Below are 111,248 nucleotides of genomic sequence, written 5' to 3'. Positions count from 1 at the left end.
TTGCACCGCTGACCTCGGCCCAGCCAACGGCTTTCCCGGCCAAGCCCATCACCATCGTCATCGGCTCCACGCCGGGCAGCGCCACCGACGGGCTCACGCGCGCCATGGGCGCCGAGATCACCAAGCGCACGGGCCAGGCCGTGGTGGTGGAGAGCCGTGCCGGCGCCTTCGGCAGCATCGCCGCGCAGTACGTGGCCAAGGCCCAGCCGGACGGCTATACGCTGTTCATGACGACCAACACCACGCAGTCGGCCAACCCGCACCTGCTCAAGAAGATCGCCTACGACCCGATCAAGGACTTCGCGCCCGTCTCGTTGTTGGCGCGCGGCTACCTCGCGCTGGTCGTGAACCCGCAGATCAAGGCCAACAATGTGGCCGAGCTCGTGGCGCTGGCCAAGGCCCAGCCGGGCAAGCTCAACTACGGCTCGGGCAGCTCGTCGGCGCAGATCGCGACCGAGCTGTTCCAGCAGGCCACGGGCGCGAAGTTCAACTACGTGCCCTACAAGGCCAACCCTCCGGCCGTGCTGGACCTCGTGGGTGGGCAGATCGACCTCATGATCGTGGACCTCACGACCAGCTTGCCGCAGGTCAAGGCCGGCAAGCTGCGGGCCCTGGGAATGAGCAGCCCCAAGCGCTCGCCGCTGGCGCCCGAGGTGCCGGCCATCAACGAGTCGCTGCCGGGTTACGAGTTCGGCTACTGGAACGCGCTCTACGCGCCGGCCGGCACGCCAGCGCCGGTGGTGCAGCAACTGGCCGGCCTGGTGCGCGAGGCGCTGGCCGCGCCCGCAGTGCAGCAGGTCATCGAGAAGACCGGACAGGAGGCCGCGTTCATGGGGCCGGAGGAACTCGCGAAGTTCCAGCTCGGCGAACTGGAGCGCTGGGGCAAGATCATCCGGGCGGCGGGGATCGAGCCGGAGTGACGCCTTCGGCGTCGGCGGCAATGCTGAAGCTGGCATCGCAGCCGATCCCCGCAGCGATCCAGCGCCGCGCCAGCGGCGCCAGCCAGCGCGCGCCCAGCACCTCGGCCGGAGCGCTCAGCGCGCCGCACAGGTAGCGGCCCTGGGCATCGTCCCACCGCACGGCGACGCAGGCGCCCTGCCTGCGCCGCGACAGCAGCATGCCCAGCGGACAAGGCTCCAGCAGGCAGCACATGCCGCAGCCGTTGCAGGGCGCGCCATGCGCAGGCTTGGCCGGCGCGTGCGGATGCACGTGCACGACCTGCCAGTCTGAAGAATCGGAACGGGGCATGACGCGATGATGCCGCGTCAGGCCACCACGGTCACTGCGGCTTGGCCAGCCCCAGCTTCTCGATGACGACCTTCTCGCGCGCCACCGTGTCCTGCGCGAACTGGGTGTAGTCGGCCGTGCTCTTGTAGTCGGGCAGCATGTCGTACTTGGCCAGCGTGGCCACGTAGCTGGGTTCTTCCATGGCCTTCTTGAAGGCGTCGTGCAGGCGCTTGACGACCTCGGGTGGCGTGCCCTTGGGTGCACCGATGCCGAAGGGCGAGTTCTGCACGATGTTGTAGCCCAGCTCCTTGAGCGTGGGCGCATCGGGGAACTTGGGCAGGCGCTTCTCGCCCCAGGTGTTGAGCACACGCAGCTTGCCGGCCTCGACCTGCGGCGCGAAGCCCGTGGAGTCCACCGCCGCCATCAACTGGCCGCTGACCACGGCCAGCATGAGATCGGCGCTGCCCTTGTAGGGCACGTGCTGCAGCTCGATGCCGGCCTGCTGGGCCAGGATCTCGGTTGTCAGGTGCGGGCTGGTCAGCGTGCCGGTGGAGCCGTAGGTCAGCTTGCCGGGATTGGCCTTGGCATAGGCCACGAAATCGGCCCAGGTCTTGAACGGGCTGTTGGCCGGTACCACGACACCGAAGGCGTAGCCCGTGACGTTGATGACGTAGCTGATGTCCTTGATCGGGTCCCAGTTGATCTTGGTGGTGTAGCCCAGGCGGAACACGCCCAGCGGGATCTGCGCGATGGTGTAGCCATCGGGCTGCGCGGTCTGCAAGGCCTGCGCGGGCAAGGTGCCACCGGCGCCGGGCTTGTTCTCGATGATGACGGGGTGGCCCAGCACCTTGGCCGCGTTGTCGGCCAGCGAGCGCATGGTGATGTCGGTCGGGCCACCGGCCGGGAAGGCGATGACGAGCTTGATCGGCTTTTCGGGAAAGTTCTTCCAGGCCTGGGCCTGGGCGGTGACGGGGGCCACGAGCGTGGTCAGCGAAGCGAGCGCGGTGGCGCCCAGCAGGGAACGGCGGAACATGGAGGGGTCTCTCATCGTGGCGGATGCAAAGCGCGCCATTCAACACCACATGGCAGCGGCCCGCATCGGTGATGTCCCTGGGCGCGCGCTGCCTATGATGCTGCGGCCCGCGGCAGCATCCGGCCGCGCACGAACAGGAGACCCGATGGCAGAACCGCGCTTTTCCGAACTGATCGCCGGCTACAGCTTCCTCGAGGGCCCGCGCTGGCACGATGGCCGGCTCTGGCTGTCGGACTTCTACACGCAGCGCGTCATTGCGGTCGGCCTGGACGGCCGGGCCGAGACCATCGCCGCGGTGCCGCAGCAGCCTTCGGGCCTGGGCTGGCTGCCGGACGGGCGGCTGCTGGTCGTCTCCATGCGCGACCGCCGCGTGCTGCGGCGCGAGGCCGACGGCCGGCTCGTGCAGCACGCCGACCTGTCGGGCGTGGCCGGCGGCCATGCCAACGACATGGTGGTCGACGGCCAGGGCCGCGCCTACGTGGGCAACTTCGGCTTCGACCTCATGGGCGGCGGCACACCGGCGCTGGCCCGGCTTGCGCGCGTGGACCCGGACGGCACGGTGTCGGTGGCGGCCGAGGGGCTGCACTTCCCGAACGGCGCCATGCTGACACCCGACGGCCGCACCCTGGTCGTCTGCGAGACCATGGGCAACCGCATCTCGGCCTTCGATGTGCAGGCCGACGGCGGCCTGGGCCCGCGGCGCGACTGGGCGGTGTGGGGACCGCAGCCATCGATGACCGATGTACCCACCGTGCTGGGCAGCTTGAAGGCGGCGCCGGACGGGGCCGTGCTGGACGCCGAGGGTGCGGTCTGGTTCGCCGACGCCGTGGGCCACCGCGCCGTGCGCATGGCGCCGGGCGGCGAGATCCTGCAGTCGATCCCCACCGGCAACATGGGCTGCTTCGCGCTGACCCTGGGCGGGCCGGACCGGCGCACGCTGTTCCTGTGCGTGGCCCCGGACTTCCACGAAGCCGCGCGCCAGGCTGCGCGCGAGGCGGCGGTCTGGGCGACGCCGGTTGACGTGCCCGGGGCGGGAACACCATGACGCGCGGGCATCCAGCGGAATAGGCCGGCACGGCACGCGGCATCCGCGTTTCTGCCATGGACGGTATGCAGCAGCACTGCTAGGGTGACGGCGCATTCAAACTGCATGCACCAACCCATCCCGACCACGCCATGAACCAGCTCCACCGCACCGCGGCATCCCTTGTCATCGCCACCCTCGCCTGCGCGGCCGCGGCCCAGGGCACGCCCCCAACCAGCACCTTCGACAAGATCAAGGCCACCGGCGCCGTGGTGCTCGGTGTGCGGGAAGCCTCCGCACCCATGGCCTACGCGCTCGGCGCCAACGAGAAGTTCGTCGGCTACCACGTCGAGCTGTGCGAATACGTGCTCAAGGAGATCGCACCCGGCGCAAGGCTCGACTACAAGGTGCTGACCGCGCAGAACACCATGTCGCTGGTGCAGAACGGCACGGTGGACATCGGCTGCGGCCCCACCACCAACAACCTCACGCGCCAGCAGCAGGTGGCGTTCGGGTTGACGAGCTATGTGAGCCAGGTGCGCATGGCGGTGCGGGCCGATTCGGGCATCACCTCGTTCGAACAACTGGCCGGGCGCAACGTGGCGGCGTCGACCGGCACGACGGCCGTGCAGCTGCTGCGCGGCTACGCCAAGACGAAGAACATCGAGATCCCGACCGTGCTGGGCAAGGACCACTTCGACAGCTTCCTGATGCTGGAATCCGGGCGGGCCGACGCCTTCGTGCTCGACGACAACCTGCTCGCCGGCCTGATCGCCAACGGCCGCAATCCCACGGGCTTTCGCATCGTCGGCGAAGCGCTGGCGTCCGAGCCCATCGCGCTGCTGTTCCGCAAGGACGACCCGGCGTTCAAGAAGGCGGTGGACGATGCACTGCGCAAGTACATGGTGTCGGGCGAGGCGGCCAAGCTCTACGCCAAGTGGTTCATGTCGCCGATCCCGCCGAAGAATGCCAACCTGAACCTCGCCATGAGCGAGACGCTGCAGCAGCTCTTCCGCGAGCCCAACGACAAGCCACTGGAGTCCTACAACAAGTAGTCAGCGCGCGAGCACCGGCGCCAGGGCCTTGCCCGTCGCCGTGCCCAGGCGCACCAGTTCTTCCGGCGGCGCCGCGCCGACGATGCGGCCGCCGCCGTCACCGCCCTCCGGCCCCAGGTCCAGCACCCAGTCGGCCTCGGCGATCAGGTCCAGGTCGTGCTCGATCACCACGACGCTGTGCCCGCCGTCGACCAGTCGGTGCAGCACGCGGATCAGCTTCTCCACGTCGGCCATGTGCAGGCCGACCGTGGGCTCGTCGAGCACGTAGAGCGTGTGCGGCGCCTTCTGGCCGCGGCGACCCACGTCGTCACGCACCTTGCTGAGCTCGGTCACGAGCTTGATGCGCTGCGCCTCGCCGCCTGAGAGCGTGGGCGATGGCTGGCCCAGCGTGAGGTAGCCCAGGCCCACGTCCTTCAGCAACTGCAGCGGGTGCGCGATGTTGGGCATGCTGGCGAAGAACTCCACCGCCTCGTCCACCTCCATCTGCAGCACCTCGCCCACGCTCTTGCCGCGCCAGCTCACGGCCAGCGTCTCGGGGTTGAAGCGTGCGCCGCGGCAGCTTTCGCAGGGCACCTTCACGTCGGGCAGGAAGCTCATCGCGATGGTGCGGATGCCCTGGCCTTCGCAGGTCGGGCAGCGGCCCTCGCCGGTGTTGAACGAGAAGCGGCCGGGGCCGTAGCCGCGCGCCTTGGCCTCCAGCGTCTCGGCGAACAGCTTGCGGATGGTGTCCCAGAAGCCGATGTAGGTAGCAGGGCAGCTGCGCGGGGTCTTGCCGATGGGCGTCTGGTCCACTTCGAGCACGCGGTCGATCTGCTCGTAGCCGCGCACCTCGTCGCAGCCGGTCCAGCTGGCGCCGTGCAGCGTGAGCGCCGCGAGGCCGGCCTGGGTGGACTTCTGCGCCACCACGGTCTGCACGTTGGACAGCAGCACGTCGCGCGCGAGCGTGGACTTGCCCGAGCCGCTGACGCCGGTCACGACGACCAGGCGCTTGAGCGGCACCTCGGCATCGACGTTCTGCAGGTTGTGCTCGCGCGCGCCGCGTACCGACAACCAACTGGTGCCTGGCGCGGTGCCACGGCGGGCCTTGAGCGGGTGGCGCATCGCATCGCGCAGATAGCGTCCCGTCACCGAGTCCTCGGTATTCGCCAGATCCTGCGCATTGCCCTGGGCCACGAGGCGGCCGCCACGCTTGCCGGCACCGGGGCCGATGTCGATCAGATGGTCGGCACGGCGGATGGTGTCCTCGTCGTGCTCGACAACGACCAGCGTGTTGCCCTTGTCGCCGAGCTTGTGCAGCGCATTGAGCAGGATGTGGTTGTCGCGCGCGTGCAGGCCGATGGTCGGCTCGTCCAGGATGTAGCAGACGCCCTGCAGGTTGCTGCCCAGCTGCGCGGCCAGGCGGATGCGCTGGGCCTCGCCACCCGACAGCGTGGGCGCGCCGCGGTCCAGCGTCAGGTAGCCCAGGCCCACCTCTTCGAGGAACTCCAGGCGGCTCGCGATCTCGGGCAGCAGGTCGCGCGCGATGTCGGCCTCGCGTGCCGACAGGCGGCCGGCGGCCAGCAGGGCCTGGACCCAGCTGCGCACATCGCGCACCGACATGCGCGCGATGTCGGAGATCGCGCGGCCATCGAAGCGCACTGCGCGCGCCGTGGGGTTGAGCCGTGTGCCGGCGCAGGCCGGGCAGGCGTGCTCGCCCACGTCTTCGGCCTCGGGTTCGGCGAAGGTCTGTTCGCGGCCCTTGTTGTCGTCGTCACGCACGGAGTCGTCGTAGACGGCGCGTTGCTCCCGGGTCAGCTTGACGCCCGTGCCCACGCAGTCGGGGCACCAGCCGTGCTTGCTGTTGTAGGAGAACAGGCGCGGGTCGAGCTCGGCGTACGAGGTCGCGCAGACCGGGCAGGCACGCTTGGCCGAGAACACCAGCAGCTCGCCGATGTGGGCGGTGGGTTGGGCGTCGGCCAGGGCCACGCGCAGACCGTCGAGCTGGCTCAGCACGTGGACCACGCCCTTGCCGTGCTCGAGCGCCTGGGCCAGTGCCTCGCGCAGCCGGGCTTCGTTGGCGGGCGTCACGTCCAGGCTGGCCACGGGCAGCTCGATCGTGTGTTCCTTGAAGCGGTCGATGCGCGGGAACCCCGTGGTCGGCAGGAAGTTGCCGTCCACGCGCAGGTGCGTGTAGCCGCGCGGGCGCGCCCAGTCGGCCAGCTCGGTATAGACGCCCTTGCGGTTCATCACCAGCGGCGCCAGCAGGCCGATGTGCTGGTCGCGGAACTGGCGCAGCAGCTGGGCGGCGATGCTGTCGGGCGTCTGCGGCTGCACCGGCGCGTCGTCGTTGACGCAGTGCTGGATGCCCAGCTTGACGTACAGCAGGCGCAGGAAGTGCCAGACCTCGGTGGTGGTGCCCACCGTGGACTTGCGGCCGCCACGCGACAGGCGCTGCTCGATGGCGACCGTCGGCGGGATGCCGTAGACCGCGTCGACCTCGGGCCGTCCTGCTGGCTGCACGATGCTGCGCGCATAGGCGTTCAGCGATTCGAGGTAGCGGCGCTGGCCTTCGTTGAACAGGATGTCGAAGGCCAGCGTGGACTTGCCCGAGCCGCTGACGCCCGTGACCACGTTGAAGCTGCCGCGCGGGATCTTCACCGACAGCGACTTGAGGTTGTGCTCCTTGGCGTTGACGATCTCGATGGCCTCAGGCGCGGTCGCCGCGTAGCGTGGCGCCGGCTCGTGCACCGCCAGTGCCTGGCCCGGCTGCATGGCCTTTTCGTAGTCGCGCAGCGCGGCGCCCGTGTGCGAGCTTGGATGTTCACGCACCTGCTCGGGCGTGCCCGTGGCCACCACCAGGCCGCCGCCGTCGCCGCCCTCGGGACCCATGTCGATGAGCCAGTCGCTGGCGCGGATCACGTCGAGGTTGTGCTCGATCACGACCAGCGAGTGGCCCGCGTCGAGCAGCTTGCGCAGCGCGCGCATGAGCTTGGCGATGTCGTCGAAGTGCAGGCCCGTGGTCGGCTCGTCGAACAGGAACAGCGTGCCCTTGCGCGCCAGGCTCTGGCGCGAGGATGCCGTGCTCTTGGCCGCCTCCGCCAGGAAACCCGCGAGCTTGAGCCGCTGCGACTCGCCGCCCGACAACGTGGGCACGGGCTGGCCCAGCTTCACGTATTCCAGGCCCACGTCGACGATGGGCTGCAGCGCGCGCACCACCTCGCGGTCGCGCTCGAACACCAGCACGGCCTCGGAGACGGTCAGGTCCAGCACGTCGGCCACGCTGAAGCTGCGGTGCCTGGCGTTGGCCACGTCGCGGCGCTCGATGTGCACCTCGAGGATCTCGGGCCGGTAGCGCTTGCCGTCGCAGTCCGGGCAGCGCAGGTAGACGTCCGAGAGGAACTGCATCTCCACATGCTCGAAGCCCGAGCCGCCGCAGGTCGGGCAGCGCCCGTCGCCGCTGTTGAAGCTGAACTTGGACGCGGTGTAGCCACGCTGGCGTGCCAGCGGCGCGTCGGCGAACAGCGCACGGATGGCGTCCCATGCGCCCACGTAGCTGGCCGGGTTGGAGCGCGCGGTCTTGCCGATGGGCGACTGGTCCACGTAGACCACGTCGGCCAGGTGGTCGGCGCCGAGCAGGCGGTCGTGCAGGCCCGGTGATTCGGTGGCGCGGCCGAAGTGGCGCACCAGCGCGGGCGCCAGCACGTCCTGGATCAGCGTGGACTTGCCCGAGCCGCTGACGCCGGTCACGCAGACCAGGCGCTGCAGGGGGATGTCGACCGTCACATTGCGCAGGTTGTGCTCGCGCGCGCCTTCGAGGATCAGGCGCGGCGTGTTGTCGCCCACAGCGCGGCGCTGGCCGAGGCCGATCTGCTTGTGCCCGCCCAGGTACTGGCCGGTCAGCGTGTCGGCATGGCGCAGCTGGGCCGTGGTTCCGTCGAACACAATCTGGCCGCCGCGCTCGCCCGGGCCGGGGCCCATGTCGATCATGCGGTCGGCCGCGAACATCACGGCCGGGTCGTGCTCGACCACGACCAGCGTGTTGCCGGCGTCACGCAAGCGGTGCATGGCCTCGATGATGCGGTGCATGTCACGCGGGTGCAGGCCGATGCTGGGCTCGTCCAGCACGAACAGGGTGTTGACCAGCGAGGTGCCCAGCGCGGTCGTGAGGTTGATGCGCTGCACCTCGCCGCCAGACAGCGTGCGGCTCTGGCGGTCCAGCGTCAGGTAGCCGATGCCCACGTCGCACAGGTAGCGCAGCCGCGTGGTGATCTCCTCGAACAGCAGGCGCAGGGCCTGGGCTTCGCCCTGGTCGGCCGCCTGCGTGTTGGAGGATAGCCGGTCGAAGAAGCGGCGCAGCCGCTCGATCGGCAGCAGCATGAGGTCGTGCAGGGTCAGGCCCGGCAGCGCCTCGAGTTGTGCGCGCGACCATTGCACGCCCTGCGGCAGAAAGCGCTTGGCAGGTTCGAGCACGGCGTCCGCATCGTACTTGCTGCCCAGGCGCCAGAGCAGGCTCTCGGTCTTGAGCCGCGCGCCGCCGCAGGTCTCGCACGGCGTGTAGCTGCGGTACTTGGACAGCAAGACGCGGATGTGCATCTTGTAGGCCTTGCTCTCCAGGTACTCGAAGAAGCGCTTGACGCCGAACCAGTGCTGGTTCCACTTGCCGTTCCAGTTCGGCGAGCCGTGGATGACCCAGTGCTTCTGCTCGGCCGTGAGCTGCTTGTACGGCGTGTCGCGCGGGATGCCGGCGGCCTCGGCATGGCGCATGAGGTCGTCCTGGGCCTCCTGCCAGGCAGGGGTCTGCATGGGTTTGATGGCGCCGGCCCGCAGTGTCATCTTGTCGTTCGGGATGACCAGGTCGTAGTCCACACCGATCACCCTGCCGAAGCCGCGGCACGCCTCGCAGGCACCGACCGGCGAGTTGAACGAGAACATGGACGGGATCGGGTCCGCATACCGCAGGTCGCTGTCGGGGCAGTGCAGGCCAGTGGAGAAGCGCCAGATCTCAGGCGCGACCTCGGCATCCGCCGCGAGCGCGTAGACGTTGAGCCGACCGGCGCCACGCTTGAGCGCGGTCTCGATGGCCTCGACCGCGCGCACGCGCTCGGTGCCGGCCAGGCGGAAGCGATCGGCCACCACGTCCAGCAGCTTGCGCGGACCCGCCGGCGTGGCCACCTCGCGCTCGGCCTGGACGCGCGTGAAGCCGCTGGCCGACAGCCACTCGGCCACCTGCTCGGCCGAAGTGCCGGCCGGCAGCTCGACCGGGAAGGTCAGCACCAACCGCGGATCACCCTGCTCCGCCGCGCGCTGCTGCAGCTGCGCGTAGATGCTGTCGGGTGAATCGTGGCGCACGGGCTGCGCCGTGACCTTGTCGAACAGGTGGCCAGCGCGTGCGAACAGGAGCTTCAGGTGGTCGTTGAGCTCGGTCATCGTGCCGACCGTGGAGCGCGAGGAGCGCACCGGGTTGGTCTGGTCGATGGCGATGGCTGGCGGCACGCCTTCCACCTTGTCCACGGCCGGTTTGTCCATGCGGTCCAGGAACTGGCGCGCGTAAGCCGAGAAGGTCTCGACATAGCGGCGCTGGCCTTCGGCGTAGAGCGTGTCGAACACCAGGCTGGACTTGCCCGAGCCGCTGGGGCCGGTCACCACCGTCAACTCGCCGGTGCGGATGTCGAGGTCCAGGTTCTTGAGGTTGTGCTGGCGCGCGCCACGGATGGCGATGGTTCCCTGGGACATGGCGTATTGGAGGGTGGCAGACGTGGAGGGCGGGGGATTGTAGGAAGGCGTTTTGATCCGTGCTTGAAAGCGTGCAAATGTTCACAAAGACCGTCCGGGTCTTCCGAAAGACTGGTCTGCAACGCCTCGCAGCAGTGCGCAGCGTCGACTTATTCACAAGTCGATTTCACAGAAGTTTCCACAATTCACTGCATACAAACCAACCCCTACTAGGTACTGAACATGAGCAAATCCACCCTTCGCTTGCAGCTGTCCAAGATCGCCCTGCTGTGCGCAGGCGTGGCGCTGTCGTCGGCCGCTGCTGCGACCACCGTCACGCTGAATCCGCTCATCACCGGCGCTGCGCCGACCGGCAGCGTGGCCGGTGGCCTCGCCGGCACTTGGTACAAAGTGCAGAACGATGCGCGCTTCAGCAACCAGGTCTACACCGACGAAACCGGCACGACTCAGGCCATCGGCGCCTACAGCTGGGGTACAGGCATCTGGTCCACGGGTGACATCCCGGGCATCGTCTCGGGCAGCAATCCCTACGTGACCAAGACCGCCACCAGCACGGGCCAGGTCAGCTACGCCAACAACATCTACAACAACACCCAGGCCAGCGGCGCCTACGGTGTCTGGGGTGAGGACTACCAGCGTGCGCTGGCCCCCATCGTCGGCGGCGCGAACGGCTGCCCGCTGCAAACGGAGGCCCAGAGCCTGGCGCACTGCGGCGGCGAGTTCAACTATGCGGCCGTGTTCTCCGGCTACCTCTACGTGGGTGCGGCAGGTGTTTACGATTTCGGCGTGTTCGCCGATGATGGCTTCACCTTCACGTTGACCGGCCTGAACGCCAGCCTTGGCATGGCGCATGAAACCCTGGCGGGCAGCAGCGGGCGTGGCTTGTACGAACTGCTGGCCATGAACGGCATCGACGAGTTGTACCTGGAACAAGGCTACTACGGCATCGACATGACCTACTTCAACCGCCTGGAAGCCGGCGTGATCGACCTGGGCTGGCGCGGCCCCGGCGCCACCGCCTGGACGAGCATCGACGAAGGCAACCTGTACAACCAGGTGCCGGAACCTACCTCGGTGGCGCTGTTCAGCGCCGCCTTGCTGGGGCTGTGGGGCATTCGCCGGCGCGGCCTGTCGGCCGCGCGGTCGGCCGCATGAGCCGGGCGCCCAGCCAGCGCCACGCCCGCTCACGCCTGCAGGTTTGCCTCGCAGCACTGTTGCTGGCCAGCTGCGCACTGCCCGGTTGGGCGGCTGATCGCTACGGACAGGCCATCGCCCAAGCGCGCGCCGGCCAGTACGACAGCGCCCTGGCCACGCTGCAGGATCTGCTGGCGCAGAACCCGCGCCGTCTCGATGTGCGGCACGACCTGATCGCCGTGCAAAGCTGGGCCGAACGGCACGAAGAGGCCATGGCCAGCAGCCGATCGCTGCGTCTGGGCGCCTCCACGCCGGACTACGTGCTGGCCGCCATCGGCAAGTCGGCTTTGAGCCGCAACGACGGTGCGCGCGCAGCCCAGGCCTATGGGCTGCTGGCGCAACGCCGCCCGCGCAGCGCCGATGCCGCACTGGGGGCGGGCCTGGCGCTGCTGGCCGACGGCAAGCCGGCTCAGGCAGACGCGCAGTTGCGTCGCACGCTGGTGCTGGCACGGCAGGATGTGCCCATGTTGCAGTCGGCCTTCGCAGCCCTGCAGGCGCGCGGCGAAGACCAGCGCGCCCGGCCCTTCGGCGAACGCCTGTTGGCCCTGGGCGCGCAGCCACCTGTCGTGGCCGCGCCTGCTCCGGCGGCCTCACCGGCAGCGCCCGCGCCTGTGGCAGCTGCCACACCGGCTCCCGTTCCCGCGCCGACGCTGGCCGACGCGCAGGCCACCAACGGCCGCCACATCCGTGAAGCCATCGAGGTGCTGGACCGCGACTTCACGCCGGCGCGCTACGCGCCCATCGACGCCGCCCTGGCCGAGAACACCAGACTCATCGACGAAGCCCGCCGGCAAGGCGCCAACGACGTAGTGCTGCGCCTGCGCCGCGACCGGACTGTTGCGCTGCGGCAGCGCGGCCAGGCGGGAGAAGCCCTCGCGCAGTTCCGAGAACTCGAGGCCGAGGGCGCTCAGCCCAGCTATGTCGTGCTGGCCGCGGCAGATGCACAACTGCAACTGCGCCAACCGGCAGAAGCGCGCGCGCTGTACCGTCGCGTACTGCAGCAGGAGCCGACCAACGCCGCAGCCCGCTCCGGCATGATCTTTGCCGAGGTCGAGGCCGAAAACTTCCCCGCCGCCGAAGCCGTGTCGCAGGACCAGCTCCGTGACAGCGGTGCCAGCGTCTCTGCGCGCCGGACCGACATCATGCTGATGCGCTTCGCCGACCGCCTGAACGAAGCCGAGGCGGCGCTGAACGCCCTGCAGGTCGAACTGCCAAACGACGCTGGCCTGTGGCTCGACCAGGGCGAACTGCTGGCGCGGCGCGGCCTGCCCCGCGCAGCCGCGGAACGCTTCCAGGCCGTGCTGAACGGATCGCCCGACAACATCCGCGCGCGCGTGGGCATGGCCGAAGCCATCTGGGGCCAAGGCGACATCGCCCAGGCCCGCACGGCCATCGAAGACCTGCAACGCAGCGCCCCCGAACACCCTGCCGTGCAGCGCCTGGTCCGCGCCTGGGAACGCAGCAAGCGCCCGCTGCTCGTCAGCGGCGCCACGCGCGGCCTGGGCCAGGGCCATGTGGCCGGCAACAACGATCTGGTTTGGGAATCCACGCTGTACAGCGGCATGTTCGGTGATGGCCAGCGCGTCTACGCCAACCACCATCTGGCGCGCGCCAGCTTCGACGACAACTCGGCCAAGCACGAGCGGATCGGCATGGGCATCGAGATCACGCGACGCGACTGGCAGGCCAGCATGGAAGTGGGCCGGGACCTGCGCAACGGCGACGACGCCTACTGGGCCATCAGCGGCAGCCACCAGTTCGGCGACCATTTCTCGGTGCGTGCCCGGCACGACAGCCAGACCAACGACTTCCCGCTCAAGGGCCGCATGCCTGACGCGGAGAACTACCTGAACGCGCCGCGCTACCTGCATGCCAGCAAGAGCCTGGTCGGCGCGGCCTACCAGTGGAACGAGTCGCGCCGCGTCGCGGCCGACCTCGCCTACTACGACTTCAACGACGGCAACCGCCGCAAGTCGCTCGCCGTCAGCTGGACCGAGCGGCTCTACAGCGGCTACGGCAAGACGCTGGACCTGCAGCCGGCCTTCTACGCGAGTGCCAACACGCTGCGCGACGCGATCTACTTCAATCCGGCGCGTGACATGGCACTGTCGGTCACGCTGGCCGGCGACTGGCTGACCTGGCGGCGCTACGACAAGAGCTTCAACCAGCGCGCCGCCATCACCATCGGCAGCTACAAGCAGTTCAGCGATGTGCACGCCCCGGGCGGCGGCTGGATGCGCGAAGACTACGGCTGGAATTTCTTTCACGACCTGCGCTACGAGCACGAGTGGAACATCGGCCCCGACTTCTCGACCCGCTACGGCATCGGCACGCGCCGCTTCCCGTACGACGGTGTCTACGAGACCAAGGGCTACATCTACCTGCACGCCACCTGGCGCTTCTGAGTCACAGGAGAAACCGCATGGACTTCGACCTGGGCCGCAGCATCGGCTGGCTGTTCGACTTCACCTTCTACTACCCGCTGTTCATGTCCTATGTGTGGATGTGCGGCGGCCTGTATTACTACTTCCACTACGAGCGCAAGGACCCGGCCTTCGACCAGCCGCCGCCGCTGCCCTCCTACCCGCCGGTCAGCGTGTTCGTGCCCTGCCACAACGAGGCGGCCAACCTGCACGAGACCGTGGCGGCCCTGCGCGCACTGAACTACCCGGAGTTCGAGATCCTGCTGATCGACGACGGCAGCACCGACGCCACGCCGGCCCTGATCGACCGCTATGCGCGTGAGGACAGCCGCATCCGCGCGATCCACCTGGCCGCCAACCAGGGCAAGGCCGTGGGGCTCAACACGGCCGCCGCGCTGGCCCGCTACGACTACTTCCTGTGCATCGACGGCGACTCCATCGTCGACCCCCACTGCCTGCGCTGGATGATGCGCCAACTGCTGTCCAGCCCGCGTGTGGGCGCTGTCAGCGGCAATCCGCGCATCCGCACGCGCTCCACGTTGCTGGGCCGCATCCAGGTTGGCGAGTTCTCGTCCATCATCGGCCTCATCAAGCGCGCCCAGCGCACCTATGGCAAGGTGTTCACGGTGTCCGGCGTGATGGTGTGCTTCCGCCGCGCGGCGCTGCACGATGCCGGCTACTGGAACCCAGATGCGCTGACCGAGGACATCGACATCAGCTGGCGCCTGCAACTGCGCCACTGGGACGTGCGCTTCGAACCGGCCGCGCTGTGCTGGATCCTGATGCCCGAGACCTTCCGTGGCCTGTGGCGCCAGCGCCTGCGCTGGTCCATGGGTGGCACGCAGGTGCTGTTCGGCCGGCGCGCCGTGTTCGGCCAGTGGCGGCACCGCCGCATGGTCCCGGTCTACATCGAGTACTTCACGAGCGTGCTGTGGGCCTACACCATGGCCGCTGTGATCCTGCTCTGGATCGCGGGCCTGTTCGTGCAGATCCCTGCGCCCTGGCATGTCGACACGCTGATCCCGGGTTGGCACGGCGTCGTGATCGGCACCACCTGCCTGCTGCAGTTCGCCGTGTCCATGTTCCTGGACCGCCGCTACGAGCAGGGCCTGGGCCGCAACTACTACTGGATGATCTGGTATCCGCTGGCATTCTGGATCCTCAACGTCTTCACCACCCTGGTGGCCGTGCCACGCGTGATCCTGCGCGGCAGCAAGCGCGCCACCTGGGTCAGCCCGGACCGTGGCATCCGGGCCCAACCATGATCAGGGAGTGAGATATGAGCAGTCTTTCCGTCGAACTGGGCCAGCGCCCTACCAACCCGCTCATCATCGAGCGTCCGGACCTGCAGAGCGGCAACCAGCGCGCGGTCTTCGGCGTGCTGACGGCGCTGTTCTGGCTGCTGTGGGTGGTGCTGTGGCTGCCCCTCATCACAGTCTTCGGCTGGGTCTTCTTCGGCTACCAGTTCAAGTTCCACATGATCGACATGGAAGGCTACGCGGGCTTCCTCGGCGTGCTCGGCATGTACGCCGTGGTCATCTTGCTGCTGGGGGGGGGCCTGATGGCCTGGGCCAAGTACAACCACCTGCGCTTTCGTGGCGTGGACCGACGCAAGGGCTTCGCGGCCCCGACGCCAGCCGACCTGGCAGCCATCCACGGCCGCCTGCCCGAAGAGGTCACGCAGTGGCAGCAAATGAACATCGTCACGGTGCACCACGACGACGAAGGGCGCATCGCGCGCGTGGAATGACAAAGGCCCGGGTGATCCGGGCCTTTTCATTGGGGGCGCTGGGCGCCGCTCAATCGTTGGCGTAGATGTCGTTGTCCTTGGTTTCCTTGACGAACAAGGTGCCGATGACGAGCGTGACAGCCGCGATGATGATGGGGTACCACAGGCCGTTGTACATGTTGCCGGTCTGCGCCACGATGGCCAGCGCGGTGGCCGGCAGCAGGCCGCCGAACCAGCCGTTGCCGATGTGGTACGGCAGGCTCATCGAGGTGTAGCGGATGCGGGTCGGGAACATCTCGACCAGCATGGCGGCGATCGGGCCGTAGACCATGGTCACGAGGATCACCAGGTAGACCAGGATCACGATGGTCATGAAGGTGTTCATCTTGGCCGGATCGGCCTTGGCCGGGTAGCCCGCGGCCTTGAGGTCGTCGGCCACGGCCTTCTTGAGCGCCGAGTCCTTGGCCTTGAGCTCGTCGGCCGCCAGTCCCGTCGCGTTGTAGCTCGTGATGACCTGCTCGCCGATCTTGATGGTCGCCGGCGCGCCGGCCGGGCCGGCGACGTTCTCGTAGCTGACCGAGCTGGCCGACAGCACCTGCTTGGCGATGTCGCAGGAGCTCGTGAACTTGGACGTGCCGGTGGGGTTGAACTGGAACGAGCATTCCTTGGGGTCGGCCGTCACGATCACCTGGTTCTTGGCCTGGGCCGCGGCGAGGTCGGGGTTGACGGCCTTCGTCAGCGCGTTGAACACCGGGAAGTAGGTCAGCACGGCCAGCAGGCAACCCGCCATGATGATGGGCTTGCGGCCGATCCGGTCCGACAGGCTGCCGAAGATCACGAAGAAGGGCGTGGCGATGATCAGTGCGACCGCGATCAGGATGTTGGCCGTGGCGCCATCGAGCTTGAGCGCACCGGTCAGGAAGAACAGCGCGTAGAACTGGCCCGTGTACCAGACCACGGCCTGGCCAGCGGTCAGACCGATCAGCGCCAGGATCACGATCTTGAGGTTGCGCCATTGGCCGAAGGACTCGGACAGCGGCGCCTTGGAGACCTTGCCCTCGGACTTCATCTTGAGGAAGGCCGGCGATTCGTTCATGGACAGCCGGATGTAGACCGACACGCCCAACAGCAGGATGGAGACCAGGAACGGGATGCGCCAGCCCCATTCGGCAAACGCTGTCTCGCCGATGGCGGTGCGCACGCCCAGGATCACGAGCAGCGACAGGAACAGGCCCAGCGTGGCCGTGGTCTGGATCCACGAGGTGTAGAAGCCGCGCTTGCCCGGTGGCGCATGTTCGGCCACGTAGGTGGCGGCGCCACCGTACTCGCCGCCCAGCGCCAGGCCTTGCAGCATGCGCAGGACGATCAGGATGATGGGCGCCGCCACGCCGATGCTCGCGTAGCCGGGCAAGAGGCCGACGATGAAGGTCGACAGGCCCATCAGGAGGATGGTCACGAGGAAGGTGTACTTGCGCCCGATCATGTCGCCCAGGCGTCCGAACACCAGTGCGCCGAACGGCCGCACGATGAAGCCGGCCGCGAAGGCCAGCAGCGAGAAGATGGTCCGGGAAGCGGGGTCCAGCGCCGAGAAGAACTGGTTGCCGATGATCACGGCCAGGGTGCCATAGAGGTAGAAGTCGTACCACTCGAACACCGTGCCGATGGACGAGGCGAGGATGACCTTGCGCTCCTCCTTGGTCATGGGGCGGCTGGCTGCGACCGGCTTGCCCCCTTGCATTGTGGCTGCCATTGCGTTGTCTCCTGTTGTAGCCGGCCCCGGGACGGGGCCTGGCCGCATTCTTGGAGTGCGCACTGACCCATCTCTGACACCGGGCCAACGCATTCTTACAACTCAGGTACTAACCCGCAGACCCCATTTCAGGATGTGGGTTGTCCGACCTCAATGGCTGAACATGCGCCGGTGCAGCTGCCGCAACGACCACCAGACCGAGCCGGCCACGAGCGGAATCGCGAGCGCCGCCGTGCTCTCGGCCGACCAGGGCCAACCCAGTTTCTGCGCCCCCTTGGCCAGGTAGCTGACCAGGCCGACGATGTAATAGGTGATCGCGGCCACCGACAGGCCCTCGACCGTGGACTGCAGCTTGAGCTGCAGGTCCTGGCGCGTGTTCATGGTCGCCAGCAGGGCCTGGCTGCTCTGCTGCTGCTCGATCTCCACGCGCGTGCGCAGCAGATTGCTGATGCGTGAGACACGCTGCGACAGCGCGTCCTGCCGGCGCGCCGCCCACTCGCAGGTCTTGCGTGCGGGCGTCAGCCGCCGGTCCATGAACTCGGCAATCGTCTGCAGGCCGGCGCGGCGCACCTCGGCGATGTCGGCGATGCGGCTGTCCATGAGCTCGAAGTAGGCGCTGCTGGCCGAGAAGCGCGAATGCGTGGCCGCGTGCTGGCTCTCGACCTGCCCGGCCAACCGTGTCAGGCGGTCCAGCAACGCCGGCTCGGCGTCACGGTCGGCACTGCGGATGGCCTCGGCCAGTGCCGCGAGTTCGCCCTCGGCGCTGGCCAGCACGGCGCTGGCGCGGCGTGCCGCAGGCAGGCCCAGCATGGCGACCATGCGGTAGGTCTCGATCTCCAGCAGCCGCTGCACGAGCCGACCCAGCCGGCGCGTGGACAGGCTGCCCACGCGCAGCAGCATGCGCGAGGCGCCGTCCGCGTGGATCGTGAAGTCGGTGTAGACCTCGGCCAGCCCGCCCGCCACGCTGGAGCCGACCTGCGGGTCCTCGTGCAGCCAGTGGCGCGCCAGCGCCTCGACCTCGCCATCGCGCGCGGACAGCACCCACAGGTTCAGTTGCGACAGGCATTGCCCTGGCAACGCGGCCAGCCAGTCCTGCGGCACCTCGGCGGCGGCGCTGTCGGCCACGCGCTCGGCCGCCGGCGGGGTCGCCATGGGCAGCATGAAGGTCCAGGTCACGAACTCGGTGTGCAGCTCCCAGCGCAGGCGCAACGGTCCCAGGCTCGCGCGCAGGTGCGTGGTGTGGTCGTCGGGCAGCGGCTGGTGGTGGTCGCGCAGCAAGGCCGCCAGGTGGGCGCGGCTTGCGGCGCGGCCATCGGCGTCGGCCAGCATGACCACGTGGGTGATGGCCAACGGCGTCGCCAGGGCCTCGGGCGGCCGGGCATGGACTTCGTTGTGCAACAGCGCCCGGTCGGGGTGCTGGTGGAGCGCGGTGGAGGGCTGCATCGTGGCGCGATTCTGCCCGCGCCGGGCGACCGGACTACGGCTGGCGGTCGAGCGCCGAGGGCCGCCGGGGTGCGTCGTCCCAGGCGCTGGTCGCGAACCAGGCACCGCCTTCGAGGTAGGCGCGCAGCATGGGCAGCGCGTCCAGGCCCCAGAACGCGCGACCGTCCACCACCAGCGCAGGCACGCCGAACACGCCGGCCGTCGTGGCGGCCTCGGTGTTGGCACGCAACTGGGTCTTCACCGCCTCGCCGGCCGGATCGCGCGGCGGCGCCAGTGTAGCCGCCAGCTGCTGCAGCCGCTCCGGCGCGTTGGCGTCGGCACCACCGCGCCAGACATGGCGGAACACGGTCTCGCAGACATAGCGGTTGGGCTGCGGGCCGGCGCCGCAGGCCAGTGCCAGCCGAAGCAGTGGCAAGGGCGGAAAGGGATGCTCGGCCGGCAGGTCCATGGGCACGCCATGCTGGTGCGCGAGCCACAGCACCTGGCGGTAGATGAAGGCGCGCTTGGCCGGAATCTCGGCCGGGCCGCGCAGGCCATGCGCGCGCAGCAAGGCGCCCAGCAGCACGGGCTTGTACTGCACCTGGTAGCCCAGGCCTTGCAAAGCCACGGGCAGCGTCTCGAACGCCAGGTACGCGTAGGGCGAGACGAAGTCCAGGTAGAAGTCGATCTGCTTCATGCGACAGCCTCGCTTGCGCGTTCCAGCACCAGGCGCCATACGGCACGGCGCGCGGCATCGTCCATGCGCGACCAGCCCGCGATCTCCTCGAGCCGGCGCAGGCAGCCCTCGCACAGGCCGTCGGCCCCCATGCGGCAAACCGAGACGCAGGGCGAACCTACATCGCCGGCCGCGGCCAGCATGCGCGGGCCGCGCCGCAGCAGCGCCTGGGCGGGTGTCACGGCGTTTGCACCACGTCGGCCACGGGGGCGCCGGTCAGCGCCTCCAGGTCCTGCGGGCGCAGCTTGAACACGCCATGCGGGTGGCCGGCCGCAGCCCAGATCTCCTCGAAGCGAAACAGCTCACGGTCGATCAGCGTGACCGGCGGCGTGGTGTGCGCGAGCGGCGCCACGCCGCCGATGGAGAAACCGGTCCGGCTCTTGACGAACTCGGCGTCGGCGCGGCCGGTCCTGCCGACCAGCGCATCGACTTTTTTCTCGTCCACACGCCGGTCGCCCGAGGTCACGACCAGCACGGCCGCGTCGTCGCTCTTGCGCCGAAAGATGATGCTCTTGGCGATCTGCCCGACCGCGATGCCCAGCGCATCGGCTGCCTGCTGGGCCGTGCGCGCGGCATCGTCCAGCATGCGCGGCGCATGCGGATGCGCCTTGTCCTGCAATGCGCGCGCCACGCGCTGCACGCCCTCGGGCAGTGCCGTCAATTCAGCTCCACACACGCTTGGATCCCTCAGTTCGAAACACGTTTGACCAGGAACAGGCTGGCGCCCATGGCCATCAGCACGCCGCCGAACACGCGGTTCTGCGACCGTCGCGCCCGCGCGCTGCGCAACAGGCGCTGCAGACGCGAGGCCAGCCAGGCGTAGCCGTGCATGACGACCATGTCGACCGCGACCGTGGTGGCCAGCAACACCAGCAGCTGCAGCCACAGCGGCCGCGCCGGATCGATGAACTGCGGCAGCACGGCCACCATGAACACGATGCCCTTGGGGTTGGTCATGTTGGTCAGCGCGCCGCGCAGCACGCGCTGGCGCACCGACAGCGCGGCCTCGCCCGCCACCATGCCGGTGGCCGCATCGGCGTCTACAGGCGCGCGCCACTGACGCCAGCCCAGCCACAGCAGGTAGCCCGCGCCCAGCACCTTGACCACCGTGAACGCCACGGCCGAGGCCATCAGCACGGCACCGATGCCGGCCCCGGCGACGAGCAGCACCACGGCCAGCCCGATCTGCAGACCGACGATGGTGGGCGTGGTGCTGCGCACGCCGTACGAGAGCCCGTGGCTCATGCTCAGCACCGCCCCCGAGCCCGGCGACAGGGCGATGACCCAGGCCGCCACAAAGTAAGCCAGCCAGACATGCCATTCCATCGTCTTCTCTCCGTTCAGCCGCAGCGCTTGGTGCGGATGGCCTTGGACACGCGCGAGTGCGGCTCGCGGCCCAGCACCTCGCTGATGTAGACGCCGGCGTCGATGAGCTTGTCGAGGTCGATGCCGGTTTCGATGCCCATGCCGTGCAGCAGATAGACCACGTCCTCGGTCGCCACGTTGCCGGTGGCGCCCTTGGCATAAGGGCAACCGCCCAGGCCGGCCACCGAGGACTGGAAGTTCCAGACCCCCATCTCCAGGCTGGCCAGCGTGTTCGACAGGGCCTGGCCGTAGGTGTCGTGGAAGTGGCCCGAGATGGCGTCGATGCCGTAATGCGCCAGCGTCGCCTCGATGGCGCGCCGCACCTTGACCGGCGTGCCCACACCGATGGTGTCGGCCACGTCCACGCGCTGCACGCCGATGCCCTTCATGAGAGAGGCCAGGTACCCCACCTTTTCGGGTGCGATCTCGCCCTCGTAGGGGCAGCCTACCGTGCACGACATGGCGCCGCGCACGGCGATGCCCCTGGCCAGAGCGGCATCCACCACGGGCGCGAAGCGTTCGATGCTCTCGGCGATCGAGCAGTTGATGTTCTTCTGGCTGAAGGCCTCGCTGGCGGCGCCGAAGACCACGATCTCGTCGGGCCACTCTTCGCGCGGCGCGGCGATGGCGGCCTCCAAGCCCTTGAGGTTGGGCGTCAGCACCGAATAGCGCACGCCGCTCTGGCGCTGGATGCCGTGCATGACCTGCGCGTTGTCGCCCATCTGCGGCACCCACTTGGGGCTGACGAAGCTCGTCACCTCGATCTCGCGCAGACCGGCCTCCTGCAGGCGCTGCACGAGACCGATCTTGGCCTCTGCCGGCACCGGCTGCTTCTCGTTCTGCAGGCCGTCGCGCGGGCCAACGTCGATGATGTTCACGCGGGTGGGGAGCGTCATGGTCTGTCTCTTGAGGTTGCTGCGGGCAAGCCCGCAAGCCTAGCGCATCGCGCGGCACCTCGTCGGCCAACCGGGTATCGGATCGTGCCAGCCTGTCGCCACGCCACCTATGATCGCCCGATGACCACAGACCGAGCCGGCGCCCTGCGACGCGCCCTGCAACTGCAGCCCCACCCCGAAGGTGGCGACTTCCGCGAGTGGTTCCGCTCGGCCGCGAACATACAGCCCGGCGACGGCCGCCCGTCCCGCAGCGCACTGACCAGCATCGACTTCCTGCTCGAGCGCGGCCAGTTCTCGGCCTGGCACCGCGTGGCGTCCGACGAGGCCTGGCACCTGCTCGAAGGCGGGCCGCTGCGGCTGTGGCTGCTGCCGCCGGACCTGTCGCGCCTCATGCACGTGGACCTCGCGCCCGTGGACGACGCCGGCCACACGCCGCGCCACGTGGTGCCGGCGCACTGGTGGCAAGCCGCCGAGCCGCTCGGTGCCTTCGCTTATGTAGGGGCGACCGTGGGGCCGGGCTTCGACTTCGCCGATTTCAGCTTCGGCCGCGACGACGCGGCCCTCGGCACCGCCTTGCAGCAGCAGCCTGGCGGGCTGGCCCGGCTGCTCTGACGCTCAGTACCCGCGCTCCGGATCCACCACACCGGCCACGGCCTCGCCACGCGCCAGCGCCGTGATCTTGCCGGCGATCTGCGCGATCGACTCGCGCCGCAGCGTGCGCGCCGAGCCGTGCGGCGTGATGCTGATCTTGGGGTGTTGCCAGAACGGATGCGCGGCCGGCAGCGGCTCGGTCTCGAACACATCCAGCGTCGCGCCGGCCAGCTTGCCGCTGTCGAGCAAGGGGATCAGGTCGTCTTCGACCAAATGGCCGCCACGCGCGATGTTGATGAGGTAGCCGCCCGGCTGCAGCGCCGACAGCGTGGTCTTGTTCAGGATGCCGCGCGTGGCGTCGGTCAGCGGCAGCAGGTTGACCAGCACGCGCGTGCCGACCAGGAAGTCGCCCAGCCGCGCCTCGCCGGCGAAGGTGCGCACGCCCTCGATTTCCTTGCGCGAACGGCTCCAGCCCAACACCGGAAACTCGAACTGCGCCACGGCCTTGGCCACACGCTCGCCCAGCACGCCGAGGCCCAGGATGCCGACCGGGAAGTCGGCGCGCTCACGCGGCTTGCGGTAGACCCAGCGGCCGGCCCGCGCCTCGGCCTCGTAGACGTCGAACTCGCGGAAATGCCGGATCAGCGCGTGGCAGACGTACTCGGCCATCTGCACCGACATGCCGGCATCGTCGAGCCGCACGATGCGCGTGCCGGCCGGAATGCGCAACTGCATGAGTGCGTCCACGCCCGCGCCGATGTTGAACAGCCCCCGCAGCTTGGGCTGCGCGTCGATGAAGGACTGCGGCGGCGCCCAGACCACCGCGTAGTCGGCCGCCGGCTGGCCCGGCTCCCAGGCCAGGACCTCGGCCTCGGGCAGCGCCTGTTGCAGGCCATGGACCCAGGGCTCGGGCTTCTCGGGGAGGCAGACGGTGATGCGCATCGGGTTCGAACCTTCGGTGAAAAAGGTCCGATGCTAACTACGCCGCCAGCTTGAGCAGCTCCGCCCCCTCGGACACCTGGTCGCCCGGCGCGTAGAGCAGTTCGGCCACGGTACCGTCGGCCGGCGCGGCGATGGTGTGCTCCATCTTCATCGCCTCCATCACCGCCAGGGCCTGGCCCTTGGCAACCTTGTCGCCGGCCTTGACCGAGAACGACACCACCTTGCCCGGCATCGGCGCCGTGAGCCGACCGCCTTCGGACTGGTGTTCGCCGGCATGGGCCAGCGCATCGACCAGCAGCACCTGCGTGGCGCCCTGCGGCGCGAACAGGTACACGTTCTCGCCCTGGCGCACGCAGGCCAGCACCAGGCGCCGGCCTGCGAATTGCAGGTCGATGCGACCGTCTGCGCGCGTGCTGGAGGCCAGCACGCCGGTGGTCTCGCCCACGCGCAGCTGCAGCGCGCCGTCGTGCAGCACGCGCAACTCGGCCGCGCCTTCCTCGCCACGGAAGACGTAGTCGATGCGCCGCAGCATGGGCGTGTAGGCACGCCAGCCATCGCGCCGGCTCCAGGGGTCGACCCAGCTGCCGGCGGCGGGTGCAGCCGCCGCCTGCTCGGCCTGCAGCAGCTGCGCCACGGCGCCCGCCACGGCCAGGTCGCGCCCCAGCGGTTCCTGGTTGAACAACACGGCCTGCTCGCGCTGGATCAGCGCGGTGTCCAGGTCGGCCTGGGCGAACGAGCGGCTGGCCAGCACATGGCGCAGGAACTGCACGTTGTTCTGCACGCCGACCACGCGCATGGCGGCCAGCGCCTGGTCCAGCCGCGCCAGCGCCTCTTCGCGGGTCTCGCCGTGCACGATGAGCTTGGCGATCATGGAGTCGTAGAACGGCGAAATCGCATCGCCCTCGCGCACGCCGGAGTCCACGCGCACGGGGCCGCGCTCGAAGCGCACGCAGTCGGGCAGCTGGTAGGCGTGCAGCGTGCCCGTGGCGGGCAGGAACTGCTTGTCGGGGTTCTCGGCGCAGATGCGCGCCTCGATCGCATGGCCCTGGATGCGCAGCTGGTCCTGGCGCAGCGGCAGCGGCTCGCCACCGGCCACGCGCAACTGCCATTCCACGAGGTCCAGGCCCGTGATGGCCTCGGTCACCGGGTGCTCCACCTGCAGCCGCGTGTTCATCTCCATGAAGAAGAAATTCATCGTGCCGTCCGGCCGCTGCTCGACGATGAACTCCACCGTGCCGGCGCCCACGTATCCGACAGCACGCGCCGCGGCCACGGCGGCCTCGCCCATCTGCTGGCGCATGGCGGGCGGCATGCCGGGCGCTGGCGCCTCCTCCAGCACCTTTTGGTGGCGGCGCTGCACGGAGCAGTCGCGCTCGAACAGGTACACCACGTTGCCTTGCGTGTCGCCGAACACCTGGATCTCGATGTGGCGCGGGCGCTGCACGTACTTCTCGACCAGCACCGCGTCGTCGCCGAAGCTGTTGATGGCCTCGCGCTTGCACGAGGCCAGCGCCGCGGCAAAGTCCTCCGCCTTGTCGACCGCGCGCATGCCCTTGCCGCCGCCGCCCGCGCTGGCCTTGATCAGCACGGGGTAGCCGATGCGGTCGGCCTCGCGCGCCAGCAGGGCCGCGTCCTGTTCACTGCCGTGGTAGCCCGGCACCAACGGCACGCCGGCCTTCTCCATGAGCTGCTTGGACTCGGCCTTCAAGCCCATGGCCTGGATCGCCGAGGCCGGCGGGCCGATGAAGACCAGGCCGGCGGCGGCGCAGGCCTGGGCGAACTCTTCGTTCTCGCTCAGGAAGCCGTAGCCCGGATGGATGGCCTGCGCGCCCGTGGCCTTGGCGGCCTCGAGGATGCGCTCCCAGCGCAGGTAGCTGTCCTTGGGCGCGCTGCCGCCGATGTGCACGGCCTCGTCGCAGGCCTGCACATGCTGGGCGTTGGCATCGGCGTCGGAGTAGACGGCGACGGTCTGCACGCCCATGCGGCGGGCCGTGGCAGCCACGCGGCAAGCGATCTCTCCACGGTTGGCGATCAGGATTTTCTTGAACATGTCTCAGCTACCTTGGGATGCGGTGTTCGAAAAGAGGGAGGCCAGCTTGCGCGCCACGAGGCGCAGGAACTTGAACAGCACGGCCAGCAGCAGCACGCTCAACACGAGCACGAGCAGCAGGCAGATACCGAAGGCGACCGGATGGTGGGTCGCCAGCCAGACGGCCGCCACCACGAGGCCGTCTTCCAGCAGGCTCAAGCCCAGGTTGGAGAAGGGTTCGGGCGAGGTGTTGGCGGCCGCGCGCGCCGTGGCCTTGGTGGCGAACGCGGTGGCCGCCAGCGAGCCGCCCAGCAGACCGGCCACCGCCCCCATGGTGCCGCTGTCGGCACCGAACACGCCGGCCGCCAGCGCCGCGCCGGCCGGGATGCGGATCACCGAATGCAGCAGGTCCCACAGCGAATCCAGGCCCGGGATCTTGTCGGCGAAGAACTCCACGAACAGCATGAAGCCGCTGGCCGCCAGCATGGCCGGGTGCTGCAGCACCTGCAGGCCGGCAGGCAGCGGCAGCCAGCCCAGCCAGCCCGACATGCCGACCAGGAACACCACCGCATAGAGCCGGATGCCACTGGCCCAGCCCAGCACGCCGGCCAGGGCCAGCAGCTGGGCCATGTCGAGCGCCTGGGTGCCGGCCTGCACCGCGCCGCCGGCCTGGCCTGCGGCCACGCCGAGCCAGGCGGCCAGTGCGTTCCACCAGTGCGCCAGCAGTTCCATGGACGTCGGGCTTCAGCGCACCGGCAGCCAAGCCGGCGCGCGCTTGTTCAGGAAGGACTGCACGCCCTCGCGGCCCTCGGCGCTGGCGCGGATGTCGGCGATGCCCGCCACCGTGGCGGCGACCAGCGCAGCGTCGATAGCCTGCTCTGCCACGTCCTGCACCAGCTTCTTGCAGGCCTTCACGGCCTCGGGGCCGGCGTTGACGAGCGCCTGGGCGAGTTCACCCACCTTGGCGTCCAGCGCCTCGGCCGGCACCACGGCATGGACGAAGCCGATGCGCAGCGCCTCGGCCGCGTCGAAGCGTTCGGCCGTCAGGAAGTAGCGGTGCGCGGCACGCGGGCCCATGGCACGGATGACGTAGGGGCTGATGGTCGCGGGGATCAGGCCCAGCTTGACCTCGGACAGGCAGTAGCCCGCGGTGTCGCTGGAGACGGCGATGTCGCAGGCTGCCACCAGGCCGGTTCCGCCGGCGTAGGCATCGCCCTGCACCCGCGCGATGGTGGGCTTGGGGCAGGTGTAGAGCACGCGCAGCATCTCGGCGAGCTTGCCGGCGTCGGCCAGGTTCTCGTCGCGCGTGTAGTCGGCCATGCGGCGCATCCAGTTCAGGTCGGCACCGGCGCAGAAGGACTTGCCCTCGGCCGCCAGCACGATGCAGCGCACGTCGGCACGTGCGCCGAGTTCCGTGAAGGCCTGGGTCAGTTCGGCGATGAGTTCGTCGTTGAAAGCGTTGCGCACGTCGCCGCGCGTGAGCGTGACGGTGCCGATGTGGTTTTGGACCTGGGTGGTGAGCATGGCCATGCGGGCCTCCTTACATGCGGAACACGCCGAACTTCGGCTCGGGGATGGGCGCGTTCAGCGCGGCCGACAAGCCCAGCGCCAGCACGCGGCGCGTGTCGGCCGGGTCGATCACGCCGTCGTCCCAGAGCCGGGCCGTGGCGTAGTAGGGGTGGCCCTGGTGTTCGTACTGGGCGCGGATCGGCGCCTTGAAGGCGGCCTCTTCTTCGGCGCTCCACTGCCCGCCCTTGGCCTCGATGCCGTCGCGCCTGACGGTGGCCAGCACGCTGGCGGCCTGCTCGCCGCCCATCACGCTGATGCGCGCGTTGGGCCACATCCACAGGAAGCGCGGCGAGTAGGCACGGCCGCACATGCCGTAGTTGCCGGCACCGAAGCTGCCACCGATGACCACCGTGAACTTGGGCACGTTGACCGTGGCTACGGCCGTGACCATCTTGGCGCCGTGGCGCGCGATGCCCTCGTTCTCGTACTTCTTGCCGACCATGAAGCCCGTGATGTTCTGCAGGAACACCAGCGGGATCTTGCGCTGGCCGCACAGCTCGATGAAGTGCGCGCCCTTCTGCGCGGCCTCGGAGAACAGCACGCCCTGGTTGGCGACGATGCCCACCGGCATGCCCTCGATGTGGGCGAAGCCGCAGACCAGCGTGGTGCCGTAGCGCGCCTTGAACTCGGCGAAGGCACTGTCGTCCACGATGCGGGCGATGACCTCGCGCACGTCGTAGGGCTTGCGCGTGTCCGCCGGGATCACGCCGTACAGCTCCTCGGCCGCAAAGCGCGGCGGGCGGCTGGGCTGCAGCGCCATCTGCGGCGCCTTGCAGCGGTTCAGGTGGGCCACGGCCTGGCGCGCCAGCGCCAGCGCATGGGCATCGTCCTGGGCCAGGTGGTCGGCCACGCCCGACAGACGCGTGTGCACGTCGCCGCCGCCCAGGTCTTCGGCCGAGACCACCTCGCCCGTGGCCGCCTTCACAAGCGGGGGGCCCGCCAGGAAGATCGTGCCCTGCTCCTTGACGATGATGGACTCGTCGCTCATGGCCGGCACGTAGGCGCCGCCGGCCGTGCACGAGCCCATCACCACGGCGACCTGGGCGATGCCCTGGGCGCTCATGTTGGCCTGGTTGTAGAAGATGCGGCCGAAGTGCTCGCGGTCGGGGAACACGTCGTCCTGGTTCGGCAGGTTGGCGCCGCCCGAATCGACGAGGTAGATGCAGGGCAGTTGGTTCTGCTGCGCGATCTCCTGCGCCCGCAGATGCTTCTTGACCGTCATCGGGTAGTAGGTGCCGCCCTTGACCGTGGCGTCGTTGCACACGATCACGCAGTCCACCCCGCTGACACGGCCGATGCCACAAATGATGCCGGCACAGGGCGCACTGTCGCTGCCGTCGCGGTCGGGGTACATGGCGAGCGCGGCCAGCGGCGAGAGTTCGAGGAAGGGGGTGCCGGGGTCCAGCAGCATCTGCACGCGCTCACGCGGCAGCAGCTTGCCGCGCGACTGGTGCTTGGCACGCGCAGCCGGGCCGCCGCCCTCCGCCGTTTGCGCCAGCTTGGCGTTCAGGTCGGCGACGGCTGCGCGCAGCACCTCGGCATTGGCCTGAAACTCCGCGGAGCGGACGTTGAGCTTGGTCTCCAGAACGGGCATGGGGGTCTTGTCTCCAGGAAGAGACCCCGAGGGTACCCGCTGCGGCCGTGCAATTGCAGCCACAAGGGTTGCAGATCGTGCCAGTGCCCTGCCCGCGGACGGCGGCCCGCGCTGCGCCGTTTCAGGCCGGTGCGGGGGCAGGCTGGGCGCGCATCTGCACGTTCAGCGCATGCGTGCCCGCGGCCAGCGCGGCCTCGTAGCTGTCGCTGGGCTCCAGTGCGCGGCGCGCCACCCTGGTCGGGCGGCCGCGTGCGTCGGTCTCGGCGAGGGTCCACACGAAGGCGCCCGGCATGGGCTCCTCCACCAGAAGTTGCATGGATGGATGTGTCATGGCCCGATGCTGCGCCGCCGACCCGCCCCGCGGTGTCGGACAAATGCGCATCCGGCTCGCTACCATCCCCGGCCATGCAAGCCCTTCCGCTGGCCCAGGTGCTGACGCTGTCGAACGCCCAGATCGTGATCGAGGCCGCCGCCACGCTCGCCTTCGCGGCTTCCGGCCTGCTGGCGGCGGCGCGCAAGCGGCTCGACGCCGTGGGCGTGTGCATCGTCTCGGGCGTCGCAGCGTTCGGCGGCGGCACGCTGCGCGACGTGCTGCTGGACCGCCGGCCCTTCTTCTGGGTCGCGCACGCGGGCTGGCTCTGGGCGCTGCTGGCGCTGTGCGTGGCGGCCATGCTGTTCCTGCGCACCCGCCACTTCGCGGCCACCGAACGCGCCATGCAGTGGCCCGACGCGTTCGGCCTGGGCCTGTTCGCGGCCAGCGGCACGCAGATCGCGCTGCAAGCCGATGTCCCGGCCGTGGTCGCCGTGCTGATGGGCACGATGACGGCGGTGTTCGGCGGCGTGCTGCGCGACATCGTCTGCAACGAGATTCCGCGCGCCTTCAGCGACCACCAGCCCTATGCCGTCTGCGCGTTCACAGGCGCCTGGGTGGTGGTGCTGGGGCACCGGCTCGGCATGGACGACTGGCTCGGCATGGTGACGGGGGCCAGCACCGCGCTGCTGCTGCGCGCCATCGCCCTGTGGACGGGCTGGCAGCTGCCCGCCTGGCACACCGGCGAAGCGCCGCCGCGCGAATGACAGTCAGGCCGCCGGCAGCCACGCCGCGACGAGCCCCCAGCGCCAGGCCGCCAAGCCCAAGGCCAGCACGAGCAGCACGGCCAGCCAGGGCGTGGCGCTGCGCGGTGCGAAGGGGTCGCGCAGCCGGCGCGTACCAGGCGGCAGCTGCGCCGTCTGCGACAGCGAAGCGCCCAGCCGGACGTTGAGCCGCATGCGGCCGTTGATGGCCCAGCCGCTCGCATCCAGGATGGGGCCCAGGCTGCGCTGGCGCAGCTTGAGCCAGGCGATCAGCATGCTGGGACCGGAGATGGACAGCACGATGCCCAGCACACCCATCGGGATCCACCACCCCAGGTCGACGAACTTGGTGAACAGCCCCACCATGACGGCGCTGATGCTGCCCAGCGCCACGCCGAGGGCCGCCACGGTGCCGACATCGAAGCGGCCGCGCGCACTGGCGGCAGCGCCCGGCACGGCCGCCGTCGGCGCGGCCTTGTCCACCGTGGCCAGTTGGCCCGCCAGGTTGCCCAGGCCTTTCTGCTGCATCGCGTCGCCGGCAGCGGCGCGCTTGGCGACCTGCTCCTCGACCATGCGCAGGAACTTCTTGTACGGCGACATGAAGGCCTGGCCAATGCTGATCGGGTTCTCGATGACCTTGACGATGCGGGCGTCCCAGTCGCGCCCCTCGCGGTCGTAGAACAGGCCGTTGCGGCCCACGAATAGGAAGTCCACATCGCCGGCCGTGAACGCGGCGGCGATCGTCATCTTCTCCTTGCCGCGCTGGCATTCGCAGTACGCGAGATAGGTCTTGGCCAAGCCGGCGACCACCGCGTGCTTGGCGGCGTCGGCCACCTGGACCGTCAGCTCGCAGCTGCGCCCGTCCAGGAACAGACGACCGGCCTGGAACACGGCGCCCTCACGGTGGTAGAAGGCCTCGAACGAGACGAAATTGCGCACCAGCACCGCGAGGTCGCGCTGCAGCCGCAACAGCTTTTCCAGTGCGTTCACGCGGCCCTGCTGGCCACCGGCGGCCACGTCCTGCGCGATCAGGTCGAGCACGCGGGCCTGGGCCAGTGCGACCGTCTCGCCCACCAGTGCGCGCAGCTTCTCGCTGCCCAGCGCCGCGACCGCGCCCGGCGGGCGCCGCAGCAGCCACGCCCGGCAGGGCGCGACATGCGCCTTCAGGCGCTGCCAGCCGGCCTCGTCTAACGCATCGCCCACCTGCGCACCGAGCAAGGGCCGCACGGCGCTGTCGCGCAGCGTGCGCAGGGCGGCCTGCCAGGCCGGGTGTGCCACGGCGTCCAGTGGCAGCGCGCGGCCGGCCGCCACTGGCGCCAGCGGCAACTGCGCCAGCGGTTCCGCGTCCACCGCCAGCGGCTGCAGCGCGTGGCTGCGCAGCTGCTCGGGCGTGGGCACGCTCAGCGCAGCGGCGGCGGCCGGGTCGTAGCTGGCCAGGCGGCAGCGCGCGAAGAAGTCTTCGACCTTGGCATACACGGCTTCGACAGCCTGCGCTGCTGCCCGCAGCGTGCCGCAGTCGCGCTCGCCCTGGGCATGCCAGGCGAACAGCGCCTCGGCCTCGTTGAAGAAAGCCTTGACGCGCGCTTCATCCACGCCTGGTGTACCGCTGGCATCGGCCACGCCGCCCTGCGTCGCCACGATCTGCTCGATGAGCGCCCGCAGCGGCTCCTCGTCCTGCGCCGTGGCCGGCACGACGATGCCGTCGCCGTTGAAGCGCTCGCCTGCCAGGTGCTTCTGCCGTTCCGCCAGTTCGGCCAGGCCGATGTCGGCAGCATCGGCCTGGCCCTGGCCGGCCAAGGTGCGCCGCGCCTCAGCGACCAGTGCCTGGCCCTCCTCGCTCCCGGCCAGGTCCGCCAAGGCCAGCCGGTCGCCACCGCGCAGCAGGCGCTCCGGGTCGCGCAGGCGGGCGCAGGCCCACTCGCAGGCGTCGATCAACTCGGGTGCGCGGATGCGGCCATCGTTGTCGGTGTCGATGAGGTCCAGCGTGCGTGCATCGAAATGCAGGCCGCGCGTGGGACAGGCCAGCGCAACCCAGAGCTTCTGGTCGAGTTCGCGCAGATGAAGTAGGTCGGCGCCTTGGGCGATCAGGACCTGATCGACGCCACCGGCGCGAAAGAACTGCCAGGCATGGGGCATGGACATCGGCCAGCGGCTGCAGCGCGCCGCCGGGAAGGGAAGAATGGACAAAGGCGAGCGTCAAGCTTGTGCCGTACATCCTGGTGCCGCCATCGCCCGACCACCGCCCCACAAGTAGGACAAGGCCGCGGGTGCAGGGCGCCGAACCGGCGCGACCATCGTGAAACCAACGAAACCAGCGGCCTGACTTCGTACACAGATGTGACGCTTGAAACCCCCGGTTGCACCATCTGCCGGTGCGGAGCGCGACCTGCTCGCTAAATTCTGTGGCGGGAGACACCATGGCACGCAGGACCTATTCGGCAGTCGTTGCAGGCACCGCCCTTGGAGGGCGTTCCGACCTGATCAAGGCCTTCGCACGCCAGGGTGCCGAAGTGCAGCTGCGCCGCGAAGCCGCCAGCAAGCATCCGGAAGCCATTGGCGTCTGGCTGCGCTGCCCCCGCTTCTGGGGCCTGTGGAAGACCTGGGCGCACATCGGCTTCGTCGAACACGATGGCGAGCAGCACTGGGCCCACAAGATGGACACCGGCCGGCTGCGCGTGGTCAAGGCCTGGGTGCACAGCGCACATGCGCCCCTGGAGCACCATCGCCCGAAGGTGCTGTTGCGGGTGACCTTCGAGGGAGAAGACACGCGCCAGGAGACGGCCTGGCGGCCGATGGCGTAGGCGCCAGCCCCGCAGGGCGGCCTCAGCTGGGGCGCGTCGGTATTCGCACGTCCGTCCGCGTCAAGCGCGCCACTTGCAGCGGCGGCATTCCGAGTTGCTTGCACAACCTGCGCTGGAACAGCGTCAGGCGCGGGATTCGGCTCTGCGATTCAGCGGGCAACGAAACCTCCTGGAACGGATGCCACAGCATAGCGGCGCTCCGTGCGATCCGCATGCACCCGACAAAGGCCTGTTGCTTTGCTCCAAATTCCACTGGAAGCTGGCCGACCACGCTCTCGCACCGGCGTGAAAAAGCCCGCACGGCGGCGGGCTTCGGAATTGGTCGTGGACTCTTGCGCGGTTCACGTTTACGACCCTCTGGGGAGTTCTCCCCGATGCGCTCGGGTGGGGCGGGAGAAGCCTGATCTCCAGCAGCCCACACTTCCTAGTGGACAGGGGCGCGAGCGCCAACGGGAGAGATGGTAAGCGCACCGTATGACGGTTCGGCGACTGGCAAGCGCATGCGGCTGTAGGACGAGACCGCATCGCGTGGTCAAGGCATCCGTGCGTCGGGGATGGGATGGGCCGTGCCATCCGACTGTGCAATGGCATTGGCCAACACCGCCGCACGGACAGCAAGCGCGGGGTCGTCTGCGAGCTGGAGGAGCAAGGGCGCGATGCTCGCACGGGCCAGAGGGCTCAGCGTGGACAGCAACGTGCCGAGTTCCACGATGGCATCGCCCACGCTCACTGCCGCGCAGGTACGCGCCAGCCCACTCGACTCGGAGGCCTGGTGGACCGCGTCGCTGCCTGGCCGCGCTGCCTGCCAATCGCCCTTGCCGTCTTCCAGCCACGCCGGGCGCACGCCGAGGGCGAAGGCCAGGCTTGCCAGATCGCGCGGTCTGTCGCGGGTGCCTGCCTCCAGGTCGACGATCGAGCTGGTCAACACGCAGGCGGCCTTGGCCAGTGCGGCCTGTGTGAGCCCGCGCAGTTCGCGCGCCCACTTCACTCTTGAACCGATGGATTCCATGGGGCGATTACAACGGAAAGCCTTCACGGGTCGGAGGTCTGGGGCCTCGGCCAAGGACCGACCACAACGGCGTCGAGGCGTTCTTGTGACCCTTGCGAAGCCATCCGGCCAAAAAACCAGCGATGCCCAGCAGGCACGTGGGCTTCAACCCGTCCGGAAACTGTCCAGAGGATTGTCGGAATCGAACTGACGACCGTCCGCTTACAAGGCGGGTGCTCTACCAACTGAGCTAAATCGGCAAAAACCAGCGGCGATTCTACGCGGTCACTTGACCCGCTTGAGTGCCGGGCGCGGCGCGCCACCGCCAGGCCTGGGCGGCTCGGGCTCCGTGCCTTCGTCGGAGGGGTCGACCGGGGCCAGCTGCAACACTTTGCTTGCGGACTTGTCCTCGGCCTCTGCAAGCGGCAGGGACATGTCGGCGGCAGCCTGAGCCGTCTCGGCCGCGGAAACAGCCACCGGCGAGGGGAAAGCCATGCCTTGCCCGTTCTCGCGGGCGTAGATGGCGATCACGCGGCCGATGGGCACGAGAATCTCGCGGGCCGTGCCCGCGAAGCGCGCCTTGAACTCGATGAAGTCATTGCCGAGCTTGAGCGCGCTGGTGGCGTCGAAACTCACGTTCAGCACGATCTCACCGTCCTTCACGTACTCCCGCGGCACCTGCACCGTTTCGTCCACCAGCACCGCGATGTAGGGCGTGAAGCCGTTGTCGGTGCACCATTCATAGAGCGCCCGGATCAGGTACGGGCGGGTGGAGGTGGCATCGAGCGCGTTCATCCGGTCCAGTTCTCCATGCTTACTTGCGCATGACCTTTTCGGACGGCGTCAGCGCCTCGATGTAGGCCGGGCGCGAGAAGATGCGCTCGGCGTACTTGAGCAACGGCGCCGCGTTCTTGCTGAGGTCGATGCCGTAGAAGTCCAGGCGCCACAGCAGCGGGGCGATGGCCACGTCCAGCATGGAGAAGTTCTCGCCCAGCATGTACTTGTTCTTGAGGAACACGGGGGCCAGCTGCGTCAGGCGGTCGCGGATGTGGGCGCGGGCCTTCTCCAGAGCCTTCTCGTTGCCCTTGGAGGCACGGTTCTCGAGCAGGCTGACGTGCACGAACAGTTCCTTCTCAAAGTTGAGCAGGAACAGGCGCACGCGGGCGCGGTCCACCGGGTCGCCGGGCATCAGCTGCGGGTGCGGGAAGCGCTCGTCGATGTACTCGTTGATGATGTTCGACTCGTACAGGATCAGGTCGCGCTCGACCAGGATGGGGACCTGGCCGTACGGGTTCATGACGCTGATGTCTTCTGGCTTGTTGTAGAGATCGACGTCGCGGATTTCGAAATCCATGCCCTTTTCGAACAACACGAAGCGGCAACGGTGGGAGAAGGGGCAGGTCGTTCCCGAGTACAAGACCATCATGAGAGAAGACTCCTAAAAAACCAAAAAGAGTGGGTGCGGCATCCGCACCCACTCTGATCACGCCCGCAGCCTGCTGCTGCCGGGCATGGACTGCTTACTTGACGTCTTTCCAGAACGCAGCGTTCAGGCGCCAGGTGATGACCGAGAAGACCGCGAGGAACAGCAGCACCCAGACGCCCACGCGCACGCGCGTGTTCTGTGCGGGTTCGGCCATCCAGGCCATGAAGCTGACCAGATCGCCAACGGCCTGATCGTATTGCAGGGGCGTCATTGTGCCCGGCTTCACCTGCTCCCAGCCTTTGAACACGGCAGTGGCATGGCCATGGCTCTGGATTTCCTCGAAGACGGGCTTGCGCTCACCCTGCAGTTCCCACAGCACGTGCGGCATGCCAACGCTGGGGAAGGCCAGGTTGTTCCAGCCCGTGGCCTTGGTCTCGTCGCGGTAGTAGGTGCGCAGGTAGGTGTAGAGGTAGTCGGCACCCGTGCCGCCATGGCCGGAGCGCGAGCGCGTCATCAGCGTGAGGTCGGGCGGGTTGGCGCCGAACCATTCCTTGGCCTGGCGCGGGTCGATCGCGGCCTTCATGGTCTCGCCGACCTTGTCCGTCGTGAACAGCAGGTTGTCCTTGATCTGCTGCTCGCTCAGGCCGATGTCCTGCAGCCGGTTGAAGCGCATGAACGCGGCCGAGTGGCAGTTCAGGCAGTAGTTGACGAACAGCTTGGCACCGTTTTGCAGCGACGCCATGTCGTTGGTCTTGACCGGCGCCTTGTCCCAGGCAATGCCGCCTTCGGCCGCGTGCGCGGTGCCGGCGGCCAGGCCCAGCGACAGCAGCAGGCCAGCGATGAAACCGTGGAGATTCTTTTTCATGGTCTTCGTCTGTTCCGTGGCTCAGTGCGGGTTGAAGGTCACGCGCGCGGGCACCGGCTTGGGCTCGCCCAGGCGGCTCCACCAGGGCATCAGCAGGAAGAAGCCGAAATAGAACAGCGTACCGACTTGCGAGACGCGCTCGCCGATCGGCGAAGGAGCCTGCACGCCCAGGTAGGCCAGCACCACGAAGTTGACGACGAAGACGCCATACACATACTTGTGCCAGCTCGGACGGTAGCGGATCGACTTGACCGGGCTGTGGTCCAGCCAGGGCAGGAAGAACAAGATGATGACGGCGCCGCCCATGACGACCACGCCCCAGAACTTCGCGTCGATCGACAGCATCATGGCCACTGCGGCCACGGCCGCGACGACGATGAATGCCTTGACGAAACCAGGCAGGCGCAGCTTGAGCGTCATGAGGCCGGCACCGAGCACCACGCAGGCGATCAGCACATACATCATCTCGCTCGTGATGGCGCGCAGCATCGAGTAGAACGGCGTGAAGTACCAGACGGGCGCGATGTGCGCCGGCGTCTTCAGCGGGTCGGCCGGGATGAAGTTGTTGTACTCGAGGAAGTAGCCACCGAACTCGGGGGCGAAGAAGATCACCGCCGTGAAGGCCATCAGGAACACGCACACGCCGAAGATGTCGTGCACCGTGTAGTACGGGTGGAACGGGATGCCGTCCAGCGGCTTGCCGTCTGCGCCCTTGGTGGCCTTGATCTCGATGCCGTCGGGGTTGTTGGAACCCACATCGTGCAGCGCCAGCAGGTGCGCCACCACCAGGCCCAGCAGCACCAGCGGCACGGCGATCACGTGGAAGCTGAAGAAGCGGTTCAGCGTGGCGTCACCGACCACGTAGTCGCCGCGGATCAGCAGCGCCAGGTCGGGGCCGATGAAGGGGATGGCGGCGAACAGGTTCACGATCACCTGGGCGCCCCAGTAGGACATCTGGCCCCAGGGCAGCAGGTAGCCCATGAAAGCCTCGGCCATCAGGCACAGGAAGATCGCGCAGCCGAACACCCAGACCAGCTCGCGCGGCTTGCGGTAGGAGCCATACAGCAGGCCGCGGAACATGTGCAGGTAGACCACCACGAAGAACGCCGAGGCGCCGGTGGAGTGCATGTAGCGGATCAGCCAGCCCCACGGCACGTCGCGCATGATGTACTCGACCGAGGCGAACGCGAGGTTCGCATCGGGCTTGTAGTGCATCACGAGGAAGATGCCGGTGACGATCTGGATCACCAGGACCAGCAGCGCCAGCGAGCCGAAGATGTACCAGAAGTTGAAGTTCTTCGGCGCGTAGTAGTCCGACATGTGGACGCGGTAGGCGTCGAACGCGGTCGGGAACCGGTTCTCCAGCCAGTTGGTCACATGCGCGCCGATGGGCGCGTTGGGCGAGATTTCCTTGAATTCAGCCATGTCCGTCGTGCCCCCTCAAGCCTTCTTGTCGTCGCCGATGAGCAGGCGCGTGTCGGACAGGTACTGGTGCGGTGGCACCTCGAGGTTGTCGGGCGCGGGCTTGTTGGCAAACACCCGGCCGGCCAGGTCGAAGGTGGAGCCATGGCAGGGGCACAGGAAGCCGCCCTCCCAGTTGTCGGGCAGCGAGGGCTGGGGGCCGGGCGTGAACTTGTCGACCGGCGAGCAGCCCAGGTGCGTGCAGATGCCCACCACGACCAGCACCTCGGGCTTGATCGAGCGACCCTCGTTGCGGGCGTATTCGGGCGTCAGCTCGGATGGCTTGCGCAGCGACTTGGGGTCGGCCAGCTGGCTGTCGAGCTTGGGCAGCTCGGCCAGTTGCTCGGGCGTGCGCTTGATGATCCACACCGGCTTGCCACGCCACTCCACGGTGACCTTCTCGCCGGGCTTGAGTGCGGAGATGTCGACCTCGACAGCGGCACCCGCAGCCTTGGCGCGCTCCGAAGGCTGAAATGTGCTCACGAACGGAACTGCGGTTGCCACACCACCTACCGCCCCCGCGCAACCGGAGGCGATCAGCCATGTCCGCTTGCTACGGTCGACTGGAATGTCACTCATGGGGTTCCTCAATAGTCTCTTATTGGAGTCAACAAAAGATTGTAGCGGACAGGGTTATTCGCTCTCAAGGCGCGCTGATGCGGTCTGTGCGCCCTGCGCGACAGGCGAATGCAGCGAGAATGCGCGGGTTTTTCACTCACCGAAGCGAGAGGATGCCATGGGCATGATGCAGGAGTTCAGGGAGTTCGCGGTCAAGGGCAACGTGATCGATCTGGCCGTCGGCGTGATCATCGGTGGCGCCTTCGGCAAGATCGTCGACTCGGTCGTGGCCGACCTGATCATGCCCGTCGTCGGCCTGGTCTTCGGCAAGCTGGATTTCTCCAACCTCTTCGTGGTGCTGGGCACCGTGCCAGCCGGCGTGCCGACCACGCTGGACGCGCTGCGCAAGGCCGGCGTGCCGGTGCTGGCCTATGGCAACTTCATCACCATCGCGGTGAACTTCGCCATCCTGGCCTTCATCATCTTCATGATGGTCAAGCAGATCAACCGCCTCAAGCGCGCGGAACCGGCACCTCCACCTGCCGCCCCGGTGACGCCCGAGGACGTCGTGCTGCTGCGCGAGATCCGCGACAGCCTCAGGAAGTAACGCGCTTCAGCCGCGCGCCAGCTGGCGTGCCATGCGCAAGGCCTCGACGAGGCTGCGCGCATCGGCACGGCCGGTGCCGGCGATGTCGAACGCGGTGCCATGGTCCGGGCTGGTGCGCACCAGCGGCAGGCCCAGGGTCACGTTCACGCCCTGCTCCACACCGAGGTATTTCACGGGGATCAGGCCCTGGTCGTGGTACATGGCCACGACCACGTCGAAGGCGCCGGTGCGGGCGCGCATGAACACCGTGTCGGGCGCATAGGGGCCCTGGGCATCGATGCCTTCGGTGCGCGCTGCCGCCATGGCTGGCGCGATGGTCTCGATCTCTTCGCGGCCGAACAAGCCACCTTCGCCCGCATGCGGGTTCAGGCCCGCCACGCCGATGCGTGGCGCGCGGCCCAGCAGCGCGGCCAACGCGGCATGCGTGATGCGCAGCGTCTGCAGCACGTTGTCGAAGGTCACGGCGTCCAGCGCGGCGCGCAGCGACACATGGATGCTGACCAGCACGGTGCGCAGCTCCGGATTGGCCAGCATCATGCGCACCGGCATCTCGGCCACGGGCCGGCCGGCATGGGCCGCGGCCTCGGCCTGCAGCAACTCGGTGTGGCCCGGATAGGGCACGCCCGCAGCGGACAGTGCCTCCTTGTGCACCGGCGCAGTGACCAGCGCCGCCACCTCGCCGCGCAAGGCAGCGCGCGCGCCCCATGCCACGCAATCGGCGGCCAGGCGACCGGCCGCCGCACTGATGGCGCCGTAGGGCATGGCGGGCGTATCGGGGCCCGGTTGCAGCACCGGAATGCAACGCGGCGGCACCTGCCAGGCCTGCTGGGGCGTCGCGATCGGTGCCAGCGCCGGTGCAACGCCCGCCAGCAGCGCCAGCGCACGCCGCATGAGGCCGACATCGCCCACCACGAAGCAGCCCTGCAGCAGCGCAGGCTCCGCCTGGAAAGCCTTGGCGATGATTTCGGGGCCGATGCCGGCGGCATCGCCCATGCTGATGGCGATCGGCAGCGCAACCATCACGCGGGGTTCTCGATCTCGATGAAACGGTGCGCGATGCCCAGTTGGGCCGCGACATGGGCGGCCACTGCCGGCGCGCCGTAGCGCTCGGTCGCGTGGTGACCGCAGGCCAGGAAGGCCACGCCGCATTCGCGCGCCAGATGGGCTTGCGGCTCGGAGATCTCGCCCGTGATGAAGGCATCGGCACCGGCCGCGATGGCCGCCTCGAAGTACGACTGCGCGCCGCCCGTGCACCAGGCGATGCGGCGCAGCGGCCGGCCGTGCCCGGGATCGACGAGCGTCACACCGCGGCCCAGGCGCTGCTCCACATGACGTGCCAACGCCTGCGCACCGGCGAACGCGCCCTGCCCCACGAACCCGAGATCCTGCTCGCCGAAGCGCGTCGACTCCAATGTCAGTTCCAGCACGCGGCCCAGCTGGGCGTTGTTGCCCAGTTCAGGGTGCGCGTCCAGCGGCAGGTGGTAGGCCAGCAGGCTGATGTCGTGCGCGAGCAGCAGCGCCAGACGCTGCTTCATCCAGCCCGTGACGGTGCCGCTCTGCCCACGCCAGAACAGGCCGTGGTGGACGAAGATGGCGTCCGCCCCCTCGGCAATCGCTGCCTCGATCAGCGCCCGGCTGGCCGTGACGCCGCTGACGAGCCGGCGGATCGGCGCCTTGCCCTCCACCTGCAGGCCGTTCGGCCCGTAGTCTTTGAACCGGGCGGGCTGCAGCAGTGCATCGCAGGCCTGCAGCAATTCATCGCGCGTGGTGGTGTGCATGGCCGAATTGTCTCAGGCCATACCGCCTGTCAGGCGCGCGGTTGCCAGCCGCGCGAGGCGAAGGGCCACAGGCCGATCAGGAATCCCAGCACCGCGACACCAGCCACGTAGTGCGCCGGCGCCATCACGTCGACCTTCTGCCAGACGCTGATCAGCACCGGCGTGAGGCCGCCGAAGACTGCATAGGCCATGTTGTAGGCAAACGAGAGCCCGGAGAAGCGCACGGCCGGCGGGAAGGCGCGCACCCCCACGATGGGCAGCAGCGCGATAGACCCGACGAAGAAGCCAACCAGCGCATAGCTCCACACCAGCGACTCGGGCGTGCCCGGCAGGCCCAGGTAGAACAGATAGGTCGTGGCGAACAGCCCGCCCCAGCCGACCAGCATGACGGCCCTGGTGCCGAACCGGTCGGATGCCCAGCCCACCACCGCGCAGCCCAGGGTCAGCGTGAAGGTCGCGGCCAGGTTGGCTTGCAGCGAGAGCTTGGCCGGGATCTCGAACACCTTCTGCAGGTAGGCCGGCGTGAACAGGATCACGACCACGATGGCGGTGGACAGCACCCAGGTCATGAGCGCGACGAGCACGATGGCGGCACGGTGTTCGCGCAGTACGGTCTTCACGGGCAGCTCGCGCGCGACCTTCTTGCGCTCGGCCAGCTCCTGGAACACAGGCGTCTCTTCGAGGAAACGGCGCAGGTAGACCGACACCAGACCGAACACGCCGCCCAGGATGAACGGAATGCGCCAGGCCCCGTCGTGGATCTCGACCGGCGTGTAGTGGGTGTTGAGCGCCACGGCGACCAGCGAACCCAGCAGGATGCCGCCCGTGATGCCGGCAGTCAGCGTGCCCACGGCCAGGCCGTAGTGGCGCTTGGGCACATGCTCGGCCACGAAGACCCAGGCCCCCGGCATTTCGCCGCCGATGGCCGCGCCCTGCAGGATGCGCATGGCCAAGAGCAGCAGCGGCGCGGCGATGCCGATGGACGCGTAGGTGGGCAACAGGCCGATCACCAGCGTGGGCACGGACATCAGGAAGATCGACAGCGTGAACATGCGCTTGCGGCCCAGGATGTCGCCGAAGTGCGCGATGACGATGCCGCCCAGCGGCCGCGCCAGGTAGCCTGCCGCGAAGATGCCCAGCGTCTGCAGCTGGCGCATCCAATCCGGCATGTCGGCCGGGAAGAACAGCGCCCCCAGCACGTTGGCGAAGAACACGAAGACGACGAAGTCGTAGAACTCCAGCGTGCCGCCCAGGGCCGAGAGGCCGAGGGTGCGGAGATCGCGGCGGGTGAGTGGTCGTCGGGGTGCGGCGTCCGGCTGGGACGGCGCCGAAACGGCGGTGGTCATAGAGGCTTTTTCCGGGAACGGGAGGCAGGAGCGCGTCTGCGCAGGACGCGGCCGCGGGATGGGCGGCACGATGGGGATCGTTCGACGGGGGTCCGGATGGGGCCTGGGACCATGCGCGCCACCGGGGTGTCCGGTTCGGCATGGCGGGGAACGCAGCGGCTGACGCAGGGGCGCAATTCTAAGGGTTTACCCGCAATTCTGCAGCACAGAGGCTCGCGTACGGTCCGTGAAGCGCCTACCGCCATGGCCGACAATGCGCGCTTTCCCGGATTTCCCATCGCCACCATGAAGCGCTCCTGGCTGCTCTTTTCCCAATCCGTGACCGTGCTGCTCGCGGCCTATTTCGTTGTCGCCACCCTGAAGCCGGAGTGGCTGGGCAAGCGCGGCTTCACGGGCAGCAGCATCTCGGTCATCGAGGCACCGGCCGTGCCGCCCGGCACCGTGGCGGCCGGCAGCTTCGCCCCGGCGGCCAAGCGCGCAGCGCCCGCCGTGGTCAGCATCAACACCAGCACGGCAGCCCAGCCCCACCCCAACAGCAACGACCCCTGGTTCCGCTTCTTCTTCGGCGACCGGGGCGGCGAGGCGCGCGCCGGCCTGGGCAGCGGCGTGATCGTGAGCGCCGAAGGCTATGTGCTGACCAACAACCACGTGGTCGAGGGTGCCGACGTGATCGAGGTGATCCTCAACGACGCCCGGCGCACCCAGGCCAAGGTCATCGGCACCGACCCCGAGACCGACCTGGCCATCCTCAAGATCGACCTCGACAAGCTGCCTGTCATGGTGCTGGGCAGTTCCGACGCGCTGCAGGTCGGCGACCAGGTGCTGGCCATCGGCAACCCCTTCGGCGTGGGCCAGACGGTCACCAGCGGCATCATCAGCGCGCTGGGCCGCAACCAGCTGGGCATGAGCCCGCTGCAGGAATTCATCCAGACGGATGCAGCCATCAACCCCGGCAACTCGGGCGGCGCACTGGTCGACACGGCAGGCAACCTGCTGGGCATCAACACCGCGATCTACTCGCGCTCGGGCGGCAGCATGGGCATCGGCTTCGCAGTGCCGGTGTCCACGGCCAAGCTGGTGCTCGAAGGCATCGTGCGCGACGGCCAGGTGCGGCGCGGCTGGATCGGCGTGGAGCCGAACGACCTCTCGCCCGAACTGGCCGAGACTTTCGGTGTGAAGACCACGGCCGGCGTGATCATCACGGGCGTGCTGCAGAACGGCCCCGCGGCCCAGGCCGGCGTACGGCCCGGCGACGTGATCGCCCAGGTGTCGGGCAAGCCCATCGCCAACGTGACGGAGTTGCTGTCGTCCGTGGCCGCGCTCAAGCCCGGTGAGGCCTCGGAGTTCGAAGTGCTGCGGCGCGAGGAGCGCCTGCGCCTGCAGGTCACGCCCGGCGTGCGACCCAAGCCGCAGCGCGCGCAGCGACCCTGATCAGTTGCCGCTGGCCTCGGCCTCGGTTTCTTCTGGCGCCTTGGTGTGCTTGATGAACAGCTGGGCCGCCCAGATCCCCACCTCGTACAAGATGCACATGGGGATGGCCAGGGCCAACTGCGACACCACGTCCGGCGGCGTCACGATGGCGGCCACGACAAAGGCCACCACGATGAAGTAGCCGCGGAAGCTCTTGAGCTTGTCGATCGTCACGATGCCCACGCGCGCCAGCACGACCACCGCGATCGGCACCTCGAAGGCCAGGCCGAACGCCAGGAACATGCTCAGCGCGAAGCCCAGATACGCCTCGATGTCAGGCGCGGCCGTGATGCTCTTGGGCGCAAAGCTCTGGATGAACTTGAACACCTGGCCGAACACGAAGTAGTAGCAGAACGCCACGCCGATCAGGAACAGCAGCGTGCTGGAGATCACCAGCGGCATCACGAGCTTCTTCTCGTGCGAGTACAGGCCGGGCGCCACGAAGGCCCAGACCTGGTAGAGCACCACCGGCAAGGCGATCATGAAGGCCGCCATCAGCAGGATCTTGAGCGGCACCAGGAACGGCGAGATCACCGAGGTGGCGATCATGGTGGCACCGGCCGGCAGCGATGCGACCAACGGTGCGGCCAGCAGGTCGTACAGCGCGCCGGGGCCGGGGTAGACGGCCAGCACGGCGGCCACGACGCCGACGGCGATCACGGCCTTGATCAGCCGGTCGCGCAACTCCATCAGGTGCTCTACGAACGGTTGCTCCGTACCGGCGAGTTCGTCTTCCTTCGTGTTCGGATCAGGCATGGTGCAAGCGGATGGACGGCGGGCTGCTGCGCCGGCCGGACACGGTGCAAACCGTGGTCAATTGAGTTTCTGGGGCCGGTAGCGGGCCACCCGCGCTGCGCCGGACAAGGCCTTGGTCCGCACGCCGGTGCGCGCCTTGTACCACTGCGGCATGGCGCCCTGCTTCACACGCCAGTGCTTCTTGGGGTGCTTGTACTCAGGGTACTGCACGAAGCTCTCGGCCGTCGTGCCGTCGGAAGAGGCCGTCGTGCTGCCGTCCAGGCCGGCCGTGGTGGCAGCCCAGTCCTTCTCGAAGTCGCTGGCGGTGGTCTGCATGGAGGTCTGCACGTCGCGTGCGGCACCTTCCACCGTGTCCTTCATCTTCTTGAGTTCGTCCAGCTCCATGGAGCGGTTGACCTCGGCCTTGACGTCGGCCACGTAACGCTGCGCCTTGCCCAGCAAGGCACCCACCGTGCGGGCCACGCGCGGCAGCTTCTCCGGCCCGATGACGATCAGCGCCACCGCGCCGATCAGCGCCATCTTCGAGATGCCGAGATCGATCACGGGCGGACGATCAGGACTTGGTCTTGGCTTCGACGTCGATGGTGGACTTCTCGGCGTTGGCCGCCGTGGTGCCCACCTGCGCGTTCGGGCCGGTCGCGGCCTTGTCTTCCGGGGCGCTGCCGTCCTTCATGCCGTCCTTGAAGCCCTTGACGGCGCCCCCCAGGTCGCTGCCCATGTTCTTGAGCTTCTTGGTGCCAAACACCATCACCACGATCAGCAGCACGATCAGCCAGTGCCAGATGGAAAAAGAACCCATGGAAGTACTCCTAACGAATTGCGTTGAATTTTAGTGCGCGGGATGAACCATTCCCGCGGCGGGCAAATAAGACGGATCAGCCGCGCGCCCAAGGGCGCGGGCCGCCCAGGACATGCAGATGCAGGTGGTGCACCTCCTGGCCGCCTTCGGAGCCAGTGTTCACCACCAGCCGGAAGCCGCCATCGGGATACGGGTTGCAGCCTTCCTGCAGCGCCAGCCGCGGTGCCAGCGTGAGCATGCGGCCCAGCATGGGCGCGTGCTGGTCCGTCACCTGGGCCATGGAGGCCACATGGTGCTTGGGGACAATCAGGAAGTGGATGGGCGCGGCCGGGCGGATGTCGTGGAAGGCGAAGAACTCGTCGTCCTCGTGCACCTTGCGGGAGGGGATCTGCCCTTGGGCGATCTTGCAGAACAGGCAATCGGGATCGTGCATGCGGACTCGCTCAACGGGACAGGCCGACCGGGCGGCTGGCGTTCATGTCCACCATGCCCCGCACGATGCGGTACAGGAACCAGATGGAGATCACCAGCCAGGCGATGGCGCCGGGCAGGTACAGCAGAAAGAACAGCGGCAGCGTGACCAGGTACAGCACGCCGGCCCACAGCACCGAGCGGATGCGCCAGGAGAAGTGGCTGGCCTGCCAGGTGCCTTCGGCGTCCGAGCGCTTGACGAGGTCGATCACCAGCGCGATCAGCAGCAGGCCGATGCTGGGCTGGGCCGAGGGCACCACCGCCGCCACCGCCACCACGAGGTGCAGCAGGTAGCTGATCCAGCCCACGGTCTTGAGTTGCTGGGCCTGCTCACTGTCCTTGACCTGAACGTCGACGATGTCATCAGCCACGGCCGTCTCCTTCGCGTGCAACAGCCTTGCGCAAGGCCTTTTCCTCGATGCCGCTGGTGCCTTCGCGGCGCAGCAACTCGGCGATCACATCCTCGGGCCCGGCACCGTAGTGCGCCAGCGCCACCAGCGAGTGGAACCACAGGTCGGCCACCTCGGCCACGAACTTGCCCTTGAGGTGCGCGGCGTCGCCGCGGCCGGCGTCGATGTCCTTGGCGGCCATGACGACCTCGGTCGCCTCCTCGCCGATCTTCTTGAGGAAGGCGTCCGGCCCCTTGTGCAGCAGCCGGGCCACGTAGCTGGCCTCGGGGTCACCGCCGGCCGCGGGCTTGCGGCTCTCGATCACGGCCGCGAGGCGGCCCAATGCATCCTGGGACAAGGTCATGGCCGCTTATTTGTAGATGGATTCAGGGTCTTTCAAGACCGGATCGACGGCCTGCCAGCGCGCACCGCCGCCCTCGGCCTCGAGCTTGCTGAAGAAACAGCTGTGCCGGCCCGTGTGGCAGGCGATGCCGGGCTCGTGGCCCAGTTGCGTGACCTTGAGCAGCACCACGTCGGCGTCGCAGTCGAGCCGGATCTCGTGCACCGTCTGCACATGGCCAGACTCCTCGCCCTTGAACCAGAGCTTGCCGCGCGAACGGCTGAAGTACACGGCGCGCTGCAGCTCGAAGGTCTTTTGCAGCGCCTCGCGGTTCATCCACGCGAACATCAGCACATCGCCGCTCGCGGCTTCCTGGGCGATCGCGGGCACCAGGCCCTGCGCATCCCACTTCACGTCGTCCAACCAGTCCATCGCGGGATTCTCGGCGATCATGATGGCGTCAGATCCGTACGGGAATGCCGCGCGCCGCCATGTGGGCTTTCGCCTGGCCCACCGTGAACTCGCCGTAGTGGAAGATGCTGGCGGCCAGCACCGCGTCGGCGCCACCGGTCTGCACGCCGTCGGCCAGATGGTCCAGGCTGCCGACACCGCCCGAGGCGATGACGGGCACGCCCACGGCGTCGCTCACGGCACGCGTGAGCGCCAGGTCGAAGCCCGACTTGGTGCCGTCGCGGTCCATGCTGGTCAGGAGGATCTCGCCCGCGCCGCGCCGCGCCATCTCGGCGGCCCACTGCACGGCGTCCAGGCCGGTGTTCTTGCGCCCGCCATGGCTGTACACATCCCACCCGGCGCCGCGCTGCGCGGCATCTTCCGGGCTGCGGCGCTTGGCGTCGATGGCCACCACGATGCACTGCGCGCCGTACTTGTCCGAGGCTTGGTTGATCACGTCCGGGTTGGCCAGCGCGGCCGAGTTGAAGCTGGTCTTGTCGGCGCCCGAATTGAGCAACCGGCGCACATCCTCGACGGTGCGCACGCCGCCGCCCACGGTCAGCGGAATGAAGACCTGCGAGGCCACGGCCTCGATGATGGGCAGGATCAGGTCGCGGCCGTCGCTAGTGGCGGTGATGTCCAGGAAGGTGAGTTCGTCGGCGCCCTGCTCGTTGTAGCGCGCCGCGATCTCCACGGGGTCGCCCGCATCGCGCAGCTCGACGAAGTTGACACCCTTGACGACACGGCCACCGGTCACGTCCAGGCAGGGAATGATGCGTTTGGCCAGCATGGGCGTTCTGCTCGGAGAAAAAGGGGGAAATCAGGCGACGACGGTCAACCGCTGCCAGCCCGTCCACTGCGCGCCGGGCGCAAGGCTCAGCGCGCGCTCGACCTGGGCGGCCTCCACGCACAGCATCTGCGCATAGCTGTCGGGCGCCATGTCGGCCATGGTGGCGGACTTGGCGGCACCGGGGTTCCAGACCACGGTGTCTTCGAAGCTTGCGCTCTGGGCGATCTCCAGCCGGATGTCGCCATCGAGCAGGCGCAGTGGCGCGGGAGCGGCACGGAACACGCGGTCGAACTCGCCGTCGAAACGCAGCTCGCCCGCGTGCATGGCGCGGGTGTCGGCCAGAGCGTCCCAGCAGGGCTGGCCGTCCAGGCCCTGCAGCCGCACGCTGGCGATGTCCTGCACCTGCAGGTAGGTGTGCAGTGCGCCCGTGAAGGTCCAGGGCGCGGCGCCGGTGTTTTCCAGTTCCAGCAGCATCTCCAGCCGGCCTGCGCCAAGGCGCAGCGTCAATGCGAAGCGGAAGTCCGCCGGCCACGTGGCGCGCGTGGCCGCATCGCTGTCGAGGACCAGCGTCAGCAAGACATCGCCCGACGCCGCATCCACGCGCGCTCCGCCGCAATGCCAGGGCAGGTTGCGCGCAAACCCGTGCTTGGCCAGCGGGCCGCGCGCATTGAACTGCGGCAGGCAGACCGGCACACCACCGCGGATGGCGGCCTGACCGTCGAACACCGCCTCGGGACTCAGGTACAGGCGTTCACGCCCGGCACCGGTCCAGGACAGCACATGGGCGCCATGCAGGGCCACGAGCAGGCTGTCGTCGTGGCCCCAGGTCAGGCGCAGGCAGGGCTGGCCGCGGAAGGATTCGGCCGCGGCCGCCAGCTCAACCATTGTTGTAGTTGTCGGCGCGCTCCTGCGCGCTGGCGAAGTCCAGGTCGCCGGTGTAGATGGCGCGGCCGCAGATCACGCCCTCGACGCCTTCGCTCTCGACCTCGCAGAGCTTCTCGATGTCGCCGATGTTGGACAGGCCGCCCGAGGCGATGACCGGTGTGGTCAGGGCCTGGGCCAGCTTGACGGTGGCGTCGATGTTGATGCCCGTGAGCATGCCGTCGCGGCCGATATCGGTGTAGATGAAGGACTCGACACCGTAGTCCTCGAAGCGCTTGGCCAGGTCGACGACCTCGTGGCCCGTGAGCTTGCTCCAGCCGTCGGTGGCGACCTTGCCATCCTTGGCATCCAGGCCCACGATGATGTGGCCGCCGAAGGCCGTGCAGGCATCGTGCAGGAAGCCCGGGTTCTTGACCGCGGCGGTGCCGATGATCACGTAACGCAGGCCCGCATCCAGGTAGCGCTCGATGGTGTCCAGATCGCGGATGCCGCCGCCCAGTTGCACATCGACCACGCTGCCCACCTCCTTCAGGATGCGCCGGATGGCCATCTCGTTCTTGGGCTTGCCGGCAAAGGCGCCGTTCAGGTCGACCAGATGCAGGCGGCGCGCGCCCTGGTCGACCCACTTGCGCGCCATTTCGGCCGGGTCGTCGCTGAAGGTGGTGGACTGTTCCATGTCGCCTTGCTTGAGGCGCACGCATTGACCGTCTTTCAGATCGATTGCAGGAATGAGGAGCATGGTGCTGAGTGCAGCCTGGAGCGGTGGGAAGGAAAGAGTCAGGGATTCCAGTGGAGGAAGTTGCGGTACAGCGCCAGACCATGCGCTGCACTCTTCTCCGGGTGGAACTGGGTCGCAAAAATATTATCGCGGGCGATGGCGCAGGTAAAGGTTTCTCCGTACTCCGTCAAGCCCGCACTGTGGTTCTGATCCGACGGCCGTGCGTAAAAACTGTGCACGAAGTAGAACCAGCTCTGGTCCGGCACCTCGCCCCAGACCGGGTGGCGGCGCCCACCGGGCCGCTGCTGCGCCACGCGATTCCAGCCCATCTGCGGCACCTTGTAGCGGCTGCCGTCGGGCTGAGTGCGGCCCTGCAGCTCGAAGCGCAGCACCTCGCCCCCGATCAGGCCCAGGCCGGGCGTGGCGCCGCTCGTGTCGCCAGACCGCGTCTCGGCGCTGCGGTCCAGCAGCATCTGCATGCCCACGCAGACGCCGAACAGCGGCTTGCTGGCCGCAGCCTCGAGCACCGACTCCAGCAGCCCGGAATCGCGCAGCTCGCGCATGCAGTCGGGCATGGCGCCCTGGCCAGGCAGCACCACGCGTGTGGCGGCGCGGACTTGTGCCGGATCGCTGGTCACGATCACGTCCACACCCTCACCGGCTGCGGCAGCCTGCACGGCCTGCGACACCGAGCGCAGGTTGCCCATGCCGTAGTCGACCACGGCCACGGTGTTGCCTGCCATTACAGCGAACCCTTGGTGGAAGGAATGGTGCCCAACGCGCGCGGGTCGAACTCCAGCGCGCCGCGCAGCGCGCGCGCGAAGGCCTTGAACACGGTCTCGCACTGGTGGTGGGCGTTCACACCGCGCAGGTTGTCGATGTGCAGCGTCACGAAGGCGTGGTTCACGAAGCCCTGGAAAAACTCGTGCGTGAGCTGGGTGTCGAACGCGCCGATCATGCCGCTCGTGAACGGGACGTTGAGCACCAGGCCGGGGCGGCCCGAGAAATCGATGACGACCCGGCTCAGCGCCTCGTCCAGCGGCACATAGGCATGGCCGTAGCGGCGGATGCCCTTCTTGTCGCCGATGGCCTTGGCCACGGCCTGGCCCAGCGTGATGCCCACGTCTTCCACGGTGTGGTGGCCGTCGATGTGCAGGTCGCCATCCACCGCGATGTCCAGATCGATCAGGCCATGCCGCGCGATCTGGTCCAGCATGTGGTCGAAGAAGCCGATGCCGGTCGCCAGCTTGGCTTGGCCGGTGCCGTCCAGGTTCACGCGCACCGTGATCTTGGTCTCGGCGGTGTTGCGGCTGACCTCGGCCGTGCGTGCGAAGGGCGCAGTGGGGGTGGGAACTAGGCTGCTCATAGGGACTGCTGCAGGGCCCGCAGCATCTGGGCGTTGTCGTCGGCGCTGCCGACCGTCAGGCGCAGGCAGTTGGCCAGCAAGGGATGCATTTTAGAAACGTTCTTCACGAGCACGCCGCGGGCCTTCATGCCCTCGAACACGGCCTGCGCAGAACCATCCCCGCCCGGCACGCGCACGAGCACCATGTTGGCGTCGCTCTTCCAGACTTTCAGGCCCAGCGCACGCAACGCGGGCAGCAAGGCATCGCGCTGCTTGCGCAGATCGGCGGCCTGGGCGTCGAACACCTCGGCGTGCTCCAGCGCGAACAGTGCGCACTCGGCGTTGAGCACGCTGATGTTGTAGGGCGGGCGCACCTTGTCGATCTCAGCGATCAGCGCGGCCGGCCCCATCATGTAGCCCAGGCGCACGCCGGCCAGGCCGAACTTGCTCAGCGTGCGCATGAGCAGCACGTGGTCGTGGCGCGCCACGCGGTCGATGTAGGAGCGGCTGGCGAAGGGCTGGTAAGCCTCGTCCATGACCACGAGGCCGGGCGCGGCGGCGACGATGCGCTCGATGGCCGCGTCGTCCCACAGGTTGGCCGTGGGATTGTTCGGGTAGGCCAGGAAGACGATGGCAGGCCGGTGCTGCTCGATGGCGGCCAGCATGGCGGCCTCGTCGAGTTCGAAGTCGGCCGTGAGCGGCACGCCAACGAAGTTCAGGCCCTGCAGCTGCGCGCTCATCGCGTACATCACGAAGCCGGGCACGGGCGCGAGGATGGTGGCACCGGGCCGGTCGCAGGCCATGGCCAGCAGCGAGATCAGTTCGTCCGAGCCGTTGCCCAGCATGAGGCCGAAGCCTTCGGGCATTTGCGCATGGCGTGCCAGAGCCTGGCGCAGGTCGTCGAGCCGGCTGCCGGGGTAGCGGTTGAGTTCGACCGCGCCCAGGCGCTGGCCCAGCTGCGCCTGCAGCGCGCCGGGCAGCCGGTACGGGTTCTCCATCGCGTCCATCTTGAGCAGGCCGGCAGCGTCCTGCACGGCGTAGGCGTGCATGGACTGCACGTCCTGGCGGATGAGCTGGGCGAGACGGGGGGCAAGTGCGGAGGTCATGGGTTCAGGCGCAGTTCGGCCGCACGGGCGTGGGCCTGCAGGCCCTCGCCATGGGCCAGCACGGAAGCGATGGGACCCAGCACCTGGGCGCCAGCCGCGCTGACCTCGATCAGGCTGCTGCGCTTCTGGAAGTCGTAGACGCCCAGCGGGCTGGAAAAACGCGCCGTGCCCGAGGTCGGCAGCACATGGTTGGGGCCGGCACAGTAGTCGCCCAGGCTCTCGCTGGTGTAGGCGCCCAGGAAAATGGCGCCGGCGTGCTTGAGCAGCGGCTCCCAGCGGTGCGGCTCGGCGCTGCTGACTTCCAGGTGCTCGGGCGCGATGCGGTTGCTGATGGCGCAGGCCTCTTGCATGTCAAGCGTGTGGATCAGCGCGCCACGGCCGTTCAGGCTGGCGGCGATGATGTCGGCACGCGGCATGGTGGGCAGCAGGCGGTCGATGGCCTCCTGCACGGCATCGATGTAGGCCGCGTCGGGGCACAGCAGGATGCTTTGCGCCAGCTCGTCGTGCTCGGCCTGGCTGAACAGGTCCATGGCCACCCAGTCGGCCGGCGTGCTGCCGTCGGCCAGCACCAGGATCTCGCTGGGGCCGGCGATCATGTCGATGCCCACCGTGCCGAACACGCGGCGCTTGGCGGCGGCCACATAGGCATTGCCGGGGCCGGTGATCTTGTCCACGGCCGGCACGGTGGCCGTGCCGTAGGCCAGTGCGGCCACGGCCTGGGCACCACCGATCGTGAAGGCGCGCGTGACGCCGGCGACATGGGCGGCAGCGAGCACCAGCGGGTTCTTCTCACCGCGCGGCGTCGGCACGACCATGATGATTTCGCCGACACCGGCCACATGGGCCGGAATCGCGTTCATGAGCACGCTGGACGGATAGGCCGCCTTGCCACCCGGCACGTAGATGCCTACGCGGTCCAGCGGCGTGACCTTCTGGCCCAGCAGCGTGCCGTCGGCGTCACGGTAGCTCCAGCTTTCACCGCTGGCCTTCTTCTGGGCCTCGTGGTAGCTGCGCACGCGCTGCGCAGCGGCCTGCAAGGCCTCGCGCTGGGCGGGCGGCAGGCCGTCGAAGGCCGCCTTCAACTCTTCGGGCTGCAGCGTCAGCGTCTGCAGGTCGGGCGCGTCCAGGCCGTCGAAGCGGCGCGTGTACTCGAGCACCGCGGCATCGCCACGCTGCTGCACGTCGGCCAGGATCTCGGCCACGCGCTGCTCGATGGCGGCGTCGGTGTCGGCCGACCAGTGCAGCCGGGCCTTGAACTGCGCCTCGAAATCGGCCTGGGCCGTGGCCAGGCGCAGCGGGCGGGCGGCAAGCGTCATACCGCGCTCCCGGCCGGCTGGCGCAGCGCCGCGGCGAAGCCGTCGATGACCTGGCGCAGCGCCACCTGCTTGCGCTTGAGCGCAGCCTGGTTCACGACCAGGCGCGAGCTGATGTCCATGATGCGCTCGACCTCGACGAGGCCGTTGGCGCGCAGCGTGTTGCCGGTGGAGACCAGGTCGACGATGGCGTCGGCCAGGCCCGTCAGCGGCGCCAGTTCCATGCTGCCGTAGAGCTTGATCAGGTCCACGTGCACACCCTTGGTGGCAAAGAAGTCGCGCGCGATGCCCACGTACTTGGTGGCCACGCGCAGGCGCGAGCCCTGGCGCACGGCCGAGGCGTAGTCGAAGTCCTTGCGCACGGCCACGCTGATGCGGCAGCGCGCGATGTCCAGGTCCAGCGGCTGGTACAGCCCATGGCCGCCGTGCTCGATCAGCGTGTCGCGTCCCGTGATGCCGAGGTCGGCGCCGCCGTACTCGACATAGGTCGGCACGTCGGTGGCGCGCACCAGCACCACGCGCAGCTCCGGCTGGTTGGTCGCCAGGATCAGCTTGCGCGAGGTTTCGGGGTCTTCCAGCACCTCGATGCCAGCGGCGCGCAGCAGCGGCAGCGTCTCGTCGAAGATGCGTCCCTTGGACAGAGCCAGCGTGATCATGCTTTCACCCGTTCGATGTCCGCGCCGATGCCGCGCAGCTTGCTTTCCATGCGGTCGTAGCCGCGGTCCAGGTGGTAGACGCGGTCGACCAGGGTCTCGCCGTCCGCCACGAGGCCGGCGATGACCAGGCTGGCCGAGGCGCGCAGGTCGGTCGCCATGACGGTGGCGCCCGACAGCCGCGGCGCGCCCTCGATCAGCGCGACCTTGCCGTCGATCTGGATGCGCGCGCCCAGGCGCACCAGTTCGTTCACGTGCATGAAGCGGTTCTCGAAGATGGTCTCCGTGACCTTGCTTGCGCCCTGCGAAATGCAGTTGAGCGCCATGAACTGGGCCTGCATGTCGGTCGGGAAGCCCGGGTACTCGGTGGTGCGGAAGTTCTGCGCGCGCAGGAACTCGTAGGCCGGCGCATCGGCCTGCACGCGCACGCCACCCTCCACCGCCTGCACGCGCGCACCGGCGTCGCGCAGCTTCTCGATCACGGCGTCCATGTGGTCGGCGCGCGCCCCCTGCAGCAGCACATCGCCGCCCGTGGCGGCCACCGCACACAGGAAGGTGCCGGCCTCGATGCGGTCGGCCACCACGGCGTGCGTGCAGCCGTGCAGGCGCTCCACGCCCTCGATGACGATGCGGCGCGTGCCGTGGCCGTGGATGCGCGCGCCCATGGCGATCAGCATCTCCGCGAGGTCGGGGATCTCGGGCTCCTGGGCCGCGTTCTCCAGGACGGTCTCGCCCTCGGCCAGCGCAGCAGCCATCAGGAAGTTCTCGGTGCCGGTCACGGTGACCATGTCGGTCGTGATGTGGGCACCGCGCAGCCGGGTGCGGCCCTCGGGCAGCCTGGCGAGCATGTAGCCGTGCTCGACCACGATCTGCGCGCCCATGGCCTGCAGACCCTTGATGTGCTGGTCCACCGGGCGCGAGCCGATCGCGCAGCCACCGGGCAACGACACCGTGGCATGGCCGAAGCGCGCCAGCAGCGGGCCCAGCGCGAGCACCGAGGCACGCATGGTCTTGACCAGCTCGTACGGGGCTTCGGGCTTGGACAGCGCACGCGCGTTGATCGCCACGCGGCCGTCGTCGTGCTGCTCCACCGCCACGCCCATGTTGCGGATCAGCTTGAGCATGGTGGCCACGTCCTGCAGGTGCGGGACGTTGGACAGCTCGACCTTCTCCTCGGTCAGCAGGGCTGCGCAGAGCTCGGGCAGGGCCGCGTTCTTGGCGCCGGAAATGCGCACCTCGCCGCTCAGGCGGCGGCCGCCGCGAATCAACAGTTTGTCCATCAGAAGCCGTTCAGGAAATCAGGCCCGCGCAGCTGGCTGCGGGCGAAGGGAAACGCTCAGTGCTGCGGTTGGCCCTGGGCCACCCATTCGTCGGGTGTCAGGGTCTTCATCGACAGCGCATGCACTTCGTCGTTGCGTATTTTCTCACCCAGCGTCGCATAGACCATCTGGTGCCGCTGGATGGGGCGCTTGCCCGCGAACGCGGTGGAGACGATGGTGGCGTACCAATGCCGGCCGTCGCCCTGCACATGCAGATGCTCGCAGGCCAGGCCGGCGGCGATCAGGGAGCGGAGTTGGTCGGCGGTCATGGTGGCACTCTAGTTTCGAATCTTGTAGCCGATGCGCAGCAGGTGCACCGCGATCGCGCTCACGACGACGAGCGCCGTGCCCACGATGGCCAGGCTGGTCCAGGGCGAGATGTCGGAGAGGCCGAAGAAGCCGTAGCGGAAGCCGTCGATCATGTAGAAGAACGGGTTCAGGTGGCTCACGGTCTGCCAGAAGCTGGGCAGCGAATGGATGGAATAGAACACGCCCGACAGGAAGGTCATGGGCATGATCAGGAAGTTCTGGAAGGCCGCCATCTGGTCGAACTTCTCGGCCCACAGGCCGGCGATCACGCCCAGGGCGCCCAGCAGCGCCGCACCCAGCACCGCGAACACGAGGATCCACAGCGGGGCGACCAGGTGCACGCCCGTGAAGCCCACCGTGACCAGGAACACGCCCAGGCCCACCAGCACGCCGCGCACCACGGACGAGCCCACATAGGCGACGAACCAGCTCCAGTGCGACAGCGGCGTCAGCAGCACGAACACCAGGCTGCCCATGATCTTGCTCTGGATCAGCGAGGACGAGCTGTTGGCGAACGCGTTCTGCAGCACGCTCATCATCACGAGTCCGGGCACCAGGAAGGCGGTGTAGCCGATGGTGTCGTAGACCTTGACCTTGTCTTCCAGCACGTGGCCGAAGATCAGCAGGTAGAGCACGGCCGTCAGCACCGGCGCGGCCACGGTCTGGAAGCCGACCTTCCAGAAGCGCAGCACTTCCTTGTAGAACAGGGTTTGCCAGCCGCTCATCAGGCCACCAATGCGTCGGGGTTGCGCTCGGCGGCCATGACCTGCAGGAACACGTCCTCCAGGTCGGCCTTGCGGATTTCCACGTCTTCCACCGTGAGGCCGGCCTGGCGCACGGCCGCCAGGTATTGCTCGATCTCGAGCGCGCCCTGGGCCGGCAGCTGCACGATGCGGCCGGTCACGCGCGCGGTGCGCGCCAATGCGGGCGGCAGTTCGCGGTCGACCTTGAAGCGCAGCACGTTGCTGGAGGCGGACTTGAGCAGCTCGCTCGTCTCCGCCAGCGCCACCATGCGGCCCTGCTTGAGCATGCCGATGCGCGTGCACAGGGCTTCGGCTTCCTCCAGGTAGTGGGTGGTCAGCAGCACGGTGTGGCCCTGCTTGTTGAGCTTGGCGATGAACTGCCACAGCGTCTGGCGCAGTTCCACGTCGACACCGGCGGTGGGCTCGTCCAGCACGATCACGGGTGGGCGGTGCACCAGGGCCTGGGCCACCAGCACGCGCCGCTTCATGCCGCCGGACAGCTGACGCATGTTGGAATTCGCCTTGTCCGCGAGACCCAGGCTTTCGAGCAACTCGTCGATCCAGGCCTCGTTGTTGCGCACGCCGAAGTAGCCGGACTGGATGCGCAACGCCTCGCGCACGTTGAAGAAGGGATCGAACACCAGCTCCTGCGGCACGACGCCGAGCTTGCGCCGGGCTTGCGCGAAATCGCCCTGCACGTCATGCCCGTGCACGGCCACGCGGCCGCTGCTGGCGCGCGAGAGGCCGGCAAGGATGCTGATCAGCGAGGTCTTGCCAGCGCCGTTGGGGCCCAACAGACCGAAGAATTCGCCCTCGGCGATGTCGAAGCTGACATCGTCGAGTGCACGGAAGGGGGTGGCGCCGCTGCGTGAACCTGCGTAGGTCTTGCTGACGGACTGAAACGAGATGGCGGGCATGGGCAACCCGGCATTCTAAAGGCCGCCGGCTTTTGCTGCAGGCGGCGGGCCAGGCTCAGACGGCGGCGGGCAGCAGCAGGTCCACGCCGTAGAGCTTGGCGAGCGAACGCAGCCGCTCAGGCAGCGCGCGCACCGTGAAGCCACGGCCCTGGCTCATGCTCTCGCGCCGGCATTGCAGCAGCACGGCCAACGCCGACGAGTCGAAGCGCTGCAGCGCGCTGGCGTCCACCAGCACCGGCCCGGTCTGCGAGGCCAGCCCCTGCAGCAGCATGTACAACGAGGCCGAGGCCTCAGCATGCGTCAGCGCGGCCGGCAGCACCAGCATCAGCCGCTCTTCTTGTCGTTGGACTTGTTGCGCTGGGCCAGCGCCGCAATCAGGCCATCGAGGCCCTTGGCGTTGATCTCCTGCGAGAACTGGCTGCGGTAGGTCTCGACGAGCCAGATGCCCATCACGTTGAGGTTGTAGATCTTCCAGCCGGCGCCCTCGCCTGGCGTTTTCTCGAGCCGGTAGTCCAGCTGCACCGGATCGCCGCGGCCGCGCACTTCGGAGCGCACCACGACCTCCTTGTCCTCGGCCGCCGCACGCAGCGGGCGCACGGAGATCTCCTGGTCGCTGACCTGGGCCAGCGCGCCGGAGTAGGTGCGCACCAGCAGCACCTTGAACTCGTCCTGCAGCTTCTGCTTCTGCGCGTCGGTGGCCTGGCGCCAGGCCGGGCCGACGGCAGAAGCCGTCATGCGATGGAAATTCACGTTCGGCATGATCTTGGTGTCGACCAGCGCGACGATCTTGCCGACATCGCCGGCCTGGATCGATTTGTCGGCCTTGATGGCAGCCAGCACATCGGTCGACAGGCGTGTGATCAGGGCGTCCGGGGCCTCGTCGGCGGCCAGGGCCAGGCTGGATACGCCCTGGGCCAGCACCAGGCTGGCCACACCGGCCCAGCGGGCCAGTTGTCTGCGGTTCATCATTTCGCTCTCTCCGACGGGGCACGCGGCCCCTGTGTATGCATGGGATTTTGGAAGCCGCTGGCCGCGTTCTGGTTCCGCGCAGGGCAGGCAGGGTGCAACAGAATGTGCTGGCGCCTACTTTGCCGGTGCCGCGGCCGGCTGCGCATCCGGATCAACGGCACTGCCGTCGTAGTCCGTGGCACCACGCAGTTGCAGGTAGATGTCGCGCGTGAAGCTGTACTTGTCGAGCGCCGCCTCGTCCAGGACGGTGCTGGTGCGCAGCAGTTGCGCGCGCGTGTCGATGATGCGCAGGCCGTACAGGCCATAGCGCGCGCCATGGTCGTCCAGATGTGAGACCGGGTTGCCCCAGGTATCCACCGGCAGCGCAGCGGTGTCGCGGATGGTCGACGGGCCCAGCAGCGGCAGCACCAGGTAGGGACCGGTCGGCACGCCCCAGCGGCCCAGGGTCTTGCCGAAGTCCTCGCGGTGACGCGGGATGTCGGCGTCGCTGGCGATGTCGATCAGGCCGCCCAGGCCGAACACGGTGTTGACCTGGAAGCGGAACAGGCTCTCGACTGCCGCCTGGCCACGCAATTGCAGCAGCGCGTTCACGGCGGTCCAGGCGTCGGCCAGGTTGTTGAAGAAGTTGCGCACGCCGGTGCGCACCGGGCTGGGCAGCGTGTCGTTGTAGACCTGGGCCACGGGCTTGAGCACGGCCCGGTCCACGCCTTCGTTGAAGCTGTAAACGCCGCGGTTGAACGGCTCCAGCGGATCGCGCGGGTCGGCGTTCGGGCCGGTGGCGCAGCCGCCAAGCAAGGCCAGCATCAGCACGCCGGCAATGGCAGCACGGGTTCGGACGAAAGAGAACTTCATGGCGGGTACCTTTATTTTTTTGGCGCAGGCGCCGCGGGCGTGTCTGCTGCCTTGTTGTAGAGGAACTGGCCGATCAGATTCTCCAGCACCACAGCCGATTGCGTGGTGGTCACGGTATCGCCTGCGGCGAGGTTCTTGTCGTCGGCACCAGCCTCGATGCCGATGTACTGCTCGCCGAGCAGGCCACTGGTCAGGATCTTGAGCGAACTGTCCTTGGGAAAAGTGTAGCGGGTCTGCATCGCGAGCGTCACGCGGGCCTGGAAGCTCTTGTCATCAAATTCGATGGCTTCCACGCGGCCGACGACGACGCCCGCGCTCTTGACCGCCGCCTTGGGCTTGAGGCCTCCGATGTTGTCGAACTTGGCGGCGATCTGGTAGGTGGACGACAGGTTCAGGCTGGTCAGGTTGGCCGCGCGCAGCGCGAGAAACAGGATGGCAGCCGCGCCCAGCAGCACGAACAACCCCACCCACACATCCGTCTTGGAACGTTGCATCGCCTTCCCTCTTGCCCGGCTCGCGGGCCCTTAAATATTGAACATCACGGCCGTCAGCACGAAGTCCAGCGCCAGCACGGCCAGCGAGGACACGACGACGGTGCGCGTGGTGGCACGCGACACGCCCTCGGGCGTGGGCTGGGCGCGCCAGCCCTGCAGCAGCGCGACGAAGGTGACCGTGAAACCGAACACGATGCTCTTGAGCACGCCGTTGCCGACATCCGCCAGCCAGTCCACGCCGCCCTGCATCTGGCTCCAGAAGGCGCCGGCGTCCACGCCGATCATGACCACGCCCACCAGCCAGCCGCCGATGATGCCGACGGCCGAGAACAGCGCGGCCAGCAGGGGCATGGCGATGACACCGCCCCAGAAGCGCGGCGCCAGGACGCGGCTGACCGGGTCCACGGCCATCATCTCCATGGCGGTGAGCTGCTCTCCGGCCTTCATGAGGCCGATGCCAGCCGTCAGCGAGGTGCCGGCGCGGCCTGCGAACAGCAGCGCCGTGACGACCGGCCCGAGTTCGCGCACCAGGCTCAGCGCCACCAGCAGGCCCAGCGCCTCGGAAGAACCGTAGCGCTGCAAGGTGTAATAGCCCTGCAGGCTCAGCACGAAGCCCACGAACAGGCCCGAGACCATGATGATGGCCAGCGAGTAGTTGCCCAGGAAGTGGATCTGGTCGCGCACCAGGCCGAAGCGGCGCAGGCTGGCGCCGCCCAGGCCGAGCAGGCGCACGAACAGGCGCGCCGCCTCGCCCAGGTCGACCAGTGCGGTGCGCGCGGCAAAGCCGATGTCGGCGGGCTTGGACCAGCTCATTTCTTGCGCACCGCCACGGAAGGCCCGTGCGTGGGACCGAAGTCCTGGTCGATGCTGGGGCCGGGGTAATGGAAATGCACGGGGCCTTCGGCCTCGGCGTTGACGAACTGGTGCACCAGCGGATCGGTGCTGGCGCGCACCTCGGCCGGCGTGCCCTGCGCGGCGATCTTGCCGTTGGCCAGCACGATGACCTGGTCGGCGATCGCGAAGGTCTCGTCCAGATCGTGCGAGACGACGATGCTGGTCAGGCCCATGGCGTCGTTGAGTTGGCGGATCAGGCGCGCAGCCGTGCCCAGCGAAATCGGGTCCAGGCCGGCGAAGGGCTCGTCGTACATCACGAGTTCGGGGTCGAGCACAATGGCGCGCGCCAGTGCCACGCGGCGCGCCATGCCGCCCGAGACCTCGCTGGGCATCAGGTCGCGGGCGCCGCGCAGGCCCACGGCATTGAGCTTCATGAGCACGATGTCGCGGACCAGCGCGTCGGACAGGTCGGTGTGCTCGCGCAGCGGAAAGGCCACGTTCTCGAACACGTCCAGGTCGGTGAACAGCGCCCCGAACTGGAACAGCATGCCCATGCGGCGACGGATCGCGTACAGGCCGGTGGGGTCCAGGGTCGCCACGTCCTGGCCGTCGAACAGCGTCTGGCCCTTCTGCCCGCGGATCTGCCCGCCAATGAGGCGCAGCACGGTCGTCTTGCCGCCGCCCGAAGCGCCCATCAATGCCGTGACCTTGCCACGCGGGATGGTCAGCGATACGCCATCCAGAATCGGCCGCTCTCCGTACGAAAAGGAGAGGTCCTTGAGTTCAACCAGGGGGTCGGGAGAAGGCAGAGAGGCGTCCATCAACAAGAAGGCCGGAAGGATTCCGGCCGCTGGCGATGATAAAGGAAGCCGATTAACGACTGGTTAACGGCCTCCCATGCTCAGCGCGGCAGGTCCGAGAAGCCCATCAGGAACTCGTCCACCGCGCGCGCGGCCTGCCGGCCCTCGCGGATCGCCCACACCACCAGGCTCTGGCCGCGGCGCATGTCGCCGGCCGCGAAGACCTTGGGAACGTTGGTGGCATAGCCGCCGTCGAACTCGGTCGTGGCCTTGGCGTTGCCGCGGGCGTCCTTGTCCACGCCAAAGGATTCCAGCACCGAGGCGACCGGGTTCACGAAGCCCATGGCCAGCAGCACGAGATCGGCCTTCATGACCACCTCGGTCCCCGGGATCTCCACGAGCTTGCCGTCCTTGAACTCCACGCGCACGGTCTTCAGGCCCGTGACCTTGCCCTTCTCGCCGATGAATTCCTTGGTCGAGATCGCGAACTCGCGCTCGCAGCCTTCCTCGTGGCTGGAGCTGGTGCGCAGCTTGATCGGCCAGTAGGGCCAGGTCAGCGGGCGATTCTCTTCCTCGGGCGGTTGCGGCATCACTTCGAACTGCGTCACGCTGGCCGCGCCATGGCGGTTGCTGGTGCCCACGCAGTCGCTGCCGGTGTCGCCACCGCCGATCACGATCACGTTCTTGCCGTCGGCGCGCAGCTGGCCCTTGAGCTTGTCGCCCGCGTTGACCTTGTTCTGCTGCGGCAGGAACTCCATCGCGAAATGGATGCCGTCCAGGTCGCGGCCCGGCACGGGCAGGTCTCGCGACTGTTCGGAGCCGCCGGTCAACAGGATCGCGTCGAAGTCCTTGCTCAGCTGTTCGGACGAGACCGTGTTCTTGGCCCAGTTCGTGACCTTGGAGTCCTTGGGCCAGTTGCCCACGACCGTGCTGGTCTTGATCGTCACGCCTTCGGCCTGCAACTGCTCGGCGCGGCGGTCGATGTGCGACTTTTCCATCTTGAAGTCGGGGATGCCGTAACGCAGCAGGCCGCCGACGCGGTCGTTCTTCTCGAACAGCGTCACGTCGTGGCCGGCACGCGCCAGCTGCTGGGCCGCGGCCAGGCCGGCCGGGCCGGAACCGACCACGGCGACCTTCTTGCCGGTCTTGTGCTTGGCCGGGCGCGGCTGGACCCAGCCCTCTTCCCAGGCCTTGTCGATGATGGCGTGCTCGATCGACTTGATGCCGATGGCGTCGTCGTTCACGTTCAGCACGCAGGCGGCCTCGCAGGGCGCGGGGCAGATGCGGCCCGTGAACTCGGGGAAGTTGTTCGTGGAATCCAGCACCGCGAACGCGTTCTGCCAGTCCTGGCGGTACACCAGGTCGTTGAAGTCCGGAATGATGTTGTTGACCGGGCAGCCGTTGTTGCAGAACGGCGTGCCGCAGTCCATGCAGCGCGCGCCCTGGATCTTGGCCTGCTCGGGCGTGAGCGCCACCACGAATTCCTTGTAGTGCTTCAGGCGCTCCTCGACGGGCTTGTAGCCCTCCTCGATGCGCTCGTGCTCCATGAAGCCGGTGATCTTTCCCATCGTGTTCTACCTCGTTGTTCTGGCTGCGTTCAGACCTTAGCCGGCTGGCGCACGGCGTGCGGTTCCAAGCCCACGTGCGCGTTGTTGCCGCTGCTGGCCAGCTCGACCTTGCGGTCGTGGATCTCGCCCAGGGCGCGCTTGTACTCGTTCGGGAACACCTTCACGAACTTGCCGCGCGAAGTCGCCCAGTCGTCCAGCAGGTCGCGCGCGCGCTTGCTGCCGGTCCAGCGGTGGTGGTCTTCCAGCAGCTTGCGCAGGATGGCCTCGTCGGTCGCGCCGTTGTGCCAGTGGCCGCGCTTGACGGTGGCGGTCTGCTCGGCCGTCGTCAGCACCTTCTCCAGCGTGACCATGGAGGGGTTGCAGCGGCTGGCGAACTGGCCGTCCTCGTCGAAGACATAGGCCACGCCGCCGCTCATGCCGGCGGCGAAGTTGCGGCCGGTCTTGCCCAGCACGGCGACGGTGCCGCCCGTCATGTACTCGCAGCCGTGGTCGCCCGTGCCTTCCACGACGGCGGTGGCCCCCGACAGGCGCACGGCAAAGCGTTCGCCAGCCACGCCGCAGAAGTAGGCCTCGCCCGTGGTGGCCCCGTACATCACGGTGTTGCCCACGATGATGTTGCGCACGGCCTCGCCGCGGAAGTCCAGGCTGGGGCGCACCACCACGCGGCCGCCCGACAGGCCCTTGCCGGTGTAGTCGTTGGCCTCGCCGATCAGGTACAGCGTGATGCCCTTGGCCAGGAAGGCGCCGAAAGACTGGCCGCCCGTGCCCTCGAACTGGATGTGGATGGTGTCGTCCGGCAGGCCCTCGGGGTGCACGCGCGTGACGGCGCCCGAGAGCTTGGCGCCCACGGTGCGGTTCACGTTGCGCGCCACTTCGATGAAGCGCACCTTCTCGCCCTTCTCGATCGCGTCCTTGGCCTTCTCGATCAGGCGCGTGTCCAGGTTGTGCTCCAGGCCATGCTCCTGGTTCTCGACGTGGTAGCGCGCCACGTCGGCCGGCACCTCGGGCTGGGCGAACAGGCGCGAGAAGTCCAGGCCCCGCGCCTTCCAGTGCGCGATGCCCTTCTTCATGTCCAGCAGGTCGGCGCGGCCGATCAGCTCGTCGAACTTGCGGATGCCCAGCTGGGCCATGATCTGGCGCACTTCCTCGGCGACGAAGAAGAAGTAGTTCACCACGTGCTCGGGCTTGCCCGAGAACTTCTTGCGCAGCACCGGGTCCTGCGTGGCCACGCCCACCGGGCACGTGTTCAGGTGGCACTTGCGCATCATGATGCAGCCCTCGACCACCAGCGGCGCGGTGGCGAAGCCGAACTCGTCGGCGCCCAGCAGCGCGCCGATGGCGACGTCGCGGCCGGTCTTCATCTGGCCGTCGGCCTGCACGCGCACGCGACCGCGCAGGCGGTTCAGCACCAGGGTCTGCTGGGTTTCGGCCAGGCCGATTTCCCAGGGGCTGCCGGCATGCTTGATGGACGACCAGGGCGAGGCGCCCGTGCCGCCGTCGTGGCCGGCGATCACCAGGTGATCGCTCTTGCACTTGGTCACGCCCGCGGCGATGGTGCCCACGCCCACTTCGGACACCAGCTTGGTGCTGATGGAGGCGTGCGGCGCCACGTTCTTGAGGTCGTGGATCAGCTGGGCCAGGTCCTCGATGGAGTAGATGTCGTGGTGCGGCGGCGGCGAGATCAGGCCCACGCCGGGCACGGCGTAGCGCTGCTTGCCGATGTACTCGGTGACCTTGCCACCGGGCAGCTGGCCGCCCTCGCCGGGCTTGGCGCCCTGGGCCATCTTGATCTGGATCTGGTCGGAGGACGACAGGTACTCCGCCGTCACGCCGAAGCGGCCCGAGGCCACCTGCTTGATGCGTGAGCGCAGCGAGTCACCGTCGCGCAGCGGCAGGTCGACCTCGACCTCCTTGTCGCCGATGATGCTCTTGAGCGTGTCGCCCTGCTTGATCGGGATGCCCTTGAGCTCGTTGCGGTAGCGCGCCGGGTCTTCACCGCCCTCGCCCGTGTTGCTCTTGCCGCCGATGCGGTTCATGGCCACGGCCAGCGTGGCATGGGCCTCGGTGGAGATGGAGCCCAGCGACATCGCACCGGTGGCGAAACGCTTCACGATCTCGGAGGCAGCTTCCACCTCGTCCACCGGGATCGCCTTGGACGGGTCGATCTTGAACTCGAACAGGCCGCGCAGCGTCATGTGGCGACGGCTCTGGTCGTTGATGATCTGGGCGTATTCCTTGTAGGTGTTCCAGTTGTTGGCGCGCGTGCTGTGCTGCAGCTTGGCGATCGCGTCGGGCGACCACATGTGCTCTTCGCCACGCGTGCGCCAGGCGTACTCGCCGCCGGCGTCCAGCATGCCGGCCAGCACCGGGTCGTCGCCGAAGGCGGCGGCGTGCATGCGCAGCGCTTCCTCGGCGATCTCGAACACGCCGATGCCCTCCACGCGGCTGGCGGTGCCCGTGAAGTACTTGTCCACCGTGCTGCTGTTCAGGCCGATGACCTCGAACAGCTGCGCGCCGCAGTAGGACATGTAGGTCGACACGCCCATCTTGGACATGATCTTGGACAGGCCCTTGCCGATCGCCTTGACGTAGTTGTAGATGGCCTTCTCGGCCGACAGCGCGCCCGGCAGGTCGGCATGCATGGCCGCCAGCGTTTCCATCGCCAGATAGGGGTGGATGGCCTCGGCGCCGTAGCCGGCCAGCACGCCGAAGTGGTGGACTTCACGCGCGCTGCCGGTCTCCACGACCAGGCCTGCCGTGGTGCGCAGGCCCTCGCGCACCAGGTGCTGGTGGATCGCGCTGGAGGCCAGCAGGGCGGGGATCGCGACCTGGGTGGCGCTCACGGCACGGTCGGACACGATCAGGATGTTGGCGCCGCCCTTGATCGCGTCGACGGCTTCGGCGCACAGCGAGGCCAGCTTGGCTTCCACGCCCTCACGCCCCCAGTCGGCCGGGTAGGTGATGTCCAGCGTGGCCGAGCGGAACTTACCCTGGGTGATGCGCTCGATGTCGCGCAGCTTGGCCATGTCGGCGAAGTCCAGGATGGGCTGGCTCACCTCCAGCCGCATCGGCGGATTGACCTGGTTGATGTCCAGCAGGTTGGGCTTGGGGCCGATGAAGCTGTTCAGCGACATCACGATGGCCTCGCGGATCGGGTCGATCGGCGGGTTCGTGACCTGCGCGAACATCTGGCGGAAGTAGTTGTAGAGCAGCTTGTTCTTGCTCGACAACACGGCCAGCGGGCTGTCGTTGCCCATGGAACCGATGCCCTCCTCGCCGGCCTGGGCCATCGGGCTCATCAGGAACTTGATGTCTTCCTGCGTGTAGCCGAAAGCCTGCTGGCGGTCGAGCAGCGAGACGGCGCTGTCGGCCGGGTTGCCGGAGGTCTCCGACAGGTCGTCCAGCTTGATGCGCAGGTTCTCGATCCACTGCTTGTAGGGCTTGGTGTTGACGACGAGCGACTTGAGCTCCTCATCTTCGATCATGCGGCCCTGCTCCAGGTCGATCAGGAACATCTTGCCCGGCTGCAGGCGCCACTTCTTGATGATCTTGTGCTCGGGGATCGGCAGCACGCCGGACTCGGACGCCATGATGACCATGTCGTCGTCGGTCATGATGTAGCGCGAGGGGCGCAGGCCGTTGCGGTCCAGCGTGGCGCCGATCTGGCGGCCGTCGGTGAACACGATGGAGGCCGGGCCGTCCCAGGGCTCCATCATGGCGGCGTGGTACTCGTAGAACGCGCGGCGGCGTTCGTCCATCTTCTCGTGCTGTTCCCAGGGCTCGGGGATCATCATCATGACGGCCTGGGCGATCGGGTAGCCCGCCATGGTCATGAGTTCCAGGCAGTTGTCGAAGGTGGCCGTGTCGGACTGGCCGGCGAAGCTGATCGGGTACAGCTTGGCCAGGTCGGCCGCCAGCACGGGCGAGGACATCACGCCCTCGCGCGCCAGCATCCAGTTGTAGTTGCCGCGCACCGTATTGATCTCGCCGTTGTGGGCGACATAGCGGTACGGGTGGGCCAGCGGCCATTTGGGGAAGGTGTTGGTGGAGAAGCGCTGATGCACCAGGCCGATGGCCGAGACGCAGCGCTCGTCGGCCAGGTCGACGTAGTACACACCCACCTGGTCGGCCAGCAGCAGGCCCTTGTAGACCACCGTGCGGCTGGACATGGAGGGAACGTAGTACTCCTTGGAGTGCTTGAGTTCCAGGTTCTGGATGTTGGCGCTGGCGGTCTTGCGGATGACGTACAGCTTGCGCTCCAGCGCGTCCTGCACGATGACGTCGGCGCCACGGCCGATGAAGACCTGGCGCAGGATGGGCTCGGTCTTGCGCACGGCCGGGGACATCGGCATGTCCTTGTTCACCGGCACATCGCGCCAGCCCAGCAGCACCTGGCCTTCGGCCTTGATGGCACGCTCGATCTCCTGCTCGCAGGCCATGCGCGAGGCATGCTCCTTGGGCAGGAAGATCACACCCACGCCGTACTCGCCGGCCGGCGGCAGCGTCATGCCCTGCTTGGCCATCTCTTCGCGGTAGAGCAGGTCCGGGATCTGGATCAAGATGCCGGCACCGTCGCCCATGAGCTTGTCGGCGCCCACGGCGCCGCGGTGGTCGATGTTCTCCAGGATCTTGAGCGCCTGGGTCACGATGTCGTGCCGCTTCTCGCCCTTGATGTGGGCCACGAAGCCCAGGCCGCAGGCATCGTGTTCGTGTGCGGCGGAATACAGGCCGTGCTGGGCCAGGTGTTGGATTTCTGCATCCGTGGTCATCGACGCACTCCTTCGGGTTTCTACTCAATCGCGGGGGAAGCGGAGCATAGTGCGTTGCAACAAGGATGCCAAGCAGAATAAACGGGGTCAGATCCTTTTTAAATCCCGAGTTTTTTCCTCAGAAAATATTTAGGGACACATTAAATTCAGGCCAATCGCCACCCTTGTGTACACGGCGATGCCGATGCTCAGGAGGTCTTGCGCGGGCGGCCTGGCTGGCTGCGCGTGAGCCGGCGCGGCGCGGACTGCTGCAGGCGCGCGACAAACCCCTCGTCGCCCAGTGCCCAGCCGCCCAGAACGGAGCGTGTCAGTGCATCCTGCTGCGCCGATGTGACGCCTTCATGCACCATGCTGGCGTATGCGGCTTCGCGCGCGAACGGCGTGTTGTCCAGCGCCCAGTAAGTGGGCGGCGGTGTGAGCCAGCCATCGTTGCGCAGTCCCGCGTAATGGCCATGGCTGGACCAGGGGTAGTCCTTGGCCGCCTGCACCAGAGAGGCGCGCACGGGGTTCAGGTCGAAGTAGGCCATGCATGGCAGCAGGTACAGCTCGGGTTGCAGGACTGTGGAACGGTAGCGCCCCTCCCACAGCGTGCCGCTGCGGCCATGGGCCAGGTTGAAGCGGCGCACATAGGTGCGTCCCACGGCCTGCAAGACGTGCGAGAGCGCGCCCTCCTGCGGCGGCGTGAGCAGCAGGTGGAAGTGGTTGGGCATCAGCACGTAGGCGTGCAGCGCCACGCCCGCACGGCGGCACTCCTGCGCCAGCAGCTGCAGCATGGCCGCATGTTCCTCGCCGGTCGTGAAGATGGGCTGGCGGTTGTTGCCGCGTTGCAGCACGTGGTGCACCTGGCCGGCCAGGGACAGGCGGGGCAGGCGTGCCATGTCTCTTCAAGCCGGCAGCAGGTCGAAGCGGGTCTCGCGCAGCGCTTGCAGGCCGAATTCGTCGAGCAGCTGGCCCAGCCGCTCGGCCGCACTGCGCTTGCCGCGACCGGCTTTGCGCGCCACGATGAGTTCGTTCTTGAGGCTGTGCTCCCAGCCGACCAGTTCGGTCACCGTGACCTGGTAGCCGCAGGCCTCCAGGTACAGGCAGCGCAGCACATTGGTCAGCTGGCTGCCGATCTCGCGCGTGTGCAGCGGATGGCGCCAGAGTTCGGCCAGCGGCGTGCGCGCCAGCGCCAGCGCCTTGTGCTGGCGCAGGCTGGCCGCCACCTCGGCCTGGCAGCAGGGCACCAGCACCATGCTGGCGGCCTCCTTCTGCAGGCCGAAGCGGATGGCGTCGTCGGTGGCGGTGTCGCAGGCGTGCAGGGCCGTGACGATGTCGATGCGCGGGGGCAGCTGCTTCGATTCGCCCGCCTCGGCCACGCTGAGGTTCAGGAAGGACATGCGGCCGAAACCCAGCCGCTCGGCCAGGACGCGCGACTTGTCGACGAGTTCGGCGCGCGTCTCGACGCCATAGACATGGCCGGGCCGCTGCGCGAACACCAGGTCGTAGAGCATGAAGCCCAGGTAAGACTTGCCCGCGCCGTGGTCGGCCAGCGTGACAGCCGCGTCGGGCGCGAAACCTTCGCGCATCTCACGCTCGATGAACTGCACGAGGTGGTAGACCTGCTTGAGCTTGCGGCGCGAGTCCTGGTTCAGCCGGCCCTCGCGCGTGAGGATGTGCAGCTCCTTGAGCAGCTCGATGGACTGGCCGGGCCGCAACTCGTCGGCCAGGGCCGCGGCCGGATCGACCGGACCCTTGGCTTGGCGTTTCATGGGGATTCCTTGGTGGCGCCGACGCCGAGCGCTGCCCAGCCCTCGGCGCCGAGTTTCTCCAGCGTGGCCATGTTGCGCTCGAAGATGTCGGAAGCGTCGGGGAAGGCCTCGACTGCGCGCTCCACGCTGTCCTCGCGCAGCAGGTGCAGCATGGGGTACGGCGCGCGGTTGCTGCAGTTGGTCACGTCGTCGGCGGCGGTGCCGGCGAACTGGTAGTCGGGGTGGAAGCTGGCGATCTGGAGCTCGCCGACGGCGTCGAGTGCGTCGAGCACGGCGTCGGCGCGGTCCAGGAAGTCGTTGAAATCCAGGAAGTCGGGCAGCGCCTGCGGCAGCACCAGCAGCGTGGTGTCGCGAACCTCGGCGTCCAGCGCGAGCAGCGCCTGGATCTCGTCGCGCAGCACGGCCTCCACGGCATCGTCGTCACGCGCGTCGCTGACGGCCACATGCAGCTGCCCCTTGGCCACGACGCCCTTGGCGAAGGGGCACAGGTTCAGGCCGATCACGGCGCGTTCCAGCCAGCGCTGCGTGTCGGCGCGGACCAGGTCTTCAGAAGGCATGGCGGCACTCATCCGAGCAGGCGCCGGCCGGTCAGCCGCTCATGCTCGCGCGCGGCGAAGCGGTCGGTCATGCCGGCGATGTAGTCGGCCACGACGCGGGCCTGGCCGGCCATGCCCACGGCCGCGAAGCGCGTGGCCGCGCGCTCGGCGAAGCCGCCCGCCATCTCGGCCGGCGCCTGCTGGTAGGCCGCGAACAGCTCCTGCACCACGGCCTTCGCCCGGCCCGTGACTTCGACCACCTGCGCATGCCGGTACAGGTTGCGCATCAGGAAGCGCTTGAGTTGCTGTGACGCATCGCGCATGGCCTCGCCAAAGCCGATCAGCGGCACGCAGCGGCGCGCCGCATCGGCACTGCCGGGCTGCGCACGCGCCAGCGCCGCGCTGCTCGCGTCGATCACGTCGTAGACCTGGGCGCTCAGCATGCGGCGGATGCTCTCGTACAGCAGCCGGCGGCCGGCCAGCTCTGGATGTTCGCGCAGCGTGGCACGGCGGTGGTCGTCGAACAGCGGCACCTCTTCGAGTTGCCCCATGACCAGGAGGCCCGAGCGCACGCCGTCGTCGATGTCGTGCGCGTTGTAGGCGATCTCGTCGGCCAGGTTGCACAGCTGCGCCTCCAGGCTGGGCTGGGTGCGCTCCAGGAAGCGCCGGCCCACGTCACCCGGGCACTCCGCCTCCAGCCGCTCGGCATTGGCGCGTGAGCAGTGCTTGAGGATGCCCTCGCGTGTCTCGAACGACAGGTTCAGCCCGTCATAGCGCGGGTAGCGCTCCTCCAGCGCGTCGACCTCGCGCAGGCTCTGCAGGTTGTGCTCGAAGCCACCCCACTGGGCCATGCATGCGTTCAGCGCGTCCTGCCCGGCGTGGCCGAAGGGCGTGTGGCCCAGGTCGTGCGCGAGCGCGATGGCCTCGACCAGGTCTTCGTTGAGTCGCAGCGAGCGCGCAATCGAGCGGCCCAGTTGCGCCACCTCCAGCGAGTGCGTGAGCCGCGTGCGGAACAGGTCGCCCTCGTGGTTCAGGAACACCTGGGTCTTGTAGACCAGGCGCCGGAAGGCGGTGGAATGCACGATGCGGTCGCGGTCGCGCTGGTACTCGGTGCGCGTGGGCGCCGGCGCCTCGGCATGCCGGCGGCCCCGGCTTGCGGCCGGATCGCAGGCGTAGGGAGCCAGCACGCCCTGCATGGCTCAGGCACAGGAGGCGTTGATGACCTCGCGCACCAGTGCGTCGGGCGCGCCACGCACCATGGCGCGGCCGATGCCGGCTATCAGCACGAACTTGATCTCGCCAGCTTCGGCCTTCTTGTCCACGCGCATGAGCGCCAGGTAGCGGCCTGCGTTGTCCGCCGCGTCGAGGATGGGGCCGACCGTGGGCAGGCCGGCGCGCTGGATCAGGCGCGTGAGCCGCTCCACCTGCGCTGCGTCGAGCAGGCCCAGGCGCTGCGACAGCCGCGCGGCCATGACCATGCCGCAGCCCACGCCCTCCCCGTGCAGCCAGGCGCCATAGCCCATGCCGGCCTCGATCGCGTGGCCGAAGGTGTGGCCGAAGTTCAGGATGGCGCGCAGGCCGCCTTCGCGCTCGTCCTGGCCGACCACGTCGGCCTTGATCTCGCAGCTGCGCCGCACGGCATGCGCCAACGCGGCCGGGTCGCCGGCGCGCAGGGCGTCGACATTCGCCTCGATCCAGTCGAGGAAGGCCTCATCGGCGATCGGGCCGTACTTGATGATCTCGGCCAGGCCCGCGCTGAGCTCGCGCGGCGGCAGCGTCTTGAGCACGTCGAGGTCGCAGACCACCAGCTGCGGCTGGTAGAAGGCGCCCACCATGTTCTTGCCGAGCGGATGGTTGATGGCGGTCTTGCCGCCCACCGAGGAATCCACCTGGGCCAGCAGCGTGGTCGGCACCTGCACGAAGGGCACGCCGCGCATGTAGCTGGCGGCCGCGAAGCCCGTGATGTCGCCCACCACGCCGCCGCCCAGCGCGAACAGCACGGTCTTGCGGTCGCAGCCGCGGGACAGCAGCGCGTCGAAGATCAGGTTCAGCGTCTCCCAGGTCTTGTAGGCCTCGCCGTCGGGCAGCACCACGGTGTGCACGTCACGGAAGCGGCCGGCCAGCGCCTGCTGCAGGCGCTGCGCATAGAGCGGCGCCAGCGTGGTGTTGGTGACGATCAGCGCCGCCGCAGCCTTGGGCACGGCGGCATAGGTTTCAGGCTGGTCGAACAGGCCCGCGCCGATGGCGATCGGGTAGCTGCGCTCGCCCAGCGCGATCTGCACCTGGGCCGTGGGGGGAGCGGAAAGGGTGGCGTCCATGAGGGCGCCAAGTGTAAGCCGCGGCCCTCAGCCGGCCTGGCGCTGCACGATCTCGGCGATGGTGTTGACCAGGGCCGCCGTCGACGGCCGGCCGATCGTGATGACCTCGTGCGCGGTCTCGCGGTACAGCGGGTCGCGCTGCGCGAAGAGTTCGCGCAGGCGAGCTTGCGGATCCGCCACCTGCAGCAGCGGCCGCACCTGGTCGTGGCGCAGACGCCGGTAGACCTCCTCCGGCGTCGCGAACAGGTAGAACACACGGGCGCGTTCGCGCAGGCAACTGCGGTTGGCAGGCCGCAGCACGGCACCGCCACCGGTGGCGATCACGGCCGGACCGGCGGCCGCGATGTCGGCCAGCGCCTGCTGCTCGAAGTCACGGAAGCCGACCTCGCCCTCCCGCTCGAAGTACTCGCGGATCGAGCAGCCGAGTTGGCGCTCGACCCACTGGTCAGCGTCAATGAAGGGGAGTTGGAGCCGGCGCGCCAGTTGGCGGCCGACGGTCGACTTGCCCGATCCGGGCAGGCCGACTAGCGCGATGTTCAAACAGAAACCTCAAGGCAATGTCACAGCAGGGAACGTCGTGGCCAGACCCGAAGGAGCGGTGACCGTGATCGTCACGGCGTTACCGGCAGCACAGCCACTCAAGGACAGCGCCACCGTCGTCGCCAAATCCTCCAACGGTCTTCCAGGCGTCGGACGGGCATCCGCAAGCGGAGCCCCTGCAATATTGTCTATCAAGCAAGTCGTCGGTGAAGTCGTTGCCGTGACCCGGGTACCCGCAGGCATTGGCAGCAACAGATTATCCGAGCTATGGAGCTTGAAGCTGAGGCGGCTGCGCGTTGCAGAAACAGAGGAAATCGCAGGCGTCGTCGACGCGAACAGCAGGACCGCTTGCTGACGAACCGTGGTGGCCAAGCCGCCGTCACAAGTATTGGATTTCGACGGGAACGCACCACCAGCGCCAGTACAAGCTCCGCTGGCACCACGCGGTACCACGAACTCTCCTGCATCGAAAACATTGCTCTCGTTGTCGTCGCGGTAGGCATCACCGATCTGAACGAGGGTGTCGCCCGCGTCGAAGATGTTGTTGCCATTCACATCCACATAGTCCTTCGTGCCCTCGGTGTAGGCCAGCACCGAAGCACGCCCACCGGCAGGGCGCGGATTCTGCGTCACGAAGGTCACGGAGCAGGACGAGATGTTGGCGGTGCGCGTGGTCGCGCAGCTGCGGGCGACCTGACCACCTTCCGCCGTGAAATTGATGACCGTGCCATCTTCCACCGCATTGCCTTGGCGATCAGCCAAGCGGACGGTCAACGTCGTCGACGTCCCATCTACCGCCCAGCCTTCCAAAGCGAACTGACCAGCCGACAGGCTCATGAAGCGCTGCGAAGGAGGGCCCGAAGCAACCGTCAGAAACTGCGACTCAGCAAACACCGTCGGACTGCTGACCAGCGCGGCCCGCACCTTGACGGCGCCAGGAATGGTTCCCGAGAACGCAGAAACGGACACGTAGCCATCGGCATCGCTGGTCTTTGTGACAGCCGCCGGGGAACCCGAAGCGTCGAGTCCGACGCCACCAGGGTTGGTTTCGATGCTCAATCGCACAGGCACGCTGGCCAGTGACGTGCCAACGGACGACAACACGCGGAACCGCAGCACGGACTGCTCGGCCGCACCACTTCCGGCAACAAAGATCTGCTGCGGCGTGGCATCGACGAACGTCACCGTGTTGGCTACGGGCGCCGCCACGGTCAGCGTTCCCGTCTGCGCCGAGGCACCCGCACTGGACGCAGTCACAGTCACCGTTCCGCTGCAAGGCTGCCCCGCACCGTCGACAGCGGAATAGGTCACCGAGGCGACACCGCTGCCATTGGTCGTCTTGCTGAAGCCGCCAGAGCCGGTGTCCTGCCCATCGATGCGACCGCAGGATGCAGAGAACGCAACATTGACCGGCGTCGAGCCGGCCGCAACACCAGCGATGCTCGCGGTCGTGGACACGGTGGCGTTCCCACCCGACGCCAGCGCAGTCGGGCTGATCGACAGTGCCGACAACGCCAAGCTGGATGCGGAGACCGAGAAATCGGTGCTGGCGGTCACTGCGGTCTCGCCGACGGTTGCGCTGGCCGTCACCGAAGCCGCGCCTCGCGCGGACAGCGAGGCAGGTTCGACACTCACCTGGGCAACACCGGAAGCGTCTGTCAGAGCCGTTGCCGGCGATAGCGCCGCAATGGCTTCGTCGGAGACAGTGAAGTTGACAAGGCGGCCGGCAATCGCAGCACCGGACGCATCCCGCAAAGTGGCTCGGGCCATGGCAGCGCCACCCACGCTGACGCTGGTCACGACGGCACCACCGCTGTTGATGACAGCCACGGTCATCGTCGGCGTCGCCGTGCCACCGCCGTTGCTGCCACCGGTGCTGCTGGTGGAGCCCCCCCCACCCCCGCAAGCCGCCACCAATCCAGCCACGGCCACCGCCGCCAGGTATCGCATCCAACGCATAGCTCTTCCCTCTTGTGATTCTGTGTCTGTGCCGCAGCCTGGCGCTTCAGCGCCCTGCCATCCGGTCCGCGATCATCTTCGGCGTGATGAACACCAGCATCTCCGTCTTGTTCGACGTGCGCGTGCGGCTTTTGAACAGGTTGCCGGCGATCGGGATGTCGCCCAGCAGCGGCACCTTGGTCACGTCGTCGTTCTCGGTCAGCTCGAAGATGCCGCCGATCACCACCGTGCCGCCGTTCTCCACCAGCACCTGGGTCTTGATGTGCTTGGTGTTGATGGCGAAGCCGGCCGAGGTGCTCTGGCCCACGCTGTCCTTGTTCACGTCCAGGTCCAGGATGATGTTGCCCTCGGGCGTGATCTGCGGCGTCACCTCCAGCTTGAGGTTGGCCTTGCGGAACGCGATCGAGGTTGCGCCGCTGGAGGTGGCGACCTGGTAGGGCAGTTCCGTGCCCTGCTCGATCAAGGCCTTGGTCTGGTCGGCCGTCACCACGCGCGGGCTGGACACCACCTTGCCCTTGCCATCGGCTTCCATGGCCGACAGCTCCAGCGTGAGGAAGCGGCCGACCCCCTCCTTGAAGATCGACACCGCAAAGCTGGCCGCCTCCGTCGCGGCGCCCTGGGCCGTGGCCGGCAGGTTGACGAAGTTGCTGCTGGTGTTGATGGCATTGCCGTTTGCCGCGGCCGTGGCATTGCTGTAGCTGGTGCCGGCCACGATGCGGTTGCCCCCGCCGATGCTGTAGCCGTTGCCGTTGCCGCCCCCCAGGCGCACGCCGAGCGACTTGCCGAAGGTGTCGGAAGCCTCGACGATGCGCGCCTCGATCAGCACCTGGCGCACGGCCACGTCGAGCTTCTTGATCAACTCGTTGACGGCCTCCAGCCGGCTCGCGACGTCGGTCACGAACAGCTGGTTGGTGCGCGGCTCGGGGATCGCCGTGCCGCGGCTGCTCAAAAAGCGGCTGTTGCCCGTGGAACCGGTGCCGCCACCGCCCGCGTTGGTGATCTGCGCGGCGATGTCGGTCGCCCGCGCATAGTTCATCTGGAACGACTGGGTGCGCAGCGGCTCCAGGTTCTCCAGCGCCGCGGCGGACTCCAGGTCCTTCTTCTTGCGCGCATCGATCTCGTCCTTGGGCGCGATCCACAGCACGCTGCCACTCTTCTCCATGCCCAGGCCCTTGGCGTCCATGATGATCTGCAGCGCCTGGTCCCAGGGCACGTCCTTGAGCCGCAGCGTGACCGCGCCGGTCACCGAGTCGGAGGTGACGACGTTGAAGTTGGTGAAGTCGGCGATCACCTGCAGCAGCGCGCGGACCTCGATGTTCTGGAAGTTCAGCGACAGCTTCTCGCCGCTGAAGCCCGGCCCCTGGCTCAAGCGGTTCGGGTCGACGCGCTGCGGCCGCACCTCGACGACGAACTGGCCTTCGCTCTGGTAGGCGCTGTGTTCCCAGTTACCGCGCGGCTCGATGACCATGCGCACCCGGTCGCCGACCTGGAAGGTCGAGATGGTCTGCACCGGCGTGCCGAAGTCGCCCACGTCCAACCGACGGCGCAGGCCCTCGGGCAGAGAGGAATTGAGGAACTCCACGACCAGGCTCTGGCCTTGCTGGCGCACGTCCACGCCGACCTGGCTGCTGCCCAGGCCCACGAGCACGCGGCCGGTGTTGTCGGCACCACGCCGGAAATCGAGGTCGCGCAGCGCCGCGCGGCCCTGCGCGCCGGCATCCGGGAACACGGGCGCCGGGCTGGTCGGTAACGCGGACGCCACGGGGTCGAGCACGATCAGCACCGTATTGCCCTGCAGCAAGGCCTTGTACGAGGTGGCCTGCTTGAGGTTGAGCACCACGCGCGAGCGGTCGCCCACGCTGAGCACGCTGGCCGAGCGCAGGTTGCCCTGGTTGATGTCGATGGGCGTGCGCGGCATGGTGCTCACCACGCCCGCGAAGTCCAGCGCGATACGCGCCGGCGACTGGATGGCCACGCCGGCTGGCAGGGCGGCCGGGGCTTCGCTGAGGTCGATGCGCACGATCTCCGAGCCGTTCTGCACCGCGCCGGTGACCGACTGGATCGCCGGCACGGCCCAGGCGCCGCAGCAGGCCAGCGCCAGCCCGAACGCTGCCATGCCCCGCGCGAGGATGCTGCCGGGACGGTGGTTGTGCTTGTTCATTTGACTTTCTCCTGCAGCTGCAGACTCGCCGCGCGCTCGATCCACTCGCCGCTGCCGTCCTGCACGATCTCGCGCAGGAGCACCTCCGCTTCGTCGATCTTGATGACTTTTCCGTAGTTCTGGCCCAGGTGCTCGCCCACCCGCACCTGGTACAGCAGGTTGTCCACGCGGACCAGCGCCACCGGGGCGCCGGCGCGGCGCAGGTTGCCGACCAGGGTCATCGCGTCCAGCGGATAGGCCTCCAGCGGCTCCTTGCGGCGCGCCAGCTCGGGGCCGATCAGGCCAGTGTTGCTGGCGCTCGGCGCCGCGTCCTGCCGCAGCACCGAAGCCAGCCGCTGCTGGCTGAACGGGTCCACGGACGCTTCCTGCGTGTAGGCCTGCGGCACGAACTGCTTGGGGGCAGACAACGGCGTCACCTTGGCGCGCACCTGGCTGCGCCGCTCCGCCATCCATTGCTGCAGTTCATCCTGGCCGTTGCCCGTGCAGGCGCCCAGCAGCAGCACAGCGACCACCCAAGCCCCCAGCCCGGCCGGGCGCAGCAGCCGGCTCACTTGCCGCCTCCCTTGGCCGGGATCTTCTGGGCGGCGATCTCGTCGGCGTCCAGGTAGCGGAAGGTGCGCGCCGTGGCATCCATGGTCAGCGCGCCGTCGCGGGCGGGCACGATGGCGATGTTGTTCAGGGTCACGATGCGCGAAAGGTTGGCCACGTCGGCCGCGAAGGCGCCGATGTCGTGGAAGCGGCCCGTCACGCGCAGGGCGATCGGCAGTTCGGCGTAGTACGGGCGCACCACCACCTGGCCCGGACGGAACAGGTCGAACTGCAGGCTGCGGCCCAGGCCGGCCTGGTTCACGTCGGACAGCAGCGCCGCCATCTCGGCCTTGCTGGGCAGCTGGCGCTCCAGCTGCGTCACGTACTGCTGGATCTGCTCGCGCTGCTTCTTGAGCGCGTCCAGGTTGACGGCCTTGACCAAGCGCGTCTCGTAGGCCTGGCGCAGCTCCGTTTCCTTGTTCTGCTCGACGATCAGGTCGTCTTCGAAGCTGCTCAGGTAGGCGAACCAGGCCACGGCCAGCACGGCGACCGCCACGAAGGCCAGCAGCAGCACGCGCGGCAGGGGCGGCCACTGCGAGGGATCGGATGGATGCAGGTTGCGGAACTGCCCGGCGATCTGAGCCTGCAGCGCAGCGACATCGATGGAGCGGGCCTTCTTGGGTTGGGTCGCCATGGCGCTCGCTTCTTCAGGGTTTCGCAGCGGCAGGCGCCGAAGCCGCCTTGGCAGCCGCCGCCACCTCGCTGGCCCGCACCAGGCGCACACGCAGGTTGAAATTGGCCACGCGTCGGTTGTCGCGCGGGCCCAGGGCCACGTTGCCGGCGACGATCTCGGCCAGGTCCGGCCTGGACAGCCAGGGCGTGTTGTCGGCCAGGTTGCGCAGCAGTTCGGAGATGCGCTCGTTGGACTGGGCCACGCCCTGCAGCGTGACGGCCTGGTCGTCCTGCTTGAGGCTGGTGATGTAGACGCCGTCGGGCAGCTGCTTGACGAGCTCGTTGAGCAGGTGCACGGGCAGGTTGCGGTCGGCCTGCAGGTCTTCCACCGCCTTCTGGCGCGCTGTCAGCGCCGTGATCTCCTGCTCGATCGTGGCGATTTCCTTGATCTGCACGTCCAGCACCTGGATCTGCGACTGCAGGAACTGGTTGCGCTCCCGCTGGGTCTCGATGCGCGCCTGGAACCACAGGTAGATCGCGCCGGCCACCGCCAGGCCGACCAGGGCCGACACGCCCAGCATGACCTGGAAGGCTTCCTTGCGGGCCTTGCGCGCCGCCTCGCGGTGCGGCAGCAGGTTGATGCGGACCGTCGTCATAGGGACACCCTTCGGCCTGCGGCCTGTCCCGCCAAGCGGGAGCGCGCTTGCTTGGGGCGGCCCGGCGCGGTGCTCATGGAAACCTCCGCAGCGCCAGCCCGCAGGAGGTCAGGTAGGCGGGCGCCTCGCGGCCCATGCGCGCCGTGCGCACATCCTTGCCCATCTCCATGCCGTCGAAGGGATTGGCCAAGCTGCACGGAAACGAGGAGTGCAGCGTGACCGCCTCCGTCAGCCCCGCCAGCGGCGCCGAGCCGCCGGCCAGCATCACGTGGTCGACCTTGTTGTGCGGCGTGCTCGTGAAGAAGAACTGCAGCGCCCGGCCGATTTCCTGGGACAGCCCCTCGACGAACGGGGCCAGCACGCTGCTGGAATAGTCCGGCGGCAGCTCGCCGCTGCGCTTCTTCTGTTCGGCCTCCTCGGCCGAGAAGCCGTACTGGCGCACGATCAGCTGGGTCAGCTGCGCACCGCCGAAGGCCTGGTCGCGGTCGTACAGCACCTCGCCATCGCGCAGCACCTGCATGCTGGTGGTCATCGCGCCGATCTCGAACAAGGCCACGATCTGGCCCGCGCCTTCGTTCGGCAGTTGCGCCACCAGCCGGCCGACGGCCAGCCGCGAGGCGAAGGACTCGATGTCCAGCACCACCGGATTCAGGCCGGCTGCCTCGGCCAGGCCCTGGCGGTCCTGCACCTTCTCCTTGCGCGAGGCGGCGATCAGCACCTCCACGTCGCCGGAGCCACCGGCGCTCGGCCCGACCACGCAGAAATCGAGGCTCACCTCGTCGAGCGAGAACGGGATGTACTGGTTCGCCTCGGATTCGACCTGGAACTCCATCTCCTGCTCGGTCAGTCCGCCGGGCAGTGCGATCTTCTTGGTGATGACCGCCGAGGGTGGCAGGGCCATGGCCACGTTCCTGGTGCGCGTGCCGCTGCGCTTGACGAGCCGGCGCAGGGCCTGCGCCACCTCGTCGAACTTCTCGATGTTGCCGTCCGTGATCCAGCCACTCTCCAGCGGCTCGATGGCGCAGCGCGTCAGCACCAGGCGCCCGGCGGGGTCATGGTCCAGTTCCACCAGCTTGATGCTGGACGTGCTGATGTCGATCCCCAGCAGTGGGGCCGGTCTACGGCTGAACATCGTCCCCAAAGAGATCAATCAAGGCCCCTGAATTGCTCAGAATAGCTACAAATGCTGACAAGCTTTATGGATGCTATCAGCAACAGTTTGGAGCGGGAACCGCTTGTGTACGCTGTTGCGCATGCGACGTTGTCAAAAGCCGACGTCTGCGGGCTGCAAGGTGCGCGGATTTGTAACAGCCGCAGGGCGCGGCCCATGGGTGGCCATGCCGCAGTCCACGGGCCGCAAGGCAAAATGACAGCCCGCGTCCGGCCCCGGCCGGCGCCACCCCGCGAGTCCCTATGCCTTCAAAGTCTTCCCCCGGCGACGCTTCCAAGGCCGCCCCCTCCACCCCGCGCAGCCCGTGGGGCTGGGTTGGCCGCGTGCTGGTCTGGCTGGTGGGCATCGCGGCAGCGGGCGTCGCGGCCGTGGCCCTGATGGTGGCCATCGCCCTGGCCGTGGCCTACCCGAACCTGCCGGACATCTCCGACCTGGCGGACTACCGCCCCAAGCTGCCCTTGCGCGTGTACTCAGCCGACAACCTGCTGCTGGGCGAGTTCGGCGAGGAGCGCCGCAATCTCATGCCGATCGCCGAGATCCCCCAGGTCATGAAGGACGCGGTGCTGGCCATCGAGGACGCGCGCTTCTACGAGCACGGCGGCGTGGACTACAAGGGCGTGGCCCGTGCCGCGCTGGCGAACCTGGGCAACCTGAAGAGCCAGGGCGCCTCCACCATCACCATGCAGGTGGCGCGCAACGTCTACCTCTCCTCCGAGAAAACCTACACGCGCAAGATCTACGAGATCCTGCTGACCTTCAAGCTGGAGCACCTGCTCTCCAAGGACAAGATCCTGGAGATCTACATGAACCAGATCTTCCTGGGCAACCGGGCCTATGGTTTCGCCGCCGCCTCGGAAACCTACTTCGGCCGCCCGCTCAAGGACATCACGGTGGCCCAGGCCGCCATGCTGGCCGGCCTGCCCAAGGCCCCTTCGGCCTACAACCCGATCAGCAATCCGAACCGCGCGCGCGTGCGCCAGCTCTACATCATCGACCGCATGCTGGAGAACGGCTTCATCACGGCCGCGCAGGCCCAGCAGGCAAAGAATGAGGAACTGCGCATCCGCCCGGGCAACGAGGGCACGCGCGTGCACGGCGAGTTCGTCGCCGAGACCGTGCGCCAACTGATGTACGCGCAATACGGCGACGCGACCTACACGCGCGGCCTGAACGTCTACACCACGCTCAGCGCCAGCGAGCAGGTCGCGGCGTACAACGCGCTGCGCCGCGGCATCATGGATTTCGAGCGCCGCCAGATCTACCGCGGCCCCGAGAAGTTCGTGACGCTGCCGGCCGGCGGCACGGAACTGGAAGATGCCATCGACGACGTGCTGCTGGGCCACCCCGACAACGGCGACGTGCTGTCGGCCGTGGTGCTGGAGGCCACGTCCAAGCGCATCCTGGCGGTGCGTGGCAACGGCGACGAGGTCGAGATCACGGGCGACGGCCTGAAGCCCGCGCAGTCGGGCCTGGCCGCCGCCGCGCCGCCCAACATCAAGATCCGCCGCGGTGCCGTGATCCGTGCGGTCAAGACGCCCAAGAACACCTGGGAGATCACGCAGCTGCCCGAGGTCGAGGGCGCTTTCGTGGCGATGGACCCGCGCAGCGGTGCCGTGCGCGCGCTGGTGGGCGGCTTCGACTTTCAGAAGAACAAGTTCAACCACGCCACCCAAGCCTGGCGCCAGCCGGGCTCCAGCTTCAAGCCCTTCATCTACTCGGCCGCGCTGGAGAAAGGCTTCACGCCGGCCACCGTGGTCAACGACGCCCCGCTGTTCTTCGATGCCGGCTTCACCGGCGGCCAACCCTGGGAGCCCAAGAACTACGACGGCAAGTTCGATGGCCCGATGACGCTGCGCACGGGCCTGGCCAAGTCCAAGAACATGATCTCCATCCGCGTGCTGCAGGCCGTCGGCGCCAAGAATGCACAGGAATGGGTAACGCATTTCGGCTTCGAGGCCGAGCGCCACCCGGCCTACCTGACCATGGCGCTGGGGGCCGGTTCGGTCACACCCATGCAGATGGTGGCGGCCTACTCGGTGTTCGCCAACGGCGGCTACCGCGTCAACCCCTGGCTGATCGCCCGGGTGACCGACCACAAGGGCCGCATCCTGGTGGAAACGCAGCCGCCGGTGCTGGACGAATCGATGCGCACCATCCCGGCACGCAACGCCTTCGTGATGAACAGCCTGCTGAACGAGGTCACGCTGCGCGGCACGGCCGCACGCGCGCAGGCCACGCTCAAGCGCCCCGACGTGTACGGCAAGACCGGCACCACCAACGACGCCATCGACGCCTGGTTCGCCGGCTACCAGCCGACGCTGGCCGCCGTCACCTGGATCGGCTACGACCAGCCGCGCAACCTGGGTTCGCGCGAGACCGGCGGCGGCCTGTCGCTGCCGGTGTGGATCAACTTCATGGAGACGGCGCTCAAGGGCGTGCCGGTCGTGGCGCTGACGCCGCCGCCCGGCGTGGTCAACAGCGGCGGCGAGTGGTTCTACGAGGAATACGCCCACAACGCCGGCGTCAGCAGCCTGGGCCTGGACACGCCGCTGCCGAACAGCAATGGCAACGGCGGCACGGTGGCCGCGCCACCGCCGGCCGAGGAGCGCAACCGCATCCTCGACCTGTTCCGCAACTAGGAGAACACGAGGGCCTGCCCTGCCTGGGCGCTCGCATCGCGCGACAGCTGGGCAAAGAACTCGGCGCCGCCCTTGGTGTCGCGCCACTGGCCGTCGGCGAAGCGGTAGTGGTAGCCGCCGGACTGGGCCGCCAGCCACACCTCGTGCAGCGGCTTTTGCAGGTTCACGACGATCTGGCTGCCATTGGGGAAGGCCAGCGTGACCATGCCGCCCACGCGCTGGTTGTCCAGGTCGGCATCGCTCTCGTCGTTGATGCGGTCGCAGCTGGCTTCCACGGCCGCCAGAAGCTGCTCGGCACGGTCCATGAATTCGGGGTCGGTCATAATTTTGCGGATGTCTTCTATGCCAAAGATTCTAGGTGCGGCCTTGCTGGCGCTGCTGGCTGCAGCATGCGGCCAGAAGGGCGATCTCTACTACGCCAAGGACGCCGCTGCGCGCAACCGCGCCTCGCTGGGCCAGGCCTTGCGCCCCTCGATGCCGGCTTCGGCCACGCCGGCGCCCGAGGCCCAGGAGCTGCCTTCGCTGACGCCAGCGACCCAGCCCTTGCCGTTGCCGAGCAAGTGAAGGCCGGGCATTGCCAGCGCCGTTGAATTGAAAGCGCTGGCCGCTCCAGGCCTTGCTTTGCACATGGCATGGCCGGCTGGGCCTGCATAACATCTTCCTCTTTTCGCTGCCCGCCCCATGACCACCACGCCCCTGCCCGGCCATCCCCACGTCCACCAGCACGACGGTGCGCTCCACGTCGAAGGCGTGCGCCTGGCCGACCTCGCGGCCACGCACGGCACGCCGCTGTTCGTCTACTCCAAGGCCGCGATGCTGGATGCGCTGGCCGCCTACCAGCGCGGCTTCGCAGGCCGGCGCGCGCAAATCTGCTATGCGATGAAGGCCAACTCCACGCTGGCCGTGCTGCAGCTGTTCGCGCGCGCGGGCTGCGGCTTCGACATCGTCTCGGGCGGCGAGCTCCAGCGCGTGCTGGCCGCGGGCGGCGACCCGGCCAAGGTGATCTTCTCGGGCGTGGGCAAGACCCGCGCCGAGATGCGCCAGGCGCTGGACCACGGCATTGCCTGCTTCAACGTGGAGAGCGCGGCCGAACTCGACGTGCTCGACGAGGTGGCACGCGCGCATGGCAGCCGCGCGCGCGTGAGCATCCGCGTGAATCCCGACGTGGACGCCAAGACCCATCCCTACATCTCCACCGGCCTCAAGGGCAACAAATTCGGCGTGGCGCACGACGAGGCGCTGGCGCTGTACCGCCATGCGGCCAGCCTGGCGGGCCTGCAGGTGGTCGGCATCGACTGCCACATCGGCTCGCAGATCACCGATGCCTCGCCCTACCTGGATGCGATGGACCGTGTGCTCGACCTCGTCGACGCGATCGAAGCGGCCGGCATCCGGATCGAGCACATCGACTTCGGCGGCGGCCTGGGCATCGTCTATGGCGCGCCCGGCGACGACGCGCCGCCGGCGGCCGATGGCCTGTGGCAGCAGTTGCTGGCCAAGCTCGACGCGCGCGGCTACAGCGACCGGCTGCTCATGATCGAGCCCGGCCGCTCGCTGGTCGGCAACGCCGGCCTGTGCCTGACCGAGGTGCTGTACCTGAAGCCCGGCACGCAGAAGAACTTCTGCATCGTCGACGCGGCCATGAACGACCTGCCGCGTCCGGCCATGTACCAGGCCTTCCACCAGATCGTGCCGCTGGCGCCGCGCGCCGATGCGCCGACCGTCTACGACGTGGTCGGCCCGGTCTGCGAAAGCGGCGACTGGCTGGGCCGCGACCGCAGGCTGGCCGTACAGCCCGGCGACCAGCTGGCCGTGCTCTCGGCCGGCGCCTACTGCATGAGCATGTCCAGCAACTACAACACGCGTGGCCGGGCGGCCGAGGTGCTGGTCGACGGCCAGGCCGCCCACCTCATCCGCGCGCGCGAGGACGTGCAGGCGCAGATGCGCGGCGAGTCGCTGCTGCCGGGCTGAAACGGCGCCACAGCCGCCAGGCCAGCAGCACGCCGAGGATCGCCGCGTAGATGGCGACTTCGCCGAAGTCGTTCTTGCCCGCGCGCATCCAGAAGAAGTGCAGCAAGGCCAGGCCCGCGACGGCATAGACCGCACGGTGCAGCGCCTGCCAGCGCTTTGCGCCCAGCGCCTTGATCGCGCGGTTGAACGAGGTCGCGGCCAGCAGGCTCAGCAGCACAAGGCCCAGAAAGCCGACCAGGATGAACGGCCGCTTGGCGATGTCGGCCGCGATGTCGGGCACGTCGAAGCCCATGTCGAACCAGGCGTAGCAGAGCAGGTGCACAGCGCCGTAGAACCAGCAGAAGACGCCCAGCATGCGCCGGAAGCGGGCCAGGGCGGGCCAGCCGGCGAGCTGGCGCAAAGGCGTGACGGCCAGCACGATGCACAGGAAGCGCAGCGTCCAGTCGCCGGTGGCGCGGATCAGATGCTCGGCCGGGTTGGCGCCCAGCGTGTTGGCAAACGCACCCCAGGTCAGCCAGGCGAACGGCAGCAGGCACAGCGCGAACACCACGGGCTTGGCGACCGGGTGCAGCAGCAGCTTCACGTCAATAGTTCTTCTTGAGGTCCATGCCGGCATACAGCTGCCCGACCTGGGCCTCGTAGCCGTTGAACAGCAGCGTCTTGCGCTTCTTGGCGAACAGTCCGTCCTCGCCGATGCGGCGCTCCGTGGCCTGGCTCCAGCGCGGATGGTCCACGTTGGGGTTCACGTTGGAATAGAAGCCGTACTCGTTGGCGGCGGCCTTGTTCCAGGCCGTCGCGGGCTCCTTGTCGACGAAGCGGATCTTGACGATGCTCTTGGCGTTCTTGAAGCCGTACTTCCAGGGCACGACCAGGCGCACCGGCGCGCCGTTCTGCTTGGGCAGCACCTCGCCGTACATGCCGAACGTCAACAAGGTCAGCGGGTGCATGGCCTCGTCCATGCGCAGCCCTTCGGCGTAGGGCCAGCTCAGCACGCGCGAGCCCACGAACGGCATGGTCTTGGGATCGGCCAGCGTCAGGAACTCGACGTACTTGGCACCGGGCTGCGGTTCCACCTTCTGGATCAGCGCCGACAACGAATAGCCGACCCAGGGGATGACCATGGACCAGCCCTCCACGCAGCGCATGCGGTAGATGCGTTCTTCCTGGGCGGAAAGCTTGAGCAGGTCTTCGAGCGCATACTTGCCGGGCTTCTTGACCAGACCCTCGATCTCCACGCTCCAGGGATCGGTCTTGAGCGTGTGGGCGTTGCGCGCCGGATCGGCCTTGTCGGTGCCGAACTCGTAGAAGTTGTTGTAGGTGCTGGCGTCCGCGTAGGAGGTCAGCTTCTCCATGGTCACGGCGCCGGCCACAGCGGACTTGGCGCCCGGCAGCGCCGCCAGCTTGCCCGGCCGCGCCGCCTGGGCCAGCGCGTCACGCTGGGCCCAGCCCGCCAATGCCACGCCGGCAGCGCCACCGGCCATCCAGCGCATCAGTTCGCGCCGGCTCTGGTAGGCGCCGTGCGGCGTGATCTCGCTGGCATGCGGGTGGAGAAATCCGTCGGCATTCGTCTTGATCAGCATCGTGCACCCTTTCGGAGAAGTCATACGCAGAAAACGCCGCGCTGGATGCCGTCAGAGACGCAACAGCGTCACAGCGTTCCGTAGCTGTGCAAACCCGACAGGAACATGTTGACCCCCAGGAAGGCGAAGGTCGTGATCGCCAGCCCCACCAGCGCCCACCAGGCCGACACGGTGCCGCGCAGGCCCTTCATGAGCCGCATGTGCAGCCAGGCCGCGTAGTTGAGCCAGACGATCAGTGCCCAGGTCTCCTTGGGGTCCCAGCTCCAGTAGCCGCCCCAGGCCTCGGCCGCCCACAGCGCGCCCAGCACGGTGGCGATGGTGAAGAAGGCAAAGCCGACCGCGATGGCCTTGTACATCACGTCGTCGAGCACTTCGAGCGCGGGCAGCCGCTCGGCGATGCGCCTGCGGCCGAACAGGATGGCCGCGACGATCAGCGCCGAGACGCCGAAATAGATCGCCCAGTAGCTGCTGCCACCGTCCACGCCGCCCTGGCGGAACACGATGGGCTCGAAGCACAGCACCACGCCCAGCGCCCACAGCGGCGCCAGGCGCCACCAGCGGGTCTCGCCGGCCTGCTGCTTGATCAGGTAGGCGAAGGCCACCATGGCCGCCAGCGCGAAGGTGCCGTAGCCAACGAAGTTGGCCGGCACGTGCAGCTTCATCCACCAGCTCTTGAGGGCCGGCACCAGCGGCTGGATCTCGTGCGCCTCGCGCACCACCGTGTACCAGAGCAAAAAGCCCACGGCCGCGCTGATGACCAGCATCACGAAGGCGCCGAGTGCGCGGGTGCGGTACTGGTCTTCGAAGTAGAGGTAGAAGGCCGCCGTCAGCCAGCAGAACAGCACGAAGACCTCGTACAGGTTGCTGACCGGGATGTGGCCGATGTCCGGGCCGAGCTGGTGGCTCTCGTACCAGCGCACCATGGTGCCGACCAGGGCCATCGTGACCGCCGCCCAGGCGATGCGCGAGCCCAGCAACTCCAGCGCCGCGGCCGGGTTGCGGGTGAGCATGCCGCCCCAGTAGAACACCGTGCTGATGAAGAACAGCATGCTCATCCACAGGATGGCCGACTGGCTGGACAGGAAGTACTTGAGCCAGAACACCTGGTCGGCGCGGGCCAGGTCGCCGCGGCCGTCGACCTGGTAGGAGGCGATGGCCAAGAGCGCCAGGCCGGCGACCACCAGCATCAGCATGCGCAGCGGACGCCAGAACCAGCCCAGCCAGATCAGGCTGGGCATGGCGCCCGCCAGGATCCACTTCTCGTAGATGTCCATGGCCGCGTGGTAGCGCGAAAACGCGAAGATGCCGCCGGCCAGCACCAGCACGGCGAACAGCCAGTCGAATCCGTTGCGGCGGGCCAGGAAGCCCTCGTGGAGCACCAGCGTCTCGCTGGGGCTGCGCGTGATGGTGTTCATCGTCTCACTCCTTGGCGCCGGTCCCGGCGCCGATCAGCCGGCTTTTGAGCAGGTCGAATTCGCGGTCCACGTCCAGCGTCTTGCGGTTGGACGACAAAGCCATGGTGGCCTGGGTGGCCTCGCCGTTCGGCGCCATCCAGACCCACAGGCGGCGTTCGCGAACATACAGCATCGCGAAAATCCCCAGGATCAGCAGCAGGCATCCGAGGTAGACGATGTTGCGTCCGGGGGCGCGCGCCACCTGGAACACGCTGGCCTGCACCTGGTTGAAATTGACCAGTTGGAACACCATGGGCGCTGGGTACAGCGCCGCATCGCTCAGCGAGAGCACGGCCTGCGTCATGAACGCCTGGGTCTTCTCGCTGCCTTCCAGCGGCTTGGCGCCCACGCGCTCCTGGCCCATCTGCACGAGTTCGAACAGCGCGCCGTTCAGGATGCGCACCAGCACCTCGCCGGCACGGCCGCGTTCGGCCTCGGGCACATTGGTCTCCATGAAATCGGCAATCGCCTGCAGGCCGCCGCGCGGCGTGGCCCAGGCGCCCTGGCCCTCGCCTGCGAACAGGGCCAGCGCCTTGGCGGCCGAGGCCGCCAGCTGCTCGGCCAGCTCGGGCCGCTGCGGGTCGACCGCGCGCGCGGCGTAGCGCCGCACGGCCGCGGCACGCAGCGCCGGGTCCATGAGGTCGGCGCGCAGCCGCAGGAAGGTGTCCATGCTGCTGGCCTCGTCGGCCGGCACGCGCAGGTAGCGGAAGGCCTCGGCCGGCGTCTCGCGCACACCCAGCAGGAAGGCCGGCACGCCGTCGCCGGTATCCACGGGCAGCATGTAGTTGTGGTACTCGCGGGCCTGGCCGGCCGCGTCGCGCAGCCGGTAGGTGATGCTGGGGCCGACGTTGCGCAGCTCGCGGTGCGTCACGGTCTTGTTGCCCGCGCCCAGGCGTGCGTCGATGGCGCCACGCAGGTCGACCTTGCGCACGTCCACAGCGCTGCCGGTCTGGCCCGTCAGGTTCTCGACGTTGATCACGCGCAGGGCCTGGTACTCCAGCGTCATCTTCTCGTCGCCACGGTTCAGCTCCGTGCTGCTCCCGATCACGCCCTCGACCTCGAAGGGCTTGCCGCCCGGCACCAGCGGCACGGCCTTGAGCTGCACGCTGGAGCCGCCGTCGTCGAAGCTGGACTGGTAGATCTCCACGCCCTTGTAGCTGAACGGATGGTTGACCTCCACGCGCGCCGGCGTCTGGGCGCCGGTCTCGCGGTCGTGGACCACGATCTCGCTGGCGAACAGCTTGGGCATGCCGGTCGAGTAGTACTCGACGATGAACTTCTTGAGCTCCACCGCGAACGGCAGGTCCTGCAGCAGCACGCCGTCGGACTGCGCCAGGATGGCCGTGCTGGACTGCGTCCCTTCGGCCACCATCAGGTTGCCGCGGAAGGTCGGGTTGCGCATGGACAGCCGGTGCTCGGGCGCCACGTCGGCGATCATGCCCCCGCCCTTGTAGACGCTCTTGCCGTTGAACCAGGTCTGGGCGCGCACCACCAGGTCGCCGTCCAGCAGGCCGCCGATGCAGACCAGCACGATGGCGCTGTGCGCCGCGATGTAGCCGAACTTGTTAGCCGCCCCGGCCTTGGCCGCCACCATCCAGCCCTCGCCGGCCGGTGTCTCGCGGCGCTGCAGCTTGACCTTCCAGCCGGCCCTGGCCAGGGCCTGGCCCACGCGCGCCGCCGCGGCTTCGGGCTGGCCGGCGACCACGGCGCTGGCCTTGTGGTGGAAGGCGTTCAGGCTCTGCGCGCGAATGTTCTCCTTGTAGACCTTGAGGTCCGCAAAGATCTTGGGCGTGCTGCGCGCGATGCACAGCGTGGTGCTGATGACCAGGAAGGCCAGGATCAGCAGGAACCACCAGGCGCTGTAGACCGCGTTGAGACTGAATTTCTCGAACAGCAGCGCCCAGAACGGGCCGAACTGGTTGACGTAGTTGTTGGCCGGCTCATGCTGCTTGAGCACCGTGCCGATGATGGATGCGACGCAGATGATGGTCAGCAGCGCGATCGCGAAGCGCATCGACGACAGCAGTTCCACGGCGGCCCGCCAGGCTTGCGAGCCGCTGCGAACGCGCAGGCCGTGGGTGGTGGTGGTCATCGTGCAAGGGCCCGGTCAAAAACAAAACGGGCCGCTGTACCAGCCGGCCCGCCATGGCACCCGTTCCTTGGGGTGGGAACCGGGCATTTGGTTCCGCCCGCGTGCGGGCGCATGCAGTGCGGGATCAGCGCAGACCGGCGATGTAGTCGGCCACGGCGCGGATCTCGCGGTCGTTCATCTTGGCCGCCACACCCGTCATCTGGGCGTTGTTCTTGCGCTTGCCGTCGCGGAAAGCGACCAGCTGCGTGGTGGTGTAGTCGGCGTGCTGGCCCGACAGGCGCGGGTACTGCGAGGGGATGCCCGCGCCGTTGGGGCTGTGACAGCCGGCGCAGGCCGCGACCTGGCGGTCCGGAATGCCGCCGCGGAAGATGCGCTCGCCCAGTTGCACGAGCTCCTTGTCCTTGGCGAAGCCGGCCTTGGGCTTTTGCGAGGTCAGCCAGTAGGCGATGTTGCGCATCTCCTCGTCGCTCAGCGCCGAGGCGAAGCCCTTCATGACGGGGTCGTTGCGCTTGCCATCCTTGAACTCCTGCAGCTGCTTGACCAGGTACTCCGGATGCTGGTGCGCCAGCTTGGGATTGGCTGCGATGGCCGAGTTGCCGTCGGCACCATGGCAGGCCGCGCACACCGCCGTGTAGCCCTGCTCGCCCTTGACCAGGTCGGGCTTCGCAGCCTTGGGCGCGGCGGCCGGCGCCGCGTCGGCGGCATGGCTGGAGAACGAAGGCGCTGCGAACACTGCAGCCAGAACCATGGTGGCAAGCAACTTCATATCGAGGGTGGTTTTATGTACGCAAAACCGGGCGATTCTACAATGCGCCCCCACGCCATCCCTGCACCTACATGACAGCTCCCGCTCCCGCCGCCGCCGCACCGGCCCCCTCCGCCGCTGCCGTCGCATCGGGTTGGCTCCACACCGCCCGCTTCCTGACCACGGCCCCCAAGCTGGAGTTCCTGCCCGCGCTGGACCTGCCTGAGATCGCCTTCGTCGGCCGCTCCAACGCCGGCAAGTCCACCTGCATCAACACGCTCACGCAGCAAAAGCAGCTGGCCTTCGCGTCCAAGAAGCCCGGGCGCACCCAGCACATCAATTTGTTCGCACTCGGCAAGCAGGGCGTGACCGACGCCGTGCTGGCCGACCTGCCCGGCTACGGCTATGCGGCCGTGCCCAAGGCCGACAAGATCCGCTGGCAGCAGGTGATGGCCAACTACCTCGTCACGCGCGAGAACCTGAAGGGCATCGTGCTGTTGTGCGACCCGCGTCTGGGTCTGACCGAGCTCGACGAGGTGCTGCTCGAAGTGGTGCGTCCGCGCGTCGAAGAGGGCCTGAAGTTCCTGCTGCTCCTGACCAAGGCCGACAAGCTCACGCGCATGGAGGCCAGCAAGGCCCTGGCCATCGCCAAGCTCAACGCGGGCGGTGGCGAGGCCATGCTGTTCTCGGCGCTCAAGCGCCAGGGCATCGACCAGGCCAGCCAGCTGCTGTGGCGCTGGGCCCACCCCGAGGCCGCTGCCCCCGCTGCTGCTCAGTAAACCGAGGGCGCCCCGGGCGGGCGGGTCTTGAAGCGCTTGTGGACCCAGAAGTACTGTTCGGGCATGGTGTCGATGTAGCCCTGCAGCCGCTCGTTCATGAGGGCCGTGTCCGCCACGGCGTCGGGGCCCGGGAAACCATCCCAGCCCGGCAGGATCTGCACCTCGTAGCCCGTGGGCGTCAGCCGTGTGACCACCGGCACCACGCGTGCGCGGCCGAGCCGCGCGAAGCGGGCCAGCGAGGGCACGGTGGCGGTCGGCACGCCGTAGAAGGGCACGAACACCGAGTCGCGCGCACCGAAGTCCATGTCGGGCAGCAGGTACACCGGCTCACCGGCCCGCAATGCCGCGACCACGGGCTTGATGCCGTCGGCCCGGTTGTAGAGCTTGGCATTGCCGAAGCGCTGGCGCCCGCGCGCCACCCAGATGTCGACGGTCTGGTTGGACTGCGCGGTGAAGATGGTGGCGAACTGCCGCGGAATCTGCTGCGACAGCGCCGTCGCCCCCGCATCCAGGCCGACGAAGTGCGGCGCGAACAGCAGCGTGGGCGCGGTGCCGTCCAGCTCGTGCAGCGCACCTGTCATGTGCAGGCGTTCCCGCACCACTTCCGGCCGGGCGTGCCAGAGCCAGGCGCGGTCCAGCCAGGCCTGCACGAACACCACGAAATGGCGTCGCGCCAATGCCTCGCGCTCGGGCGCCGGCATCCGCGGGAAGCACAGCGCCAGGTTGGTCAGCGCGATGCGCCGGCGGCTGCCGACCAGCGCGTACAGGAGCCGGCCCAGCAGCGCACCCAGCGCCCGCACCCAGGACAGGGGCAGGGGCGCGAGCAGGCGCAGCAGGGCAATCGCAAAGCCGCTCATTTCGCCAGCGGGCCGACAGGGCGGCAGCAACACATCTTGGTCATCGGAACGCTAGAATCGCCGCCGTCGCTGAGTTATTGAACTACTTGCAGGGCGACGTTAAACACAACTGCTAAAGCGTTCGCCACGAGCTCCCCGCCAGAGGCAACGCGCAACGCAACCGCCTTTTATCGCAAAGCGAAGGAGTTTATTCAAATGGCGAACGATTTCCTCTTCACGTCGGAATCCGTGTCCGAAGGCCATCCGGACAAGGTGGCCGACCAGATCTCCGACGCCATCCTGGACGCGATCTTCGAGCAGGACCCGCGCTCGCGCGTGGCAGCCGAGACGCTGACCAACACCGGCCTGGTGGTGCTGGCCGGCGAGATCACGACCAACGCGCACGTGGACTACATCCAGGTCGCGCGCGACACCATCAAGCGCATCGGCTACGACAACACCGACTACGGCATCGACTACAAGGGCTGCGCGGTCATGGTCTGCTATGACAAGCAGTCCAACGACATCGCCCAGGGCGTGGACCATGCCAGCGACGACCACCTGAACATCGGCGCCGGCGACCAGGGCCTGATGTTCGGCTACGCCTGCGACGAGACGCCCGAGCTGATGCCCGCGCCGATCTACTACGCGCACCGCCTCGTGGAGCGCCAGGCCCAGCTGCGCAAGGACGGCCGCCTGCCGTTCCTGCGTCCGGACGCCAAGAGCCAGGTCACGATGCGCTACGTGGACGGCAAGCCGCACTCGATCGACACCGTGGTGCTGTCCACCCAGCACCACCCCGACCAGAGCGAGACCCCGACCAATATGAAGGCCAGCTTCACCGAGGCCATCATCGAGGAGATCATCAAACCGGTGCTGCCCAAGGAATGGCTGCAGGACACCAAGTACCTGATCAACCCGACCGGCCGCTTCGTCATCGGCGGTCCGCAGGGCGATTGCGGCCTCACGGGCCGCAAGATCATCGTCGACACCTACGGCGGCGCCTGCCCGCACGGTGGCGGCGCGTTCTCGGGCAAGGACCCGTCCAAGGTCGACCGCTCGGCCGCCTACGCCGCACGCTACGTGGCCAAGAACATCGTGGCGGCGGGCCTGGCGCGCCAGTGCCAGATCCAGGTGGCCTACGCCATCGGCGTGGCCCGCCCCATGAACGTGACGGTCTACACCGAAGGCACGGGCGTGATCTCCGACGAGCAGATCGCCGCACTGGTGCAGGAGCATTTCGACCTGCGCCCCAAGGGCATCATCCAGATGCTGGACCTGCTGCGCCCGATCTACCAGAAGACCGCCGCCTACGGCCACTTCGGCCGCGAAGAGCCCGAGTTCACCTGGGAACAGACCGACAAGGCTGCCGTGCTGCGCGCCGCAGCCGGCCTGTAAGCGGAGCCACCCATGCGCTTAGAGGCCACGCCCCTGTGGCGCGGCCCGCGCTGGGCCCTTGCCGTGCTGCTCGCGATGCTGGGCATGCTGGGCCCGTTCGCGATCGACACCTACATCCCGGCCTTCTCGGGCATCGCCCGCTCGCTGGGCGCGACGCCGGTGGAGATGCAGCAGACGCTGTCGGCCTACCTGTTCGGCTTCGCCTTCATGAACCTGTTCCACGGCGCGCTGTCGGACAGTTTCGGCCGCCGGCCCGTGGTGCTGTGGGGCATCGCGGTGTTCACCATCGCCTCGGCCGGTTGCGCGCTGTCGCAGAACATCGGCCAGCTGGTCTTCTTCCGCGCGCTGCAAGGCCTGTCCACCGGCGCCGGCATCGTGGTCTCGCGCGCGGTGATCCGCGACGTCTACCCGCCAGCCGAGGCGCAGAAGGTCATGAGCCAGGTGACCATCTACTTCGGCGTGGCACCGGCCATCGCACCCATCGTGGGCGGCTGGCTGTTCGTGCACCTGGGCTGGCACAGCGTGTTCTGGTTCCTGACCGCAGTCGGCGCGCTGCTCTGGGTCAGCAACTGGCGGCTGCTGCCCGAGACGCTGCGGCCCGACCAGCGCCAGCCCTTTCATGTGCCGGACCTGCTGCGCGGCTACCGCCAGCTGCTGAGCGATCCGCGCTTCGTGCTGCTGGCCTTCGCCAGCGGCGTGCCGTTCAACGGCATGTTCCTGTACGTGCTGTCGGCACCCGAGTTCCTGGGCACGCTGATGGGCCTGGCGCCCACGCAGTTCTTCTGGTTCTTCATCCTCACCATCGCCGGCATCATGGGCGGCGCCTGGGCCAGCGGCCGGCTGGCCGGGCGCATCGCACCCAAGCGGCAGATCCGCCATGGCTTCCTGATCATGACGGTGGTGGCGGTGCTGAACCTGGCCGCCAACCTGCTGTGGACGGCCCACCCGCTCTGGGCGCTGCCGCCGATCGCGGTGTTCGCCTTCGGCTGGGCGCTGATGGTGCCCGTGGTCACGCTGCTGGTGCTGGACCTGTACCCCACGCGGCGTGGCATGGCCTCCTCGCTACAGGCCGTGGTCGGCTCCACGGCCAACGGCGTGGTGGCCGGCGTGATTGCGCCGCTGGTCATGCATTCCACGGCGCTGCTGGCGCTGGCCTCGCTGCTCATGATGGGCGTGGGCCTGGCGGCCTGGGTGGTTCTGCACCACCGCTGGCCTGAGGTCGGCCGGCACGCGAACACCGCGTAAAGCCTCCCGCATCGGCGGAACCGAACCGCGCGCGCCGGGCTCCCACCCGGCCATGATCGAACTTCAGCACCTGGCCTTGCACTACCTGCTGGGCGAGCAACGCGTGGATGTGCTGCGCGATGTCACCCTCACCATCCCCGCGGGCCAGAGCGTGGCCATCGCCGGGCCTTCGGGCTCGGGCAAGACCTCGCTGCTGCTCTTGCTGGCCGGGCTGGAGCGCCCGCAGGCCGGCCGCGTGCTGCTGGACGGCCAAGCGCTCGACGCCATGGACCGCGACGCGCTGGCCGATCTGCGGCGCGAGCGCATCGGCATCGTGTTCCAGTCCTTCCACCTGCTTGCGAGCCTCACGGCGCTGGGCAACGTGGCCCTGCCGCTGCAACTGGCCGGCCGGCGCGATGCCCAGGCGAAGGCGCGCGACTTCCTGCGCCGCGTGGGCCTGGCCGCGCGCCAGCACCACTATCCGGGCCAGCTCTCGGGCGGCGAGCAGCAGCGCGTGGCGATCGCGCGCGCGCTCGTGCACGGCCCGCGCCTGCTGCTGGCCGACGAGCCCACCGGCAACCTGGACGACCAGACCGGTGCGCGCGTGCGCGAACTGCTGTTCGAGCTGAACCAGGAGGCCGGCACCACGCTGGTGCTGGTCACGCACGACATGGACTTCGCCGCGCAATGCCAGCGCGTGCTGCGCCTGCACGAAGGCCAACTGTTTGAAGAACGGCACGAGGACACCCATGCTGCTTAGCCTGGCCTGGCGCGACCTGCGCGCGAGCGGCCGCCAGCTCTGGGTGTTCTGCGCCTGCCTGGCGCTGGGCGTGGCCCTCGTCGCCGCCAGCGGCGGCCTGTACCGCCAAGTGGCCGGCGCGCTGCAGGAGGATGCGCGCGCGCTGTTCGGAGGCGACCTGGAAGTGCGCCAGTCCGACCCGCTGCCGCCGGCCGAACTCGACTGGGTGCAGGCGCGCGGCGAGGTCTCGCGCGTGATCGCGCTGCGCAGCATGCTGCGCGTGCCGGACGGCCGCACCCAACTGGTGGCGCTGCAGAGCGCCGATGCGCGCTACCCGCTGTACGGCCAGGTCACGCTGTCACCGGAGCAGCCGCTGAGCGATGCCCTGGCGCAGCGCGACGGCCTCTGGGGCCTGGCCGTGGACGGTGTGCTGGCCCGGCGCCTGGGCCTGGTACCGGGCAGCGCAGTGCAGCTGGGCGATCTCACGCTGCAGGTGCGCGCCGTGATCGCACGCCAGCCCGACCGCAGCCTGCGCGCCGACTGGAACGGCGCGCCCGTGCTGCTGGCCGAAAGCGCGCTGCAGGCCACCGGCCTGGTGCAGCCAGCGAGCCGCGTGCAATACCACTACCGCGTGCGCACCGCCACGCCACCCGCGGCCTGGCGCGACAACTTCGTCGCCGCCTTCCCGCAGTCCACCGCCGAGGTGCGCAGCTTCCAGCAGCGCAGCGAGCGCGTGGCTGAGGTGCTCGAGCAGGTCGGTTCGGCGTTCATGCTGATCGGCCTGTCGGCGCTGTTCATCGGCGGCCTGGGCGTGTTCAACAGCGTGCAGGCCTATCTGCAGGGCAAGCTCGCCACGCTGGCCACCTTGCGTGCGCTGGGCCTGCGCGATGCGCGGCTCGTGGCCCTGGTGCTGTTGCAGGTGCTGATGCTGGCCGTGGCCGCCAGCGCGCTCGGCGTGCTGGCCGGCGGCGCGCTGGCACTGGCCGGCGCGGCACTCGCGGCGCGCAGCCTGCCGCTGGTGCAGCAGCTCGGGCCGCAGTTGGCCGCCATGGCCGGCCCGGCCGCGCTGGCCATGGGCTTCGGTGTGCTGACCGCGCTGGCCTTTGCGCTGCCGGCCCTGGGCCGCGCGCTGGCAGTCACCCCGGCCGCACTGTTCCGCGGCCTGGACCCGGCCGCGCTGCGCACGCCCGCCTGGGCCTGGGCCGCGAGCGCCGCCTGCGGCCTGGCCATCGCCGCGCTGCTGGTCGGCAGCCTGCCCGATGCGCGCATCGGCTGGGCCTTCCTGGCCGTCGTCGCGGCGCTGCTGGTGCTGCTGGAAGGCGTGCAGCGCATCCTGCGCGCGCTCGCACGCCAGCTGCTGGCCTCGCGCTGGCAACCCGGCTTTGCACTGCGCCTGGCGCTGGCCGGGCTGCAGCGGCCCGGCTCGGCGCTGCGCCCTGCCCTGCTCTCGCTGGGCACGGCACTGACGCTGCTGGTGGCCTGCACGCTGGTCGTCTCCACGCTCTTGCGCACCATCGCCGAGACCGTGCCGCGCGAAGCCCCGGGCCTGGTGCTGCACGACGTGCAGACAGAGCAGTTGCCGTTGCTGCGCGAGCAACTCGGCCCGGTGCAGCGGCTGCAGACCGCGCCCCTGGTGCTGGGCCGCCTGGCGGCCGTGAACGGCGACGCGCTGCGCGACAGCGGCGACGCGCGCCGCCTGCGGGAGGCGCGCACCGAGCACAAGCTGTCCACGCGCGCCGGCAACCTGGACGATGTGGTGGTCGAGCGCGGCGCACTGTGGGCCGCCGACTATCAAGGGCCGCCGCTCGTGGCCATGGAGGACCGCGAGGCCGACCAGCTCGGCCTGAAGGTTGGCGACCGCCTGCGCTTCGACATCCAGGGCCAGTCCGTCGAGGCCCTGCTGTCCGCCATCTACAGCCAGCGCCGGCTGCAGGCGCGGCTGTGGCTGGAAGGCATCTTCAGCGACGGCGTGCTCGACCCGTTCATCACGCGCCATGTGGGCGCGGCCTGGCTCAACCCGCAGCAGGCCATCGCTGCGCAGGACCGGCTGGCCGCAGTGGCCCCCAACATCGTCAGCGTGCGCACCGATGCCTTGCTGTCCGAAAGCCGTTTGCTGTTGGGCCGCGCCAGCGCCGCGCTGGCGGTGATCGCGGGCATCTGCCTGGCCGCGAGCCTGCTGGTGCTGGCCAGCGTGGTCGCAGCCAGCCGCGCCCGGCAGGTCTATGAAGCGAGCGTGCTGCACGTGCTGGGCGCGCGCCTGAGCAGCCTGCGTCTGGCGCTGCGCTGGGAGTACGCACTGCTGGCCGGCGTCACATCGGTCTTCGCCACCGCGGCCGGCAGCGCCCTCGCGCTCGCGCTGCTGCATTGGCGCCTGGAACTGGACGCCAGCGGCCTGTACTGGACCGGTGCCGTGGCTGCGCTGGGCATCAGTGGGCTCAGCCTGTCCATGGGAGCGCAGTGGCTGCTCGCGCAACTCCGGCTGTCGCCGGCCCGGCTGCTGCGCTCGGGCGGCTGAAGCTCAGTCGTCCACGCCGGGCCCGGTCTCCAGCACCGGGTCGGCGCTCTCATCCTCCGCCGCCTCGGCACGCGGGCCGTACTGGCCGTCGCCCATGCCCCGCAGCGTGGAGGCGCCGTCTTCCCAGGCCTCGCTGAAGGTGTCGTAGGCGTCGTCGGAGGCCTCCACGACGAACCAGGTCTTCATGGCGTCCTCGCTTTCGAGAATCATCCAGTGGTACAGCCCCGGCTCGGGCTCGTCGACGGACAGCGCCAGATGGCGCAACGGTGTCTGTTGCATGGCAGTTCCTTCCCGGTTCCTGCCAGTATGGAAACCACCCGCGCCGCCGCTGTAGGCCGGCGGCCTGCGCGGCTGCCGGTTCAGAACTTGGTGTAGCCGCCGTCGATGACGAATTGCTCGCCCGTGGTGTAGGCCGCAGCGTCGCTGGCCAGATAGACCGCGATCCCGCCGAAGTCGTCGATCGAGCCCCAGCGCCGTGCCGGCACGCGCGGCATCACGGCCCCCGCGAACTTCTCGTTGGCGAACGAGCGCTGGGTCATCTCGGTCTCGATCCAGCCCGGCAGGATGGCGTTGACGCGGATCTTGTGGCGCGCCAGCTCCACGGCCAGCGCGCGCACCATGGCCGTGACTGCGCCCTTGGACGCGCCGTAGTGGCTGTTGCGCGCCGCGCCCTCCACCGCCGCCGTGCTGGCCGTGGCCACCAGCGAGCCGCCCTCGCCGTGCGCGGCCATGTGGCGGGCGGCGGCGCGCAAGGTCAGGAACACGCCCTCGACGTTGATGCGCTGGACGCGACGGAATTCCTCCAGCGACATCTCGGTCAGCACCGTGCCCTTGCTCGACACGCCGGCATTGGCGAAGCATGCATGGATGGGGCCGAGCGCGGCCACGGTGTCGGCGAAGGCCTGCTCGACGGCCGCCTCGTCGCCCACGTCGCAGACCGCGTTGTGCACGCGCGCCGCGTCGCCGCATTCGCGGGCCAGCGCATCGCACGCGCTGGCGGTCTTATCGGGGTTGGAACCCCAGATCGACACCTTCGCGCCGGAGGCGAGCAGCGCGCGCGCCATGCCCAGGCCGATGCCGCCGTTGCCGCCGGTGATGAGCGCGCTGCGCCCGCTGAGGTTGAAGGGTTGGTACATGTCTGTCTCCTGGTGGTCTGGTGTGGTGGCGTGTATAGCAAGCGCCGGCCCCATCCGAAGACACCAAGGTGACGCGGCGCGCCCCGCCCCCGCGCACAATCGCCGGCCATGGACCGCGAAGAACTGCACCACCGCCAGATCGACCTGCGCTTCTACCGGCTCGCCAGCGGCCTGTACGAGGTCGTCGGCCGGCTCGTCGACACCAAGCGCCAGCCCTTTCGGCGCCAGCTGGCCGAGGCCGACACGCCGCCCGGCACGCCGATCCACGACATCGCCGTGCATCTGGTCGTCGACGAAGACATGCTGGTGCACGACGCCTTCGCCTCCATGGACGCCACACCCTTCAGCATCTGCCCCGGCGCCACGGCCACGCTGGCGCCGCTCAAGGGCCTGTCCATGCGCAAGGGCTGGAACCGCCAGGTGCGCGAACTGCTGGGCGGCGCGGCCTCGTGCACGCACATCGTGGAGCTGCTGGGGCCGATGGCCACCACGGCCTTCCAGGGCCTCGCCCCGGCCAGGCTGGCGCAGATCAACCGGCCCGGCAGCGAGGCCCAGCGCCAGGCCAAGGTCGACAGCTGCTACGCCTACGCGGCCGAGCGCGAGGTCGTGGCGCGGCTGTGGCCGCACCTGCACCGCAGCCCCGATCGGCTGAACTGAGCCGCCGGATCGGGCGCCGCAATGGCGCCAACACAGAAATACCGCACATTCTCGCCAGCAGACGGGCAGCCGAAATGTGCAACCATCCGGCCCACCTATGGGAAGCATGTCGACCTACGCGCTGGATCCACGCACCACCGTCCTGATCGGCAGCATCACAAGCGGGCTCATGGCCATGGTCCTGACGCTGCTGGCCCGCGCGACACCGCTGCCCGTGCCGGGCCTGCGCACCTGGGTGGCGGGTGCCTGGCTGGTGTTCGCAGGCCTGCTGCTGCTCGGCCTGCGCGACTGGATCTCGCACCTGGCGACGGTGACGCTGGGCAACGGCGCCTTCGTGCTGGCCTACATCGCCTGGCTGGCTGGCACGCGCCAGCATTTCGGCGAACGCCTGCGTTGGGGGCCGTGGTTGCTGGCGTGGCTGGCCATGGCCGGCGCGGTGACCTGGTTCGCAGAAGTCCAACCCAGCTACCGCGTGCGGCTGGTCGTCGTGGCGGGGCTTTGCTGCTTCATCAGCGTCCACCACGCGCTGGTGCTGCTGCGCTACCCGCAGGCCGAACGCTTCGGCCGCACGCTGGGCATCACGCTGACCTCCTCTTGGCTGGGCATCCTGGCGATCGTCTATGCCGCCAGGACCGTACACGCGGCCCTGTTCCCGCAGGGCGACAGCGGCCTGCTGACCCAGGATGCGATCCAGATCATCTACACAGGCAGCTTCACGGTCTGCAACCTGCTGCTCGTGATCGGCTTTGCCACCATGGCCTCGGACCATGTGCGTGCCCGCATCGAGGAGCAGGCCGTTCGCGACCCGCTGACCGGCACGCTGAACCGCCAGGCCCTGTTCGAATGCCTGGAGCGCGAGCGCTCGCGCCACGGCCGCACGGGCCAGCCCTTTTGTATCGCCATGCTGGACGTGGACCACTTCAAGAAGATCAACGACGGCCACGGCCATCCCGTGGGCGACCGCGTGCTCGTGCACCTGTGCCGGCGCATGGCGGCGCTGGTGCGGCCGCACGACGTGGTGGCGCGCTATGGTGGCGAGGAGTTCGTCGTCGTGATGCCGCAGACGCGCCTGCCCGAAGCCGCGCTCGTCGCCGAGCGCATTCTCCTGGAAGCGGTGCAGGTCGACCGCCTGGCCATGCCGGCGTTCACGGTCAGCATCGGCCTGGCCGAATCGTCGACCGACGATGCCACGGCCGAAGCCATCGTCGCGCGGGCCGATGCCGCGCTCTACCAGGCCAAAGCGCGGGGCCGCAACCGGCTCGAGCGCGCCGCCCTGCGGCTGGTCAACGCTTGAACAGGTCGAGGATGCTGCGGCGTTCCTCGGTGCGCTCCTGCGTCGCTTCGCCCATCGGGCCCGCCATCGGCTGGGCCGTGGGCACCGCTTCGGTGCCCGCCATCCCCGGCCCGGCCGTGCTGGCGAACTCGGTGTAGGACCAGTCGCCCTCGTTGCGCACCACGCCCTCGGGCACGGCCGGCGGCGCCACGGGCACCCCCTTGAGCGCCTGGCGCATGAAGTCGATCCAGACCGGCATGGCCAGCGCACCGCCGCTGGCGTGCGCGCCCAGGTTCTGCGGCTGGTCGAAGCCGATCCAGGCGATCGCCGTCAGCGTGGGCTGGTAGCCGGCGAACCAGGCATCGACCGCGTCGTTGGTGGTGCCGGTCTTGCCGTACAGGTCGGGCCGCTGCAGCGTGGCGCGCGTGCGCGCGGCCGTGCCGCGCGTGGCCACCTCGCCCAGCAGCTGCGTCATCAGAAAAGCATTGCGCGCGGGCACGGCGCGGGCGGCCTCGTCGAGCACCGGCGCAGTCTCCTGCTGCAGCACCTGGCCGCGCTGGTCGGTCACCTTGTCGATGAACCGCGGCGCGACGCGGTAGCCGCCGTTGGCGAACACCGAGTAGGCCGATGCCATCTGCAGCGGCGTGACCGAGCCGGCCCCCAGCGCCATGGTCAGCGAGGGCGGCTGGCGTTCGGTGTCGAAGCCGAAGCGCGTGACCCACTGCTGCGCGGCCGGCACGCCCACCGTCTGCAGCACGCGGATGGCGACCACGTTCTTGGACTTGGCCAGCGCTGTGTCCAGGCGGATCGGGCCGTCGAAGGCGCCGTTGTCGTTCTTGGGCTCCCAGGGCTTGCTGCCGGTCACGCTGGCGTCGAAGTACAGCGGGCCGTCGTCCACGATGGTGGCCGGCATCAGGCCTTTCTCGAGCGCCGCCGAGTAGACGAAGGGCTTGAAGGTGGAGCCCGGCTGGCGCCAGGCCTGCGTGACATGGTTGAACTGGTTCTTGCCGAAGTCGAAGCCGCCGACCAGCGCGCGCACGGCACCATCGCGCGGGTCCATCGCGACGAAGGCGCCCTCGACCTCGGGCAGTTGCGTGATCTCCCAGCTGCCCTTGTCCGTGCGCATCACGCGGATGACTGAACCGGGCTGGATCTTCACGGCAGCCGGTGCCTTGGCCGCCAGGCCCGACTGCACGGGCTGCAGGCCCTCGCCCGTGATCTCCAGGCGCTCGCCATCGCTGCGCACGGCCTTCACGCGCCGGGCGTCGGCCTCCAGCACCACGGCCGCGACCAGCTCGCCGTTGTCGGGATGCGCGTCCAGGGCTTCCTCGATGGCGTCGTCCTGCGCCTCGCCCGCGGTCGGCAGCGCGATCTGGGCCTCGGGCCCGCGGTAGACCTGGCGCCGCTCGTAGGCCATGATGCCGCGCCGAAGCGCACTGTAGGCCGCGGCCTGGTCCTTCGCGTCGAGCGTGGTGTAGACGTTGATGCCGCGCGTGTAGGTGGCGTCGCCGTACTGGGCCAGCATCTGCTGGCGCACGCTCTCGGCCACGTACTCGCCATGCACGGCCACGGTGTCGCCGGCGCTGCGCACGGGCAAGGCCTCGGCCTTGGCCGCCTGCGCCTGCTCGGCCGTGATGAAGCCGTTCTCCTGCATGCGGTCGATGATGTAGAGCTGGCGCACGCGCGCGCGTCGCGGGTTGCTGATCGGGTTGTTGGCCGAGGGCGCCTTGGGCAGGCCGGCCAGCATGGCGGCCTGCGCCACCGTGATGTCCTTGAGCTGGCGGCCGAAGTAGACCTCCGAGGCGGCCGCGAAGCCGTAGGCCCGGTGCCCCAGGAAGATCTGGTTCATGTAGATCTCCAGGATCTGGTCCTTGGAGAGCGCGCGCTCCAGCTTGAAGGTCAGCAGCACCTCGCGCAGCTTGCGCGCATAGGTCTTCTCCGACGACAGGAACATGTTGCGCGCCACCTGCATGGTGATGGTGGAGGCACCCTGGCTGCGCGAGCGGCCCAGGTTGGCCACGGCCGCGCGCAGCATGCCCGTGTAGTCCACACCGTCGTGCGTGTAGAAGCGCTGGTCCTCGATGGCCAGCACCGCATCCTTCATGACCTGCGGGATCTCGGCGATCGGTGTCAGGTTGCGGCGCTCCTCGCCGAACTCGCCCAGCAGCACGCCATCGCGCGTGTACACGCGCAGCGGCAGCTTGGGCTGGTAGTCGGCCAGCACGGAGACATCGGGCAGTTGCGCATAGGCTTGGTAGGCGGCCACGCCCAGCCCCAGGGCGGCCACCGAGGCCGTGGCCAGGACGATGCCCCCGGCCCAGAGCAGGGTGCGGCGGCGTGCGCCGGCGCGCGGCGACGCAGAAGAATCGTTCGGACGGGCAGGCTGGCGGGGAGAGGAAACCATGCGGTGGCGCGGAAAAGGCGTGGGGCGATGCCCACCTGGCAGAGTCGCCCACCTGCGAAATGGTTCAGCAGGGCGTCAGCGCTCTCACGTAAGCCCTTGATTTTCCTCTATTGACGGTGCGGTAGCCACGCGGCGCCCACGCCGGGCCGGAATCCGAGAGCGCTACCCAGGTTTTGGCGGCTTTGCATAATCCGCTCCGGCCCGCGCCCCGCTGCGCTGCGCCACCCTCTCCGAACCGCGCCGATCCCCCCCATGAAGTTCCCCCTGGGCCCCCTGCCCGCGACCCGCCGATGGCGGCCGATGGCCACCCACGCGCCGACCCCGGAAATTCCCGATGTGGCCCACAACCTGGCGCGCTTCAGAACGCGCGTGCTGGTGGCCGGCGCCATCGTGCTGTGCGCCTTCGGCATGCTGGCCGCGCGCCTCGTGCACCTGCAGGTCGCGCGGCACGAGGATCTGGCCGCACAGGCCGAGGGCAACCGCACGGCCATCGTGCCCGTCGTGCCCCAGCGCGGCCAGATCCTGGACCGCAACGGTGTGGTGCTAGCCTCCAACTACTCGGCCTACACGCTGGAGATCACACCGTCCAAGGCCGGCAACGTCGAAGAGACCATCGATCGCCTGGCCGAGGTGGTGGACATCGCGCCGCGCGACCGCCGCCGCTTCAAGCGCCTGCGCGAGGACGCGCGCAGCTTCGAGTCGCTGCCCATCCGCAGCCGCCTGACGGACGAAGAGGTGGCGCGCTTCGCCGCCCAGCACTACCGTTTCCCGGGCGTGGAGATCAATGCGCGGCTGTTCCGGCAGTACCCGCTCGGCGAGACCGGCAGCCACGTGCTGGGCTACATCGGCCGCATCAACCAGCGCGAGAAGGCCGCGATGGAGGACTGGGACGAGGATGAGCAGGCCAACTACCGCGGCACCGACCACATCGGCAAGCTCGGCATCGAGCAGAGCTATGAAAAGCAACTGCACGGCCAGACCGGCGTGGACGTGCTGGAGACCGCCGCCAGCGGCCGTGCCGTGCGCGAGCTCAGCAGCCACCGCGCGAGCGCGGGCAACACGGTGATGTTGACGCTGGACATCCAGCTGCAAAAGCTCGTCGAAGACCTGTTCGGCGAACGCCGTGGCGCGCTCGTGGCCATCGACCCGCGCAACGGCGAGGTGCTGGCCATGGTGTCCAAGCCGACCTTCGACCCGAACGCCTTCGTCGAGGGCATCGACCAGGATAGCTGGCAGGAGCTCAGCGAGTCCATCGACAAGCCGCTGCTCAACCGCGCGCTGCGCGGCACCTACCCACCCGGCTCGACCTACAAGCCCTTCATGGCGCTGGCGGCGCTGCAGCAGGGCGTGCGCGGCGCGCGCGACATCGTCAACGACCCGGGCTACTTCAACTACGGCGGGCGCCGCTTCGGCAGCCCCGAGGGCAACCTGGGCGCCGTGGACATGCGGCGTGCGATCCAGCATTCGTCCAACACCTACTTCTTCTCGCTGGCCGTGGACATGGGCGTGGACGCCATCCACGACTTCATGGCGCCGCTGGGCTTCGGCCAGATCACCGGCATCGACCTGCCGGGCGAGGTGCGCGGCGTGCTGCCCAGTACCGACTGGAAACGCCAGGCCTACAAGCGCGCCGACCAGGGCCGCTGGTTCCCGGGCGAGACCGTCTCGCTGGGCATCGGCCAGGGCTACAACAACTTCACCATGCTGCAGTTGGCGGTGGCCGAAGCCACGCTGGCCGCGGGCGGCATCAAGCACCAGCCGCACCTGGTGCGCGCGCTGCAGGACCTGGCCAGCGGCCAGGTCACGCCGCAGCCACAGCCGCCCAGCAAAGACCTGCACTTCGCCCCGCGCAACGTCGACGTGGTGCGCGACGGCCTCGTCGCCGTGATCAAGGAGGGCACCGGCAAGCAGGTGTTCGCAGGCGCGGCCTACAGCGCGGCTGGCAAGACCGGCACGGCCCAGGCCGTCACGCTGCGCCAGGGGGCCAAATACAACGCCCGCGCGATGGAAGAGCACCAGCGCGACCATTCGTTGTTCGCGGCCTTCGCGCCGGTGCAGGCGCCGCAGATCGCCTTGGCCGTCATCGTCGAGAACGCGGGCTGGGGCGCGGCGGCAGCGGCACCGATCGCGCGGCGGGTGTTCGACTACTGGCTGGACCCGCACCGCAGCGAGCGGGCGGAAGAAGTGCACTGAGGTCTGGCCCCGGGCGGACCTACTGCACCGCCTCGTGCGCCACGGCATGCGGCGCGACATACGGCGACTCCACCACGCGATCCACGGTGCAGAGCAGCCCGGCCCCCAGCATCGACTCGTACTGGTCGCGCGTGACGGGCATGCGGAACAGGGCCGCGGCGCCTTCGACATGGTCGACCCGCAGCCATTCGAGGCAGCCCTTGCCCAGACGGTAGCGGTGCGCGCCCTCGGGAACGTAGATGCCCAGTTCGTGCAGCTTGTCTCGAACGTTCATGGCGATCTCCCGGCGGAGGGTGGAGTGGAGTCTGAACCGGCGTGCGCGCCGCCGGTGCCGCACGGCAGCCTGTCCTGCGCAGCAGGCCAGGAAGATATGGCGCCCGGGTTTCGCTCCGGGCGAGCGGGAGAGATCTGTTCTCCGACAGCCACGCAACCCGTGGGACCAGAAGCAGTCACGCCTGGGGCCAGCATAAGGGCGTCGTGTGACAGTTTCGGCCAAGCCCCCAGAGGGCGCGGGTGGTTGGCGCCGGCTGGCCGCCGCCGTGCTGTCGGCCCGGCGATGCACTGGCCTGGCGAGGCCTGCGCTGCCGCCTGCAGACCTGGTATCGCTGGCCGTGGCCGACAGCCTGACCGGCCTGGCCGACCGGCGCCGCTTCGACGAGAACCTGGCGACGCAATGGCGCGGCTGTCGCAGCCCATGATCGACATGCACCTGTTCAAGTCGCTTGCGCACGGCCACGTGGCGGGCGATGCCGTGCTGCAGCAGGTGCAGCAGGTGCAGCAGTTTTTTCGCCCACCACTTGAACCGCCACATTTCAGCCTTATGATTAGCACTCGCTGGGGATGAGTGCTAACACTGCATTCAACCCCACGTTTTTCAGACCAGCAGCCGCCGGCTGCACCCCTTCCAACGCTCTTCAGGAGATGCAATTGAAACTTCGTCCTTTGGCCGATCGCGTGATCGTCAAGCGCATTGACAGCGAAACCAAGACCGCCTCGGGCATCGTGATCCCCGACAGCGCCGCCGAGAAGCCCGACCAGGGCGAAGTCCTGGCCGTGGGCCCGGGCAAGCTGGACGACAACGGCAAGCGCATCGAGCTGTCGATCCGCGTGGGCGACCGCGTGCTGTTCGGCAAGTACTCGGGCCAGACCGTCAAGGTCGATGGCGACGAACTGCTGGTGATGAAGGAAGACGACCTGTTCGCAGTCGTCGAGAAGTAAGTTCTTCTCGCCTCGCACCCTCTTACTGAATCGAATCCGGAGAAATTCTCATGGCAGCTAAAGACGTCATTTTCGGCGGTGAAGCCCGCGCCCGCATGGTCGAAGGCGTGAACATCCTGGCCAACGCGGTCAAGGTCACCCTGGGCCCCAAGGGTCGCAACGTGGTGCTCGAGCGCTCGTTCGGCGCCCCGACCGTGACCAAGGACGGCGTGTCCGTGGCCAAGGAAGTCGAACTGAAGGACAAGCTCCAGAACATGGGCGCCCAGATGGTCAAGGAAGTCGCTTCCAAGACCTCCGACAACGCTGGCGACGGCACCACGACCGCAACGGTCCTGGCACAAGCCATCGTGCGCGAAGGCATGAAGTACGTGGCCGCCGGCATGAACCCGATGGACCTCAAGCGCGGCATCGACAAGGCGGTCGCCGCCCTGATCGCCGAGCTGAAGAAGGCTTCCAAGGCCACCACCACCTCCAAGGAAATCGCGCAAGTCGGCTCCATCTCGGCCAACAGCGACGAATCCATCGGCAAGATCATCGCTGACGCGATGGACAAGGTCGGCAAGGAAGGCGTCATCACCGTCGAAGACGGCAAGTCGCTGGACAACGAGCTGGACGTCGTCGAAGGCATGCAATTCGACCGCGGCTACCTGTCGCCCTACTTCATCAACAACCCGGAAAAGCAAGCCGCGTTGCTGGACAACCCGTTCGTGCTGCTGTTCGACAAGAAGATCAGCAACATCCGCGAACTGCTGCCCACGCTGGAAGCCGTCGCCAAGGCTGGCCGTCCGCTGCTGATCATTGCCGAAGAAGTCGACGGCGAAGCGCTGGCGACCCTGGTGGTCAACACCATCCGCGGCATCCTGAAGGTCGTGGCCGTCAAGGCGCCTGGCTTCGGCGACCGCCGCAAGGCCATGCTGGAAGACATCGCCATCCTGACGGGCGGCAAGGTCATCGCCGAAGAAGTCGGCCTGACCCTGGAGAAGGTTACGCTGGCCGATCTGGGCCAGGCCAAGCGCATCGAAGTGGGCAAGGAAAACACCACCATCATCGATGGCGCCGGTGCCGCTGCCGACATCGAAGCCCGCGTCAAGCAAGTGCGCGTGCAGATCGAAGAAGCGACCAGCGACTACGACCGTGAAAAGCTGCAAGAGCGCGTGGCCAAGCTGGCCGGCGGTGTTGCCGTGATCAAGGTCGGCGCTGCCACCGAAGTCGAAATGAAGGAAAAGAAGGCCCGTGTCGAAGACGCGCTGCACGCCACCCGTGCTGCCGTGGAAGAAGGCATCGTGGCTGGTGGCGGCGTCGCGCTGCTGCGCGCCAAGCAAGCTGCTGGCGCCATCAAGGGCGACAACGCCGACCAGGACGCCGGCATCAAGCTGGTGCTGAAGGCCATCGAAGCTCCGCTGCGCGAAATCGTCTACAACGCCGGTGGCGAAGCCTCCGTCGTCGTCAACGAAGTGCTGAACGGCAAGGGCAACTACGGCTTCAACGCCGCCAACGACACCTATGGCGACATGATCGAGATGGGCATCCTGGACCCGACCAAGGTGACCCGTACGGCGCTGCAGAACGCGGCTTCCGTGTCCTCGCTGATGCTGACGACCGAAGCCATGATCGCCGAAGCGCCGAAGGACGACGCTCCCGCAGCCGGCATGCCTGGCGGCATGGGCGGCATGGGTGGCATGGGCGACATGGGCATGTAATGCCTGCCCGGTGCAGCCGCCAGGCTGCACCGCCCAAGAAAAAAGCCCCGCGGCGCAAGCTGCGGGGCTTTTTGCGTTCTGGGCGCCGCTCAGCCGGCAGGACTGTCGCGCTGCCCGATGCGCGCCTGGGCCTGGCTCACGCGGGCCAGGGCTTCCTCGAAGCTCGTGAACCAGGCCTGCTGCACGGCCGGCGAGCAGTGCGGGATCCAGGTGCGCAGCGTGTCTTCGATGGCACTGCGCATGAACTGGCCGGCCTGCTGCGCCGTGACCGTGGCCGGCAGCGGGGCGGCGGCGCAACCCATGCCCTGCAGCAGTTCGCCCACCGTGCCCTGGGCCGGGCCGGCCTGCGGCGGCGCGCTCATGCCCGATGCGACGAAACCGGCCGAAGAGTCGTCAAACAGCGCGAGATCGGGCCAGGGCGGCACACGCCGCGAAAGCGGCTCGCCGGTCATGTCGTCGAACAAGGCCTCATCGTCGCCCGGGGCCAGCTCGTGCTCGCCCGCGTCGGACACCAGCAAGGAGAAGCGGCCGATGCGCAGCACGTCGCCCGCGGTCAGCGCGGCCTCCTCGGCCGTGGCCAGCAGGCCGCCGTTGTGGATGATGGTGTTCAGGCCCATGTTGACCAGCACGAAGCCGGTGGGCCGCCATTCCACGCGCGCATGCAGGCGCGACACCGAACGCTCGGCATCGCTGAGCACCAGGGTGTTCTGGGAGGCCCGGCCCAGCGTGCCGCCCTGCGGGCCGAACACGGCCCCGGGATCGGCCGAGCCTTCGATGGACAAGCGCAGTGCCGGCATGGCGGTTCTCAAGCGCGCAGGCGCTGCAGCAGGCCGGCGGTGGAAGCGTCCAGCCCGCTGGCATCGCCACTGGCCAGGCGCGGCTCGATGTCCTTGGCCAGCACCTTGCCCAGCTCCACGCCCCATTGGTCGAAGCTGTTGATGCCCCAGACCGAGCCGCTCGTGAACACGCGGTGCTCCTGCAGCGCGATCAGCGCGCCCAGGCTGCGCGGCGTGAGTTGTTGCAGCAGCAGGAAGCTGCTGGGCCGGTTGCCCGGAAAGTCGCGGTGGCCGCCGGCATCGGGCTTGCCCTGCATCAGGGCCTGGGCCTGGGCCAGCGCATTGGCCAGCAGCGCGCTCTGGTGGCCCGGCAGGCTGTGGGTCGCCTCGCACACGGCGACGAATTCGACCGGCACCACGTCCGTGCCCTGGTGCAGCATCTGGAAATAGGCGTGCTGGCCATTGGTGCCGGGTTCGCCCCAGAGCACCGGCGAGGTGCCGTAGGGCAGCGCGCCGCCGTGGCGGTCCACACGCTTGCCATTGCTCTCCATCTCCAGCTGCTGCAGGTAGGCCGGCAAGCGCGCGAGCGCGCTGTGGTAGGGCGCGATGCTGCGGCTCGTGAAATCCAGGAAGTTGCGGTACCAGACGTCCAGCAGGCCCAGGCGCACCGGCAGGTTGGTTTGGAGCGGCGCCTCGCGAAAATGCCGGTCCATGGCGTGGGCGCCGGCCAGCAGTTCGCGGAAGCGCTCGGCACCGATGGCGATCGCGATCGGCAGGCCGATGGCCGACCACAGCGAATAGCGACCGCCCACCCAGTCCCAGAAACCGAAGATGTTGGCGATGCCGAAGGCGCGTGCAGCCTCCACGTTGCTCGACAGCGCAGCGAAGTGGCGCGCCACGTCGGTGCCGCCCTCGCGCTGGAACCAGGCCAGCGCAGAGCGTGCGTTGGCCATGGTCTCGGCCGTGGTGAAGGTCTTGGACGCGACCAGGAACAGGCTGCTTTCGGGACGGAGGCGGCGCAGCACGGCATCGAGCTCGTGGCCGTCCACGTTGCTGACGAAATGCAGGCGCCGCCCAGGCGCGGCGTAGGCGTCCAGCGCACGCACCACCATCTGCGGGCCGAGGTCGGAGCCGCCGATGCCGATGTTGACGATGTCGGTGATGCGGCTGTCCGCGCGCACCTGCTCGGCATAGGCCAGCATGGCGTCCAGCGTCTGGTGCACCTCGGACAAGGCCGCGTCCCAGGCAGGCGCGGCCTGCGGCGTGCCAGCCGGCGCGCGCAGCAGCGTGTGCAGCACGGCGCGCTGTTCGGTGTTGTTGATGGCCTCGCCTGCGAACATCGCGTCGCGGTGCGCCGCCACGCCGGCCTGCTCGGCCAGGTCGAACAGCGCGTTCTCGATGCCCGCATCGATCCAGTTCTTGGACAGGTCGGCGAACACCTCGGGCGCTTGCTGGCTGAAGCGCTGCACACGGCCAGGATCGCTGACCAGCGCGGCCCGCACGTCGTAGCCGGTCTTGAGCGCCTGGCTCAGTGCCCGCAGCTGGCCCCAGGCGGGCAGTTGGTCGCAGCGCGGTCGGTCGGCCCAGCCCATGTCAGGCCGCCTGCATGAGCTTCTCGAGCTTGACCGCGTCCACAGCGAACGCGCGGATGCCTTCGGCCAGCTTCTCGGTGGCCATGGCGTCCTCGTTCAACGCGAAGCGGAAGCCGGCCTCGTCGTACTGCACGGGCGCAAGGTCCAGCTTGCGCGCAGCCTCGGCATCCAGTGCCCGCACGAGCGGCTCGTCGCTGGCGGCCAGCTTGGCCAGCAGGTCGGGGCTGATGGTGAGCAGGTCGCAGCCGGCCAGCGCGGTGATCTGGCCCGTGTTGCGAAAGCTCGCGCCCATCACCTCGGTGGCGATGCCGAAGCGCTTGTAGTACTCGTAGATCTGGCGCACCGAGCGCACGCCGGGATCGTTGGCACCGCTGCTGGCGGCCTCGTCCCAGGCGCTGCCCGCGGACTTCTTGTACCAGTCGTAGATGCGGCCCACGAAGGGCGAGATCAGCTGCACCTTGGCCGCGCCGCAGGCGACGGCCTGGCAGAACGAGAACAGCAGCGTGAGGTTGGTGCGGATGCCCTTCTTCTCGAGTTCGGCGGCCGCCTGGATGCCTTCCCAGGTGGAAGCCACCTTGATCAGCACGCGCTCCTTGGCGATGCCTTCGGCCGCGTACAGCGCGATCAGGCGCTCGCCGCGGGCCACGGTGGCGGCGCTGTCGAAGCTCAGGCGCGCGTCGACCTCGGTGGACACGCGGCCCGGGATGGTGGCCAGGATCTCGCAGCCGAAACGTACCAGCAGCCGGTCCATGACCTCGTCCAAGGCCTTGCCGCGAAAGCGCGCCACGGCGTCCTTGAGCAGCGGCGCGTAGTCGGGCAACTGCACGGCCTTGAGGATCAGCGAGGGGTTGGTCGTAGCGTCGGTGGGCTTGAAGGCGCCGAGCTGCTTGAAGTCACCGGTGTCGGCGACGACGGTCGTGAGGGCCTTGAGGGCATCGAGTTGGTTCATGGCGAATGGCAGGACTATTGCAAGGTGGAGCGAGGATACGGCAAGCACAAGCAGGGCCAGGTCAGCAAAGGCCGCATTGCGCAGCGCTCGTGAGTATGCCCGACCATGAAACTAAGTTACATTCCCACCCACCTTTTCATGTAACAACCATGAGCTTCGACCTTGTACTGTTCGGCGGCACCGGCGATCTGGCCTGGCGCAAGCTGATGCCTGCCCTGTTCCAGTCGTTCCGCCACGGCACCCTGCCGGCCCATGGCCGCATCATCGGCGTGGCCCGCGACGATCTCAGCGACGACGACTACCGCGCGCTGATCCGCTCGCGCTTCGACGCCGTGGAGGGCGACAAGCGCCCCAACGACGAGGAGTTCAGGCGCTTCGCCGAGCTGCTGCACTACCAGCGCGTGGACCTGTCCAAGCCGCAGGACTTCGCGGCGCTGGCCGAGAAGCTGCTCGCGCGCGATGCCGACTCGCTCGTGATGTACGTGGCGACCGCGCCCGCCCTCTTCACGCAGGTGGTCGAACAGATCGCCGCGGCCAAGCTCAACGGGCCCAAGACGCGCGTGGTGCTGGAAAAGCCGCTGGGCCACGACCTGGCCTCCAACCGCGCGATCAACCAGGCCGTGGGCCACGTGCTGGCCGAGAACCAGGTGTTCCGCATCGACCACTACCTGGGCAAGCCCTCGGTGCAGAACCTGTTCGCGATGCGCTTTGGCAACGCGTTGTTCGAGCCGGTCTGGCGCCGCGAGTACATCGCCAACATCCAGATCACGATCGCCGAGGACCTGGGCGTGGAAAAGCGCGGCGCCTTCTACGACCAGACCGGTGCGCTGCGCGA

The 111,248-nt window shown here is 68.5% G+C and carries 107 protein-coding genes (2 of these 107 running past the window's edge); 28 read left to right on the top strand and 79 right to left on the bottom strand.

Translation table 11 applies throughout. The features are described from left to right. Positions 1–920 carry the 3' portion of a tripartite tricarboxylate transporter substrate binding protein gene (locus ASF45_RS29970; RefSeq protein ID WP_056672353.1) on the top strand. Its footprint begins 46 nt before the window's first position, so only the last 920 of its 966 coding nucleotides appear in the window; its start codon lies off the left edge, out of view; its stop codon occupies positions 918–920. Here the strand turns inward: ASF45_RS29970 and ASF45_RS29965 are convergent. Together ASF45_RS29965 and ASF45_RS29960 are read right to left on the bottom strand one after the other, a co-directional pair. After that, positions 889–1,248, bottom strand: coding sequence for a hypothetical protein (locus tag ASF45_RS29965; protein WP_056672351.1), 360 nt, complete (start codon positions 1,246–1,248; stop codon positions 889–891). The two genes, ASF45_RS29970 and ASF45_RS29965, sit on opposite strands and share 32 nt — an antisense overlap. A 31-nt stretch (positions 1,249–1,279) precedes the next feature. Then, a complete protein-coding gene (locus tag ASF45_RS29960) occupies positions 1,280–2,260 on the bottom strand; it encodes a tripartite tricarboxylate transporter substrate binding protein (protein WP_056672347.1) in 981 nt (326 codons plus the stop codon). Between the two features lie 145 nt (positions 2,261–2,405). On the opposite strand from ASF45_RS29960, the gene ASF45_RS29955 reads away from it, so the two are divergent. Together ASF45_RS29955 and ASF45_RS29950 are read left to right on the top strand one after the other, a co-directional pair. Further along, positions 2,406–3,305: an SMP-30/gluconolactonase/LRE family protein gene (locus tag ASF45_RS29955; protein ID WP_056672344.1), complete on the top strand. Its 900-nt coding sequence runs from the start codon at positions 2,406–2,408 to the stop codon at positions 3,303–3,305. 131 nt (positions 3,306–3,436) lie between these two features. Further along, positions 3,437–4,339, top strand: coding sequence for a transporter substrate-binding domain-containing protein (locus ASF45_RS29950; protein WP_082551357.1), 903 nt, complete (start codon positions 3,437–3,439; stop codon positions 4,337–4,339). Here the strand turns inward: ASF45_RS29950 and uvrA are convergent, their stop codons facing one another. After that, positions 4,340–10,051 carry an excinuclease ABC subunit UvrA gene (gene uvrA / locus ASF45_RS29945; protein WP_056672342.1) on the bottom strand — a complete coding sequence of 1,904 codons (5,712 nt, stop codon included), beginning with the start codon at positions 10,049–10,051 and terminating at the stop codon, positions 4,340–4,342. Between the two features lie 222 nt (positions 10,052–10,273). Here uvrA and ASF45_RS29940 point away from each other — a divergent pair, with 222 nt between their 5' ends. The 4 genes from ASF45_RS29940 to pgaD are packed head-to-tail and all read left to right on the top strand — an operon-like array spanning position 10,274 to position 15,418. Next, complete coding sequence (locus tag ASF45_RS29940) at positions 10,274–11,206, top strand: PEP-CTERM sorting domain-containing protein (RefSeq protein WP_082551356.1); 933 nt, start codon at positions 10,274–10,276, stop codon at positions 11,204–11,206. After that, on the top strand, positions 11,203–13,650 hold the full coding sequence (gene pgaA, locus ASF45_RS29935; RefSeq protein WP_156473242.1) for a poly-beta-1,6 N-acetyl-D-glucosamine export porin PgaA: 2,448 nt from the start codon (positions 11,203–11,205) through the stop codon (positions 13,648–13,650). The genes ASF45_RS29940 and pgaA overlap by 4 nt, the downstream gene beginning before the upstream one ends. A 17-nt stretch (positions 13,651–13,667) precedes the next feature. Beyond that, positions 13,668–14,933, top strand: coding sequence for a poly-beta-1,6-N-acetyl-D-glucosamine synthase (gene pgaC / locus ASF45_RS29930; RefSeq protein WP_056672336.1), 1,266 nt, complete (start codon positions 13,668–13,670; stop codon positions 14,931–14,933). Between the two features lie 14 nt (positions 14,934–14,947). Next, on the top strand, positions 14,948–15,418 hold the full coding sequence (pgaD, locus tag ASF45_RS29925) for a poly-beta-1,6-N-acetyl-D-glucosamine biosynthesis protein PgaD (protein WP_056672333.1): 471 nt from the start codon (positions 14,948–14,950) through the stop codon (positions 15,416–15,418). A gap of 49 nt (positions 15,419–15,467) precedes the next feature. Here the strand turns inward: pgaD and ASF45_RS29920 are convergent, their stop codons facing one another. The 7 genes from ASF45_RS29920 to ASF45_RS29890 form a co-directional block, all read right to left on the bottom strand. Next, positions 15,468–17,147, bottom strand: coding sequence for an MFS transporter (locus ASF45_RS29920; RefSeq protein ID WP_056672331.1), 1,680 nt, complete (start codon positions 17,145–17,147; stop codon positions 15,468–15,470). 150 nt (positions 17,148–17,297) lie between these two features. Further along, complete coding sequence (locus ASF45_RS29915) at positions 17,298–18,590, bottom strand: DUF3422 family protein (protein WP_056672329.1); 1,293 nt, start codon at positions 18,588–18,590, stop codon at positions 17,298–17,300. Between the two features lie 34 nt (positions 18,591–18,624). Continuing rightward, positions 18,625–19,266 (bottom strand): 2-hydroxychromene-2-carboxylate isomerase, encoded by a 642-nt coding sequence (locus ASF45_RS29910; RefSeq protein ID WP_056672327.1) that lies wholly within the window; start codon positions 19,264–19,266, stop codon positions 18,625–18,627. Beyond that, the gene (locus ASF45_RS29905; RefSeq protein ID WP_369802191.1) at positions 19,263–19,487 is read right to left on the bottom strand and encodes a DUF1289 domain-containing protein; all 225 of its coding nucleotides are present in this window, start codon (positions 19,485–19,487) and stop codon (positions 19,263–19,265) included. Before ASF45_RS29905 ends, ASF45_RS29910 begins: the two co-directional genes overlap by 4 nt. Beyond that, entirely contained in the window at positions 19,484–19,981 is a 498-nt protein-coding gene (locus ASF45_RS29900) for a YbaK/EbsC family protein (protein WP_056672325.1), read from the bottom strand. Before ASF45_RS29900 ends, ASF45_RS29905 begins: the two co-directional genes overlap by 4 nt. 11 nt (positions 19,982–19,992) lie before the next feature. Then, positions 19,993–20,631, bottom strand: a complete 639-nt coding sequence (locus ASF45_RS29895; protein ID WP_056672322.1) for a LysE family transporter — start codon at positions 20,629–20,631, stop codon at positions 19,993–19,995. A 14-nt stretch (positions 20,632–20,645) separates the two neighbouring features. After that, on the bottom strand, positions 20,646–21,566 hold the full coding sequence (locus tag ASF45_RS29890; RefSeq protein WP_056672320.1) for a hydroxymethylglutaryl-CoA lyase: 921 nt from the start codon (positions 21,564–21,566) through the stop codon (positions 20,646–20,648). Positions 21,567–21,686: 120 nt separating this feature from the next. Here ASF45_RS29890 and ASF45_RS29885 point away from each other — a divergent pair, with 120 nt between their 5' ends. Further along, the gene (locus ASF45_RS29885) at positions 21,687–22,178 is read left to right on the top strand and encodes a cupin domain-containing protein (RefSeq protein WP_056672318.1); all 492 of its coding nucleotides are present in this window, start codon (positions 21,687–21,689) and stop codon (positions 22,176–22,178) included. A 3-nt stretch (positions 22,179–22,181) separates the two neighbouring features. Here ASF45_RS29885 and ASF45_RS29880 read toward each other — a convergent pair whose 3' ends face one another. The 6 genes from ASF45_RS29880 to ASF45_RS29855 all read right to left on the bottom strand — a co-directional run bounded on the left by ASF45_RS29880 (position 22,182) and on the right by ASF45_RS29855 (position 28,607). Next, the gene (locus tag ASF45_RS29880) at positions 22,182–23,099 is read right to left on the bottom strand and encodes a glyoxylate/hydroxypyruvate reductase A (protein ID WP_056672316.1); all 918 of its coding nucleotides are present in this window, start codon (positions 23,097–23,099) and stop codon (positions 22,182–22,184) included. 37 nt (positions 23,100–23,136) lie between these two features. Then, complete coding sequence (locus tag ASF45_RS29875; protein WP_056672315.1) at positions 23,137–25,149, bottom strand: acetyl/propionyl/methylcrotonyl-CoA carboxylase subunit alpha; 2,013 nt, start codon at positions 25,147–25,149, stop codon at positions 23,137–23,139. 3 nt (positions 25,150–25,152) lie between these two features. Next, complete coding sequence (locus tag ASF45_RS29870; RefSeq protein WP_082551355.1) at positions 25,153–25,860, bottom strand: DUF4126 domain-containing protein; 708 nt, start codon at positions 25,858–25,860, stop codon at positions 25,153–25,155. A 12-nt stretch (positions 25,861–25,872) separates the two neighbouring features. Further along, on the bottom strand, positions 25,873–26,652 hold the full coding sequence (locus ASF45_RS29865) for an enoyl-CoA hydratase/isomerase family protein (RefSeq protein ID WP_369802196.1): 780 nt from the start codon (positions 26,650–26,652) through the stop codon (positions 25,873–25,875). A 16-nt stretch (positions 26,653–26,668) separates the two neighbouring features. After that, positions 26,669–28,291, bottom strand: a complete 1,623-nt coding sequence (locus ASF45_RS29860) for a carboxyl transferase domain-containing protein (RefSeq protein WP_056672311.1) — start codon at positions 28,289–28,291, stop codon at positions 26,669–26,671. Positions 28,292–28,412: 121 nt separating this feature from the next. Beyond that, positions 28,413–28,607, bottom strand: a complete 195-nt coding sequence (locus ASF45_RS29855) for a hypothetical protein (RefSeq protein ID WP_235581078.1) — start codon at positions 28,605–28,607, stop codon at positions 28,413–28,415. A gap of 89 nt (positions 28,608–28,696) precedes the next feature. Between ASF45_RS29855 and ASF45_RS29850 the strand changes: the two genes are divergently transcribed. Then, positions 28,697–29,368 (top strand): trimeric intracellular cation channel family protein, encoded by a 672-nt coding sequence (locus ASF45_RS29850; protein ID WP_056672307.1) that lies wholly within the window; start codon positions 28,697–28,699, stop codon positions 29,366–29,368. A gap of 3 nt (positions 29,369–29,371) precedes the next feature. Here the strand turns inward: ASF45_RS29850 and ASF45_RS29845 are convergent, their stop codons facing one another. After that, positions 29,372–31,507, bottom strand: coding sequence for a hypothetical protein (locus ASF45_RS29845; protein WP_056672305.1), 2,136 nt, complete (start codon positions 31,505–31,507; stop codon positions 29,372–29,374). Between the two features lie 275 nt (positions 31,508–31,782). Between ASF45_RS29845 and ASF45_RS29840 the strand changes: the two genes are divergently transcribed. Continuing rightward, positions 31,783–32,166: a hypothetical protein gene (locus ASF45_RS29840; RefSeq protein ID WP_056672302.1), complete on the top strand. Its 384-nt coding sequence runs from the start codon at positions 31,783–31,785 to the stop codon at positions 32,164–32,166. A gap of 532 nt (positions 32,167–32,698) precedes the next feature. Here ASF45_RS29840 and ASF45_RS29830 read toward each other — a convergent pair. The 6 genes from ASF45_RS29830 to petA form a co-directional block, all read right to left on the bottom strand. Then, positions 32,699–33,175 carry a helix-turn-helix domain-containing protein gene (locus ASF45_RS29830; protein ID WP_082551354.1) on the bottom strand — a complete coding sequence of 159 codons (477 nt, stop codon included), beginning with the start codon at positions 33,173–33,175 and terminating at the stop codon, positions 32,699–32,701. Positions 33,176–33,439: 264 nt separating this feature from the next. Beyond that, positions 33,440–33,949 (bottom strand): ClpXP protease specificity-enhancing factor, encoded by a 510-nt coding sequence (locus ASF45_RS29820; RefSeq protein WP_056672296.1) that lies wholly within the window; start codon positions 33,947–33,949, stop codon positions 33,440–33,442. 19 nt (positions 33,950–33,968) lie between these two features. Further along, a complete protein-coding gene (locus ASF45_RS29815; RefSeq protein WP_056672295.1) occupies positions 33,969–34,580 on the bottom strand; it encodes a glutathione S-transferase N-terminal domain-containing protein in 612 nt (203 codons plus the stop codon). Positions 34,581–34,674: 94 nt separating this feature from the next. Then, positions 34,675–35,445: a cytochrome c1 gene (locus tag ASF45_RS29810; protein WP_056672293.1), complete on the bottom strand. Its 771-nt coding sequence runs from the start codon at positions 35,443–35,445 to the stop codon at positions 34,675–34,677. 21 nt (positions 35,446–35,466) lie between these two features. Beyond that, positions 35,467–36,870 (bottom strand): cytochrome bc complex cytochrome b subunit, encoded by a 1,404-nt coding sequence (locus ASF45_RS29805; RefSeq protein ID WP_056672292.1) that lies wholly within the window; start codon positions 36,868–36,870, stop codon positions 35,467–35,469. A 15-nt stretch (positions 36,871–36,885) separates the two neighbouring features. Beyond that, a complete protein-coding gene (gene petA, locus ASF45_RS29800) occupies positions 36,886–37,485 on the bottom strand; it encodes a ubiquinol-cytochrome c reductase iron-sulfur subunit (RefSeq protein ID WP_056672290.1) in 600 nt (199 codons plus the stop codon). A gap of 157 nt (positions 37,486–37,642) precedes the next feature. Between petA and mscL the strand changes: the two genes are divergently transcribed. Further along, positions 37,643–38,071 carry a large conductance mechanosensitive channel protein MscL gene (mscL, locus tag ASF45_RS29795; protein WP_056672288.1) on the top strand — a complete coding sequence of 143 codons (429 nt, stop codon included), beginning with the start codon at positions 37,643–37,645 and terminating at the stop codon, positions 38,069–38,071. 6 nt (positions 38,072–38,077) lie between these two features. Here mscL and pdxA read toward each other — a convergent pair whose 3' ends face one another. From pdxA to ASF45_RS29780, 3 genes are read right to left on the bottom strand one after another with little or no spacing between them, the layout of a single operon-like run. After that, complete coding sequence (gene pdxA / locus ASF45_RS29790) at positions 38,078–39,091, bottom strand: 4-hydroxythreonine-4-phosphate dehydrogenase PdxA (RefSeq protein ID WP_056672286.1); 1,014 nt, start codon at positions 39,089–39,091, stop codon at positions 38,078–38,080. After that, positions 39,091–39,849: a Nif3-like dinuclear metal center hexameric protein gene (locus ASF45_RS29785; RefSeq protein WP_056672284.1), complete on the bottom strand. Its 759-nt coding sequence runs from the start codon at positions 39,847–39,849 to the stop codon at positions 39,091–39,093. The genes pdxA and ASF45_RS29785 overlap by 1 nt, the downstream gene beginning before the upstream one ends. Positions 39,850–39,878: 29 nt before the next feature. Further along, positions 39,879–41,195 carry an MFS transporter gene (locus ASF45_RS29780; RefSeq protein WP_056672282.1) on the bottom strand — a complete coding sequence of 439 codons (1,317 nt, stop codon included), beginning with the start codon at positions 41,193–41,195 and terminating at the stop codon, positions 39,879–39,881. Between the two features lie 285 nt (positions 41,196–41,480). Here ASF45_RS29780 and ASF45_RS29775 point away from each other — a divergent pair, with 285 nt between their 5' ends. After that, positions 41,481–42,626: a S1C family serine protease gene (locus tag ASF45_RS29775; RefSeq protein ID WP_056672842.1), complete on the top strand. Its 1,146-nt coding sequence runs from the start codon at positions 41,481–41,483 to the stop codon at positions 42,624–42,626. On the opposite strand, the gene tatC is transcribed toward ASF45_RS29775, so the two are convergent. The 39 genes from tatC to ASF45_RS29580 form a co-directional block, all read right to left on the bottom strand. Continuing rightward, positions 42,627–43,421, bottom strand: coding sequence for a twin-arginine translocase subunit TatC (gene tatC, locus ASF45_RS29770; RefSeq protein WP_056672280.1), 795 nt, complete (start codon positions 43,419–43,421; stop codon positions 42,627–42,629). It abuts the gene before it with no gap. A gap of 57 nt (positions 43,422–43,478) precedes the next feature. Next, positions 43,479–43,964 carry a Sec-independent protein translocase protein TatB gene (tatB, locus tag ASF45_RS29765; protein WP_056672278.1) on the bottom strand — a complete coding sequence of 162 codons (486 nt, stop codon included), beginning with the start codon at positions 43,962–43,964 and terminating at the stop codon, positions 43,479–43,481. Positions 43,965–43,974: 10 nt separating this feature from the next. Continuing rightward, complete coding sequence (gene tatA / locus ASF45_RS29760) at positions 43,975–44,220, bottom strand: Sec-independent protein translocase subunit TatA (protein ID WP_056672276.1); 246 nt, start codon at positions 44,218–44,220, stop codon at positions 43,975–43,977. A 76-nt stretch (positions 44,221–44,296) separates the two neighbouring features. Further along, positions 44,297–44,653, bottom strand: a complete 357-nt coding sequence (locus ASF45_RS29755) for a histidine triad nucleotide-binding protein (protein WP_056672273.1) — start codon at positions 44,651–44,653, stop codon at positions 44,297–44,299. 10 nt (positions 44,654–44,663) lie between these two features. Then, complete coding sequence (locus ASF45_RS29750; RefSeq protein WP_056672840.1) at positions 44,664–45,062, bottom strand: hypothetical protein; 399 nt, start codon at positions 45,060–45,062, stop codon at positions 44,664–44,666. Beyond that, positions 45,055–45,444, bottom strand: a complete 390-nt coding sequence (locus ASF45_RS29745) for a phosphoribosyl-ATP diphosphatase (protein WP_056672272.1) — start codon at positions 45,442–45,444, stop codon at positions 45,055–45,057. The genes ASF45_RS29750 and ASF45_RS29745 overlap by 8 nt, the downstream gene beginning before the upstream one ends. Positions 45,445–45,450: 6 nt before the next feature. Next, positions 45,451–45,852 carry a phosphoribosyl-AMP cyclohydrolase gene (hisI, locus tag ASF45_RS29740; RefSeq protein WP_056672838.1) on the bottom strand — a complete coding sequence of 134 codons (402 nt, stop codon included), beginning with the start codon at positions 45,850–45,852 and terminating at the stop codon, positions 45,451–45,453. A 28-nt stretch (positions 45,853–45,880) separates the two neighbouring features. After that, positions 45,881–46,660 (bottom strand): imidazole glycerol phosphate synthase subunit HisF, encoded by a 780-nt coding sequence (gene hisF / locus ASF45_RS29735; RefSeq protein WP_056672270.1) that lies wholly within the window; start codon positions 46,658–46,660, stop codon positions 45,881–45,883. Between the two features lie 30 nt (positions 46,661–46,690). Continuing rightward, positions 46,691–47,545 carry a D-hexose-6-phosphate mutarotase gene (locus ASF45_RS29730; protein WP_056672266.1) on the bottom strand — a complete coding sequence of 285 codons (855 nt, stop codon included), beginning with the start codon at positions 47,543–47,545 and terminating at the stop codon, positions 46,691–46,693. Next, the gene (gene hisA / locus ASF45_RS29725) at positions 47,538–48,281 is read right to left on the bottom strand and encodes a 1-(5-phosphoribosyl)-5-[(5-phosphoribosylamino)methylideneamino]imidazole-4-carboxamide isomerase (protein WP_056672264.1); all 744 of its coding nucleotides are present in this window, start codon (positions 48,279–48,281) and stop codon (positions 47,538–47,540) included. Before hisA ends, ASF45_RS29730 begins: the two co-directional genes overlap by 8 nt. A 38-nt stretch (positions 48,282–48,319) precedes the next feature. After that, the gene (gene hisH / locus ASF45_RS29720) at positions 48,320–49,003 is read right to left on the bottom strand and encodes an imidazole glycerol phosphate synthase subunit HisH (RefSeq protein WP_056672262.1); all 684 of its coding nucleotides are present in this window, start codon (positions 49,001–49,003) and stop codon (positions 48,320–48,322) included. After that, the gene (hisB, locus tag ASF45_RS29715) at positions 49,003–49,626 is read right to left on the bottom strand and encodes an imidazoleglycerol-phosphate dehydratase HisB (RefSeq protein ID WP_056672259.1); all 624 of its coding nucleotides are present in this window, start codon (positions 49,624–49,626) and stop codon (positions 49,003–49,005) included. Before hisB ends, hisH begins: the two co-directional genes overlap by 1 nt. Then, the gene (hisC, locus tag ASF45_RS29710; protein ID WP_056672257.1) at positions 49,623–50,711 is read right to left on the bottom strand and encodes a histidinol-phosphate transaminase; all 1,089 of its coding nucleotides are present in this window, start codon (positions 50,709–50,711) and stop codon (positions 49,623–49,625) included. Before hisC ends, hisB begins: the two co-directional genes overlap by 4 nt. Continuing rightward, a complete protein-coding gene (gene hisD / locus ASF45_RS29705) occupies positions 50,708–52,027 on the bottom strand; it encodes a histidinol dehydrogenase (protein WP_056672255.1) in 1,320 nt (439 codons plus the stop codon). The genes hisC and hisD overlap by 4 nt, the downstream gene beginning before the upstream one ends. Further along, positions 52,024–52,680: an ATP phosphoribosyltransferase gene (hisG, locus tag ASF45_RS29700; RefSeq protein WP_056672253.1), complete on the bottom strand. Its 657-nt coding sequence runs from the start codon at positions 52,678–52,680 to the stop codon at positions 52,024–52,026. The genes hisD and hisG overlap by 4 nt, the downstream gene beginning before the upstream one ends. Then, positions 52,677–53,957, bottom strand: coding sequence for a UDP-N-acetylglucosamine 1-carboxyvinyltransferase (murA, locus tag ASF45_RS29695; protein ID WP_056672251.1), 1,281 nt, complete (start codon positions 53,955–53,957; stop codon positions 52,677–52,679). The genes hisG and murA overlap by 4 nt, the downstream gene beginning before the upstream one ends. 56 nt (positions 53,958–54,013) lie before the next feature. Beyond that, positions 54,014–54,265: a BolA family protein gene (locus ASF45_RS29690; protein WP_056672248.1), complete on the bottom strand. Its 252-nt coding sequence runs from the start codon at positions 54,263–54,265 to the stop codon at positions 54,014–54,016. Positions 54,266–54,274: 9 nt separating this feature from the next. After that, positions 54,275–55,030, bottom strand: a complete 756-nt coding sequence (locus tag ASF45_RS29685) for an ABC transporter permease (RefSeq protein ID WP_056672246.1) — start codon at positions 55,028–55,030, stop codon at positions 54,275–54,277. Further along, positions 55,030–55,965 (bottom strand): ABC transporter ATP-binding protein, encoded by a 936-nt coding sequence (locus ASF45_RS29680; protein WP_056672245.1) that lies wholly within the window; start codon positions 55,963–55,965, stop codon positions 55,030–55,032. Before ASF45_RS29680 ends, ASF45_RS29685 begins: the two co-directional genes overlap by 1 nt. Positions 55,966–56,020: 55 nt before the next feature. After that, positions 56,021–56,290, bottom strand: coding sequence for a lipid asymmetry maintenance protein MlaB (locus tag ASF45_RS29675; protein WP_056672243.1), 270 nt, complete (start codon positions 56,288–56,290; stop codon positions 56,021–56,023). Then, positions 56,290–56,931 (bottom strand): phospholipid-binding protein MlaC, encoded by a 642-nt coding sequence (locus tag ASF45_RS29670; protein ID WP_156473241.1) that lies wholly within the window; start codon positions 56,929–56,931, stop codon positions 56,290–56,292. Before ASF45_RS29670 ends, ASF45_RS29675 begins: the two co-directional genes overlap by 1 nt. A 117-nt stretch (positions 56,932–57,048) precedes the next feature. Beyond that, a complete protein-coding gene (locus ASF45_RS29665) occupies positions 57,049–57,786 on the bottom strand; it encodes a VacJ family lipoprotein (RefSeq protein WP_056672239.1) in 738 nt (245 codons plus the stop codon). A gap of 11 nt (positions 57,787–57,797) precedes the next feature. Continuing rightward, entirely contained in the window at positions 57,798–58,280 is a 483-nt protein-coding gene (gene mlaD, locus ASF45_RS29660; protein ID WP_056672237.1) for an outer membrane lipid asymmetry maintenance protein MlaD, read from the bottom strand. A gap of 30 nt (positions 58,281–58,310) precedes the next feature. Then, positions 58,311–59,093 carry a lipid asymmetry maintenance ABC transporter permease subunit MlaE gene (gene mlaE / locus ASF45_RS29655; protein WP_056672235.1) on the bottom strand — a complete coding sequence of 261 codons (783 nt, stop codon included), beginning with the start codon at positions 59,091–59,093 and terminating at the stop codon, positions 58,311–58,313. Beyond that, positions 59,090–59,935 (bottom strand): ABC transporter ATP-binding protein, encoded by an 846-nt coding sequence (locus ASF45_RS29650; RefSeq protein WP_056672231.1) that lies wholly within the window; start codon positions 59,933–59,935, stop codon positions 59,090–59,092. The genes mlaE and ASF45_RS29650 overlap by 4 nt, the downstream gene beginning before the upstream one ends. A gap of 80 nt (positions 59,936–60,015) precedes the next feature. Further along, positions 60,016–61,482 carry a glutamate synthase subunit beta gene (locus ASF45_RS29645; protein WP_056672229.1) on the bottom strand — a complete coding sequence of 489 codons (1,467 nt, stop codon included), beginning with the start codon at positions 61,480–61,482 and terminating at the stop codon, positions 60,016–60,018. 29 nt (positions 61,483–61,511) lie between these two features. Next, entirely contained in the window at positions 61,512–66,251 is a 4,740-nt protein-coding gene (locus ASF45_RS29640) for a glutamate synthase-related protein (protein WP_056672227.1), read from the bottom strand. 188 nt (positions 66,252–66,439) lie between these two features. Then, complete coding sequence (locus tag ASF45_RS29635; RefSeq protein WP_056672224.1) at positions 66,440–67,129, bottom strand: transposase; 690 nt, start codon at positions 67,127–67,129, stop codon at positions 66,440–66,442. A 6-nt stretch (positions 67,130–67,135) separates the two neighbouring features. Beyond that, positions 67,136–68,002, bottom strand: a complete 867-nt coding sequence (locus ASF45_RS29630; RefSeq protein WP_056672222.1) for an SAM-dependent methyltransferase — start codon at positions 68,000–68,002, stop codon at positions 67,136–67,138. Next, positions 67,999–68,559 (bottom strand): DUF1415 domain-containing protein, encoded by a 561-nt coding sequence (locus ASF45_RS29625; RefSeq protein WP_235581077.1) that lies wholly within the window; start codon positions 68,557–68,559, stop codon positions 67,999–68,001. The genes ASF45_RS29630 and ASF45_RS29625 overlap by 4 nt, the downstream gene beginning before the upstream one ends. 8 nt (positions 68,560–68,567) lie before the next feature. Then, entirely contained in the window at positions 68,568–69,734 is a 1,167-nt protein-coding gene (locus tag ASF45_RS29620; protein ID WP_056672219.1) for a deoxyguanosinetriphosphate triphosphohydrolase, read from the bottom strand. A 3-nt stretch (positions 69,735–69,737) separates the two neighbouring features. Next, positions 69,738–70,856 carry a 3-dehydroquinate synthase gene (aroB, locus tag ASF45_RS29615; protein ID WP_056672216.1) on the bottom strand — a complete coding sequence of 373 codons (1,119 nt, stop codon included), beginning with the start codon at positions 70,854–70,856 and terminating at the stop codon, positions 69,738–69,740. A gap of 27 nt (positions 70,857–70,883) precedes the next feature. Then, on the bottom strand, positions 70,884–71,396 hold the full coding sequence (locus tag ASF45_RS29610) for a shikimate kinase (protein WP_056672214.1): 513 nt from the start codon (positions 71,394–71,396) through the stop codon (positions 70,884–70,886). 9 nt (positions 71,397–71,405) lie between these two features. Continuing rightward, complete coding sequence (locus ASF45_RS29605) at positions 71,406–73,355, bottom strand: Ig-like domain-containing protein (RefSeq protein ID WP_156473240.1); 1,950 nt, start codon at positions 73,353–73,355, stop codon at positions 71,406–71,408. Positions 73,356–73,401: 46 nt separating this feature from the next. Then, complete coding sequence (gene pilQ / locus ASF45_RS29600) at positions 73,402–75,516, bottom strand: type IV pilus secretin PilQ (protein WP_056672210.1); 2,115 nt, start codon at positions 75,514–75,516, stop codon at positions 73,402–73,404. Continuing rightward, positions 75,513–76,067: a pilus assembly protein PilP gene (locus tag ASF45_RS29595; protein ID WP_056672207.1), complete on the bottom strand. Its 555-nt coding sequence runs from the start codon at positions 76,065–76,067 to the stop codon at positions 75,513–75,515. The genes pilQ and ASF45_RS29595 overlap by 4 nt, the downstream gene beginning before the upstream one ends. Beyond that, a complete protein-coding gene (locus ASF45_RS29590; protein WP_056672204.1) occupies positions 76,064–76,738 on the bottom strand; it encodes a type 4a pilus biogenesis protein PilO in 675 nt (224 codons plus the stop codon). Before ASF45_RS29590 ends, ASF45_RS29595 begins: the two co-directional genes overlap by 4 nt. Before the next feature lie 13 nt (positions 76,739–76,751). Next, on the bottom strand, positions 76,752–77,372 hold the full coding sequence (locus tag ASF45_RS29585) for a PilN domain-containing protein (RefSeq protein WP_056672201.1): 621 nt from the start codon (positions 77,370–77,372) through the stop codon (positions 76,752–76,754). A 73-nt stretch (positions 77,373–77,445) separates the two neighbouring features. Then, positions 77,446–78,504, bottom strand: coding sequence for a pilus assembly protein PilM (locus tag ASF45_RS29580; RefSeq protein WP_369802190.1), 1,059 nt, complete (start codon positions 78,502–78,504; stop codon positions 77,446–77,448). A gap of 281 nt (positions 78,505–78,785) precedes the next feature. Between ASF45_RS29580 and ASF45_RS29575 the strand changes: the two genes are divergently transcribed. Continuing rightward, complete coding sequence (locus ASF45_RS29575) at positions 78,786–81,182, top strand: penicillin-binding protein 1A (RefSeq protein WP_056672195.1); 2,397 nt, start codon at positions 78,786–78,788, stop codon at positions 81,180–81,182. Here the strand turns inward: ASF45_RS29575 and cyaY are convergent. Further along, positions 81,179–81,505, bottom strand: a complete 327-nt coding sequence (gene cyaY, locus ASF45_RS29570; RefSeq protein ID WP_056672192.1) for an iron donor protein CyaY — start codon at positions 81,503–81,505, stop codon at positions 81,179–81,181. The genes ASF45_RS29575 and cyaY overlap by 4 nt on opposite strands. A 19-nt stretch (positions 81,506–81,524) precedes the next feature. Between cyaY and ASF45_RS29565 the strand changes: the two genes are divergently transcribed. Both ASF45_RS29565 and lysA read left to right on the top strand, forming a co-directional pair. Continuing rightward, positions 81,525–81,746 (top strand): hypothetical protein, encoded by a 222-nt coding sequence (locus ASF45_RS29565; protein WP_156473239.1) that lies wholly within the window; start codon positions 81,525–81,527, stop codon positions 81,744–81,746. Positions 81,747–81,863: 117 nt separating this feature from the next. Then, positions 81,864–83,153 carry a diaminopimelate decarboxylase gene (gene lysA / locus ASF45_RS29560; protein ID WP_056672185.1) on the top strand — a complete coding sequence of 430 codons (1,290 nt, stop codon included), beginning with the start codon at positions 81,864–81,866 and terminating at the stop codon, positions 83,151–83,153. On the opposite strand, the gene ASF45_RS29555 is transcribed toward lysA, so the two are convergent. The 5 genes from ASF45_RS29555 to ASF45_RS29535 form a co-directional block, all read right to left on the bottom strand. After that, complete coding sequence (locus ASF45_RS29555; RefSeq protein WP_369802189.1) at positions 83,092–83,736, bottom strand: sulfite oxidase heme-binding subunit YedZ; 645 nt, start codon at positions 83,734–83,736, stop codon at positions 83,092–83,094. The genes lysA and ASF45_RS29555 overlap by 62 nt on opposite strands. A 1-nt stretch (position 83,737) precedes the next feature. Continuing rightward, positions 83,738–84,733: a protein-methionine-sulfoxide reductase catalytic subunit MsrP gene (msrP, locus tag ASF45_RS29550; RefSeq protein WP_056672178.1), complete on the bottom strand. Its 996-nt coding sequence runs from the start codon at positions 84,731–84,733 to the stop codon at positions 83,738–83,740. A gap of 68 nt (positions 84,734–84,801) precedes the next feature. Next, positions 84,802–86,148 (bottom strand): c-type cytochrome biogenesis protein CcsB, encoded by a 1,347-nt coding sequence (ccsB, locus tag ASF45_RS29545; protein ID WP_056672175.1) that lies wholly within the window; start codon positions 86,146–86,148, stop codon positions 84,802–84,804. A gap of 4 nt (positions 86,149–86,152) precedes the next feature. Continuing rightward, positions 86,153–88,279: a cytochrome c biogenesis protein ResB gene (locus ASF45_RS29540; protein WP_056672171.1), complete on the bottom strand. Its 2,127-nt coding sequence runs from the start codon at positions 88,277–88,279 to the stop codon at positions 86,153–86,155. A gap of 124 nt (positions 88,280–88,403) precedes the next feature. Then, entirely contained in the window at positions 88,404–89,045 is a 642-nt protein-coding gene (locus tag ASF45_RS29535) for a cytochrome c (RefSeq protein ID WP_056672164.1), read from the bottom strand. 71 nt (positions 89,046–89,116) lie between these two features. Between ASF45_RS29535 and yihA the strand changes: the two genes are divergently transcribed. Next, positions 89,117–89,803 carry a ribosome biogenesis GTP-binding protein YihA/YsxC gene (gene yihA, locus ASF45_RS29530; RefSeq protein ID WP_056672161.1) on the top strand — a complete coding sequence of 229 codons (687 nt, stop codon included), beginning with the start codon at positions 89,117–89,119 and terminating at the stop codon, positions 89,801–89,803. Here yihA and ASF45_RS29525 read toward each other — a convergent pair. After that, the gene (locus ASF45_RS29525; RefSeq protein ID WP_056672159.1) at positions 89,797–90,660 is read right to left on the bottom strand and encodes a lipid A biosynthesis acyltransferase; all 864 of its coding nucleotides are present in this window, start codon (positions 90,658–90,660) and stop codon (positions 89,797–89,799) included. The genes yihA and ASF45_RS29525 overlap by 7 nt on opposite strands. A gap of 195 nt (positions 90,661–90,855) precedes the next feature. On the opposite strand from ASF45_RS29525, the gene metK reads away from it, so the two are divergent. The 4 genes from metK to ASF45_RS29505 are packed head-to-tail and all read left to right on the top strand — an operon-like array spanning position 90,856 to position 96,515. Then, positions 90,856–92,037 (top strand): methionine adenosyltransferase, encoded by a 1,182-nt coding sequence (gene metK / locus ASF45_RS29520; RefSeq protein WP_056672156.1) that lies wholly within the window; start codon positions 90,856–90,858, stop codon positions 92,035–92,037. A gap of 12 nt (positions 92,038–92,049) precedes the next feature. Then, a complete protein-coding gene (locus ASF45_RS29515; protein ID WP_056672153.1) occupies positions 92,050–93,282 on the top strand; it encodes a multidrug effflux MFS transporter in 1,233 nt (410 codons plus the stop codon). 52 nt (positions 93,283–93,334) lie between these two features. Further along, positions 93,335–94,021, top strand: coding sequence for an ABC transporter ATP-binding protein (locus ASF45_RS29510; protein ID WP_056672151.1), 687 nt, complete (start codon positions 93,335–93,337; stop codon positions 94,019–94,021). Further along, positions 94,011–96,515 (top strand): ABC transporter permease, encoded by a 2,505-nt coding sequence (locus ASF45_RS29505; RefSeq protein WP_056672148.1) that lies wholly within the window; start codon positions 94,011–94,013, stop codon positions 96,513–96,515. Before ASF45_RS29510 ends, ASF45_RS29505 begins: the two co-directional genes overlap by 11 nt. A 3-nt stretch (positions 96,516–96,518) precedes the next feature. On the opposite strand, the gene ASF45_RS29500 is transcribed toward ASF45_RS29505, so the two are convergent. After that, positions 96,519–96,794, bottom strand: coding sequence for a hypothetical protein (locus ASF45_RS29500; RefSeq protein WP_056672144.1), 276 nt, complete (start codon positions 96,792–96,794; stop codon positions 96,519–96,521). 80 nt (positions 96,795–96,874) lie between these two features. Beyond that, positions 96,875–97,651, bottom strand: a complete 777-nt coding sequence (locus ASF45_RS29495) for an SDR family NAD(P)-dependent oxidoreductase (protein WP_056672141.1) — start codon at positions 97,649–97,651, stop codon at positions 96,875–96,877. 108 nt (positions 97,652–97,759) lie between these two features. Between ASF45_RS29495 and ASF45_RS29490 the strand changes: the two genes are divergently transcribed. Further along, on the top strand, positions 97,760–98,308 hold the full coding sequence (locus ASF45_RS29490; RefSeq protein WP_056672140.1) for a DUF2889 domain-containing protein: 549 nt from the start codon (positions 97,760–97,762) through the stop codon (positions 98,306–98,308). A gap of 106 nt (positions 98,309–98,414) precedes the next feature. Then, positions 98,415–99,602 (top strand): diguanylate cyclase, encoded by a 1,188-nt coding sequence (locus tag ASF45_RS29485; protein ID WP_056672139.1) that lies wholly within the window; start codon positions 98,415–98,417, stop codon positions 99,600–99,602. Here the strand turns inward: ASF45_RS29485 and ASF45_RS29480 are convergent. Beyond that, a complete protein-coding gene (locus tag ASF45_RS29480) occupies positions 99,592–101,985 on the bottom strand; it encodes a penicillin-binding protein 1A (RefSeq protein WP_082551352.1) in 2,394 nt (797 codons plus the stop codon). The genes ASF45_RS29485 and ASF45_RS29480 overlap by 11 nt on opposite strands. Positions 101,986–102,285: 300 nt before the next feature. Between ASF45_RS29480 and mrdA the strand changes: the two genes are divergently transcribed. Next, positions 102,286–104,178 (top strand): penicillin-binding protein 2, encoded by a 1,893-nt coding sequence (gene mrdA / locus ASF45_RS29475; RefSeq protein WP_082551351.1) that lies wholly within the window; start codon positions 102,286–102,288, stop codon positions 104,176–104,178. Positions 104,179–104,197: 19 nt separating this feature from the next. Here mrdA and ASF45_RS29470 read toward each other — a convergent pair whose 3' ends face one another. Further along, positions 104,198–104,452 carry a hypothetical protein gene (locus tag ASF45_RS29470; protein ID WP_056672136.1) on the bottom strand — a complete coding sequence of 85 codons (255 nt, stop codon included), beginning with the start codon at positions 104,450–104,452 and terminating at the stop codon, positions 104,198–104,200. 205 nt (positions 104,453–104,657) lie between these two features. On the opposite strand from ASF45_RS29470, the gene ASF45_RS35705 reads away from it, so the two are divergent. The 4 genes from ASF45_RS35705 (at position 104,658) to groL (ending at position 107,096) form a co-directional block, all read left to right on the top strand. Continuing rightward, positions 104,658–104,876, top strand: a complete 219-nt coding sequence (locus tag ASF45_RS35705; RefSeq protein ID WP_156473238.1) for a hypothetical protein — start codon at positions 104,658–104,660, stop codon at positions 104,874–104,876. Then, the gene (locus ASF45_RS35700) at positions 104,873–105,022 is read left to right on the top strand and encodes a hypothetical protein (protein WP_156473237.1); all 150 of its coding nucleotides are present in this window, start codon (positions 104,873–104,875) and stop codon (positions 105,020–105,022) included. Before ASF45_RS35705 ends, ASF45_RS35700 begins: the two co-directional genes overlap by 4 nt. Before the next feature lie 83 nt (positions 105,023–105,105). Next, positions 105,106–105,396 carry a co-chaperone GroES gene (gene groES, locus ASF45_RS29465; protein ID WP_056672133.1) on the top strand — a complete coding sequence of 97 codons (291 nt, stop codon included), beginning with the start codon at positions 105,106–105,108 and terminating at the stop codon, positions 105,394–105,396. A gap of 50 nt (positions 105,397–105,446) precedes the next feature. After that, positions 105,447–107,096 carry a chaperonin GroEL gene (groL, locus tag ASF45_RS29460; protein ID WP_056672130.1) on the top strand — a complete coding sequence of 550 codons (1,650 nt, stop codon included), beginning with the start codon at positions 105,447–105,449 and terminating at the stop codon, positions 107,094–107,096. 89 nt (positions 107,097–107,185) lie between these two features. Here the strand turns inward: groL and ASF45_RS29455 are convergent, their stop codons facing one another. From ASF45_RS29455 to tal, 3 genes are read right to left on the bottom strand one after another with little or no spacing between them, the layout of a single operon-like run. After that, positions 107,186–107,893, bottom strand: coding sequence for an FHA domain-containing protein (locus ASF45_RS29455; protein ID WP_056672127.1), 708 nt, complete (start codon positions 107,891–107,893; stop codon positions 107,186–107,188). An 8-nt stretch (positions 107,894–107,901) separates the two neighbouring features. Next, positions 107,902–109,464, bottom strand: coding sequence for a glucose-6-phosphate isomerase (pgi, locus tag ASF45_RS29450; RefSeq protein ID WP_056672125.1), 1,563 nt, complete (start codon positions 109,462–109,464; stop codon positions 107,902–107,904). Between the two features lies 1 nt (position 109,465). Continuing rightward, the gene (tal, locus tag ASF45_RS29445) at positions 109,466–110,413 is read right to left on the bottom strand and encodes a transaldolase (RefSeq protein ID WP_056672122.1); all 948 of its coding nucleotides are present in this window, start codon (positions 110,411–110,413) and stop codon (positions 109,466–109,468) included. 149 nt (positions 110,414–110,562) lie between these two features. Between tal and zwf the strand changes: the two genes are divergently transcribed. Next, positions 110,563–111,248 carry the 5' end (the start) of a glucose-6-phosphate dehydrogenase gene (zwf, locus tag ASF45_RS29440; protein ID WP_056672119.1) on the top strand. It continues 778 nt past the right edge of the window, so 686 of the gene's 1,464 nt are visible here — the first part of the coding sequence; its start codon is at positions 110,563–110,565; its stop codon lies beyond the right edge, outside the window.

The sequence above is a fragment of the Pseudorhodoferax sp. Leaf265 genome (genome assembly GCF_001422365.1).
Lineage (GTDB): Bacteria > Pseudomonadota > Gammaproteobacteria > Burkholderiales > Burkholderiaceae_C > Pseudorhodoferax.
The sequence above is the reverse complement of the archived record's forward strand: the minus strand, read 5'-3'. Positions and strand labels throughout refer to the sequence as shown.

Coding starts and splice junctions, on each gene's coding strand:
- ASF45_RS29485 (WP_056672139.1), top strand. CDS start 98,415: ATGTCGACCTACGCGCTGGATCCACGCACCACCGTCCTGATCGGCAGC.
- pdxA (WP_056672286.1), bottom strand. CDS start 39,091: ATGGTTGCGCTGCCGATCGCCATCAGCATGGGCGATGCCGCCGGCATC.
- ASF45_RS29515 (WP_056672153.1), top strand. CDS start 92,050: ATGCGCTTAGAGGCCACGCCCCTGTGGCGCGGCCCGCGCTGGGCCCTT.
- ASF45_RS29850 (WP_056672307.1), top strand. CDS start 28,697: ATGCAAGCCCTTCCGCTGGCCCAGGTGCTGACGCTGTCGAACGCCCAG.
- ASF45_RS29565 (WP_156473239.1), top strand. CDS start 81,525: ATGCCAAAGATTCTAGGTGCGGCCTTGCTGGCGCTGCTGGCTGCAGCA.
- tatA (WP_056672276.1), bottom strand. CDS start 44,220: ATGGGTTCTTTTTCCATCTGGCACTGGCTGATCGTGCTGCTGATCGTG.
- mlaD (WP_056672237.1), bottom strand. CDS start 58,280: ATGCAACGTTCCAAGACGGATGTGTGGGTGGGGTTGTTCGTGCTGCTG.
- ASF45_RS29955 (WP_056672344.1), top strand. CDS start 2,406: ATGGCAGAACCGCGCTTTTCCGAACTGATCGCCGGCTACAGCTTCCTC.
- ASF45_RS29915 (WP_056672329.1), bottom strand. CDS start 18,590: ATGCAGCCCTCCACCGCGCTCCACCAGCACCCCGACCGGGCGCTGTTG.
- aroB (WP_056672216.1), bottom strand. CDS start 70,856: ATGGACGCCACCCTTTCCGCTCCCCCCACGGCCCAGGTGCAGATCGCG.
- ASF45_RS29640 (WP_056672227.1), bottom strand. CDS start 66,251: ATGACCACGGATGCAGAAATCCAACACCTGGCCCAGCACGGCCTGTAT.
- ASF45_RS29525 (WP_056672159.1), bottom strand. CDS start 90,660: ATGAGCGGCTTTGCGATTGCCCTGCTGCGCCTGCTCGCGCCCCTGCCC.
- lysA (WP_056672185.1), top strand. CDS start 81,864: ATGACCACCACGCCCCTGCCCGGCCATCCCCACGTCCACCAGCACGAC.
- pgaC (WP_056672336.1), top strand. CDS start 13,668: ATGGACTTCGACCTGGGCCGCAGCATCGGCTGGCTGTTCGACTTCACC.
- ASF45_RS29480 (WP_082551352.1), bottom strand. CDS start 101,985: ATGGTTTCCTCTCCCCGCCAGCCTGCCCGTCCGAACGATTCTTCTGCG.
- ASF45_RS29820 (WP_056672296.1), bottom strand. CDS start 33,949: ATGAACGCGCTCGATGCCACCTCCACCCGCCCGTACCTGATCCGGGCG.
- ASF45_RS29910 (WP_056672327.1), bottom strand. CDS start 19,266: ATGAAGCAGATCGACTTCTACCTGGACTTCGTCTCGCCCTACGCGTAC.
- yihA (WP_056672161.1), top strand. CDS start 89,117: ATGACAGCTCCCGCTCCCGCCGCCGCCGCACCGGCCCCCTCCGCCGCT.
- ASF45_RS29940 (WP_082551356.1), top strand. CDS start 10,274: ATGAGCAAATCCACCCTTCGCTTGCAGCTGTCCAAGATCGCCCTGCTG.
- ASF45_RS29665 (WP_056672239.1), bottom strand. CDS start 57,786: ATGAAGTTCTCTTTCGTCCGAACCCGTGCTGCCATTGCCGGCGTGCTG.
- ASF45_RS29690 (WP_056672248.1), bottom strand. CDS start 54,265: ATGACCGCCGACCAACTCCGCTCCCTGATCGCCGCCGGCCTGGCCTGC.
- hisH (WP_056672262.1), bottom strand. CDS start 49,003: ATGGCAGGCAACACCGTGGCCGTGGTCGACTACGGCATGGGCAACCTG.
- ASF45_RS29575 (WP_056672195.1), top strand. CDS start 78,786: ATGCCTTCAAAGTCTTCCCCCGGCGACGCTTCCAAGGCCGCCCCCTCC.
- ASF45_RS29885 (WP_056672318.1), top strand. CDS start 21,687: ATGACCACAGACCGAGCCGGCGCCCTGCGACGCGCCCTGCAACTGCAG.
- ASF45_RS29500 (WP_056672144.1), bottom strand. CDS start 96,794: ATGCAACAGACACCGTTGCGCCATCTGGCGCTGTCCGTCGACGAGCCC.
- ASF45_RS29785 (WP_056672284.1), bottom strand. CDS start 39,849: ATGCACACCACCACGCGCGATGAATTGCTGCAGGCCTGCGATGCACTG.
- hisA (WP_056672264.1), bottom strand. CDS start 48,281: ATGCTCCTCATTCCTGCAATCGATCTGAAAGACGGTCAATGCGTGCGC.
- ASF45_RS29815 (WP_056672295.1), bottom strand. CDS start 34,580: ATGATGGTCTTGTACTCGGGAACGACCTGCCCCTTCTCCCACCGTTGC.
- ASF45_RS29650 (WP_056672231.1), bottom strand. CDS start 59,935: ATGGACGCCTCTCTGCCTTCTCCCGACCCCCTGGTTGAACTCAAGGAC.
- ASF45_RS29540 (WP_056672171.1), bottom strand. CDS start 88,279: ATGACCACCACCACCCACGGCCTGCGCGTTCGCAGCGGCTCGCAAGCC.
- ASF45_RS29895 (WP_056672322.1), bottom strand. CDS start 20,631: ATGGAATGGCATGTCTGGCTGGCTTACTTTGTGGCGGCCTGGGTCATC.
- tatC (WP_056672280.1), bottom strand. CDS start 43,421: ATGCCTGATCCGAACACGAAGGAAGACGAACTCGCCGGTACGGAGCAA.
- ASF45_RS29505 (WP_056672148.1), top strand. CDS start 94,011: ATGCTGCTTAGCCTGGCCTGGCGCGACCTGCGCGCGAGCGGCCGCCAG.
- ASF45_RS29960 (WP_056672347.1), bottom strand. CDS start 2,260: ATGTTCCGCCGTTCCCTGCTGGGCGCCACCGCGCTCGCTTCGCTGACC.
- ASF45_RS29510 (WP_056672151.1), top strand. CDS start 93,335: ATGATCGAACTTCAGCACCTGGCCTTGCACTACCTGCTGGGCGAGCAA.
- ASF45_RS29880 (WP_056672316.1), bottom strand. CDS start 23,099: ATGCGCATCACCGTCTGCCTCCCCGAGAAGCCCGAGCCCTGGGTCCAT.
- ASF45_RS29730 (WP_056672266.1), bottom strand. CDS start 47,545: ATGGTTGAGCTGGCGGCCGCGGCCGAATCCTTCCGCGGCCAGCCCTGC.
- ASF45_RS29875 (WP_056672315.1), bottom strand. CDS start 25,149: ATGTTCAAGAAAATCCTGATCGCCAACCGTGGAGAGATCGCTTGCCGC.
- hisI (WP_056672838.1), bottom strand. CDS start 45,852: ATGGACTGGTTGGACGACGTGAAGTGGGATGCGCAGGGCCTGGTGCCC.
- ASF45_RS29780 (WP_056672282.1), bottom strand. CDS start 41,195: ATGACCACCGCCGTTTCGGCGCCGTCCCAGCCGGACGCCGCACCCCGA.
- ASF45_RS29855 (WP_235581078.1), bottom strand. CDS start 28,607: ATGCAACTTCTGGTGGAGGAGCCCATGCCGGGCGCCTTCGTGTGGACC.
- ASF45_RS29860 (WP_056672311.1), bottom strand. CDS start 28,291: ATGCCCGTTCTGGAGACCAAGCTCAACGTCCGCTCCGCGGAGTTTCAG.
- ASF45_RS29890 (WP_056672320.1), bottom strand. CDS start 21,566: ATGACGCTCCCCACCCGCGTGAACATCATCGACGTTGGCCCGCGCGAC.
- ASF45_RS29645 (WP_056672229.1), bottom strand. CDS start 61,482: ATGGGAAAGATCACCGGCTTCATGGAGCACGAGCGCATCGAGGAGGGC.
- hisB (WP_056672259.1), bottom strand. CDS start 49,626: ATGAGCAGCCTAGTTCCCACCCCCACTGCGCCCTTCGCACGCACGGCC.
- ASF45_RS29670 (WP_156473241.1), bottom strand. CDS start 56,931: ATGAACCGCAGACAACTGGCCCGCTGGGCCGGTGTGGCCAGCCTGGTG.
- ASF45_RS29580 (WP_369802190.1), bottom strand. CDS start 78,504: ATGTTCAGCCGTAGACCGGCCCCACTGCTGGGGATCGACATCAGCACG.
- ASF45_RS29490 (WP_056672140.1), top strand. CDS start 97,760: ATGGACCGCGAAGAACTGCACCACCGCCAGATCGACCTGCGCTTCTAC.
- petA (WP_056672290.1), bottom strand. CDS start 37,485: ATGAGTGACATTCCAGTCGACCGTAGCAAGCGGACATGGCTGATCGCC.
- ASF45_RS29810 (WP_056672293.1), bottom strand. CDS start 35,445: ATGAAAAAGAATCTCCACGGTTTCATCGCTGGCCTGCTGCTGTCGCTG.
- ASF45_RS29745 (WP_056672272.1), bottom strand. CDS start 45,444: ATGACCTTGTCCCAGGATGCATTGGGCCGCCTCGCGGCCGTGATCGAG.
- hisF (WP_056672270.1), bottom strand. CDS start 46,660: ATGCTGGCCAAACGCATCATTCCCTGCCTGGACGTGACCGGTGGCCGT.
- ASF45_RS29590 (WP_056672204.1), bottom strand. CDS start 76,738: ATGGCGACCCAACCCAAGAAGGCCCGCTCCATCGATGTCGCTGCGCTG.
- ASF45_RS29920 (WP_056672331.1), bottom strand. CDS start 17,147: ATGGCAGCCACAATGCAAGGGGGCAAGCCGGTCGCAGCCAGCCGCCCC.
- ASF45_RS29685 (WP_056672246.1), bottom strand. CDS start 55,030: ATGAGCGGCTGGCAAACCCTGTTCTACAAGGAAGTGCTGCGCTTCTGG.
- pgi (WP_056672125.1), bottom strand. CDS start 109,464: ATGGGCTGGGCCGACCGACCGCGCTGCGACCAACTGCCCGCCTGGGGC.
- ASF45_RS29675 (WP_056672243.1), bottom strand. CDS start 56,290: ATGCTGGTGCTGCCGGCCGCGCTGACGCATGCTGAGGCCTCGGCCTCG.
- pilQ (WP_056672210.1), bottom strand. CDS start 75,516: ATGAACAAGCACAACCACCGTCCCGGCAGCATCCTCGCGCGGGGCATG.
- ASF45_RS29805 (WP_056672292.1), bottom strand. CDS start 36,870: ATGGCTGAATTCAAGGAAATCTCGCCCAACGCGCCCATCGGCGCGCAT.
- tal (WP_056672122.1), bottom strand. CDS start 110,413: ATGAACCAACTCGATGCCCTCAAGGCCCTCACGACCGTCGTCGCCGAC.
- mscL (WP_056672288.1), top strand. CDS start 37,643: ATGGGCATGATGCAGGAGTTCAGGGAGTTCGCGGTCAAGGGCAACGTG.
- ASF45_RS29495 (WP_056672141.1), bottom strand. CDS start 97,651: ATGTACCAACCCTTCAACCTCAGCGGGCGCAGCGCGCTCATCACCGGC.
- ccsB (WP_056672175.1), bottom strand. CDS start 86,148: ATGAACACCATCACGCGCAGCCCCAGCGAGACGCTGGTGCTCCACGAG.
- uvrA (WP_056672342.1), bottom strand. CDS start 10,051: ATGTCCCAGGGAACCATCGCCATCCGTGGCGCGCGCCAGCACAACCTC.
- ASF45_RS35700 (WP_156473237.1), top strand. CDS start 104,873: ATGATCGACATGCACCTGTTCAAGTCGCTTGCGCACGGCCACGTGGCG.
- ASF45_RS29845 (WP_056672305.1), bottom strand. CDS start 31,507: ATGTCCATGCCCCATGCCTGGCAGTTCTTTCGCGCCGGTGGCGTCGAT.
- ASF45_RS29830 (WP_082551354.1), bottom strand. CDS start 33,175: ATGGAATCCATCGGTTCAAGAGTGAAGTGGGCGCGCGAACTGCGCGGG.
- ASF45_RS29635 (WP_056672224.1), bottom strand. CDS start 67,129: ATGGCACGCCTGCCCCGCCTGTCCCTGGCCGGCCAGGTGCACCACGTG.
- ASF45_RS29585 (WP_056672201.1), bottom strand. CDS start 77,372: ATGACGACGGTCCGCATCAACCTGCTGCCGCACCGCGAGGCGGCGCGC.
- metK (WP_056672156.1), top strand. CDS start 90,856: ATGGCGAACGATTTCCTCTTCACGTCGGAATCCGTGTCCGAAGGCCAT.
- ASF45_RS29620 (WP_056672219.1), bottom strand. CDS start 69,734: ATGCAGGGCGTGCTGGCTCCCTACGCCTGCGATCCGGCCGCAAGCCGG.
- mrdA (WP_082551351.1), top strand. CDS start 102,286: ATGGCCACCCACGCGCCGACCCCGGAAATTCCCGATGTGGCCCACAAC.
- ASF45_RS29455 (WP_056672127.1), bottom strand. CDS start 107,893: ATGCCGGCACTGCGCTTGTCCATCGAAGGCTCGGCCGATCCCGGGGCC.
- ASF45_RS29605 (WP_156473240.1), bottom strand. CDS start 73,355: ATGCGTTGGATGCGATACCTGGCGGCGGTGGCCGTGGCTGGATTGGTG.
- hisD (WP_056672255.1), bottom strand. CDS start 52,027: ATGACGCTTGCCGCCCGCCCGCTGCGCCTGGCCACGGCCCAGGCCGAT.
- ASF45_RS29755 (WP_056672273.1), bottom strand. CDS start 44,653: ATGCACGATCCCGATTGCCTGTTCTGCAAGATCGCCCAAGGGCAGATC.
- ASF45_RS29965 (WP_056672351.1), bottom strand. CDS start 1,248: ATGCCCCGTTCCGATTCTTCAGACTGGCAGGTCGTGCACGTGCATCCG.
- ASF45_RS29630 (WP_056672222.1), bottom strand. CDS start 68,002: ATGAAACGCCAAGCCAAGGGTCCGGTCGATCCGGCCGCGGCCCTGGCC.
- hisC (WP_056672257.1), bottom strand. CDS start 50,711: ATGACCTCCGCACTTGCCCCCCGTCTCGCCCAGCTCATCCGCCAGGAC.
- pgaD (WP_056672333.1), top strand. CDS start 14,948: ATGAGCAGTCTTTCCGTCGAACTGGGCCAGCGCCCTACCAACCCGCTC.
- ASF45_RS29625 (WP_235581077.1), bottom strand. CDS start 68,559: ATGCCTTCTGAAGACCTGGTCCGCGCCGACACGCAGCGCTGGCTGGAA.
- ASF45_RS29470 (WP_056672136.1), bottom strand. CDS start 104,452: ATGAACGTTCGAGACAAGCTGCACGAACTGGGCATCTACGTTCCCGAG.
- ASF45_RS29870 (WP_082551355.1), bottom strand. CDS start 25,860: ATGGAACTGCTGGCGCACTGGTGGAACGCACTGGCCGCCTGGCTCGGC.
- ASF45_RS29680 (WP_056672245.1), bottom strand. CDS start 55,965: ATGCCCGCCATCTCGTTTCAGTCCGTCAGCAAGACCTACGCAGGTTCA.
- pgaA (WP_156473242.1), top strand. CDS start 11,203: ATGAGCCGGGCGCCCAGCCAGCGCCACGCCCGCTCACGCCTGCAGGTT.
- ASF45_RS29950 (WP_082551357.1), top strand. CDS start 3,437: ATGAACCAGCTCCACCGCACCGCGGCATCCCTTGTCATCGCCACCCTC.
- ASF45_RS29865 (WP_369802196.1), bottom strand. CDS start 26,652: ATGCTCACCACCCAGGTCCAAAACCACATCGGCACCGTCACGCTCACG.
- mlaE (WP_056672235.1), bottom strand. CDS start 59,093: ATGAGCTGGTCCAAGCCCGCCGACATCGGCTTTGCCGCGCGCACCGCA.
- ASF45_RS29840 (WP_056672302.1), top strand. CDS start 31,783: ATGGCACGCAGGACCTATTCGGCAGTCGTTGCAGGCACCGCCCTTGGA.
- ASF45_RS29535 (WP_056672164.1), bottom strand. CDS start 89,045: ATGAAGTTGCTTGCCACCATGGTTCTGGCTGCAGTGTTCGCAGCGCCT.
- msrP (WP_056672178.1), bottom strand. CDS start 84,733: ATGCTGATCAAGACGAATGCCGACGGATTTCTCCACCCGCATGCCAGC.
- ASF45_RS29775 (WP_056672842.1), top strand. CDS start 41,481: ATGAAGCGCTCCTGGCTGCTCTTTTCCCAATCCGTGACCGTGCTGCTC.
- murA (WP_056672251.1), bottom strand. CDS start 53,957: ATGGACAAACTGTTGATTCGCGGCGGCCGCCGCCTGAGCGGCGAGGTG.
- hisG (WP_056672253.1), bottom strand. CDS start 52,680: ATGATCACGCTGGCTCTGTCCAAGGGACGCATCTTCGACGAGACGCTG.
- groL (WP_056672130.1), top strand. CDS start 105,447: ATGGCAGCTAAAGACGTCATTTTCGGCGGTGAAGCCCGCGCCCGCATG.
- cyaY (WP_056672192.1), bottom strand. CDS start 81,505: ATGACCGACCCCGAATTCATGGACCGTGCCGAGCAGCTTCTGGCGGCC.